We start from the raw sequence: 111,143 nt of genomic DNA on the forward strand, positions 1-111,143 counted from the left end.
ATCAGCACGACGACGGCGATGGCGCTATAGATGAGGCGCTTGCGCAGCTCGATCAGGTGTTCGAGAAGCGGCGCCTCGCTGCCCGCGAGTTCGTCCTCGACTTCGGGCTTGTTCTTGTCTTCGAGCTGCGGCTGCTTGGCGTCGGCCATCGTTATTTCGTTTCTACCGGTTCAGCCGGCTTCTTGCGCGGCGCGCGGGGCTTCTTGGCGGGCGCAGCCGGTTCGGCGGCAACTTCTGCGACAGCAACCTTGGTCCGCGGCTTGCGAACCGGCTTGGCAGGCACCACGACTTCATTGGCGCTCGCAGCCTCAGGCAGTGCGGTCTTCTTGGCTGGTGCCTTCCTCGCGGCAGGCTGCTTGGCAACAGCCGCGGTTTTCTTTGCGGCGGCAGGCTTTTTCGCCGGGGCGACCTTGGTGGCCTCGACCGGCGGAAGCTCGCTTGACGTCACGGGTGCCGTCGGCGCTGCGGTGACCGACTTGGCCGCCGTTACCTGCGCTGCCTTTACCGGCTCGCTGCCCTTGAAGCCATAGTCGGAGGCCAGCTCATCATTGGTCTTCTTGGCGGGCGGCATGCCGGCAGCGCTGCGCAGCTCGTCGACAACGCTTTCCGCCTTGGGGTCAGCCGGCTTGATGGCGCCGCTGGGCTGCGGGCCCGTCGGCGTCATGGTGTTGAATTCCTTGCGGATCTCTTCGGCCGTTTTCTTCAGCGGCGAGGTGATGGAATTGCGGAGGTTCCGCACTTCATCAAGGCCGGTGGTCCGATTGATTTCCCGCTGGAATTCATTGCCCATGCGGCGGATTTGACCCACGAACTTGCCGATGCGTCCCATGACGACGGGCAGGTCCTTGGGGCCAATGACGATCAGCGCAACGACGCCGATCACCAGCATCTCTGTCCAGCCTAGACCGAGCATAAGGATAGTCTCCGAGCGCGGCCCACGGCCGCTAAGTCAGGCCGAGAAGGATCAGACGTCCTTGCGCTCGGTCTCGCGTGTTTCGACTTCAGCAGTCGTGGTGACACGTTCAACCGGCTTGTCGTCGTCCTTCATGCCCTTCTGGAAGGCTTTGATGCCCGACGCAACTTCACCCATCATGCCGGAGATCTTCCCGCGGCCGAACAGCAGAATTACGACGACGGCAACAACGAGAATGCCCCAAATGGAAGGCGCGTGCATGGTGATCTCCCTAGACTTTCAGAACGCGTTACACGCGATAGATGTGCGAGAAATAGGTTCAATCGCAGGCAAACACAAGAACGTGTTGCCGTTGCGCACTCACGAAAGCGGCAACCTGCATCCCAATATGACGGATTCACTCGCTCTCAAGGCAGGGCCAGGGCCTCTTTATGGACCGGCGTGACACCGAAGGGACGCGTTCTAAATCGGCAGGCATAAGACCCGCCCGGCCTTTCGGCTTGCGGCTGCGCGGTCGCGACGCCCCTTCGGGCGCACGGTGAGAAGCGGCTTTCGCCTCGAAATGTAAGATAGAAGAGGCGAAAGCCGCTTCGCACGTCCGGGATTTTTTGCGCACGCATCGAGCGGTCCCCTTTTGGGGTTTTACGGTCCAGATCGCCGTCGGAAGCATCCGAAGATGCGACGGGGGCTTTCTGCCGCTTGACCGGTGGTCAGCATCCACGCACTCGCCCAGGCGACCCCGAGCGACCCGACTTCCCGCCCGACACTTCGTCGGTGCCGCGTGTTATCGGCGGGAATGAGGGGAGAATGCCACAGGTTTTGGGGGCGGGGATAAGCGGGATAGATTGCGTTCAGCGCTCAGCGGCGCGCTAGTCGTCGTCGCTGACCGCATCTCCCTGATCGTCCGGGGCAAGCGGGTCTTCGTCGTCTCGCAAAGCGCCATCGAATGGCAATGGAATTTGCAGCGATGGCGGCAATCTGGATGACAGGAGCCCTGCCCCTTTGAGTTCGTCGAGGCCGGGCAGATCGGACAGGTGCTCAAGGCCAAAATGGTCGAGAAAGGCATCGGTGGTGCCATAGGTAACGGGCCTGCCCGGTGTGCGGCGGCGGCCGCGCATGCGCACCCAGCCAGCTTCCATCAGGATATCCATCGTGCCCTTGCCGACGGCAACGCCGCGGACTTCTTCGATTTCGGCCCGAGTCGCGGGCTGGTGGTAGGCAATGATCGCGAGGGTTTCGAGCGCGGCACGGGAAAGCGGGCGGGTTTCCTCTTCCTCCCGGCGCAGCAGGAAGCCCAGGTCTTCGGCGGTGCGGAAGGCCCAGCGATCGCCGCGGCGCACCAGATTAACGCCACGGTTGGCATAAAGCGCGCGCAACTCTTCGATCAGCACCGGCAGGTTCGCACCGTCGCCCACATAGGGCGACATCTCTGCGAGGGACAAAGGCTCTGACGAGGCGAACAGGAGCGCTTCAAGAATGCGCAACTGACGCTGGCGCACCTCGCCTTCGAAATTCTCATCGCTCATGGTTGTTCACGTTTCCGGCGCCGCAGCAGGATGGGCCCAAAAGTCTCGCTCTGCCGAACTTCGATTTCGCCCTGGCGAACCAATTCGAGACTGGAGGCGAAGGTGGAGGCGCGGACGGTTGCGCGCTCGTCCGGCTTGGCCAGATATTGTTCGAGATAGGTATCCATCGCGATCCAGTCAGCGCTTTCGCCGATCAGCCGCTGCAGAATGTCTCGCGCGTCCTGCAGAGACCAGACGGTCCGCGTATAAGGACGATATTCGGTAACGGCACCGCGTTCGCGCTGGGCCGAATAGGCTTTCAACAGCTCATAGTAGCTCGCTTCCCATATGGATTTTCGAGCGACTTCCAAGGGTTCGGGCGCACCGCGCGAATAGATCTGCAGGCCCAGCCTGGGGCGGCTCAAGAGACGGCTCGCCGCTAGGCGCATGGCCTCGAGGCGCTTGAGACGGAATTGCAGCATGGCCGCCAGCATTTCGCCGGATGGCTCGTCATCGTCCTGAACCTGCGGCACCATGAGGCGGCTCTTGAGATAAGCCAGCCACGCGGCCATCACCAGATAGTCGGCCGCAACTTCGATGCGGCGCTCGCGCACCCGGTCGATGAAGGACAGATATTGCTCGGCGAGGGCCAAAATGGAAATCGCCGCAAGGTCGACCTTTTGCCGTCGCGCCAGGTCCAGCAGCAGATCGAGAGGGCCTTCATAGCCGTCCACGTCGACATGCAGGACCTCGTCCGCTGGCGGCGCTTCTGCGTCGAGCCATTCGGTCAGCGATCCGGTCATGAGGAAATCCGCGGAGCAGAGGTCATGCCGCATCCTTGGCGGCGCAAAGCCGCAGCGTCAAGCGAGCCAAGCAGTTGGGCTAGAAGCTGAACACGCCTTCTACCGGAACGTGGTCGCTGGGCTTGTCCCAACCGCGCACGTCCTTATGCACGGTGACGTCATCTAGCCGGTCGGCTGCTTGCGGCGAGAGCATCAGGTGATCGATGCGGATACCGGCATTTCGCCGCCATGCGCCGGCCTGGAAATCCCAGAACGTAAAGGTTTGCTCCGCGGTGATGGAGCGCAGGGCATCGGTCATGCCAAGGTTACGCAGAATCCGGAACTTTTCGAGGCTTTCCGGCCGATAGAGCGCATCGCCCCACCAGGCGTCGGGATCATGGGCGTCGATCGGCGCGGGAATGAGATTGAAGTCGCCCATGAGCACGAAGGGCTCTTCCAACGCCAGGCGGTCCTCGACGAACGTGTTGAGGCGATCCATCCAGCGCAGTTTGTAGGGAAACTTCTCGGTATCGACCGGATTGCCGTTCGGGAGGTAAATGTTGCAAATGCGGACGATCCCGCCTTCGACCGAAAAAACGCCTTCGATGAGGCGCGATTGTTCGTCGGCGTCGTCGCCCGGCAGGCCACGGTGCACTTCGTCGAAGGGAAGTTTGGAAAGGAGCGCGACGCCGTTCCAGCTCTTCTGGCCGTGTGTGACAACATTGTAGCCAAGCGCCTCGATCTCGGCGATCGGAAAGCCCTCGTCGACGGTCTTGATTTCCTGCAGGCCGACAATGTCGGGCTTTTCTTCCTCAAGCCAGCGCAGCAGAAGTTCGAGCCGGGCCTTGATGCCATTGATATTCCAGGTGGCGACGCGCAAGGCCATGGCTCTCTCCGGCACTAGTTGAGGTCGGCATAAACGGCGCGAATGAGGTCCTTGGGATAGCGTCCCGTGCACCCTTCGAGCGCCGTATTGCTCATCGACACTATGGTAATGGCATTGGCGGGATCGACAAGCCAGGAATGTCCATAAACCCCGCCCCAATTGATGGTGCCCTTGGCGGAGGGCGATGCGGCGGCTTCGGGATCATCGACGATGGCGCCGAAATAGCCAAAGCGCTGGCCCTGATCTTGCCGGAAGATATCGCCAATGCGATTGGAAAAGCCCAGTGCGACAGTCTCCGGCTTCAGCACGGAGCCGCCGCCCTTGCGCAGGGTTTCGAGGAATTTTGCGATGTTCTCCGGTGTGCCGGCCATGCCGGCGCCGCCGGACTGAAAGGCTTTGTCACTAAAGATGCGGGAGGGCGAGAACATCACCGTGCCGCCGTCTTCCCCGGCAACAAATTGCGGGTCGGTCATCACGGTGGGTTCCGGCGTGCCATCGGCATAGGGGGTGGCGAGGCGCGCCTTGTCGGCAACGAAGAAGCCGGTTTCGTCCATGCCGAGCGGCCCGGTGATGTGGGCGTGCACGGCGTCTTGGAGCGAACCGCCCTGCACTGCCGCGAGCACTGCACCGAGAACGTCGATGGCGACCGAATAGGTCCAGCCTGTGCCAGGCGCGAACAGCAACGGGGCGGCGGCGACCTTTGAGAAGTTGGTCCGGAAATCCTTGTCGGTCGGCCCCAAGCCGGTCGAAATCGTCTCGTCGGCATAGCCATAGGCAAGCCCGGAGGTGTGCGTCAGCAGGTGGTGGATGGTGATCGGCGCTGGGGAGCCGTCTTCGAGTTTGGGCGTAAAATAATCGAGGTGTTTTGAAACGAGATCGTCGAGCCTGAGCAAGCCCTTGTCGATCATTGCCAGGGCCGTTGCGGCAACGATGGGCTTCGTGACGGAGGCCAGCCTATAGATGGCGTTTTCGATCATCGGCACGCCGGCCTTACGATCGAAATGGCCGGCAGTGCGCCGCAGGATCAGCTCCCCATGGCGATAGACGATCAGTTCTGACCCGACGATCTTGTTGCCGGACACAGCCTCATCCATGACCGCGTTGACGCGCGCGCCCATATTCCCCTCCCAGAGATGTGCTTGATTATTTAGACGGCGAAACTCGTGCCGCAGCCGCAGGATGCGACGGCGTTCGGGTTCTTGATCTGGAAGGCCTGGCCGATCAGATCGTCCGTAAAGTCGATTTCCGCGCCGCCCATGAATTCGAGGCTCAGCGAATCGATCAGCACTGTGGCATCACCCTTTTGCAGCACGAGGTCGTCCTCGTTCGCCGTCTCCTGCACGAGATTGTATTCGTACTGGAAACCGGAGCATCCGCCGCCAGCCACCGAAATGCGCAGCACTGTGCCCGTCGGTTCTTTCGAGAGAATGCGAGACACGCGCTTCGCGGCGCGATCCGACAAAGTCACGGCAGGGGTTTCGGCAAGGGCGGCAGCGGTCATTTGAAGTGTCCGTACGGTCGTAATGTCATAACACTGGCCTTAAGATAGGCGCATCAAGCGCCGTTGCAAAGGCCTGGAACGAGAAGATGAACGAAACAGCGCCTTATGCCAGCAAGCCCGAAGATTCCCTCGGGCGTCTCTATGGCACCGGACCGAGCCCGACACGCTCGGAATTCCAGCGAGATCGCGACCGGATCATCCACTCGACGGCGTTTCGTCGGCTGCAGCACAAGACGCAGGTTTTTCTGCATCACGAGGGGCGGCATTTTCGCAATCGGCTGACGCATACGCTCGAAGTCAGCCAGATCGCCCGGTCCATCGCTCGGGCGCTGAGGCTCAACGAAGACCTGGCGGAGGCCGTGGCGCTGAGCCATGACCTCGGCCACACGCCTTTCGGCCATGCGGGTGAACGCGCCTTGCATCGGGCCATGGCGCCCTATGGCGGGTTCGACCATAACGTTCAGGCCTTGCGGGTCGTTACACAGCTCGAGAATCGCTATGCCGAGCATGACGGCATCAATCTCACCTGGGAAACGCTGGAAGGCATTCTCAAGCATAATGGTCCGCTGATTCATCCGGATGGCCGTCCATATGGTCGCTATGAGGAAGAAGGTTTGCCAGCAGGTGTCGCCGATATTCCCGCGGTCGCGGATTTGCGCCTTTCAAGCCATGCGAGCCTTGAGGCGCAAGTGGCCGCTATTGCGGACGACATCGCCTATAACGCCCATGACATAGACGACGCCCTGCGCGCTGGCCTCGTGCAGCTTGCCGACTTCGAGGACGCGCCGATGGCGGGGCCAATCGTTCGTGAAGTCGAAGAGCGCTACCCCGATGTCGGTGCCAAGCGCCAGACGCACGAAGTGCAGCGGCGCATGATTACGCGGGCCATCGAGGACGTCATTGCCCAGAGCGCGGCCGGTATCGTCGAGGCAGGTGTCGCTAGCGCCGAAGATGTCCGCATGGCCGGCAAAACCCTCATTGCTTTTTCCCCACCCACAGCCGAGGCGGAAAAAGGATTGAAGGCGGTTCTCTATAAGCGCGTCTATCGTGACGAGGCGGTCATGCGGCCGGTTCGCGAGAGCGAAGCGGTCGTTGAGCGGCTGTTTGCCGCTTATATGGAGAGTGCCAATATGCCCGGCCGCTGGGGCGACGCTGCCACGACGGCGAGCGATGCCAATGCCCGCGCGCGCATCGTTGCGGACTTCATTGCGGGCATGACCGATCCCTATGCGCTTGACGAACATCAGCGCTTGTTTGACGCTCGCCCGGAATTCCGCTAACCGCCTGACAGCATTTCCAGCGGGTTTGTCATGGATATCTTCGCACTTTTCACCACTCGGGTCACCGAGGCTCTGCTTGCCGATCACCCCGAACTGGGCGCCGATCTGCTGTCGCGCGTTGTGGTGGAACCCCCGCGAGACCCCGCCCATGGCGATCTCTCGACCAATGCCGCTATGGTTGTGGCAAAGCCCCTCGGCAAGAATCCGCGCGAAGTCGCTGCGGCCCTGGTCGAGCGGTTTAAGGCCGATTCCGATGTAACCTCGGTCGAGGTTGCGGGCCCAGGCTTCATCAACTTCCGTCTCGCGACGCCCATTCTGCACAAGGTGCTGAAGGCTATCGGCGAGCAGAAGGACGCCTACGGCAAGTCGAACCTCGGCAAGGGCGAGCGGGTCAACGTCGAATATGTCTCGGCCAACCCGACCGGTCCCATGCATGTGGGCCATACACGCGGCGCCGTCTTTGGCGACGCGCTTGCCTCGCTCATGGCCTATTCCGGCTATGATGTGACGCGCGAATATTACATCAACGACACCGGCGGCCAGACCATCATCCTCGGCCAGTCCGCTCTGCTGCGCTATCGCGAAGCGCTTGGCGAAACCATCGAGATTCCCTCGGGTTTCTATCCCGGCGACTACCTCATTCCCGTCGGCAAGGCGCTTGCTGCCGAATATGGCGCTTCGCTGCTCGAAAAGCCCGAACAGGAGGCGGTTCTTATCGCTCGCGAGGCGGCTCTTGCCGAGATGATGGAGCTGATCAAGTCGGATCTCGCCCAGCTCAATATCCATCACGACGTCTTCTTCTCCGAACGCACCCTGCATGGTCAGGGCGGCGACATCCAGACGACGCTCGACTGGCTGCGCGAAGAGGGCATGGTCTATCAGGGCCTGCTTGAGGCGCCCAAGGGCAAGACGCCGGATGACTGGGAAGAGCGCGAGCAGACCCTGTTCCGCGCCAAGGATTTCGGTGATGACACCGACCGCGCGCTGGTCAAGTCGGACGGCAGCTACACCTATTTCGCCGCCGACATTGCCTATCACCGCAACAAATATCTCCGCGGCTTCAAGCACATGGTCAATGTGCTCGGCGCCGATCACTCGGGCTATGTGAAGCGCTTACAGGCAGCGGTGAAGGCGGTATCGCAGGGTGAAGCCGACATCGACGTGCGCATCTGCCAGCTCGTGCGGCTGCTCAAGAACGGCGAGCCGTTCAAGATGTCGAAGCGCTCGGGCGACCTTGTCCTGCTTTCCGATGTGGTCGAGGAAGTCGGTGCGGACGCCACGCGCTTCATGCTGCTCTTCCGCCGCAACGACGCTTCGATGGATTTTGACTTTGCCGTTGTCAAAGAGCAGACCCGCGACAACCCGGTCTTCTATGTGCAGTACGCCCACGCCCGCGCCTGCTCGATCTTCCGCACGGCCGAACGCGATGTGCCGGGCCTCGATTTCAGCGCCCCGGCCCTCGCCAATGCCGAGGTCGAACTGCTCACTTCTGCTGCCGATCTTGAGCTGATCCGGCTTCTCGCCGCCTGGCCGCGCACGGTTTCTGCCGCAGCAGTTGCACACGAGCCGCATCGTATTGCATTCTACGTTCACGAACTCGCGGCGGCCTTCCACGGCTTCTGGGCAAAGGGCAAGGATGATCACTCGTTACGCTTTGTTAACGCTGCCGATCCAAAGCTCACCTTGGCGCGACTCGCACTTGTGGATGCCGTACGTCAGGTAATCCGCAATGGCCTTGGAATTCTGGGTGTTTCGGCTCCCGAAGAGCTTTCATAATTCGGGCGCATTAGTGTGAAAACTCGCGGCAAACTCCCTAAGGGAGCGCTTGCAGCAATCTAGGGGCGCTGGCCGATGACGACAGCGAAACCGAAACATATGGCAGGACAGACCGATAGCGCGGACGACCTGATCGCAGAACTCGCCAGACTGATGGCCGAAGACGCTCAGGGCGATAAGCCCAAAAGCGAGCCGGCCGTAACGGTCAGGATACCGGGTGGCGATAGTCCAGCAGCTTCTGCGCCCCCGAAAGTAGCCGAGGCACCGAGCCGCCCCGTGCGTATTCCGGGCGACAATGCGCCCGCGCCCGCGCCTTTTGTTTTCGATTTCGACCGCAAGCCGCAGGCTGGCCAGCCCAAGACGGAAGCGCCGCAGCGCGTCGAACCCGCAGCGTTTGCGCCTGCCTTCGGCGCGCCCAAGCCAATCGTCAACGAGGCGCCGGTTGCGGCGCGGCCCCAGCCGGCACCGACTGCGCCGGCGGAGCCTATTGCTATCGCGCCGCAGGAGGTCGCTCCTCCGGCCCCGGTATTTGTGCGCACCGAACCGGTCGTGCCGCCGGCCGAAGAAATGCCCGAGCTGGATCAGGACAGCCTTGCGAGCCTGATCGCCGCCGAGCTGGCCGTCGGCGAAGAACCCGAGCCCCATGCCCAGAGGCAAGACGATCCGGTCGACGAGCTGGATGTCACCGACGCGGTGCTTGGACAGACCTTCCCGCGCGAGGCCGATGCTTTCGGCATCCCTCCGGTTTTCGGTCTGGCTTCGAGCGCCGCAAACAGGCCTGAAGCCCGCCCGGTGCCCGCCGAGGTTGTCGCGCCCGAAATCAAGCCGGCGGAGACCGTTGTCGCTCATACCCCCGCCGTGCCGCCGCAGCAGCAAAAGCCACAGGCATTGCCCGATCCGCTCGAGGAGATCGAGCGCCTGATTGGTCCCGCGGCCCGCGTTCAACAGGCCCCGGCTGCCCCGAGCCCTGCCTTGCGCAGCCTCGCGACGCCCACCCTGCCGACCCGCGAGCCCCAGCCGGCCGCCGTGGCCACGCCCGCGCGGGACAATACCCGCGTCTCGTCGGTGGAAGAGGCTATTCTGGCTGCCGCTGAAACCAGCGGAGCCCGCTTGGAATGGGTGGAGCCCGCCATCGAGGCCAGCCTGCCGCCCGAAGAGCCCGTAAAGCCTGCGAGGGCGCCACGCGGCCGAGTACTTGGCCTGACGCGTTCGCTTGCCGGCCCCGTCGTCGCCACTTTGCTGCTGGCTGTTGCCGCAGTCGGCCTTTACACGGTCCTCGGCCTTGGCAGTGGCACGCCGGAGGGCCCTGCCCCGCTGGTTGCCGCCGATACGACGCCGACCAAGGAAGTTCCCGAACCCACTCCTTCGGCAGACGCGGCCAGCCAATCGGTGGTCTTCAACGAGATTTCCGGCGTGGACACCGGCGCGGAAGAGCAGATCGTCTCGCGCGATCAGTCCGACGTTGAGGCCGTTACGCAGGTCGCCTCCACGGACCTGAGCGAAGAGGGCCTCGTCAATCGCAAGGTTCGCACCGTTACGGTGCGGCCGGACGGCACCATTGTGAGCGGCAGCGACAATCTCGCTGGTTCGGCAATGCTTCCTGTCGATCGGCCTTCCGTACCAGACGTTCCCGGCGCCGACTTCTCGACACCTGATCTGATCGCCAATGCCATTGCCAATGCGCCGGCGGCGACGCCCGAGCCAACTCCTGCTCCTGCAGCAGGACCCGCGGTCGTTCCCGTTCAGCCTGGTTCGACCGTTCCGGTGGTCGACCTTACTGGTGCACCGGTCACTGGTAAATCGGCGCCTGTTCCGCTCGTTCGTCCGACGAATTTCGCGCCGCAGGCGGCCGTTACCACACCGGTGACGGCAACGTCGGCACCTGCGGTCGCCACAGCCCCAGCGACCACCCTGCCCGCGGCGACCCCGGCTGTCGCACAGCCTCAACCGGTCGCTGCGCCTTCAAGCGCTAGCACGGCTCCTGCCTATGTGCAGTTGTCGTCCCAGCGGACGGAAGAAGCCGCACGCCAGACGGCCCAGCAGATCGCCGGTCGGTTCGGCCCGCTCTTCGGTGGCGCCAGCCTCGAAGTGCAGCGCGTTGATCTCGGTGATCGTGGGATTTTCTACCGCGTTCGCGTCCCGGCTAATTCGCTACAGGATGCCAATACCATCTGTTCGAACGTCAAGGCTGCGGGCGGCGACTGCTTCACCCTCTAGCGGGGCGTGCCGCAGCGGCAAGGCGCTGCGGCGATATTTCTTCAGAAATCGGCGAACTGCGGCGCTATGGATTCTGCCAGCGCCGCTGCGTTGGCGCGATCTTCCGGACGAGCCATGGACGACGCACGAGTGAGCAATTCATCGACCTGCGCCTGATCGGCCGTGCCGAGGCAACGCTCATGCGACAGGTTCAGCCACATCAACCCTTCGATAGGCTGGGCCTCGATGCCATCCATGCCGTTGAAGAGGAGATCGCCGAGACGTGCCTGGGCCAGGCAATGGCCCTTGCGGGCGGCAAGCGAGAACCAGCGCGCGCTCTGCAATGGATTTACGCCCAGGCCTTCATCCTGCAGATACAGCAAGCCAACGCGGTACTGGGCATCGGCATCGCCAAAATAGGTAGCGGCGTGGAGCAGTAGGGCGTGAGAGCGCTCGATATCGGCGGGAATGCCGGCATCGGGCACGCCCAGGCGATAATAGTCGCCCATCTTCACAAAAGACTGCGCAACGATATCGGACTCGACGCCGCGCGGCGCGGCATCGGCATGCTGATTGGCAATCTGGGCAAAGTAGCCAAAGGCCTTGGCAGGATCCTTGGCAACGCCCTCGCCATTTTCGTACATGGTGCCGAGCTGCCACATGGCCATGGGCTGGCCGGCGGCAGCGGCATTTTCAAGCGCGGAAAGATAGGCGTCGCCGGACACGCCGCCGCCAGCGCCATCCAGCATATTGGCTAGATCGAGCGCGGCTTCGGCCGCTGTCTGTGCCTGTGCGGGGATCGCTGCTGTCAGAACCGACAGCGCAAGTCCGGTTACCGCGGATGCCAGATAAAAAGCCGGCGATTTCCGCATCTTACTCCTTTTGCCCATAACGGCCTGGGCGGGTGCTACAAATATCTGCTGTCCGATCGACACTGGCGAGCAATTTGAGCCCGAAGCCGTTCGAGGAAAAGCGAAGTGTGAACTTTTGGTAAACTCGCATTGCGGCAGGATTTGAGCCGAGGAGATCACATCCCCGAGGGCAATGTCGGCGGCCATATGGCCACTCAAATACCTGGACTTCGTCATATCCTGTTTGCGCACGTGCTCACCAAGAACCGGCGGATTCCCGCCCATTTTTCAAGCAGTCTGGCGCGCCACAGACAGGCCGAAGACGAAACCTCGCGGTTTCACCCCTGAACTGCCGACACCCGCCCCCGAATGCCTAGCCATCTCGTTTAAGATGAGATTGTGGCGGGAAACATCGCCAAATTCTTTATGCCGAGTGACGCCGCAGTGAATCCCGGGTGCTGTTGCCAATTCGTCACAGAGGTCGGGAGCCTGACTGACCTCGACGAACACGGCGTTGTGAAAGCGGCGCGAAGCACCCATACTTCGTCGGCTTTTGCGCCGCATATAGGAGTTCGAAATGAAAGCGATCCTGTTCCCGATCAACCACACGGAAATCCATCAGGACATGATCGTTCATGCATTCGAAAAACTCCTCGGAAGAGGCGCGCCGCGACAGCATTAGCCGCACTCTTCACGCCAGCCTTTCTGACTTCTTCGCGCGTCCCGGCTTTCAGCGGGCCCGCAAGTTCGTTTCCTACTATCGCCCATACCGGCACCTGCTGGTCATGGACCTCGTTTGCGCAGCGCTGATCGCGGCAACGGCCATTGCCCTGCCGCTCTGCGCCAATTACGTGACCACGCGCCTGCTGATCCTCGACGACAGCGGCGAGGCGCTTTCGCAGATATTCGCCATGGGTGGCGTTATGGTCCTGGTGCTCATCGCCCAGGCCGGCGCAACCTTCTTTGTCGACTATCAGGGCCACGCCATGGGTGCGCGCATCGAAGCCGATGTGCGGCGAGAGCTCTTTGAGCACTGCCAAAAGCTCTCCTTCGGCTTTTACGATCGCAGCCGCGTCGGGCAATTGATGAGCCGGATCACCAATGACACCTTTGCCCTGGGGGAAATGTTCCACCATGGGCCCGAGGACATTGCTATTGGCCTCCTGAAGTTCACCGGCGCTCTCACCGTGCTGTTCTTCATCGATGCAACTCTGACGGGCTACATTGCCATTCTCCTGCCTATAGCAATCGTTTACGCGCTCTATTTCAACCGGCGCATGAATAAGGCCCTGGCCCTCAGCCGGGAGAAAATCGCCTCGGTCAACGAGCGGGTGGAGGACGCGCTGGGTGGCATTCGCGTGGTGCAGTCCTTCGCCAATGAGGGTTTTGAACTGGCCCGGTTTGAAGCGGAGAACCGGACATTCGTCGAAAGCCGCAAGGATGGCTACCGCAGCGAGACCTGGTTCTTCGTGGGGATGGAGGTGTTCGTCCATCTCGTCACGATTATCGTGATCATTGCCGGCGCCATGCGCATCCTTGCGGCAGACATGTCGGTGCCCGACCTGCTGACCTTCCTGCTCTGCGTGGGCGTTCTGGTCGATCCGGTCAACCGCCTCGCCAATATCGTCCGCCTCTGGCAGGAGGGGTCGACGGGCTTCACGCGCGTAATGGAAATCCTCGAGCAGGCTCCGCATATCGTGGATGCGCCGCAGGCCTGCCCTGCCCCGCATTTCCGGGGCAAGATCACCTTCGATCGGGTCAGCTTCGGCTATGGCGATGGTCGAACCGTCTTCTCGAACCTGTCGCTCGATATTGCGCCGGGCGAGTTCGTGGCCCTGGTTGGGCCTTCGGGTGTGGGGAAAAGCACGCTCTGTGCCCTTATCCCGCGCTTCTATGAGGTCGAAAGCGGCGGGATCACCATCGACGGGCAGGATATCCGCGATTTCGAACTGGCCTCGCTCCGGCGCCAGATCGGGGTCGTGCAGCAGGATACTTACCTGTTCTCCGGCACGGTGGCCGAGAACCTGCGCTATGGCCGTCCAAATGCCAGCGACGACGAGGTTGTGGCGGCGGCACAGGCTGCCAATGCCCACGACTTCATCATGGCCCTTCCACAAGGCTATGACACCGACGTGGGACAGCGCGGCGTAAAACTGTCTGGCGGGCAAAAGCAGCGCCTGACCATCGCGCGTGCTTTCCTCAAGGACCCGGCCATTCTCATCTTCGACGAGGCAACCAGCGCGCTCGACAATGAAAGCGAGCGCGCTGTGCAAATGGCGCTGCAATCGCTCGCCAGGGGTCGCACCACCCTGGTGATCGCGCATCGGCTGACGACCGTGCGCAATGCCGATCGCATTCTCGTGCTCACGGAAGACGGGATCGTGGAGGAAGGTCGGCATGACGAACTGATGGCGGCGGATGGATACTACGCCCGCCGTCAGGCGGTTCAGGCCAGCATCTAGCGCCTCAAAAACTGCCCCTCTCCGCTGGGGAGGGGCAAAAGGCTAGAAGAGACGGCTTTTGCGCATCCACCAGACGAGCGCACCGGCCAGCGCGATCAGGGCGCCACAAACGACCCAGAACGCACCGCCATAGTCCGCCAGGGGTATGCCAGACACGTTCATCCCGAGCATGCCGCTGATCAGGGTAAGCGGGGAAAACACCACCGTTACCGCCGCCAGCAGCAACATGGTGCGGTTCATCTGTTCGGCGCGATCGTCGATGATCTCTTCATGAACGAGCACTGCGCGTTCAGAGAGGGCCTGCAATTCATCGCCGATACGGGCGGTGCGCATGGCCGCATCGCGCAGCCGCAGTCGATCCCGATCCGAGAAGAAAGACAGGTCCTCGATTTCCAGCGTCGTCAGCGCATCGCGCTGCGGCCACACGAGGCGACGGAAATTGATGAGGGTGCGGCGCAGGTGCTCAAGATTGTCCTGCGCCCTTTCCGTGCGGTGGGTGATGAGCGTTTCTTCGACTTCATCGAGCCTGTCGCCGAGCATCTCGATCAAGGGTTCAAGGCGATCGGTGGCACGCAGGGCCAGGCGGGCGATCAGGTCGGCCGGGGAAATTGGCGCATGCGCCCCCTGCTCCCATTTGGTGAGGCCCAGAAAGTCGAGAATATTGAGTTCGGACGCGATGATGACGCGGCCTCGCTCGATCCAGACCGTCAGGAATTGCCGGCCGACATCGTGCGGAGCGGCGCCTGGACGCACGACACGCAACATGACCAGAGCCCGATCGTCCATCACCGTGCAGCGCGCGCGCGACGTTGGAGTGGTTAGCAGCCCCGAATTGAATTCGCCCAGCTCACCGCGCAGCCAAAGCTTGAACTCGGGGGCCTTGGAATTGCCCACGATCAGCTTGAAGCCGCGCGGCGGCGCGGACGGCGGCACGTCGCTCGGTTCATACCGCTTCATGCCGCCGTCGCCGTCAAAGATCAGGACGGCGCCGACGCCTACGAGACCGTTATGCAGGGCGCGGTCGCTGGGCTGCTTCGGCGTGCCGTCCATGTTGTCAGCTCAAACGCTTCAGGGCTTCGAGAATCTTCTGACGCCGATCGATTGCAGCTTCACGACGAGCCTTCTGCTCTTCGATCACTTCTTCAGGTGCCTTCGAGACGAACTGCTCGTTGCCAAGCTTCTTGTCGATACCCGTGATCTCGCCGTCGAGCTTGCCCACTTCCTTTTCGAGGCGGGACTTTTCGGCGGCGATATCGATCACGCCGGCAAGCGGCAGAGCGTAGGTGGCGTCGCCAACCACGAACTGGGCAGACTCGCCCGGCACCAGGTTCTGCGGCGAGATTTCCTCAAGCCGCGCAAGGCGGCTGATCAGCGACGTGCCGGCGACAAGACGAGCCAGCGTCTGCTCGCCTGCACCGGTCACGACTAATTGCAGCTTGGCGCCGGCCGGAACGTTCATTTCCGCGCGCACCGAACGAACATTGGAGATGACATCGACGAGCCACGCCAGTTCCGCGTCGGCCTCAGCGTCTTCCAGACCCTGATAGGTCGGCCATTCGGTGAGAATGAGGAGATTGTCGCGCTTCGGGCCGGCCTTGCCGGTTTCGGCCCAGAGCTCCTCGGTGACGAAGGGCATCATCGGGTGAAGCATGATCAGGATCTGATCGAGTGCCCAGGCAGCGGTCGCCCGCGTTTCGGCCTTGGCGGCCTCGTCCTCGCCGTTGAACACCGGCTTGGCGAATTCGACATACCAATCGCAGAACGTGCCCCAGACGAAGTCATAGGCATTGTTGGCGGATTCGTTGAACTTGTAGTCCTCGATGCCCTGACGAACGCTGGCGAGCGCGCGCACCGTGGCGCCGACAATCCAGCGATTGAGAGCGAGCTTGTTGGACTTGGGATCAAAGCCTTCGACGCGGCGACATTCGTTCATCTCAAGGAAGCGCGCGGCATTCCAGAGCTTGGTGACAAAGTTGCGATAGCCTTCGACGCGCGAAATCGCGAGTTTTAGGTCGCGGCCCTGCGCAGCCATTGCCGCCAGCGTGAAGCGCGTGGCGTCGGCACCATATTCGTCGACAAGCTTGAGGGGATCGATGACGTTCCCCTTGGTTTTGCTCATCTTCTGGCCCTTTTCGTCGCGGACCAGGGCGTGCATGTAGACTGTATGGAACGGCTCTTCTTCGAGGAATTCCAGGCCCATCATCATCATGCGGGCGACCCAGAAGAAGATGATGTCGAAGCCGGTGACCAAAACATCGGTCGGATAATAGCGCTTGAGTTCGGCCGTTTCGTCCGGCCAGCCGAGCGTCGAGAAAGGCCAGAGCGCCGACGAGAACCAGGTGTCGAGCACGTCGGGGTCGCGAGTCAGTTCGACGGCCTTGCCATAGTGCTTGGTCGCGGCTTCCTGCGCTTCGGATTCGTTGTAAGCGACAAAGGCCTCATTGTCCGGACCGTACCAAGCCGGAATCTGGTGTCCCCACCAGAGCTGACGCGAAATGCACCACGGCTTGATGTTTTCGAGCCAGGCGAAATAGGTGTTTTCGTATTGCTGCGGCACGAACTTGGTGCGGCCTTCGCGAACCGAAGCGAGCGCTGGCTGGGCCAGCACATCGGCCTTCACCCACCACTGGTCTGTAAGAAAGGGCTCGATGACGACGAGTTTTGATTTCTCGTCATGCGGCACCATGATCTTCTTGTCTTCGATATGGTCGAGGCCGCGCGTGGCGTTCTCTTCGGCGAGGGCTGTCAGGTCGGCAACGATCGCCTTGCGGGCTTCGAAGCGATCCAGACCACGATACTTCCCGGGGATGAAATCGGCATCGATGATGGCGCCGCGAGTCGTGAACACGTTGATCGGCTCAACGCCGGCGCGCGCGCCGACCTCGAAGTCGTTGAAATCGTGAGCAGGCGTGATCTTCACGGCGCCGGTGCCCAGGGTCGGATCGGCATATTCGTCGGCAACGACCGGAATGCGGCGGCCGACGAGCGGCAGTTCGATGAACTTGCCTACCAGCGACTGATAGCGCTCGTCTTCCGGATGCACGGCAACGGCGACGTCGCCCAGCATGGTCTCGGGACGGGTCGTCGCGACGATGATGTAGTCGCGCGTCTCGTGTCCGGTGACGTTGCCTTCTTCGTCCTTGATCGGGAACTGATAGGTTACGCCATCGGCCAACGGATAGCGCAGGTGCCACATGTGGCCCTTGATCTCGATGTTCTCGACCTCAAGGTCAGAAATGGCGGTTTCGAGGCCCGGATGCCAGTTCACCAGGCGCTTGGCGCGATAGATGAGGTCGCGCTTGTGCAGCTCCACGAACACCTTGGTAACGGCGCGCACCATCTGGTCGTCGGCCTGGCCGCGCTCGCCCATGGTGAAGCGTTCGCGCGAAAAATCAGCCGAAGCGCCAAGGCGCTTGAGCTGGTTCATGATGGTGCCGCCGCTCTCGGACTTCCATTCCCAGACGCGGTCGATAAACGCCTCGCGGCCCATCGAACGACGATCCATCTGCTTTTCGGCAAGCTGGCGCTCGACGATCATCTGGGTGGCGATACCGGCATGGTCGGTGCCGGGCTGCCAGAGCACGTCCTTCTTCAACATGCGGTTGAAGCGGATGAGAATGTCCTGGATCGTGTTGTTGAGCGCGTGCCCGATATGAAGCGAGCCCGTTACGTTGGGCGGCGGAATGACGATGGTGAAAGTCTCCGCACCCGGCTTTGCGCCCGCACCAGCGGCGAAGGCCTTCGCGTCGAGCCAGGCATCATAGATGCGGCTTTCCACGGCAGCGGGTTCGTAAGTCTTTTCAAGCATAGGTCACTCGCAACAACATTGACCCGCCACGGAGAACATGGCGGGCCCAAACAGGGTTGGCAACTTCAAGCAAAAGCGCGCCGCAGGGTCAACTGCGGCGGGGCAGGAAAAGCACCCTGCCCCTGATATGGGAAATCAATCGCCGCGTGCAACTCGGGCGATTTCCTTCTCGACCATGCGCTCGACGACGGAAGGCAGGTTTTCGTCCAGCCATTCCTTGAGGATCGGGCGGAGCATTTCGCGGACCATGGTCTCGATGGTCAGATTGGCATTGCCGAGAGCCGGCGACGGCACAATACCGATGCCGGCAGCGCCCAGCTTGTCGATGGAGCTGCGGATAGCGGCCTTGGTGGTCGTCTCGAGGAGACCATCAGCGATATCGGCGCTCAGGGTCGCGTCGGGCATCGGCGAGGCGGCTGCGACGGACGGGCGAGCGAAAGCGATCGGTTCGGGCGCAATCTCGGCCACGGAGCGGTCTTCATCGATACTGACGGCAGAAAGCACGGGAGCAGCCTCAACTTCTGGTTCGGGCGAAAATTCGGGTTCGGCTTCTGCCTCGACGTCTTCGGCAAGGCTCGGAGCGGGATTGAAGCTCGGAAATTCGGCAATGCCGACTTCGGGCTCGGCCGGCGAGAAGCTGATATCGTCGGGCACGACCAGGGCCGGAGCCTCTTTCGGCTCGGCAGTTTCGGCCTGGGCATCGGCAAGCAAGGCATCAAAGCCCATATCGGCGGCAGCTTCGCTTTCCGGCACGATCTGCGCCGAGGAAAGTTCCAGCGGCTCATTGTCCTGGTCTGCGCCAAAGCTCACCGCTTCCATCGGATCGGGCGCAACCTGCAGCGAAGGACGGCGCGGCGCGGCACTCTCGTCGTCATCGGCAATGATCTGCCGAATGGAAGACAGAATCTCGTCCATGGAGGGTTCTCTGGCGGCCGGCTTGTTCATAAGTGCCTCTTCAACTCATGCGCGACGCTCGAGAGGGCTTCCGCATGCCACCCAACCCGATTCGTTACCTACACCTTAACCGGTTCTGCTGGGCTTAGGAATCCACAGGACGCCATGCCCGACAACTTCCACAAAAACTTGTGGCCGGGACAGGCCCGGCCACAAGATTTGGATTTGCTGTAAAAACTACTCGGCGACGGTGCGCAATTCCTGCCACACGTCCTCGACGGCCTGCGTATAGTTGACCGCGGACTTCACGGTAACAGGCAGGCCGAGATTGGACGCGGTCAGGCGACCCATGGCGGAGAGCAGCGAGAAGGTCGCAACCACTTTCGAGGTCTGGGCATTGATCAGGCCTTCCTTGGCGCTGGTCAGTTCTGCCTGCGAATTCAGCACGTCGAGCGTGGTGCTGGTACCGAGGTCGCGTTCCTGGATCGTGCCATCCAGCACTGTCGTGCCGGCCTGCACTGCGGCCTGCGCCGCCTGAATCTGTGCATCGGCACTCTGGATACCCGCCCAGGCGGAAATGACGGCTTCGCGGACCTGGTCGTAGGTGGACATCGCTTCCACCTCGGACTTGATCTGCCCGAGATTGGCCTTGCGAACGCTGGCGCCCAGGGCACCACCTGCATAGATCGGCACGGTGACCTGGAAGCCGACCGAACCGCTGAGACCGTCCGTCATGCCGCCATTGGTCCAACGGCTGCCTACCTGCCCGGTTACCGACGCAGTCGGCCCGAAGGCTGCTTCGGCGGCATCGGTGCCCGCCTGCGCGGCGCGGATTGCCGCCTTGGACATCATGATGGCCGGGTGACCGACCTCTGCCTCGGCCAGAGCGGCGTCGATAGAGTTTGGAATGAGGCGCGCATAGTTATGCGCAGAATTAAGCTGCTGCGGACGCGTGCCCACCAAGCGCTGGAATGTTGCCTGGCTGACTTCGAGCGTGCTGAGAGACGCGCGGTAAGCAGCCTCGCCCTGTGCAAGGCGCGCCTGGGCCTGGGCGACGTCGATGCGCGTGCCCTCGCCCACATCCAGCCGGTCCTGGGCCGACTGCAGCTGAGCCTGGAAGAAGCGGATATTTTCTTCGCGCAATGCAACGAGCTGGCGGCCGCTCAGCACGTTCATATAGGCCTGAACGACGGAGAGGAGGACATTCTGCTCGGAATTGCGGATCTGGTATTCGGAGAGCTCAGCAGCAGCTCGTGCGGCCTCGATCTGCGCTTCGGTCTTGAAGTTGTCGAAAATGGTCTGGTTGTAGGAAACGCCGGTGGTGATCGAAGGACCACCGGAAAACTGGCCGCCAACGAGGCTCCAGCTCTCGCTGCCGCTTATCGAAGCGCCGATGGTCGGCAGCTTCGCCGATTTGGCCAGCGCAATATTCTCGGCCGAGGCCTTTGCTTCAAGCAAAGCCGCCTGCAGGTCCGGCGCGTGATCATAGGCAGCGGTCAACGCCTGGGTGATCGACTGAGCCTGTGCCCCGCCAGCCGCCCCCAACGCCAAGAGAATGGCGACCGCGCTCGCCGTCACGAACTTATTTACCATAGGTACCCCGCATTCCGACCCTATTACCAATACGCCCGGCATATGGGGTCTACAACCAACCATACCCATGCCTATCAAAATTTAACGTACGCTTCGTTTCAACCCGTGGCCGTTTGGCAACAAATCGACCGCTAGAAAACGAATTCGTCCTTTTGCGCCCAGCTCCACAAGCGCGGCATGGTTGCATCGAACTCTGACGTGAACATTACGCTATCGTCGTGTCGCTGGAAAACATGGATGACCGCGATGCCCCGTTGCAGAATCGGCACAACCAGCCGCCCGCCCGGCGCCAGCAGCCGAATAAGGTCATCGGGTTCAGCGTCCACCGCACCTTCCACCACGATGGCATCAAAAGGCCCTTCCCCAACCGCTTCTATGCCGCCGGCAATCACCCGGGCGTTTTCGATCCCGAGCTGAGCTAGATGCGTGTTGGCGCGAGAGGCAAGGTCGGCGTCGAATTCGACACCGACAACCTGGCCCCCGACACCCGCCAGGACCGCCGTAGAATAGCCGCTCGCAGCCCCGACATCGAGAACCCGGCTATTGTCCGCGATCTCGGCAAGCTGGGCGATACGCCCAAAATGTGCCGGGGAAAGAATGAAGCGTTGCCCGGAGGCCAGCGGCTGCAGGTCATCGACATAGGCAACCGGCTTGCGACCGTCGGCGACGAAAATTTCGCGCGGCACTTCTGCAATGGCGGCGAGCAGCCGACGCTCCGTGACGCCGCTGGTGCGCAACTGGCTGTCGATCATAGCCATTCTTGCGCTTCGATATTCATCCATCAGCCAGCGTTCCGGCGCCCATTGATATGCTGGACGTGAATATAGACGAGCCGATCAACTGGCAAGCCATGCCGCAAAGCGATTGCGAAACACGCCCAGAAAATTGGGCGTGAGAGCTGACAAGAATTTCGGGAAATTGGAGGCCGCGTCCGGAATCGAACCGGAGTGCACGGATTTGCAATCCGCTGCGTAACCACTCCGCCACGCGGCCTCTGCGTCTGTACCTATTTGACCTCTCGGGGCGATGCAACAGGATTGTCGCCGCTGAATGATTTTCCCAAAGCTTTGGAAAACGCTTCGTTCAGTTCTCGCTGAAGGCCTGTCACCCCTGCCCAGCGCCAAGCAGCACATTGACTGCGGCGGCGAGGAGGATCGTGTTGTAAAAGTGCGAAAAGATCAGGTGAACCATGACCCGGCGGCGCATCGCATTGGACGAAACCTTGGTGTCCGAGGTGGCAACTGACGTGCCGACCGTGAACGAGAAATAGAGAAAGGCTATCCCGTCGGGCGCCTCGTCGCCGGGGAAGTCGAGCCCTCCCTCGACCTTCTTGCTGCGCGGTCGATCCGGCACCTGATAATATTCATAGGCATAATGCAGCGCGCCCATGACCTGCACCGTGAACCAGCCCAGAATGACCGATGCTATGCTGGCGATGATCTCGCCGGGCTCCGTGCCGCCATCCTGGTTGAGCGCGAGGAAGAGCGAGACCACCGAAGCGGCAATGACGATGAGGACAATGAGCAGGATGCCTGTGCCCGGCGTGTCCTCCTCGCGGGCGTGCTCATGAAGATAGTCCGCAGTCAGAAGCGGCAGTTTGAGAAAAGCCAGGATCAGATAGCCGGCGAAGAGGCAGTTGGCGCCGAGGCTGATTGCGTATTTCGGTATGAGCAGAAATGATATGACCAGCCCGACCAGACCCAATAGCAGGCCGAAATAGAACGGGGCATGTCGCGGCATGACATGCCCCACGGCAACCGTACGCAGGTTACGCTTTGCCTGTTCCGGCATTCGACCATCTCCTCCGCAAATAAGCCGCGGAGGAAACGCCGTCAGCCGCTAATGGCTCCCGGGCCGGGCTTTGCGCCTGGGGGCACCTTGCCCATGATGATCATGCCCAAGACTTCGTCCTTGGTGACATCGCTGGTGCGCGCCTCGCCCACGACCTGGCCATTTTTCATCACCACCAGCCTGTCTGCGAGGTCGAAGACGTCGTGGATATCATGGCTGATGAGGAAAATGCCGATGCCTTCGGACTTGAGCTGCTTGATCAGTTCCCCGACCTGCGCCGTTTCCTGTGGGCCAAGGGCGGCCGTGGGCTCGTCCATGACAAGGATGCGTGCATTGAAGAGGATCGCGCGGGCGATGGCCACAGACTGGCGCTGCCCGCCGGAAAGGGCCTTCACCGGCTCCTTGAAGCGGCGGAAATTGGGGTTGAGGCGCCCCATGACTTCCCGCGCCCGCGATTCCATGGCTGCGTCGTCCAATGTGCCGATCGGCGTCACCAGTTCACGGCCAAGGAAGAGGTTGGCCGCGGCGTCGACATTGTCGGCAACGGCAAGCTGCTGGTAGATCGTTTCGATCCCATAGGCCTTGGCATCGCGCGGATTGCTGATCGAGGCAGGTTCGCCATTGATCTTGATATCGCCGGCATCGCGCTTGTAGGCGCCCGACAGGATCTTGATCAGCGTCGACTTTCCCGCACCATTGTGGCCCAGGAGGCCAACAACCTCGCCGCGGTGAAGGTTGATCGAGGCGTGATCGACGGCCTTGATACCACCGAAGGCGATGGAGATGTCGGTCATTTCGACCAGGGGTGTGCTGGCATCCAGCATGGCGGGCACTCCTAGTGCTTATTCCGGCGGTAGAGCGTGTCGAGCCACACCGCGAAAACCAGAACAATGCCGACAACGATGGACTGAAGCGGGCTATCGAGCCCCATCAGCACCATGCCGGATTGCAGCGATTGCATGACCACGGCGCCAAGCAGCGCGCCGGCGATGGTGCCGACGCCGCCAGCCAGAGACGTGCCGCCGATAACGGCTGCCGCGATCACATAGAGTTCGTCGAGCGTGCCAAGGGCATTGGTCGCCGCATTGAGGCGCGCGCTCGAAATGGCGGCTGCGATGGCGCAGAGCCCGCCCATGAGCATGAAGATCTTGACGGTGACCCAGCGGGTATTGATACCCGCCAGCTCCGCCGCTTCCGGATTGCCGCCCATGGCATAGACATAGCGGCCAAAACGGGTCCGCGTGGTGAGGAAGGTCATGAACACCCCTACCCCCACGGCGATCAGCACGGGCACGGCGATGCCATGCGAGATGAACAGCCCGCTTTCCGGCACGGCTATGCCGTTGGCCTTGGCATAGTTTTCGGCAATGCGCACGGGCCAGGGATAGGCGTTCGCCACCCAGATCGCCCCAATGGTCGCGCCACAGCCAAGAACGGCCAGCGAAGCCTCGGCCCAGAGCGGACGCTGCGGAAAATTGAAGCGGCGGCGTTGCCGGCGTCCGAAATAAAGCCCGGCGACGATGGCTGCGCAGGCAACGGCACCAACGATCCAGCTCCAGGTGAAGCCGATTGAACCAGCGGGGCCGCCGCCGATCAGTTGAAAAGTCTGATCCATGGGAGCAACGGTGCGGCCCATGGTGACCCACCAGGCGGCACCGCGCCAGACGAGGTAACCGCCGAGCGTAACGATGAAGGCCGGAACGCGCAGATAAGCGATGATCGTGCCCTGCAAGGCGCCGATCCCGACGCCGACAACGAGCCCCGCCAGCAGCGAGAGGCTCCAGATAAGCGGGTGACCGAGGCCAAGGCCAAGCTGCACCGGCAGGATCTGCGTCTGCATGACGCCCATGACCATGCCGACCACGCCCAGGATCGAGCCCACGGAAAGGTCGATGTTGCGGGTGACAATGACAAGCACCATGCCCGTGACCATCACAGCCACGGAAGCGGTCTGCACCGACAGGTTCCAAAGGTTGCGCGGGGTCAGGAACAGGCCGCCTGAAAAGATATTGAAGCCGATCCAGATGATCGCCAAGGCGCCAATCATGCCCAGGAGGCGCGTATCCACCTCAGTCGCAATGAGGAAGCGCTGAATGGGATTCTGCGTGAATGTGCTCGGATGGGCTGGCGTGGAAATGGCGTGTTGGTCAGCCATTCAGGTCTCCCGTGGAAACGGCGCCCCGGCACGAAGCCGGGGCGCAGTCCGGTTGCAATCAGGCAACCAGTTTAGCCTTTTATGGGCTCAGTTACAGGCGGCAACCGTACCTGCGGCAACGCCCTGGCACACGACGTCCTTGGACACCCAACCGGCGTCGATCACGACGTTGAGGTTTTCCTGGGTGATCGGGATCGGCGGGAGCAGAACGGCGTTCATTTCGACGCCCTTCGGGCCATCGGAGAACTTGGTTGCGCCGGTGACGCCGTCGAGTGCAGTGCCGCCAGCCAGTTCGACAGCGATTTCCGCGGCCTTCTTGCCGAGTTCACGTGCGTCCTTCCAGACCGAAACGGTCTGCGTGCCGAGGGCGATACGGTTGAGGGCTGCATGGTCGCCGTCCTGGCCGGAAACCGGTACCGAACCGGCGAGACCCTGCGCAGCCAGTGCCGCAATGGCGCCGCCTGCCGTACCGTCGTTGGAAGCGACGACAGCGTCGACTTCGTTATTATTCGCCGTCAGGAACTGTTCCATGTTCGCCTGGGCGACTTCCGGGTTCCAGTTGTCGGTATAGGCTTCGCCGACATTCTTGATGGCGCCCGAATCGACGGCAGCCTGGAGCACTTCCATCTGACCGGCGAACAGGAAGTCGGCGTTGGGGTCGGCCGAGTTGCCCTTGATGAAGACATAGTTGCCTTCAGGCTTTACGGCGAACACGCCCTGAGCCTGCATGCGCCCGACTTCCTTGTTGTCGAAGGTCAGGTAGAAGGCATCGGGGTTTTCGATCAGGCGGTCATAGCCGACCACCGGAATACCTTCGGCGACGGCAGCAGCAACGGCGGGCCCAATGGCTTCGCTGTCCTGGGCCAGCACGATCAGCGCAGTTGCACCCTGGCTGATCAGGCTTTCGATATCGGTGAGCTGCTTGGAGGCGGACGACTGGGCGTCAGCCGAAATATACTCCGCGCCAGCCGCTTCGAGAGCGGTCTTGATCGCGGCTTCGTCGGTTTTCCAGCGTTCTTCCTGGAAGTTGTTCCAGGAAACGCCGACGACGATTTTGTCCTGTGCCAGGGCGGCACCAGTCAACACGGTCGAGGCAAGCAAGACCGCTGCAAAGAGCTTATTCATCAATGTCCTCCCAATGGGCCATTCGGGCCCAGAATGCCATCCACAGCCTTCACATCCCTAGGCATGCGGGTACGCACTAGAGCATTATTTTCAATGCTCGAAAAAAGAAGTCGCATGGCGGATCGGGACGTGTCAACGTCAATTTCGAGGTCCGAATAAAATCAAGGTTGCGTCGGGCCAGCAGCTTTGATGTCTTGGGGTGGGAGTGAGGGAGTTGACTGCTTGACGCGAACCGTCAGCGATAGCGACAGCGTCCGGCGGCAAAACCGTGGACTGGTCTTGAGTGCCTTGCGCATGCAGGGCGCACAGTCGCGTACGGCCCTCGCCAGCCTCACCGGGCTCAGTCACGCGAGCATGACGGCCATCATGTCGGACCTGCTCACGCAGGGCCTGGTTGCCGAACTGACGGCAGATCGTCCTGATGGGAGAACGCGCGGTCGACCCGCCACCTTCGTCAACTTTGCCCGCAACGCCGCCCATGCTGCGCTCTTCGAGCTCGACGTCAATCGAGCGCGGCTTTCGCTTATCGACTATGGTGGCGTGCTGGTTGACCGCATTGAAACCGACCTGACGCCGACCACCTTTGCCGGTATCGCGCCGTGCCAATTCTTGTCGGACCGTCTCGATGCGCTGCTGGCGCGTACACCCGCTGCTCAAAAGACGCTTCGGCGCGTCGCCATTTCGGTCCAGGGCATTTTGGAACGTGACGGGCGCGGCTTGCGCTGGTCGCCGATCCAACATCTCGCAGGCGCGCCCTTCGCGACCGAGCTTTCAGTGGCGCGCGGCCTGCCCGTAACGCTGCATAAGCGCGGACGCCTCCTTGCTGAAGGTGCTCGCTGGCTCGATCCGGCCCTGCACGAAGCGAGCGTTGCCACGGTCTTCGTTGGCTCGACCGTGGCCATGGGCGTCACGTTCCGGGGGCAGATCATGGGCCGGGGCGACGAGGGCGCGACCGAGTTCGGTCATATGAACCATGTGCCCAATGGCGCACTCTGCCGCTGCGGCATGCGGGGCTGTATCGAAGCCTATGCCGCGGACTATGCCGTGCTCCGCAACGCCTATTCCGTGCCGGAAACCGCGCCCCCTGCCCCAGCCGTGCCGGTCCAGCAATACGAAATGCTCATGCAGCGTGCCGAATCCGGCGACCGCAGCGCGACACATGCCTTCAATCTTGCCGGACGCGCCATTGGTTTTGGGCTCAGCCGCATGCTGGCGATCTACGATCCCTCGCATATCCTTATCGTCGGCCCCGGCGCCCGTGCCCTGGAGCTCATGCGCCCGGAAATCGACCAGGCCATCAAAGCTTCGCTGGTCGGCAGCATCAACGGCGCTCCCCATATCATCGCGCATCGCGATGAAACGGAGCCCATCTTCAAGGGCCTTCTTATGAAGACCCTCAATGACATCGACCAGGTCGACTTCGCGCCCTTGCCGAGCACCGAACGGGCCGGCACGGCAGGCTGACCCGCATCAGATTTTGAGCCAGTCGTGCAGCTTGTCGGCCATGGCAGCAGGTTCTTCCTGGCCGCCATGCAATGTCACATCGGGCGCACTCGGCACTTCGAACGGGCTGTCGATACCGGTGAAATTCTTGATCTCGCCGCGGCGTGCCTTGGCGTAGAGCCCCTTGGGGTCGCGCTGCTCCGCCACAGAGAGCGGCGTGTCCACGTAAACTTCGGTAAAGCGGATGTCCCCGGCGATTTCCCGCGCCAGATGGCGCTCTTTCTCGAAGGGCGAGATGAAGGACACGAGCACGATCAAGCCGGCATCGGCCATGAGCTTGGCCACTTCCGCCACGCGGCGAATGTTTTCGACGCGCGCTGCTTCGGTAAAGCCCAAGTCCTTGTTGAGCCCGTGGCGCACATTGTCGCCATCGAGGATGTAGCAGTGCCGTCCTTCGGCCGTCAGGCGCTTTTCAAGGAGGTTAGCGATAGTCGATTTACCCGAACCCGAAAGGCCGGTGAACCAGACGATCTGCGCTTCCTGCCCCTTCTGCTCCGCACGAACTTGGCGGTTCACATCGAAGGATTGGTAGGTCAAATTCTGCGCGCGCCGCAGGCCGAACGAGATTGTGCCGGCGGCCAGCGTGGCATTGGAAAGTCGATCGATGAGGATAAAGCCGCCGGTCAGCGGATTATCGGCATAGGGATCGAAAGCGATGGCGCGATCGGTCGCTATGGTAACGGTTCCGACCTCGTTGAGATCGAGCTTGTTCGCCGCCACATGCTCCAGCGTATTCACATTGGTCCGGAATTTTATGTCGGTGATCGTCGCGGGGACGATCTGCGCGCCAACCTTGAGAAGATAGGAGCGGCCTTGATAGGCGGGCTCATCGTTCATCCAGACCAGGCGCGCCTGGAACTGGTTGGAAAATTCCGGGACGGTGCCGGCATGGGCCAGCACATCGCCACGTGACACGTCGATTTCACGATCGAGCACCAGCGTCACCGCCTGTCCGGCAACGGCGCTGTGGAGATCGCCGTCCATGGTGACGACCCGCGAAATCTTTGCCGGCTTGCGTGATGCGGCAACCAGAACGTCATCGCCGACCTTCACTTCGCCCGAAGCGACGGTGCCGGAAAAGCCGCGGAAATCGAGATTGGGTCGATTGACCCACTGCACCGGGAAACGGAACGGCTGCGCCGCCTTGTCCTGAGCCACCTCGATGGTTTCGAGATAGGGCACCAGCGGCGTCCCTTTGAACCAGGGCATGCGGTCGCTGTTGGCAAGGATATTGTCGCCACGAAGAGCCGACACCGGCACGGCCGCGAGGGTTTGAAAACCCAGGTCCCTGGCAAAGGCGCGATAGTCCGCTTCGATCTGATCGAAAATCGCCTGGTCGTATCCAACGAGGTCGATCTTGTTGACGACGAGAACCACATGCTTCACGCCCACCAGCGACAGAATAAAACTGTGGCGGCGGGTTTGGGTGAGAAGGCCCTTGCGCGCATCGACCAGCAGCAAAGCCAGGTCGGCATTGGAGGCGCCGGTCGCCATATTTCTGGTGTACTGCTCGTGGCCCGGCGTGTCGGCAACGATGAATTTGCGCTTGTCGGTCGAGAAGAACCGATAGGCCACGTCGATGGTAATGCCCTGCTCGCGTTCGGCGGCGAGACCGTCGACCAGCAGCGAGAAGTCGATGCCTTCGTCGCCAACCGTGCGGTTGTGGCTTTCCTTTTTGAGGCTCGCGAGCTGATCGTCGAGAATGAGCTGGCTGTCATAGAGCAGCCGGCCGATCAGGGTCGATTTGCCGTCATCGACGCTGCCGCAGGTCAGGAAACGCAGGAGCGACTTGTCGGTCTGCTGGGAGAGCCAAAGGTCGAGATTCGTGTCAGGCGTGGCCATGGCAAGGGTCATACTCAGAAATAGCCTTCCTGCTTCTTCTTTTCCATCGAGCCGACGGAATCGCTGTCGATCAGCCGGCCCTCGCGCTCGGAGGTGCGGCTTGCCTGCATTTCCATGATGATCGACGGCAGGTCGGCGGCGTCGGAGCGGATGGCGCCGGTCAGCGGATAGCAGCCAAGGGTACGGAAACGCACGGTTTCGAGGCGCGGCGCCTCGCCGGGTTCGAGAGGCAAACGCTCATCGTCGACCATGATCAGCGTGCCAGAGCGCTCGACCACCGGCCGGGGCTTGGCGAAATAAAGTGGCACGATCGGGATGTTCTGGTCGTAAATATAGGTCCAGACGTCCAATTCGGTCCAATTGGAGATCGGAAAGATGCGCATGCTCTCGCCCGGATTGAGGCGCGTATTGAACGTCCGCCAGAGTTCAGGCCGCTGGTTTTTCGGGTCCCAGGCATGGCTGGCATTGCGGTGCGAAAAGACGCGTTCCTTGGCGCGCGACTTTTCCTCGTCGCGCCGCGCCCCGCCGATCGCCGCATCATAGCGACCGGCATTGAGCGCCTGGCGCAGCGCCGCTGTTTTCATGATGTCGGTATAGCGCGAGGAGCCATGGTCGAAGGGATTGATGCCGTCGCGCACGCCATCCTGATTGGTATGGGTGATAAGATCGAACCCATATTCCTCAGCGGTCCTGTCGCGAAAGGCGATCATTTCCTTGAACTTGAACGTCGTATCGACGTGCAGGAGCGGAAACGGAATCTTGCTGGGAAAAAACGCCTTGCGCGCCAGATGCAGCAGGACGCTCGAATCCTTGCCGATCGAATACATCATCACCGGTCGTTCGAAACTCGCCGCAACCTCGCGCAAAATCTCGATGCTTTCCGCTTCCAGAGACTGCAGATGGGTGAGACGAGTTGAGGTCACGTTGGTCCAGCCTGTTAAGATGGCGATCCGCTAAATGAAGCTTGTACCTACTTGTGGAATCCCCTTCCCAGCAAGCTAGAAAATGCCTGAAACGCTGGGGTTTCAGGGGCTTGGGGCAAAATAGTGCGGCGCTGCTTCGCCCACTGATAAAGCTCTCCATGGCGACAGCCGCCATGGCCTCATGCCGCTCGCCACGAGCCGCAGATGCGCAAAAATAATTCTACGCGCCACAAAAAGGCGCGGCCAGATATTGTGCGTGGAAGGAAGCGTGGTGCCGGCAACAGGGTTCGAACCCGTGACCCCCTGATTACAAATCAGGTGCTCTACCAACTGAGCTATACCGGCTTGCTGAGGGCCGTTTAGCATTGGGGATCGGTACCCGCAAGGCACTTGGAGCAACGCTACTGGCGTCGCGTGTTATCCGGCACCTTTTTCTTGGGATCGACGGGCTGCTCGAGCACTTCCTTCTCTCCCTTGTGCCCGAGATCATCGACATTGTCGTCCATCTGGCGGCCCGGTCGGGACTCGACGGGTGCGGGCGAAGACTTTTGCTTTTCCATCTCAGGTCTCCTTTCCAGGGACCAACCCGCAAGCTCAGATGAAGTTCCCCGGGGGCCAGTGCCCCGTTCGTTCCTGAACCCAAACCAAACACGCAGTTCACGCCCAGGTGAAGTCCTCTCCTTTAGCAAGTGCGCCATCGAAGCGCCGATGCGCTCAAACAACAGAGGAGAATACCATGAAGATATCAGCCCTTTCGCTTTCTTTGGCCGTCGCTTTCACCGGTCTTGTTTCGGCCCTGCCCGCTCAGGCTGCCACCCGCAATGTCGAGCTGCCCGCCAGCATTTTTGCCGATCGTTGCGACAGGCATAGCGGCATCTTCAGCATCGACGGCAATGTCCTGCATTGTCAGACGCAGACTGTTCCGGTCGCCTGCGCCTATATCGATGTCAACAAGGCTCAGTGCCGTTGGCCCGGCATCGACAACCAGATCGCTGTCAATCGCGTGATCGGCCTGCCCAATGAAAGCTCCATTTCCAGCGGTGGTGGTGGCGGTGGTGCCGTCGCTGGCAAGGGCGGCGGCTTCTCCGGTCCTGGCGACTTCACAAATCCCGACAATGACGGCCCGGACTGGAAGGGTCCGCAGGACTTTCAGTCCAACTGGTAGTCAGGACACGCATCGCCCCCGCCAAAACGGGGGCGATTGCTTTTCTCGACCTGCGTAGCCGAAATTCCCCTGCTCCCAAAAGCTATCGCTCGCCTTTCGGTCCCGCTTTTGCTACTAGCGACCCCGTGTTCAAGCAGCGCTTCGCACTCGGTGGTCACGACCCATTCGCGGACGAAGCGCAGCGACAAGAAATGCCGTTTGGCACTGTCTGAATTCGATCGGGGGGCAATGTGAGCGGTTCTGCACTGCCTCGCGTGGCGATTGTGACCAATGAAACGCCTGGTTCCGAGGTCGCTGCGGAGCGTCTCCGCGCGGTTCTGGGTACCGTTTCCATCGACGACGCCGACTATGTCATCGCTCTTGGGGGCGACGGCCTGATGTTGCAGACGCTTCACCGCGTCATGCCGCATGGAACACCTGTTTACGGCATGAATTTTGGCTCGGTCGGCTTCATGATGAACGACTATGCCGAGGCCGATATCGTCCAGCGCCTGCAATCGGCGCAGCGTACGAAAATCTACCCGCTGTCGATGGAGGTGCTCGACGCCTCTGGCAAGCGCCGCATCGCCCTCGCCCTTAACGAGGTCTCGCTGTTCCGTTCGACCCATCAGGCGGCCAAGATCCAGATTGCGGTCGACAATGAAATCCGCCTAGACGAGTTGATTTGCGACGGGATTCTGCTGTCCACGCCTGCCGGTTCGACCGCCTACAATCTTTCGGCGCACGGCCCGATTCTACCGATCGAGGCGCCATTGCTCGCGCTGACGCCGATCTCACCCTTCCGCCCGCGTCGCTGGCGAGGCGCGATCCTGAGCAACCGGGCAGAGGTCCGCTTCGTGTTGCACGAGGCCGAAAAGCGGCCCGTCAGCGCTGTCGCCGACAATATCGAAATCCAGAACGTGCGCGAAGTTACGGTGCGCGAGGACCGCTCGCATGGCGTGACGCTGCTCTTCGATCCGGGCAAGAGCCTCGAAGAGCGCGTGCTCAGCGAACAGTTCAAGTTCTAGGCTCGTTCACGCGGCCGGCAATTCCAGCATCGGTTCACGTGCTGCCGGTGGCAATGCCATGGCGAGATGCGTGGTTTCGGCAAAGGCGCGCATCACGCCGCGTGCTGCCTTGCGCGCCAGCGCGATATTCTGCTCGCTGAGATAGGCAAAGGTCTCTTCCAGTGCCGGCGGAATCACGCCGTCATGGTCGTTGATCAGTTCCTCGGTCAGCGCTGTAACGACATAGTGCCGCGCGGTGATATCGTCTGCGAGGTCTGCCGTACGCGCGTAAAGCACGAGCTGCACCAATACCTTACCAAGGTCGGCCGATATGCCGGCGCGCATGAACAGCGCCCAAAGCGCGGCGCGGCTGCCACTTTCGAGCAGGGTAAAGACCTTTTCGCGCGACACTTCGGCCAATTCGGCAATGCAGGACGCGAAGAACATGACATGGCCGGTGACGACCGCGTGGAGAAGAATGCGCGAATTAAGCTGGCTCGATCCGACCAGTCCCTGAACAAAATCGCGCCTTTGCTGGCAGGCTTCGTTCTCACCTATCGAGGATAGCGCCGTGTCCGAGCCATCGCGCAGCAAACGGACCAATCGATCCGGCGCCAGGGCACCGCGGACGAGACGCAGTTCCCGCAGGGCTTCGGTGACGCGCTGGACCAGAATCAGGCGTGCCGGTGCGGGCAGGTCCGGGCGGGACAGCAAGGCGCCCCGCATTTTTGCGTCCTGGCCTTGGCTTCGGGCCAATTCCACCAGGAGTTCGGAATCGACGGAGACGTCGGCGCGGCGAACGACGTGTTCGGTGATATTCCGATCCTGCCGGGCGATGAGTTCGGCGGCAATGCGCGGCGAAAGTTTGCTGCGCTGGGCTATGGCGAGCCAGATGGACTGGTCGCCCTTTCGGACGCAGCCGAGCAGGTCGGCATCGATAAGTATCGGCGAATACTGCAAAATCGCGCGCGAGATGATCGGACTATCCTGCAGTAGGGCGATCATGATCGGGCGCGGCGCATCGAGCGAATGCAATAGCCCATAGGCCAGCGCTGCGCGGACTTTTACGGAAGGGTCGTCGAGGAAACTGATCAGCGCAGCGTAAAGCGCTGCATGTTCGTCGGCGGGGCCATTGTGGTCGAGAAAAACCAAAGCAGCCAGATGAGCAGCGTGGCCGCGCTCATCGCTATCATTGGACCGGGACAGCCGGACGAACTCGCTATACTCGATCATTACTCTCTCCACACCCGAGCAGAGAAAGCCTAGCTGAGACTATTTAAGGAACCGTTCACCATAAACGGCAAGCCGATGTTAACGGGCGTAAAGCTGGGTGAAGAAGGCGGAACCGCCCGCCGGTGGGGCTTCGGCGTCTTCGGGAACAGTCTTGAAAAGGCCGGTGAAGGACATGTTTTCCGTCGAGAATCGCGAGGGAACGACGGGCAGCGGTTCCGGCTGGTTGCCGCCCTGCCCGGCCATCTGCTGGGTAGAAAACGCAGCATTTGTAACACCTTCGTGCTTGGCGACGAGGGCGCGGTAGACGTCGCGAATGGTGCGTGGCTGGCCGTTGCTATAGAAAATCGCCTGGTTGGCGTCGGCCTGGCGGGGGAAGAGGTTGACCGCCAACTGATCGGGGTCTTCGAGGCCGGCCTTAAACATGCGCTCGGCGCCTTCGGCTCCCAGGAAGTGGGCGATATAGAGTTCGCCGGCGCTGGGGTTACGACCGAATCTGGATTTCAGGTATTCGCCGTTTGAACGGGTGAAGGCTGCGGCTAGGTCGGCGGCGATCTGCGGATCTTCGCGCAGTTTGAGAATTTCGGCTTTACGCGAGGGGTCGGCGACCGTGTAGCTGCCATCGCTACGGCGTTGAATTTCATTGGCAATATTGCCGTAGCCCAGCCGCGGGCCTTCCTGCTTCATCACCTGCAACCAGGTGCCTTCGAGGAATTGGAAGAGGCCGACCGCCGATGAGGTGCTGGCTTTTGCAGACGGGTTGAGGCTGCTTTCGCGCATCGCCGTCTGCAAAAGATAGGAAAAGTCCACGCCGCTGCGATTGCCGGCCGCGGTGAGCGCGGTGGCAAGGTTCTGCGGAACGGAGATGGACTGGACGCCCATGAACAGCCTGCGGTTAGCGACTAATGCGTTAACCTCTGCATTATTATGGCTAACAGACTGTTAATATCGAGACTGTCACGGACGCCATTCTGTTACGATTTCGGCCAGGTCCGGACGCGGACGGTCTTCGATGGTCGTCGTCGGGGTGCCGATATGGACGAAACCGACGAAACGCTCACCCTCTTTGGCGCCGAGCATGGCGGCGGCTTCAGTGTCGAAAGTGTACCAGCGCGTGATCCAGGTGGCGGCATAGCCGAGGGCATAGGCGCCGTGGACGAGATTGAAGGCGACATTGCCGGCGGAAAGCAATTGCTCGAATTCGGGAATTTTTACGTGTGGCTTCGCCGTCGAGATGATGCCGATGACGAGCGGCGCGGGCAAGAACTGGCGGCGCTCGATGTCGAGGCCGGCTTCATCGAGTTCGGGGCGCTTGCGCTTGGCGATTTCGGCGAGCTTCTCGCCAGCGGCGGCACGGGCATCGCCGGAGAAGAGGACCAGACGCCAGGGGGCAAGCTTGCCGTGATCAGGAACGCGCGTCGCGATGGTGAGCAGCGTCTGCAGATCGTCCCCGGTCGGGGCGGGTTCGGCGAGAAAGGCCTGACCGACGGAGCGGCGGGTAAGAAGGTGGTCGCGCAGGGCTGGGTTGACGGGCATGGTCTATCCTTGAGGGCTGCTTGAAACGGGCGGGCCTTGGGAAAATGCTTTGACCCAAACCGGCACCCGTTTTCAAGCGGTTCCGAGTGTGACACAGCTTTTCCGTAATCGTGCCCTAGCTTGGAAAGAGTCGGGGCGCCCTGACCTTCTCCATTGGCCCGAACAACCATGCTGCCTGTATATCGCCTGATTGCCTGTGCCATTCTCGGCTTTGCGAGCGTGACGCTCGTCCCTGCTCCCGTTTCCTTCGCGCAAGAAAGCGCCGAGATTCCGCCCCTGCCCCGTCCGCGTCCTGACCCCAACAACCTGCCGCCGGCTCCGACCGCACCGGCACCGGGTACGGCTGCAGACGCGATCGCCGCGGTAACAAATGTGCCGCAGTCGGTGACGCTTACCGCAAGGATCACGCAGGAAGGTCCGTCGATTCCCGAAGGTGTCGTCTGGCGCGTGTTCGACAGCGTGCCTGATGCGCAGGGGAATATGACCCTGGTCGCGAAATCAGAGGAATCGACGGCGCGGCTCGATCTGCCCCCGGGCGAATATGTGGTGCACGCGGCCTATGGGCGGGCGCAGCTCAGCGAATCCCTGTCGGTGGTGCCGGGCAATAATGAAAAGGTCGTCGACCTCGAAGCTGGCGCCTTGCGGCTGAATTCAGCTGTGACGGGCGACATTCCGATCGCACCGACCCAATTGCGCTTCGACATTTTTACCGCGGGCGAAGAAGCCAGCCGTGTGTTGATCGCGGAAAACCTGCCGCCCAATGACATCGTCACCCTTAACGCCGGCACCTATCACATCGTCTCGCATTTCGGGACGATCAATGCCGTGGTGCGCGCCGACTTGCGGGTGGAAGCGGGCGAACTGACGGACGCGACGCTCTACCATCATGCGAGCGAAGTATCGTTCCGGCTGGTGTCGGAAGAAGGTGGCGAGGCTATTGCAGACGTCGAGTGGACGGTGAAGACGCCGGATGGGGCGACGGTTTTTACGGACCGCGGAGCGTTTCCGTCGACGGTGCTGGCTGAGGGCGACTATCTGATTTTCGCCAAGCAGGGCGAGAAGGTCTACAATCGCGAAGTGCAGGTGGTTTCGGGCGGGTCGCGCGAAATCGAAGTGCTGACAAGCGTTTACGGCGGGGCCTGAGGGCTAGGCCGATTAGGCACACCACTCCCCACCATCGTCACCACCGGGCCCGTCCCGGTGGTCCATGTCATCCGCAGGATGGCTAGCTTCCCCAAGATGGATTGCCGGGACAAGCCCGGCAATGACGACGGAGGAGAAGGACGGAGGATGACGGCTCCGCTCTGCGAATTACCTCCCGTAGACATCCTTCGGGTCGAACAACCTCGGAAGCCCCGTATCCTCCAGCCATGCGATGCCGTTTTCGGTCTCGACGCTGCGGTAGAAGCAGCTTTTGCGGCCGGTGTGGCAGGCGGCGCCGCGGCCGGTCTGGCGGACGGTCATGACGAGACAATCCTGGTCGCAATCGGTGCGCAGCTCGACGACCTCCTGCAGCTCGCCGGAGGTTTCACCCTTCTTCCAGATGGCTTTTCGCGAACGCGACCAATAGTGGGCGATGCCGGTGTCGAGGGTCAGAGCGAGGGTCTCGGCGTTCATATGCGCGACCATGAGGACATCCTTGGTGCCCTCCTCGATCGTCACGACCGTGATGAGGCCGTGGGCATCGAAGCGCGGGGCGAAGACCGTGCCCTCTTCGAGTTCTTCATGGCTCAGCGATTTGGGGTCGGCGAAAGCAGTGGTCATGATGCGCACCTCTGGCTCGGGAGCCGAGGCTGTAGCGCGCATCACGACCGAGCGCCAGTGCCTCAGCTCTTGAGGCCGAACCAGATTTCGATATCGCCGCTGCCGCTGCGGCCATCGAAGGCTGGCCCATAATATTCGAGGAAGCTGTAGGTCGCCTCGCTCGTTTCATAACCATTGGCGGTCAGCCACTTTTCTCCGGCGCCGATGGTTTGGCGGATGGTGGAAAGGTCGCCCTTGTGCTCGAAACGCGCCCATTTGAGCGCCGGCACGGCAACCAGTTCGAGATCGGGCGGTGCGTCGGCCCCCGCGCGCATTTCCATGGCGGAGACATATTCGAACCGGTCATCGGCAATCTCGCCGATGATGCCGTAGGCGGCGCCCGCAATGGCCCCATCGATATGGCCAATATGCGGCTGGAAGCGCTGCCATTGGGCAGGCAGGCCCGCGGCATTGTTCATGTTGTGACGCTCGGCAATGCCGGCGAAATACATGGCGGGGCGGTTTTCGAACCGGGGTGGTTCCACGGTGACTTGAGCTTGAACATCCATTCTTAGAGGCTCCACAAGGGTAATCCCTTCAAGATTGCGCCTTTGTCGAACCATTTGCGGCGTGACGCCGAACTGGTCGCCAAAAGCACGGGTGAATGCCTCATGCGAATTGTAGCCGGCGTCGAGCGCCACCGAAAGAATATCGGGAGCGCCTTCGGCCAATTGGCGGGCCGCATCGCTCAGGCGTCTTGCCCGCAGATAGGCCGTGACCGAATAGCCGGTCACCAGGGGAAAGATGCGCGAGAGATAGCTTTTGGACAGCCCGGTCACTTCCGCAAGCTCATCGAGCCCCAGCGGCTCGCGCGAGCGGCTTTCGAGAACCCAGAGCATTTTGGAGACGACTGACATGGCATGAACCCGCTTGAGACGGGTAGTCTATGCCATAATGGGAACAAGCGCATTTGATCGCGCTTGTCATCGGGATCGACTTGCCCGCACTACGTCCTACCACTAGCTGTCACCCCGGCGAAGGCCGGGGCCCAACTCGAGATCTCAGGATGGGCCCCGGCCTTCGCCGGGGTGACAATCGAGGGTGGAACGGGCCCTTCGGTAAGGCCGGCCCTTCAGCGGCGGGAAATCATCGCAAAGAAACGGTCCTGCTCGACGCGGTCTTCGGCGAAAACGCCGGTGAAGCGATGGGTGATCGTCTTCACGTCATGGGCGCGAACGCCGCGCATGGTCATGCACATATGCTCGGCTTCGAGCATGACGGCAGCGCCGCGGGGACCGAGGTTTTCGTTGATGGCGTCGATGATCTGCGCCGTCATGGTTTCCTGGGTCTGCAGGCGACGGGCAAACACTTCCACCAGACGCGCGAGCTTGGAGAGGCCGACGACGCCGTCGTGCGGCAGATAGGCGATATGGGCCTTGCCGAAGAAGGGCACCATGTGGTGTTCGCAATGGGCATAGAACGGAATATCGCGCACGAAAACGATATCGTCGTAACCGCCGACCTCGCGGAACATTTTGGACAGGACTTCCTTGGCGTCCTGGCCGTAGCCGGCAAAAAGCTCTTCATAGGCCTTGGCGACACGTGCCGGCGTTTCGAGAAGCCCTTCGCGAGTCGGGTCATCGCCGGCCCAGGCAATCAGCGTGCGAACGGCGGCTTCCGCCTCTTCGCGGCTGGGGCGTGGCAGAGAAGTGGACGTGGCAGGCGCGGGAAAGGGCAGCTTTACGGTCGCGTCCAATGGATCACTCCTAACTCGGGAACCGAAGGCACTACGGTGTCGCCGGCAGTTTGGACCACAAGAAAGCGCTTGGCTCTGGCAGTCCGTGTCGGACCCTCTATATAGAAGGAGCACAAGACGGGAACAAGAAGCCAGATTTTCTCTATGGCGCTGATTGAGCTTTATTCGGACAAGATTCTCGACATCGCCGCAAACGCAGTTCAGCCCGGGCGGTTGCCTGCGCCAGATGCCTCATCGCGAAAAGTCAGCCGCATCTGTGGCTCGGTGATCGAGGTGGATATCGTCGTGAGCGATGGTGTCATTACCGGCTATGGGCACGAGGTTTCTGCCTGCGCGCTGGGGCAGACGTCGGCGGCCATCGTGGCACGGGAAATCGTCGGGACACGGGCCGATGATTTTCTGGCATTGGCAAGGCAGATGCGGGAGATGCTGAAGGCCGCGGGCGCGCCGCCGAATGGAAAGTGGTCGGACCTGGCCTTTCTTGAGCCGGTGCGCGAGTTTCCGGCGCGGCATGCTTCTACGCTGCTGGTGTTTGATGCCGTTGTTGATGCGATAGAGAAAGCATCTTCAGAACAAAATCTTACGCCACAAACCTGATGCAGAACGTTATGGCCTATGTGCTGCGGGCGATCGATTTTCCGTTCAAGATCGCGGCGATCCTTTTGATCACGATCTATCGCTACACGCTCTCTGCTTTCGCGGGACGGACCTGCCGTCACCTGCCGACCTGTTCGGAATATACGCGGGATGCGATCTGGCAATTCGGTTTCTGGCCGGGCGGCTGGATGGGGCTTTCGCGGTTTGTGCGGTGCCGGCCGGGCGGTACGCATGGCTATGACCCGGTGCCGGAGGCTGTGCCGGCCGAGGCAAGATGGTATCGGCCTTGGACCTATGGTCGGTGGAAGTAAGCGGACCTCTTCCTGCGCGGCCCCCCCCCATCTTTCGTCATCGCCGGGCTTGTCCCGGCGATCCAGGCCGCGGGGAGATGGATTGCCGGGACAAGCCCGGCAATGACGACGGGAGGAAATTCCCAGCCATCCGCCAAATGGCGCGGGCTCGTACCGAAAGGCGCCCGCCGTGTCCGCTTTGTCCTTGCAAGGGCTGGCACGGCGCGAAAAGCATGCTATTCAGGCCGCCTTGCAGCGATTGGCGCTGCATATTCCTAATTTCTGGAGACTGAAAATGTCGATCAAGGTGACGTTCCCCGATGGTGCAGCTCGCGAATATCCGCGCGGCACCACCGGCACCACCGTGGTCGAAGGGATCTCCAAGAGCCTGGCCAAGAAGACCATCGCCATGCGCTGGAACGGCGTGCTCTCCGATCTTTCGGATGCGCTCGACGCCGATGGCAAGATTGAGTTCGTGACGCGCGATTCCGGTTCCAAGGATGCGCTCGAACTCATTCGCCATGACGCAGCCCACGTGCTGGCCGAGGCCGTGCAGGAGCTTTGGCCCGATACGCAGGTGACCATTGGTCCCGTGATCGAGAACGGCTTCTACTATGACTTCTACCGGCCGGCTGGTCCGTTCACGGAAGATGAGCTGCGCGTCATCGAAAAGAAGATGAGCGAAATCATCGAGCGTGGTGCGGCCTTCACCAAGGAAGTGTGGACACGCGACCAGGCCAAAGACTGGTTCGAAGCCAAGGGCGAGGCCTTCAAGGTCGAGTTGGTCGACGCCATTCCGGCTGACCAGTCGATCAAGATGTATGCTCAGGGCCAGTGGAAGGACCTTTGCCGCGGCCCGCATATGCGGACCGTGAAGGATGTCGGCCAGGCGTTCAAGCTGACCAAGGTGGCCGGCGCCTATTGGCGTGGCGACAGCAATCGCGAAGTGCTGAGCCGCATTTACGGCACTGCTTTTGCCACCAAGGAAGAGCTCGACGCTTACCTTCTTATGATGGAAGAAGCGGAGAAGCGCGACCATCGCAAGATTGGCCAGGACCTGGATCTCTTCCACTTCCAGGCCGAGGCGCAGGGGTCGGTCTTCTGGCACCCGCGCGGTTTCGTCATCTACAACCAGATGGAAGCCTATATCCGTCGTCGTCTCAATTCCTCGGGCTATGTGGAAGTGAAGACGCCGCAGTTGATGCATTCCAAATTCTGGGAAATGTCCGGCCACTGGGGCAAGTATCGCGAAAACATGTTCGTGGTGCCCGATCAGGTGCCGAACACGGAAGATGACAGGCCGATCTTCGAGAACGAAGGCGACCTCTTGGCGCTGAAGCCGATGAACTGCCCGGCTCATGTGCAGATCTTCAACCAGGGCATCAAGAGCTATCGCGACCTGCCGCTGCGTATGGCCGAGTTCGGCTGCTGTCACCGCAACGAGGCCCATGGTGCGCTCCATGGCCTGATGCGCGTGCGGCAGATGACCCAGGACGACGCGCATATCTTCTGCCGCGAGGACCAGATTCAGAGCGAGACGGAGCACTTCGTGCACCTGCTTTATTCGGTTTATGGGCACCTCGGGTTCGACAATGTCGTCATCAAGCTCGCGACGCGGCCGGAGAAGTACGGTGGCACCATCGAGCGTTGGGATGCGGCCGAGAAGGCGCTGGGCGATGCCCTGCGCGCGACCGGCTATGACTTCGAGATCGCCGAAGGCGAAGGCGCGTTCTATGCACCGAAACTCGAATTCCATCTCAAGGATGCGATCGGTCGCTCCTGGCAGGTTGGTACGCTGCAGCTCGACTATGTGCTGCCCGAGCGCCTTGGTGCGACCTATGTGGCCGAGGACGGTAGCCGGCAGTTTGCCGTGATGCTGCATCGCGCAATATTGGGATCGCTCGAGCGCTTCATCGGCATTCTCATTGAAAACCATGCCGGCAAGATGCCGATGTGGCTGGCGCCGACCCAGGTTGTCGTGGCGACCATCGTTTCGGAAGCGGATGAATATGGCCAGAAGCTGGTGAACCAGTTGAAGGCCGTGGGCATTCGAGCCGAGCTCGATACCCGCAACGAGAAGATCAACTACAAGGTGCGCGAGCACTCGGTGCAGAAGGTGCCGCTGATGTTCGTGGTGGGCAAGCGCGAGGCTGAGGAAGGCACGGTTTCCGTGCGTCGCCTGGGTACCGAGGGCCAGCAGGTTCTACCGTCGATGGAAGCGATCGTTGCGCTGATGGCCGAGGCGACCCCGCCGGATCTCAAGGACAAGGCGCAGGCAGCTTAAGAATGCCGCAGCGTCCGTCCAATCGCGAAATGAAGGCGCTCTTTCATCTGGGCGAGGACAATGTCCTCGGCCCGGATGACTTCAAGGATATCGGCGAGAAGACTTTTGCCGGCATGCTGAAGAAGAAATGGGTGGAAGAGGTCGAGCCCGGAAAATTCCGGACGACCGAAAAGGGCCGCATCATTCATGATGAAGAGGTCTATTTCACCGGACGCTGGAAACGCTAAGAGAGGAGCGGGATCGTGGCAGACCCAATCGCCATTACCCGCTCCGTTTCGATCGATCCTAATGAGATCGAGGAGACGTTCGTGCGCGGCACAGGTGCCGGCGGGCAGAACGTCAACAAGGTCGCAAGCGCGGTGCAACTGCGCTTTGACCTCCAAAATTCTCCCAACATTCCAGAGCCGATGAAGCGGCGTGTGGCCGCGCTGGCGGGGAGCCGGCTGACCAAGGACGGCGTCATTGTCATTCTGGCCAATATTCATCGCGACCAGCCGCTCAATCGGGCGGAAGCGCAGGCGCGGCTTGTGGCGCTGCTGCGCGAAGGGGCTTACCCGCCCAAGCCGCGAATTGCGACGCGCCCTACCCTTGCCTCCAAGACGCGGCGGCTAGACGCCAAAACCAATAGATCGGGAATCAAGCAGGGCCGTGGACGGCCTCGCGTTGACGAATAGGACTACTTTCATGAGCCTCAAATTTGGAACGAGCGGCGTGCGCGGGCTTGTCGTTGATCTGCAGGGGCAGCCGGCGCGGCGCTATGTGGCGGCGTTCCTCAAGCATTTGCAGGCTTCAGGGCAAATGGCAGGCGGGCGCGTGCTGGTGGGATATGACCTCCGGCCATCGAGCCCGGAGATTGCCGAGGATTGCCTGGCCGCGATTGCGCATGCCGGGTTCGAGCCCGTGGATTGCGGCGCGGTGCCGACGCCGGCTTTGGCGTTGCAGGCGATGACAACGCAGAGCGCGGCTGTGATGATCACAGGGAGCCATATTCCGGCGGACCGTAATGGGCTGAAGTTTTACAAGCCGGCCGGTGAGGTCAGCAAATCAGATGAGCAGGGAATCGTTGCAGCGCTGTCGGATGCCGACGTGCCGGACTACGATGAATCGGTACTCGATGAATTCGAGGAAACGCTGGAAGCCTATCGAGATCGATGCGTGGATCTGCTGCCGGTCGGTGCGCTCGAAGGCGTCAGGGTCGGGGTTTTCGAGCACTCTACAGTGTCGCGGGAACTGATGGGCGAAGTGCTGGCGGCACTTGGCGCGCAGGTCGTGTCGCTGGGGCGAAGCGACGTCTTTGTGCCGGTGGATACCGAGGCGTTTTCGGATGCCCTGTTTGCTCCCCTGCCCGGCTGGGTTCGGGATCAGAAACTTGACGCGATCATCTCGGCCGATGGCGATGCGGATCGGCCGCTGGTGATGGATGGGAGTGGCAATTTCGTGCGCGGCGACGCACTGGGCCTGCTGGCAGCGCGGTTCCTCGACGCCAAGACGGTGGTGACGCCGGTGACGTCCAATTCGGCCATCGAGCATACTGGATATTTTGACCAGGTCGTGCGGACGCGCGTGGGCTCGCCTTTCGTCGTTGCCGAAATGGAAAAGGCCGAGAAGGTCGTGGGCTTTGAGGCCAATGGCGGCACGTTCGTGGGCAATGGGTTTGACCTGATGGCGCTGCCGACGCGCGATGCCATCCTGCCCGCTATTGCGGTGCTGGGGCTGGCTGCACGGGAGAAGATTTCGGTGGCCGAACTCGTGTCGCGCCTGCCGCTGCAGGTGGCGGTGGCGGATCGGCTGCAGAATGTGCCGGCAGAGCGGAGTGGTCCGTTCCTCGATCGGTTGCAGAAGGATGCGGCCTATGCCGCCGAAGTCTTCGCGCCCAATGAGATCGCCGATGTGAATGCGATCGATGGATTGCAGTTTCACCTGACGAGCGGAGAGACCGTGCATTTCCGGGCTTCGGGGAATGCGCCGGAGCTGCGGTCCTATGTCGAGGCTGGGACGGAAGCGCGGGCGAAGGAACTGCTGGCTTGGTCTATGGCGGCGCTGGAGAAGGCGGTTCGCTGAAGTATCGGGGCACGCCCTCGTGGTTCGAGGCTTTGCTTTGCAAAGCGCCTCACCATGAGGGTTACTGTGGTGCCTTTGTTCACGCGAGAGCGGGAAGTATTGGTTTTGCCCAGAAACGAAGGTCCCCGCTTTCGCGGGATGACACCGTGGCTGGTGGGAGATCGCAGGTAGCTAACTACCGAAACGTTTGGGGCGGCCAATGGCCGCCCCTTTTGATTCTTACTTGGTCGAGGCGGTGATGTTGACCTTGCCGATCAGGGTGGTCGGGTCTTCTTCGGCGGTCATGAAATCGACCATGCCGAGGCCGGGGTCGGTCTTGGCTTCGATGCCGATATTGAGCGATTTGGCCGTGCCGCTAACGAACTGGTTGATCGCCGCGCCAAGCTTGGCCGCGTCAGCAGCGCCGGCCATCATGCCGATGACGGTGCCTTCGGCAAGACCAGCGAAGACCGGGCGCAGGGTGGCTGGGTCGGCGCCCTGTTCCGCGGCGGCGGCGGCCAGGATGATGTCGGAGAGGCCGGCATCGGTGACATCGAGGTTGAGCGCCTTGATGGCGACGCCCATGCCGGCCATCAGGGCTTCGTTTTCATCGAGCGAGAACAGGGCTTCGGTGGCGTTGGCGATGGTGCCGGAGAGAACGACGGTCGCGAGGTCGACGCCCGAGACGGAAACTTCCTCAACATCGATGCTGCTGGTATCGGCATTCCAGGCAGCGGCGAGGCGGAAGCCGGCGTCGATCTTGGTGATGCCAAGGGCGATCAACTGCTGGAGCTGCTCGTCCTGGGTATCCTCCGGCAGTGCGGCGCGGATGCCGCTGGCGGAGGTATCGATGACGCTGGGGATGCCGTTGATATAGCTCGCGAGCGACAGGTCGAAATCGTCAATATCGGCCACGATGCGTTCGCCATCGGCGTCCGGATCGGGAATATCGATGGCGAGACCCGCGAACGAGAAACCGTCAAAGGCCGGGATCAGGGCGCGGGCATTGGCTTCGAGCCAGGCTTCGTCGACCTCTTCCGGAGCGCCGGCCAGGGCGGCGATGGTGGAGGACAGGTCGAATTGCTTGAGGGTGAAATTGCCCAGGGTAATCGAGCCGTCGCCTTCCACATTGATCAGGAAGTCGTTCATCGAAATCTGCGGATAGATGCCCGGCGACATGCCGGCCATGGTCATATTGCCGATTTCGAAGGTCATCGGGCGGCCGTCGTCATCGGTGCCGGAACAGGAAAAACCGTCAAAGGTGAATTCCGAGCTCTCGAAGGCCGTGAGGATATCGGCATACATGCGCATGAATTTGCCCATCAAGGCCGGATCGGCCATTTCCGGGTCGTCTTCCATCTGCTGGGCAAGCGTCATGATCTCGACGAAAGAGGTCTCGATCGGACGGCCACGAACTTCGGCGCCGCTGACCGGACCGAATTCGCAACTGACGTCTTCCGCTTCGAACGTGCCGCCTTCCATCAGGAAATCGGCATAGAGCGTTTCCATCTCGGTGGAGCCGCCGGCATCGACGAGGCCATAAATGCCGAGCATGCCGCCGATATTGAAGTTGGTGGCCGAGGTGCTGCCCATTTCGGCATGACCGTCCTCGACATCGAAGCTGGAGCCTTCGAGGCTCGCGCTGGCGGCGACGCCATCGACCACGTCTTCAAGGACGAGATTGGTGAAGGTGAGAACGCCTTCTTCCTTTGTGCCATCGACGGTGGAGGTGACCGTCAGGACGATTTCCGGAACCGTGATGCTTGATGCATTGAGGCCGGCGAGCGCATCGGCGTTTTCGACCAGCGCACCGCTGAGAATCGCCTTGATGGTGTCTGCATCGATGCTGGAATCAACCGCGTCGACGCTGGGAATGGAAACGGAGAATTCTGCGGGTTCTGACGCTGCCGCCTGCTCGGCAGGCTTGGTCTTGACCTTCTGCGCCATTGCCGGCGCAGCGGGCAGCGCAACGCTGACTAGACATGCTGCGGCGATCCCTGCCAGGCCACGCCTGGTGACGATGTTCAAAGTCATGGTTTTCTCCCAATTGCAGGCGACGCCAGCACCATGCCGCCCAACTGTCTCGGCTTTAAGGCATATAGGCCTATTTTCGGGCAGGCAAATGCAAGTGGTGTGACGACGGGGTTTTGGGGTTTGCGGGAGTGGCGGTTGGTGCCCGTCGCCTCACCGCCCCGTCGTCACCACCGGGCTTGTCCCGGTGGTCCCCAGCGGAGGTGAGATGGATTGCCGGGACAAGCCCGGCAATGACGAAGGACTGGTTGCGCCGCGCAGAATCTACGAGTGCTTCCGCTCGAAGAGCCCGACCATGAGAAGGCCGGCAAAGAAGCCGCCGAGATGCGCCTGCCAGGCGACGCCGAGGCTGGCGCCCATGAGCAGCGGTGCGAGGGGCACGGCGGCGTTGAGGACCAGCCAGATCAGCGTGAAGAATCGGGAGCGCGGATTGACGAAAACCTCGCGCAAGCTGGCGAGGCGCCGGCCGAGGACCACGCGCTGGCCGGTCTCGGGGTGTTGCGCGTAGAGCACCGGCTGGAAGATGAACCGGACGGCAGCACCGGTTAGGCCGGCAACGCCGCCAGAGGCGCCGATGAGATAGGCGCCGGAATAGAGCGAGGTTGCCGCGAAGGCGGCGGCGCCGGCGGCGGCCGAAACGAGAAAGATCGCCAGCATGGGCCCTGCCCCATAGCGCCGGACAACCGGGCTGGCGAAGATGACAAGCCAAGCCACGTTGACGAGCAGATGATCCCAGCCGCCATGGAGGAAGGCATGGGAAAACGGCGTCCAGAGCAAGGGAATCGCGACGGAGATATCCTGCGGTGCCAAAACGATACGCAGCGGCTGGAAGGCGAACCAGAAATAGAGCTGAGTCTGTCCCGCCTCGTTAAGCACCATGGTTGCTGCCAGGTGAATCGCGACCAAAACGCCGACCAAAGCCGTTACGGCATTGGGCAGAAGGAAGATCGGCTCGCGCGGCGGGCGGCCTTGGGAACCGGGCATTTGCTCGGGTTCGCTCATCGATTTTCTCCCTAAAACCCTGTGCTGCGCGGCTTACGCAAAGCTTTTCCACATTGGGACAGCGGCGTTAACCTTAATTAATGTTTAAGCGGGCAATCGCCCTGCCGATTTGCCATTGTCGTCGGCGCGGCGAGACTCTCTCACGGAGATCGGATGCCGCTTATGAACAAGCGGGTCCTACCATGCAGATGCCGAGCACCAATACGCTCTATACCTATTGGAACACGATTCGTGGCGCCCGCAGCGCGCCCGACCGTAAGGACATCGATCCCACCCGCATTCGCGAGGCCCTGGCCAATACCTTCATCCTCGAACTCAATGATGAGGACAAGTTCTCCTTCCGCCTCGCCGGCTCGCACCTTTGCACCAGCTATTGCCGCGAATTGAAGGGCCGCTCCTTCTCCGCGCTCTGGCACGACCGCGACCAGGATGCGATGGAAACGCTGATCCGCGCCGTGACCGAAGATCACGCCGTGGCGCTTGTGACCTTCCAGGGCTCGACGGCGCTCCACACCAAGACATCCTTCGAGATGATCCTGATGCCGCTGCGTCACAATGGCTCCAGCCACACGCGCATTCTGGGCGGCATGACGGCCACGGAAGAACCCTATTGGCTCGGCGTGCAGCCGATCACCGAGCAGCGGATCACCGGTCTGCGCCTGATCTGGCCGGATGAAATGCCGCGCGAGGAATCGATGCCCGACGTTGCCGCCAGTGTGGTGAACGATGTCAGCTTTGCGCCGGCCGCTTCCAGCATGGCCATGCCGACGACGCTCTACGGCCGCAGCGCGCGCCGCTATGCGCACCTCGCCGTGATCGACGGCGGCCGCAACTAAGGCTGGTGCGACCGGGTCTCCCGGTCGCCTATCTCTCTGTCAGGGCGTTGCTTTCAGGCGGAATGCGCATCGCGTCGCTTCGGCCGAACGCCCCGACACCAACAAAGCGTTAACCGAGAATCGATAAGCTGTTTGCACTTTTACGTGCGGGCGGGGACCGGTGAACGCATGCTCAGTGACGATCTCGATTCAGCGCGCATGCCCTCTCCTTCGCAGCCCCGGGCTGTCGAGGGCCGCTTTCAGCGCGTCAAGGTTTCCATCCTTGGCCGCTATATGCTTGCCGATCGTCGTGAATTTCCCTGCCAGGTTTTGGAGATGTCGCCGGGCGATGCCGTGGTGATTGCGCCTGTGCCGGGAATCGAAGGCGAGCGCATCATTGCCTATCTCGACCATATGGGCCGCATCGAAGGCACCATTCTCAAGCAGGTCGATGGCGGTTTCCTGATGGATATTGCCGCGACGCCCCGCAAGCGCGACAAGATGGCGGCGCAGCTCACCTGGCTCGCCAACAAGGACGTGCTGAACCTGCCGGAAGATCGCCGGCACGAGCGCGTGGTGCCCGACCTCCGGCACTCCACCGTCGTTCTCGACGATGGCCGGCGCTATAACTGCAAGATCATCGACATTTCGCTCTCGGGCGCGGCCATCGAACTCGATGTGCGTCCGGCCATGGGCACACCGATTACGCTCGGCCGCATGCGCGCGCGCGTCGTGCGGCATTTCCAGAATGGCGTGGCCGTGGAATTTGCGGCGGCGCAGGAAATGCTCAATGTCGTGCAGCAGAATCTGCGCGTCATGAACTGAGGCCTGGCCTCTCTATCTCATACATCTACGGTATTATTCCCGCTTTCGCGGGAATGACGCCGTGTTTAGGGCAGCGTCTGTGCCAGCGTAAACGAGCCCTTACCTCGGTCGCTAAAACACAGATCAAACTCTCATAAAACACGCATAAAAACTGCTCGGCAGTTTTCGGACCGGGGCAAGTCGGCCCCCTTAGCGTGGTCTCCATCAGGGAGATCGCGTTATGGCAATCCGAAATAAGCGCCTGATGGCGGCCGGTATGGCTGCTGCGGCGCTCGCAATCTGGGCCCAACCCAGTGCGGCTATCGACTTTACCAATGCAGCCTATGTGCAGGTTGCAAGCACGAATACGTCCATTCCGGTGGGGCATCTGGATTTCTGCCGGTCGCGTCCCGGCGAGTGTCAGGCCAATGGCGCCGTCGTCGATGCCGTCAGCCTGACGGAAACCAACTGGCAGCAGCTCGTTTCCATCAACGCGCATTTCAACCAGACGATCATTCCGGTGACGGACCAGGAACTCTACCAGGTGGAAGAGTTCTGGACCTATCCTACGAGCGGCTATGGCGACTGCGAGGATTTCGTGCTCGCCAAGCGCCAGGCGCTGATCGAGGCAGGCTGGTCGCCCAGCACGCTGCTCATCGCCGTGGTGCGCCAGAGCGATGGCAGCGGCCATGCGGTGCTGATGGTGCGGACCGACCGCGGCGATCTGGTGCTCGACAACCAGGAAAGCGCCATCCGCGTCTGGAACGAGACGCCCTATCAATATCTCAAGCGCCAGTCGCAAGCGCATGCCGGCCAGTGGGTCGACATGTTCGATGATCGCATGACCATCGTGGCCGCCAACCAATAAGCTTTCCGGGTCCCGCCCGATACTTCCTGATAGGGACCTGATGAACAAGGCCGGCTCTCGCTGCAGCGAGGCCGGCCTTGTTGTATTCGGACTGCGTGGTCTTAGCGAATGGCGAAGACGTAGAGGCTCATGAAGAAGAGGCCGGTGACGAAGGCCCAACTGAAGCCGACGAGCGCGCCGATCAGCGCCGAGGTCATCGACAGCGTGCTGCTGTCCTCACGCTGCCAGCCCATATGCAGCATGATGTAGGGCCCGCAGACGATGCTCATGACCAGATGCCCGGCAGCGCCGGCGAGGCTCCGTCCATCCATGCGGAGCATGGCCTGCTGGCGGGACAGCGCCTGATAGAGATGCGTCCCAGCGCCCGCAATGCACAGCCCCACGCCTATGATGAACGCTGCAAGCAAAAGTTCGCGCGCCATCCCTGCCCTCCTGTGCCATCGACCCATGGCAATGTTAATTCTTTGGTAACCATATTGCGGCTGAAGTGATGTGTCACCTCCGCTTCAGAAAACTGGTTAACGCTGGCCATGTCCGCCCTGCCGCGCTCCGAACCCCGCATTTCCGGGCTTATGCAGAACCTGGCGGGTATTGCGCTGGTGGTTATGCTGGCCGCTTTGGGTGTGGCTTATCTTGTGGATGAAGCCGGCCGATCCGACGGACGCAAGGCGCCATCGCTCGAAGATGGCGAGGCGCTGGTGCAAACGGTCGGCGGACGCGAACTAACGATTCCCAAAAACTGGTTCCGCTTCGGCGAGCAGATGCAAAGCGGCTTTGTCGGCCAGGTCGATCTATCGGTGGAATTGCCGCTTGGACGGGTCGACGTGACGCTGCTGCCGCGCTCCCGGGCCAAGTCGAGCAGCGAACTGCTGGACAGCGTCTATGTGCACCAATTCGCCAAGGGCACGGAAACGGGCGTGCCGGGGCTCATCGGGCAGAAGCTCGAGGGCAATGGTTATGCCGGGGAAGTCATCTGGTATGACGCGCTGGCGCCAAAACCCTTTGTCGCCAAGTGCATAGACGCCATCGAGGCGGATGCGCCGGACAAATGCGTCCGCACCGTGCATCTCGCTAGCGGGCTCGCCGCTATCTATAGCTTTGACGAAACTTTGCTGCCGGCCTGGCGCGATTTCGACGCTGAAATGGGCCAGTGGCTGGAAAGGATCGGCGCCAACTAGTGTCGGCGCCGTTCAGTGAGATCAGTCGATATCGTCGAGGTCGATATCGAGGATCGACATCGAGAACATGTAGGACTTGTCGCCATCTTCGTCGTCGACGTGGATGAGGCCGATCGACTCGTCGCCGATGAAGACTTCCACCGAGTCGTTGAGCTTGGCACGGGGACGGACGTCGATGTTCTTGTTGTTGAACATGCGTTGCAGGAATTTCTGCAGCTTGATGATCTCGGGATGGTTCACGGCAATCGTCCTGCTGTTGGTTTTGCGCGCAATCTAGTGCCTCACGGGCCGCTGGCAACCCCCGGCACTGTCATTTTAGCGGTGACAACCTGCGGCAGAGACTTGCCCCGCCGGTCAGCCGTTGTCGTGCACGAGCACCATCTGGTCCATGACCAGCGCAGGCTGGGCACAACCGGCCTCGCCGATCACCTTGGCCGGCACGCCGGCGACGGTGGTGCGCGGCGGCACTTCCTTGAGGACAACCGAGCCGGCGCCGATGCGCGAGCAATCGCCGACGCGGATATTGCCCAAAACCTTGGCGCCGGCGCCGATAAGCACGCCATTGCCGATCTTGGGGTGGCGATCCTGATCAGCCTTGCCGGTGCCGCCGAGCGTGACGCCCTGCAGCATGGAGACGTTGTCGCCGACCACGGCCGTTTCGCCGATGACGAGACCGGTGCCATGGTCGAGCATGATGCCCTTGCCCATGGGGACGGCGGGATTGATGTCGACCTGAAAGACCTGGCTGGCGCGGCTCTGGAGATAGAGCGCGAAATCGCGGCGACCGGCCTTGAATAGGGCGTGGGCGAAGCGATGGGTTTGGATGGCCTGATAGCCCTTGAAATAGAGCAAGGGCTCGATGGCCCGGTGGCAGGCGGGATCGCGTTCGAGCGTAGCGGCGAGGTCGACGCGGGCGGATTCCCCGATGGTGGGATTGTCGCGCAGCACTTCGGCGAAGGTCTGTCGGATGATGTCGGCCGAAACGTCTTCGTGGTCGAGGCGGGAGGCGAGACGATGGGCCAGCGCTTCCTCGAAGGAATCGTGATTGAGCACGGTGGTCAGCGCCATCTGCCCGAGAGCCGGATCGGAATCGATGATCTGGCGAGCACCGACGCGCACGGCTTCCCAAACGGGATCGACCGACTTGATCTGCGCCGACTTCTGGGCATTGCCGCTCATGGCGTCCAACTCCGCTTTATCGAGACTTACCGATATAAGGCATTTGGTTGTTCAACACAAAGCCCCGGCATGCACTTTGGTTCACGGTTCCGCGGAAACGGGAAAAGTCCTGCTTAGGAACTCCAGGGCCGCCGCCTTGAATTTGGTGTCGCCCGTGGCGCGCATATGATCGCGCTTGGGGATGGTGAAGGCTTCGCCATGCGGGAGCAGTTCGGCCAAAGGCTCGGGCGAGCCGGCCATTTCGTCAGCCTGGCCCACAGCCACGAGTACGGGAACCTCGATTCGTCTGACATCGGCGCGGGCCATGGGCTGGCGCGACGTTTCCATGCAGGCGGCAAGGGCTTCGCGATCGGAGCCCGTGTGATCGGCGAAGATGCGGAACTGGCGGGCGGTCGGATGGGTCAGATCGGCAAGGCGGGGGGCGCGGAGGCCGGCGATGATATCGTTGCCGTCAGTCAGGCCATTGATGAGGTTCATGCCCATGCCGCCGAAGATGGCGGCGGCAACGCGCTCCGGATAGTTGAAGGACAGGAAGGCGGCGACGCGGGCACCCATGGAATAGCCGAGCACAGCGACGCGCTTTTCGCCGAGGTGGTCGAGGAGTGCGATGCTGTCTTCCATCATCCGCTCGGGATAATAGGCGTCGGGGTCATGTGGCTTGTCGGACTGGCCGTGGCCTCGGTGATCGAAGGTGATGGCCTTGTAACCCGCATTCACCAGCGTTTCGACCCAGCCGGTGTCGATCCAATTGACCCTGCCGCTCGAGGCAAAGCCGTGGATGCAGAGCACTGCAGGCCCCTGCCCGGCGGTTTCGTAGGCAAGGGAATATCCGCTGGACTGGAATTGGGGCATGGCAGGTTCCTTTTGGGGGAGTGTTTAGCTGCCTGAGGGGCGTTGGGCCAGTAGGCAAACGGCGCTCTGCAACCCAGCAGTAGCCCTCATGGTGAGGCGCTTTGCGCAGCAAAGCCTCGAACCACGGGGGCGTGGCGCTGCAGCATCGGGGCACGTCCTCGTGGTTCGAGGGTCGGCTACGGCTCCCACCTCACCATGAGGACTACTGCCATTTTGCGCCATCCTGCGACGCCCCGCCCCTTTCCTTACTGCCCCCACTTGGCTATGGTCCGGCGCAAAATACCGACCCCACAGGTTTGACCATGGCACACGGCACCACGCCCCATTTCCACAACACCGAAGGCCTCCGCAGCATCGAGGTTGGCTCCAAGGAGTTCCAGTGCGTCGGCGCCCTGCCCCCGTTCGATCATCCGCATATCTTTATCGATATGGGCAAGGATAACGAGGCGGTGTGCCCCTATTGCTCGACGCTCTATATCTTTAATGCCGAGCTTGGCTCAGGCCATTCCAACCCCGCTTCTGCGGTGTTCGAGGCGCACGCCGCCTGAGTTTGACCATGCCCGCCACGGGCCGTAACTATGTCATAGCCGGCGCGGGTATCTCCGGCCTTACGCTGGCGCTGACCCTCGCAAAGTTCGGGGCGACGGTGGTCGTGCTCGAACGTAATGCGACAATCCAGGAGGCCGGAGCCGGCCTCCAGAGCAGCCCCAATGCGCGCCGCATTCTCGACCGGCTGGGGCTTGCCGATTCCCTCTCGCGGACCGCCTTCGAGCCGGCTGCGCTCGACACCTATCAGCACGGAAGCTCCAAGCCGTTTTTCAGTATGGAGTTTGGCCCGATCATGGAGCAGCGGTTTGGCGCGCCTTATGCCGTGATGCACCGGGCGGATCTGGCGGATGCGCTCTACAAGGCCTCGCGGCGCTTTGCCAATATCGAAATCATCTTTGGCGTGCGCGGCTGGGATGTGGTTTCCCATGCGCGGGGCGTCACCGTTGCCGTGGACGAGGCCAATGGCCAGACGCGGACGACGCGCGCCAACGCCTTTATCGGGGCCGATGGTGTCCACTCCCATACGCGCCGGCAATTGCTGGAGGGCCCGGATGCGCAATTTGGCGGGCGGATTGCCTGGCGCGCGCTGGTGCCGGCCGACTCGGTGGCGAGCCAGATCGCCATGGACCGGGTTTCGGTGTTTTTCGGCAGTGGGCACCATCTCGTCTGTTATCCGCTGCCGCATCGCAAACAGGTCAATCTGGCCCTGTTCCTGCCGGGGAAAGCCGGCGACGATCAGACAAAGCCGAAGCTGAAGGGCAAGGGAGCGCTGGGCGTGATTCTGGCTGCGGCCGGCGAGAACTGGACGCCCTGGCCGCTCTACACGGTGACGACACCGGTTTGGCACCGGGAGAATATCGGCCTTATCGGGGACGCGGCGCATGCCATGGTGCCGTTCCAGGCGCAGGGGGCGGCCATGGGCATCGAGGATGCAGCAACGCTTGGCCCATTGCTGGTGGAACATGCCGAACCCGAAGCGGCCTTTGCGCGTTACGCGGCTGTCCGGCAAAGCCGCGTCAACCGAGTCGCAAAACTTTCGGCCAGCAATGGCCGCATTTTTCATATGAGATGGCCGCTATCCCTCGCGCGGGACACGGTCATGCGGCTTCAGGGGCCGCGGGCCCACCTCGACAGGCTGGGCTGGATCTACGGTTATGACGTCGCGCCGGGCGAAGGATCGCACTAGCCGCGTCAGCCCTTGCGTTGCAGGGGCGGCCCGTGTCAATTGCGCGACACAAGGGTAGACGACGAAGGGAACGGAATACCGCATGCAAGCTGCGACACGCTCCCGACTGACCCTTGCCTGCATCCTCATCACCATTCTGCTCGACATGATCGGCGTGGGCATCATCGTGCCCGTGCTGCCCGAGCTTCTGGAAGAATTGACGGGCGGCAGCGTCGCCAATGCGGCTGTCATCGGCGGTTATCTGGTCTTTGCCTATGCCTTGATGCAGTTCCTGTTTTCGCCGGTTTTGGGCAATCTTTCGGACCGTTTCGGACGGCGGCCGGTGCTGCTGGCTTCGCTGCTGGGGCTGACTTTCGATTATCTGATGATGTCGATCGCGCCCTTCGTCTGGTACCTGTTCATCGGCCGCATCATCGCCGGCATCGCGGGCGCGGCGCTGGCGACGGCGACGGCCTATATGGCCGATATCACCCCGCCGCATAAGCGCACGCATCGCTTCGGGCTGATCGGTGCCGCGTTCGGGCTGGGCTTTATTATTGGCCCCGTCATTGGCGGCGAATTGGGCGAACTCGGGCCGCGCGTGCCCTTCTTTGCAGCGGCCGGCATCGCCTTTGCCAATTTCCTCTTTGGGCTCCTGGTGCTGCCGGAAAGCTTGCCCAAGGCCAATCGGCGCAAATTCAATATCAAGCGGGCCAACCCGCTCGGCGCTGTAATGGCGCTCAAGCAATATCCGTCGGTGCTTTGGCTGCTGGCGGTGCTGTTTTTCCTGCAGCTCGCGACGCAGGCGCTGCCGACCATTTTCAGCTATTTCACGGTGGAAGTGTTCAACTTCACCTCGTCCACCATTGGCCGCACGCTGGGCGCCTTCGGTATCGGCTTTGCGTTCAGCCAGGCTGTTTTGGCAGGACCGCTTTCCAAGGGAATCGGCGAGCCGGCCGTGGGAATCGTCGGGCTGTTGTTTGCCGCGACGGCGTTCGCGGGAATCGCCTTTTCGGCCGATGTCTATCAGCTTTACCTGTTTATCGCGGTCGGGACCGTGAGCGGCCTCGCGCCGCCGGCCATCAATGGCGTGCTGTCGCGGCAGGTGCCGGACAATAGCCAGGGCGAATTGCAGGGTGCAGTGAATGCGGCGAGTTCGCTGGCGACGATCATCGGCCCGCTCGGCGCCACGCAGATATTCTCCTATTACAGCGCGCCCGACACGGCGCATTACTTCCCCGGTGCGCCATTCGTCGCTTGTGGCATTGCTGTGGTCATGGCGCTGCTGATTTTCGGCATTGCGGCGTGGAGATTTGAGCTGACGCACCGGCCGTCCATTGCCGACCACCCCGTCGCGCCGGACCTGCCGCCGCCGGGCCAGTTGCGCGTCGCCCCGATCGAGGATGATCCCGATGATAATCCGCCCCGCCGCTGAGGCCGACCAGGCCGCCATCATGGAAATCGTGGCGCCGGTTTTGCGCGCGGGCGAAACCTATGCCATCGACAGCGACCTCAGCGACGCGGCGATGCGGGACTATTGGTTCCTGCCGGCGCATGAGGTTTTTGTGGCCGAAGATGAGGGCGTCGTCCTCGGGACCTATTATCTGCAGGCCAACCAGCGCGGCGGCGGCAAGCATGTGGCCAATTGCGGCTACATGGTTTCTCCCAAGGCGCAGGGCAAAGGCATTGCCGGACGGATGTGCGAGCATTCGCAGGCGATCGCGAAAGAGCGCGGTTTCCGGGCCATGCAATTCAACCATGTCGTGTCGAAGAACACCCGCGCCGTGGCGCTGTGGCAGAAGCTGGGTTTTGCCATTGTCGGCACGCTGCCGCTGGCGTTCAAGCATCCGGTCCATGGCTATGTGGACAGCTATGTGATGTTCAAACCGCTGGTCTAGGATTTAACGCCAAGAGCGCAGAGACATCGGCAGTCGTCATCGCCGGCCCTGTCCCAGCAATCCAGCTTGGGGCGCCATGGACCACCGGGGCGAGCCCGGTGGTGACGACGAGGGGAGAGGTAAGCGTTCTTGATACCGGCCCCGAGATACAAAAAGCCCCGCCGAAGCGGGGCTTCTCTTTTTGGCTTACTTGCCGAGCGTCGACGGCCAGGTGCCGTGCAGGTCGCTGCCGCGGCCTTCGATTTCGAAGCCGTGGGCGCCGAAGAAGTCGCGCTGGCCCTGGGTCAGGTTGGCAGTGCCCTGAGCCTGGCGGTAGCTGTCGAAATAGCTCAGCGAGGCCGAAAGGCAGATCATCGGGAATTCGCCGACGGAGGCGGCGGCCACGACCTTGCGCAGGCTCGGGTGGCTGTCCTTCATGATGCCGACGAAATCGGGAACGACGAGCAGGTTGGTGGCTTCGCCCTTGGCATAGGCCGAGGACATCTGATCGAGGAAGCGCGAGCGGATGATGCAGCCGGCGCGCCAGATCTTGGCGATCGTGGCCAGCGGCAGCGACCAGCCGAATTCTTCCGAAGCCTTGTTGATGACGGCAAAGCCCTGGGCATAGGAAACGATCTTGCCGGCGAGCAGCGCCTTTTCGAGATCGGCGAGGGTCACATCGGTCTTGGCGCGGTTCGGCTTGCCATAGATGGCTTCGGCGGCGACGCGCTCGGACTTGCGCGAGGACAGCGAGCGCGCGGCGACCGCGCCTTCGATGGCGGTTGCCGGGACACCCATCTGCTGGGCGACGACAGCGGACCACATGCCGGTGCCCTTCTGGCCAGCCTTGTCGAGGATCAGGTCGACGAGCGGCTTGCCGGTTTCTGCATCGATGGCGTCGAGGACGTGGCCGGTGATTTCGATGAGGTAGGAATTGAGCGGACCCTTGTTCCATTCCTTGAAGACATCAGCGCATTCCTTGGCCGACATGCCGAGGCCATCGCGCATCACGCCGTAGATTTCGGCGATCATCTGCATGTCGCCATATTCGATGCCATTGTGGATCATCTTGACGAAGTGGCCAGCACCGCCTTCGCCGAGATAAGCGCAGCAGCTCTCGCCATTGAACTGTGCCGCGATGGCGGTGAGAACCGCCTCGGCATTGTGCCACTGTTCCTTGGAACCGCCGACCATGATGGACGGGCCGTGACGGGCGCCTTCCTCGCCGCCGGAAACGCCGACGCCGAGATAGCCGATGTTCTTGGGCTTCAGGTAGTCGAAGCGGCGCTGCGTGTCGGTATAGAGCGAATTGCCGCATTCGATGATGGCGTCGCCCGGCGACAGGTGCGGCAGCAACTGCTCGATCATGTCGTCGACCGGCTGGCCGGCCTTGACCATGATGATGATCGAGCGCGGTGCCTTCACCGCCTGCACGAATTCGGCAAGATCATATTTCGGGATGGTATTCTGGTCGAGGCCCTGGGCCTTGGCTTCCGCGACGAACTCGTCGATGCGGCCGGCCGAGCGGTTGTGCACGGCAACGGTGTAGCCTTTTTCGGCGATATTCAGCGCCAGGTTCGAACCCATAACCGCCAGGCCGATCAGGCCGATATCCGCAGTTGCCATGAAGCTTTCCTTCCGAGGTCTTCGTCGCCATCCGAGGCGTTTTGGGCCATGCGCAGGGTGCATAGCACTCGGAGGCGACAATGACCACAAAGCGAAAGACGATGAAAGTGCGGATCGTGCAAATTTCGACCATTTCACATTCTTGTATGGAAGATTTGAGCACGGCTTGCCTTGCAGTGCAACGGATGGCTAAGAAGGCGGGAGCTGCGGAGGAGCATGAACATGGACGGGCGTTCGCCATTCGACCTGACGGGACGACGTGCTCTCGTCACAGGCTCCAGTCGCGGGCTGGGATTTGCGATGGCCAAGGCGCTCGCCGGGGCCGGCGCGAGGATCGTGCTCAATGCCCGCGACGAGGTGGCGCTGGGCGCGGCGGCGGCTGACCTGGCAGAGACGGGAGCGGATGTGACCGCGCTCGCCTTCGATGTCACGAGCCCCGAAAGCGTCGGCGAGGCGGTGCGCCATTGCGAAAGCGAGATCGGGCCGATCGATATTCTGGTCAACAATGCCGGCATGCAGATTCGCGGGCCGCTCGAGACTTTCAGGCACGACGACTTCGAAAAGATCATGGCGACGCATGTGACGGCGACCTTCTCGGTCAGCCAGGCCGTGGCGCTGGGCATGATCGAGCGCGGGCGTGGCAAGATCATCAATATCTGCTCGGTGCTGACCGACCATGCGCGGCCGACCGCGGCGCCCTATGGCGCGGCCAAGGCGGCCATCGGCAATTTGACGCGCGGCATGGCGGCGGATTGGGCGCGAAAAGGGCTCAATATCAATGCCATCGCACCGGGCTATTTCAGGACCGAATTGAATTCGGCGCTTATCGCCGACCCGGCCTTCAATGCCTGGGTCGAACAGCGTACTCCTATGGGGCGTTGGGGAGAGGTCGAGGAATTGGGCCCGGCGGCAATTTTCCTGGCCTCCGATGCCTCCAGCTTTGTGAACGGACACATTCTCTATGTCGATGGCGCCTTCACCGCAGTCGTCTGAACCGGCCCGCATCATCATCGTGATGGGCGTCAGCTCCTCGGGCAAATCGACCGTGGGCGCGGCCCTCGGTCGGGCGCTGCACGCGCCGTTTCTCGATGGCGACCGGTATCATCCGGAGGCCAATGTGGAGAAAATGCGGGCGGGAATTCCGCTGACCGACGAGGATCGGTGGCCCTGGCTCGAAGCGCTGGCGGCGGCGCTGAAGGAAGCGGCCGAGAAAAAGAAGGGCGTGGCGGTCGGCGCCTGTTCGGCGCTGAAGCGGGCCTATAGAGATTTCATCACTGAAAAGGCCGGTGAGCCGGTGCTATTCGTCTATCTCCACGGCAGCCGCGAGGTGATCGGCGAACGGATGGCCAGGCGCAGCCACGAATATATGCCGACGAGCCTGCTCGATAGTCAGTTCGCAACGCTGGAAGTGCCTGATCCGGCGGTCGAGAACGTTCTGGTGGTGCCGGTGACCGACCCGGTCAATCGCATTGTCACGACGGTTACGGGCTCGCTCACGCACCTCAAATCGTTCAAGCGCTGGCAATAGTTTTTTGGCCGAACCGCCCCTGCCCATAGGCGACAATGGCGGCGGCGGCCACGACGACCAGGGCGCCCGCGAGGGCCCCGGCGGATGGGACAATGCCAAGCAGCAACAGGTCGAAGCCGAAGGCCCAGATGATGCCGGTATATTCGTAGGGCGCGAGAACCGAGACCGGCGCGCGGGCGACTGATTCCATCATCAGGACATGGCCAAGGCCACCGAGAAAGCCGGCCCCGGCCAGAAGTGCAAGTTCGCGCGGGCCGAGATCGACCCAGCCGAAAAGCGCCGTGGCGAGGCCCACCAGCGAGCAGATGATCGCAAAGGAGAGCGCAATCGCGGCCGGCGGCTCGGTGCGCGTGAGATCCTTTACCTGCACGCGGGAGAGCGCATTGGTGGCGGCCATGGCAATGCCGGCCCCGATGCCGATCAGGGTACCATCGCGCAGCTCGGCGCCAATAAGGGCGGGATAGAGCATCAGCACTATGCCGGCAAAGCCGAGCAGCACCCCGACGAAAATGGTCGGGCCCGGGCGTTCGCGGAGAAAGACCATGGCGGCGGCGATCGAGAGGATGGGTGCGAGATAGGTGAGCGCGGTCGCAAGGCCCACCGAGAGATAGCGCAAGGAAACGAAAGAGAAGAACATCACCGCGCAGCCGAGGAGGCCGCGCACCAGGTGCTTGTGCGGATAGCGCGTGCGGACCGCCTGGCCGAGTTCGCGGCGGATCGCGAGATAGATCAGGATCGGCACCAGAGCGACGAAACTGCGCCAGAAGATGATCTGTCCGGTGGGCACGAGTTTTGCGACTTCGTGCACGGCGGCGGACATGGCCGCCATGACGGCAAGGCCTCCGGTGGACAGCCAGAGGGCGGTCGAAATGTTCTGCTTGGGCATAAAAAGGAGTCGCAAGGCGGGGATGGAGAAGCTCTAGTCCGGACCGCCCTGCCCTGCAAGTCACTGAGCCAATTAGCGTTCCAGAATGGCCTTGCCGCGGGGCGAGATACGGTAGCCGGTTTCGAGGCTTTCGGTGAGGCCGAGGGTTTTGAGGCGACGAACGCGGGTCTTGAAGACCTGCTTTTCCATGCCGAAACGGTCGGCGAGTTGTTGGGCGGAGAGGCCTGGATTTTCTGCGATGCTGGCGAGAACCGCCCTCGTCCATGGGGCCTCGCCATCCATGCGCGCCAGCTTCGCCTGAACTTCGGAGAGATCGTCGAGCGAGGCGCGCAGCGCGATGCGGGGATCGGCACCCAGATGGTGGAGGCGGATGCGGTAGAGCTGGCCTTCGCCGCGTTTTGCCAGCGTCGCCATGAGATCTCTCGCATCCGAAAAACCGGCGCGGCGGGCGTCTTTGTCGTCGATGTCATCGCTGATTGGCTCGACGGCATCGATGGCGAGGGTTCCGACGGCCGTCAGCAGCGTCCCACCGGCTTTGACCGTTGGCCGTCGCCAGCGACGAAATTGCGTGTCTACCCTGCCGCTCGCAATGGCTTCGAGATCGACGATCCTGATGAGCATGACGCCCTCCCGTGCCGCAAAATATTAGCGGAGTACGGGAGGGCGGCAAGCGGCCTATTGGGCGACGTAGCCGCCATCGACCAGGTGATAGGAGCCGGTGATGTTCGACGCTGCATCGGAGAGCAGGAACGCGGTCAGCGCTGCGACTTCATCCGAGGTACCCAGCCGTCCGATCGGATGGACGGATTTGAGGTAGTCCAGGGTTTCCTTGGGCAAGGCGGATAGGAGCGGCGTGTCGATGAAACCGGGCCCGACGGCCGTGACGCGAATGCCCTTTTTGGCATAGTCCACCGCGGCCGACTTGGTCATGCCGACCACGCCGTGCTTGGCGGTGACATAGGCCGGTGCATTGGGAAAGGTCACCGAGCCGAGGATGGAGGCCATGTTGACGATGGCGCCACCGCCTGCCCTGAGCATGGCGACGATCTCGTACTTCATCGAATAGAAGACGGAATTGAGATTGACGTCGATAACCCTATGCCAGTCGTCGAAGGAATAATCGCCGAGGGGAGCGGAAGCGCCGCCAATGCCGGCATTATTGACCGCCAGATGCAGGGCGCCAAAGGTGTCGACGGCGAACTGGACAGCCTTCTCCACCTGATCGGCCTTGGCGACATCGACAGCTACCGCGGCCGCTTCGCCGCCGGCGGCCTTGACCGCATCGGCAACCGCCTGCGCGCCTTCGAGCTTGAGATCGGCAACCACAACCTTGGCGCCGCGCGCGGCAAGCTGCTTGACGACCGCCTCACCGATGCCCGAGGCACCACCCGTTACGAATGCGACCTTGCCTGAAAAATCCTGGGACATAGCACTCTCCTGTTGGTTCCCTTGGAGATATGTCCCCTTTGCCAGGTGGCAACCATGATCGAGATCAAACCGCGGCGAACAAAGTGTTCGTGCGATATCCGCAATTAGTCGGGAATGCCGGGGTTACGCGACAGGCTGGCATTGGCATAGCGATCGTCTTCGCTGACTTCACGGCCGATCCAGGACGGGAGGGCCACGTGTTCGTCGGCCGATCGCATCTCGACCTCCGCCACGATCAGGCCCTCATGCTGGCCTTCGAAAACGTCGACCTCCCACACATGGGCTTCGAACGGCACCTTGTGGCGGCGCTTTTCGACGATGTTGGGCTTGGCGATCTCCATGAGCTCGCGCGCATCTTCGAGCGGAATGGCATATTCGAACTCGGCCCGGGAAATGCCTTCCGGCCTGCCCTTGAGCGTCAGCACAGCCTCGCTGTCGTCATAGATGCGCACCCGCACCGTGGCCTTGGCGCTGGTCGAAAGATAGCCCTGCTGCAGGCGCGCCGAGCTTTCGATGCCCGACTTCCAGCCATCGCCCGAAATCAGGAATTTGCGCTCGATTTCCTGCGCCATATCAGTCGTCCTTTGGGAGAAGTTTCCAGAATTTTTCGAAGCGCGAGACCAGCGCCTTGGGGCTGTCCACGATCAATTGCCGGCCGAGGGCGAACGCTTTCTTGGCCAGATCCTCCTGGCGGCACGAGATGGCTTTGGCAACGGTCTCGTCGAGAGGCCCGGCGAGCGCTTCCAGCCCGTCGTCCAACACTGCCAGATTGTGGTGGTCGCCAAGATATTCCCCGAGAATATCAAGCTGATCGCGACGAGCACCCAGGCGATCCGGCGCACAGTCTTTCAGGAGGGTGACCTGAAACCAGTGCCCCTTCGTTTCCTTGCGCCACTCGTGAAAATCCTCGTCTTCGCCGGTTTTTTCCGCCTCCTTGAGGCGTTTTCGCATGCGCGCATAGGTGTCGTGCAGGCCGGGCTCGATCAGGGCGAAACCCTGTGCGTCGAAATTCCAGTGTTTGACGCGCTTCCGCGCGGAGGCCATGGCCTCCGCAAAGCCATCGAGGAGGCCGGTGCGATCCTCTTGCCGCGAGACGCGCCGGACATTGTCTTCGAGGCGGCTGCGCAGGGCGTTGCGGGTTTCGCTGGGCTCGTCCTTGAACAGCGCATCGAAGGTTTCGAGCATGACCGCAGCATCGCGGGACGCGGACAGCGCATTGGCGGCATCGCGAAAGGCCGCGTTTTCCGTGGCGAAATCGGGGAAATTGGGTCGCACGAGACGCAGCAGGCCGCGGATTTTCTTGCAGCGGCGGCGCAGCTCATGAACCGTGTCGTCGAAATCCTCGGAGGCGGCGATGTCGTCCAGGGCGGCATCGATCTGTTCGGCAGCGATTTTCCGGACCTGGCTTCCCACCTTGCTGCGCTGGCTGAATGAAAAACCCATGATGCCCTTCTAGAACGCGAACTGCATCTGGCCGGGCGGCGCGCCCATACTGACGCCTTCGAGCGCCAGCATGGCGCGCTTGCTACTGGTGCCGCCGGGGGCAGAAAAACCCCCTGCCCCGTTGCCCGCGGCGAGGACACGATGACACGGAATGATGAGCGGAATGGGATTGGCACCCATGGCCTGGCCCACGGCGCGCGACAGGCCGACGTCGCCGAGCTTGCGCGCCATGTCGCCATAGGTGGTGGTCTTGCCCCAGCCGATGGTGAGGAGGATATCGTAGCAGCGGCGATGGAAATCGGGTACGCCCGTGAGATCGAGACGGACGGCGGAAAAATCGACCTGCTGGCCGTCGGCATAGTCTTCGACCTGGTCGAGAACAGCGGCCATAGCGCGATCGGGCTCGGCGGGTTTGGCGCCAAGCTTTGCCATGCGTTCGGCGATTTCCGCAGGCTCGCCACCGGGCAAATAGACTCGGCGAACGCCGTGGTCAGTCCAGACCAGGGCGAATTCACCGAGCGCCGTTGCAAAGGTGGTGCTGTACATGACCTCATCTTAGCGCGCCGTCGCACGTGCCGCAAACGCTTGGTCAAACAGGCAAACCTCTGCTAGAGGGCAGGCATGCCCGGTCCCATGCCCACATTGCTCGACTATTTTCCGCCCACAGATCCCTATCTCAACGTCCTCCATGTGGACGACGATATTCTGGTGGTCGACAAGCAGAGCGGGCTGCTCAGTGTGCCCGGCAAAGATCCGAGCCTTTGGGACTGCATTGAATATCGTGCGCGGCAAACCTGGCCGACGGCGGGCATGTGCCATCGGCTCGACAAGGATACGTCTGGCGTATTGGTGATGGCGCTCAACAAGCGCGCCCATGGCCGCATCGGCAGCCAGTTCGAGCACCGGCAGACGACGAAGAGCTATGTGGCGCGGGTTTCCGGGGTAATTGCCGAGGACAGCGGCGTCATCGACTTGCCGCTGGCGACCGACTGGGAAAACAAGCCGCGCCAGCGCGTCGACTATGAAAATGGCCGCCACGCCAAGACCGAATGGGAAGTGATCGAGCGCGAGGCCAATGCGACCCGCGTAAAACTCGTGCCGCTGACCGGGCGCACACACCAGTTGCGCGTGCACATGAAGGCACTGGGTCACGTCATCTTGGGCGATGCCTTCTATGCCGAGGGCGACGACCTCAAGGCGGCGGACAGGCTGCAACTGCACGCAGCGGAACTGGGCTTTACCCATCCGACCACGGGCGAATTCATGACCTTCGTGGCGCCGACGCCGTTCTGATCAGTCTTCGAAGGCAACTTCGATGCGTTGGAAAATGCTGCCTTCCTTCATGGTGTCGAGCCATTTGCGGAAATCCGGTACGTCCGTGAAGCCGGCGCGCTTGGCATCGGCATCGGTAACGTCGTCCGCACTCATGTCGATGACCGACTTGATCGAGAGCAGGCCCAGCTTGGTCTTGAGCGTACCCCCGGTTTTGACCGTGGGGCGATTCCAGCGGCGGAAGATGACGTCGACCTTGCCGGCCTTGATATCTTCGAGGAGAGCGAGTTTGAGGAGCATCAGTCGAGAACCGCCGTGGCTGTGATTTCGATTTTTAGACCCTTGGCCAGCAGCTCCTTGACGACAACCGTCGCGCGGACCGGGAACGGCTGCTGGGTGAAGAATTCGCGATAGACCGCATTCATACCGGCGGCATCGGCGCTGTCGGTGAGAAAAATCTGCACCATGACGAGATTGGCGAGCGTACCGCCGGCGGCTTTGACGCCGATCTCGATATTCTGGATGCAGCGGCGGGCCTGGGCCTCGATGCCGCCTTCGACGATATCGCCGGTGACCGGGTCTTCGGCGATGGCGACGAGCCAGACGTGCTTGCCGGCGCGCACGGCGTCATTGATCGGCGCGGAGGATGGCGCGATGCCGGTTTCGATGCGTTCGATCATCTCGTCTCCGGGGTTGAGAATCGTCTTGCCGCAATTGTCTTGCGCATCGCCTTGTGACAAACACGGGCCACCGAGCCAAGCGGGCGTGGTGAAACTGGTAGACACAAGGGACTTAAAATCCCTCGGCTAACGCTGTACGGGTTCGATTCCCGTCGCCCGCACCATTCCCCCGCCAACGCACCGTTCGAGACGCTCATGAGACCGTGGATACATCTCGATACGGCAAATGTTCCGGGCAACAAGACCCAGCTCAAACTGATGCAGCGCGGCGATGAATTCTCCATCATGCTCGGCACCAATGAGCTGATGAACAGCCGCCTCAGCGGTTCGGAAGAAGCGCTGGCAACACTGAGCGCCGAACGCATCGGCGGACGGGCGAAAGCGCGAGTGCTGATCGGTGGGCTCGGCATGGGTTTTACGCTGCGCGCGGCTCAAGGATGTTTTGGGGCGGACAGCGAGCTTGTCGTCGCCGAACTGGTGCCCGAGATCATTGCCTGGGCTCGCGGCCCGCTGACCCCAGTGTTCGGGACATGCCTCGATGATCCGCGAGTGAAGATCATCAATGACGATGTCGGCAAGGTGATTGCGGCGGGCAAAGGGACTTACGACGCCATCCTGCTCGATGTCGACAACGGGCCGGACGGCGTGAGCCGGGAGCAGAACGACCAGCTCTATGGGCTGGCGGCGCTCAGGAGATCATGGGCAGCATTGCGCCCGGGTGGTGTGCTGGCAGTTTGGTCGGCGCATCCGAGCGAGCCATTCGCAAAGCGACTGGCTGCTGCGGGTTTTGCGGTGGAAGAGGTCAAGGTGCGGGCGCGCGGCGGCGGCAAGGGCGCGCGGCATGTAATTTGGCTGGGGACGAAAGCGCGATAGGCCCCGGTTATTTGCTCTCGAATGGAAATGGCGAAGGCTCCCAGAAGCGTTCAAGTTTTAGGACCTTGACGGTCATCGCTTCCCATTCGTGCAGGAGCGCCGCGATGGGGGCCGGGTCTTCCTCCGCGAGCATTACGCGAAGGGCATCGAAGTTTCGGAGGTTCTCAAGCCATTGGACTTTGAACCTCTGTCGTTTTTCCCACTTTTTGGAACCAAGGACCACCGACGGGGGCGTACCGTAGGCATTGGCATCCGCCCAATTCAGGTCGAGGTACTTTTCCAGAACGGCGCGGGCCTCGGGAAATCTGCCAAGCGCGGCGTACATAAGTGCCTGGCTCGGGTAGGACATCCCCACAGATGGGTTGATGTGCTGCTGGAGCGACAGGATATTGTCGAGCGATGTACCCGATACGATTACTTCGCTCGCAGCGCGTTCCATCTCGTTGAGCACCCTAGCCGGCAAAGTCTGGTCTTCCCCGAGAAAGCCGTTCGCCCCGTCGATCTGCCTACCGATCCCAACTAGAAAGTGCGGCGGCGAGAATAGGAACTTGACCCGCCAATAGAGGTCGACATGACCCTTGTAGTGAGGCGGACCAAACGAGAAGCCCACCACGAGGTGGCGAACCGAAGTGCGAAAAATCTCACGCTTTTCCAAGACAAAATCAGGGTAGCGCTCGAGAAACGGCGAGGCCAGCTGGGAGACTTGTGGAGCAGTCGTCATTGAATGCCGATCTGAACAACAATCACATTAGTGACCCTGGGATATTCGTGGTTCGACTGACTAAATCTGTCGTGCGACTGAGCGAAAGCCCTCTGCGCCCAGTTTTCACATCATATATGCAAGCTGTGGTTGCATTCACTCTCTCATAAACATCCAAGCGTGACGTCTCAACTTGCCCATAGTATACGTCATCATCATCTACGCTAGTCAGTCCTCCAGCCGAGATCGACATTTCAGGATGAACGTTTCCGTACTGAACCGGAGCCAGTAATTTCCGCATGGTGATCTGCCGATGCACCTCCGTATGAACGGCAATCCCAAAATTCTGAGGGGTTGCGGTAAGTCGCATCGCACTCATTTTGGCGGCAGCTTCGTTGGTTAGAGCCTGCACCTCCGGCAACAGCTTGCAGGTTTGCGCGACTTGTTCGGCAGTGAACGCAACTTGCGTGACTGTTATAGAGTTGCCAGTTCGGCTGCCGTCCCAAACCTTGAAGGCGAGCGCGACGAGCTCGGTTTCGCCTACGCCTATCAGCTCCGGTCGGGAGACAGCAGCGTTGTAGAGCGCAATGGCGCCCCGAACCATTATGGCAAAAGGCGATGTGAGCCAGGTATCCGCCAGCGCATTGCCCGATACGGTGGGAGGTTCCGGCATCGCCCAGCGCGGACGGCGGCGCTACAAGAGGGCCGTGTGTAAGTGCGCCGCGGAGCCAAGCGACCCGAGCCAGCACCTCGCCGTCACGACCGAGAGAGAGATGCTCAACCCGCGCGTTTCGGAGAGCCTCCAGGAAAGTGGCGTTTGGCATGACCACGACCTGCGAAACGCTTTGACCGGCAAAGGTCGATCGAACGGAGGCGCCATCGGTCATGATGACCTCCGAGGCGGCTATGCTCCCATCCGGCCGCGTGAGTGTTTCGACACTTGCCCAAAGTTCAGACGGATCAGTGGCAATCTGTCGTTCGGATACGAGTTGGAGAAAAGCGTCCGGGATTGCTGGGTTGCCATAGTACGGTTCGGCCCAGCAACGGCAGTTCGGCGCGGTGCCGGGATGGCCTTCTGTCTAGCGAGCTCAACTCGCTTCTCTTCCAGCTTCTTCGATAATCCAACCACTTCCCGCCCCCGCTTTGATGCGGAGGCAGGGTCTCATGGCCGGTTGGGGCGGGGATAAGCGGGATAGATCAGTCGGTGCCGCCGGAGATCGGGGCGACGTAGGCGACGTCGAGGTCCCAGGGGAAGAAAATCCAGGTGTCCTGGCTCACTTCGGTAATGAAAGTGTCGACCATTTCGCGGCCCTTGGGCTTGGCGTAGACAGTCGCGAAATGGGCGCCGGGAAGCATTTCGCGGACGACGCGGGCGGTGTTGCCGGTGTCCACGAGATCGTCGACGATCAGTATCTTGCCGCCGCTCTTGGCGAGATCGAAGACCGGCTGGCTGATTTCCTTAAGGATTTTGATGCCCGCCTGGTTCTGGTGGTCGTAGCTCTTGGCTGCGACGGTTTCCACGGTGCGGATATTCAGTTCGCGGGCAACGATGGCTGCCGGGACGAGGCCGCCGCGGGCGATGGCGACGACGGCGTCAAAAGTGCCGAGGCCGGCGAGGCGCCAGGCGAGAGCGCGGCTATCGCGGTGAAACTGGTCCCAGGTGACGGGAAACGACTTCTGGTTGGGATTGCTCAACGCATTGATCTCCGGAGGGGCGCCACGCGCCGAATTCTTTGTGAGGCACCGTCCTTATCAAAGGACGGGCCTGACGCCAATCATTCACCGTCGGGAGGCGCAATTCCGGCCTTTGCATGGGCTGCGGCGACCATGGCGCGAACCTTTTCCCCAGCCTCGGCGAGGAGAGCTTCGTCCGAGGAGCGCAGGACCAGTTCGGTCATGACCCGGTCCTTGCCCATCTGGGGATAGGAGCCCATCTTCACGTCGGGGTATTCGTTCTGCAGCGCGGCGAGCGGGCCGCCCAGCGTGCCTTCGCCCACGGCAGCTTTCACGGTGAGGGACTGCACCTTCTTGCTGCCCTTGAGGGTCGGCGTGAGCGCTTCGAGCATGGCGCGCATGATGACGGGGACGCCGGCCATGACATGCACATTGCCAATGCGGAAGCCGGGGGCGGCGCTCACCGAATTGACGATGAGATCGGCGCCTTCGGGAATGCGGGCCATGCGGAGGCGCGCTTCGTTGACCTCGGTGCCGGTTTCCTTCCAGCGCGCTTCGAGCATGGCGCGGGCCTGGGCGTTGATCGGCAGGGCGACGCCAAATGCCTTGGCGATGGCGTCGGCGGTGATGTCGTCATGCGTCGGGCCGATGCCGCCGGTGGTGAAGACATAGGTGTAGCGCTGGCGGAGGGCGTTGACCCCCTCGACGATCGACTCTTCGACGTCGCTGACGACGCGCACTTCGGTGAGATCGATACCGAGATCGGTACAGAAATCGGCGACGGCGCCGATATTCACGTCCTTGGTGCGGCCGGACAGGATTTCGTCGCCGATAACCAGGAGGCCGGCGGTCACACGAGTTTGGGTCGACATGGAATTTTCCGGTTTTATGAACAGAGAGGAATGCCCCTCGCCTTGCCCGCCGTCAAGCAGGCGAAGCCCTTTCAATCGGACGAGCATGTGACTAGATTTGGACCATTCCCCTGGAGTCCTTGATGGTTACCTACGTCGACGCATCCGCCAAATCCCGCCGCACCCCCGGAGTCATCCCGCTACATGGCGAGGAAGGCTTTGCGGGCATGCGCAAGGCCGGAGCGCTGACGGCGCAAGCTCTCGATATTCTCACCGAATATGTCGAGCCGGGCGTGCCGACGGCAAAGATCGACCAGATCGCCTATGAATTTGCCCGCGACAATGGCGCGGTGCCGGCGACGCTGTTCTACAAGGGTTATCGGCACTCGGTATGCACTTCGATCAATCATGTGGTGTGCCATGGCATTCCCGATGATCGGGGGTTGCGCGAGGGCGATATCGTCAATGTCGACCTGACGCTGATCGTCGATGGCTGGTATGGCGACTCGAGCCGCATGTATCCGGTAGGCGAAATCTCGCGAAAGGCAGAGCGGCTCATTGAAGTGACCTATGCCGGGCTCGAAGCGGGTCTTGCTGCGGCGAAGCCAGGCAATACGACGGGCGATATCGGTGCGGCCATCCAGGCTGTGGCCGAGGGCGAGCGCATGAGCGTGGTGCGGGACTTCGTCGGGCATGGTGTGGGGCGGCTGTTCCACGACGAGCCGAATATTCTGCACTTTGGGACGCCGGGCACGGGCGTGCCGCTAAAGCCGGGCATGATTTTCACCATCGAGCCGATGATCAATCTCGGTAAGCCGCATGTGAAGATTCTGTCGGATGGCTGGACGGCGGTGACGCGCGACCGGACGCTGTCGGCGCAGTGCGAGCACTCGATCGGCATCACCGAAACCGGGCACGAGATTTTCACGCTCTCGCCCGGCGGCCTTTTCAATCCCCTCGCAACACGGAAGCAGTCTTGAGCGACAAGCCCGAGAGCAGAGCCGGCGGCATGGCGGAAGCGCCACTGAAGCCGCATTATCTCGGGCATCGCGAGCGGGCGCGTGACCGCTTCAATACGGTGGGCGGCAATGCGCTGGCCGATTATGAACTGCTCGAACTTCTGCTCCACATGATCCTGCCGCAGCGCGACACCAAGGCGCTGGCCAAGGATCTGCTGGCGCGGTTCGGGTCGATTTCCGAAGTGCTGGGTGCGTCCCCTGCCCGGCTGGCCGAGGTCAAGGGGCTGGGCGAAACTTCCATCACCCACCTTAAGGTGGTGCAGGCCGTGGCGCAGCGCTTTGGGCGTGATCAGATCGATATTGAAAAGCCGATCCTGTCGTCATGGTCGGAACTGATCGACTATTGCCGCAGCGCCATGGCCTATGAGAGCGTCGAGCAGTTTCGCATTCTCTTCCTCGACAAGAAAAATCGGCTGATTGCCGACGAGGTGCAACAGGTCGGCACGGTGGATCATACACCGGTCTATCCGCGCGAGGTGATCCGGCGGACGCTGGAATTGTCCGCTTCGGCGCTGATCCTCGTGCACAACCACCCATCGGGCGATCCCTCGCCTTCCGCGGCAGACGTGCGGATGACGCGGGAAATCGCCGAGATTTCAAAGCAGATGGGGATTACGCTCCACGACCACATCATCATCGGGCGCGCCGGGCACGCCTCGATGCGGGGGCTCAAGCTAATCTGACGGCTGCTGTTGCTGGCGACCAAAAAGCTTGTCGGTGAACTGGCGGAAATGGCGGAGCGCCGATCTCACCCTTGGGCTGGCCTTAGCTTGGGCGCGCAGCTTTTGAAACTGCTGGTGGCAACCCACCGACAGCCGGCCCTTCAGGGTAAGGCCGATATAATGCTGGCGCAGCGGGGTTTGCACATTGCACCAATGGCGCTTTTCGTCGGTGAAGCCCGAGCCCATGTCGAACATGGTGAAACCAGAATCGAACACGGACTGCATGACGCGCAGCAGGCATTGCTTGCCCGGCGAACCCACCTGAATGGCCGGATCGTCGCTCATCGACGAGATGAGGCAGAACATCCGGTCGCCGTGGACGACATTGTAGCGGACGGCGACGATCTCGCCATTGAGGCGCAGGACGTGGAGACGGATGTTGAGGCCAGAGCCCGGCTGCATGGCCTTGTGGTAGAAGTCGATGAGATTGTCGCAGACGAAAGTGTCGCGAATACCCTGCGCATGGAAGCGTGCCGAGCGCTGGCGGAACATGACGTCGATGGCGGCCTTGCCGGCCACAGGATCGGTAACCAGCTCGAAGCCGATATCGCCAAGCGCGGCGAGGCGATCGCCCTGTTGCCGATCGTGCTTGCGGCGGCTGCGGCTGCGCTGGAGCTTGTCGCAGTCTTCCCAGGAGGAAAATTCGGAGCGGTAGAGCGTGTCGACTTCGAGAGGCGTGCCAAGCTCGTCAAAGAGGCCGCCGAAACCGGTTATCTCGCCGGGAATGGCGCGAAGATAGACGGCGTCGGCATCGGCAAGTTGGCTGACCATTGTCTGCCAAAGCTGAGCGCGACCTTCTGCGCCGAGCGCAGCAAGCTTGCGATAGTCCGAGATGGGGGCGTAGCAGCCGACCTGCGAGCGCGGGAACCAGGTGTAAACGGTGACGCCCATCTGACGACGGCGATGCAGCGGCAATAGCGCGACCGGTTCGCCATCGACCTCGCCGATCACGAAGCACTGGTCCTTTGGTGCGATGCCGCGATCGGCGATCCAAAGGCGGATGAAGTCAAAGCTTTGACCGGGAGACTCGACGCCATCGGCGGTAAGGGAGCGCCAAACGGCTTCGACCTCGCCGATATCATGGGTGCAGCGTGCAGTCATGGCGACGCCAGGACGCGAAAGCTTGGTGGCCTGAAGACCGGCCGTTTCGCCGTTTTCAGCCAGAGCGCGCAACAATGGCTCGTTTCCCACGTTGGCCGTGTCCATCTTCCCCGCCCAAATGACTCGGGCAGTCTTGGCCTAATGGAGTAAATCGGGGCTGAAGATCACGCAGAAATTGTTCTCGGACCTGCGGAAAGTTTTCGACGGTTAACGAAATGCTGCCTCAACCGAAGTTTGCAAGCACCGGGAAGGTTTCGAGGAACCAGTAGGAAATGCGGGTGAAGTTGCCGGTGAGGAAGAGGATACCCGTGACCACCAGAAGGCCGCCCATGACTTTTTCCACCGTGTGCAGGTGCCGCTTGAACGAATGGAAGAAGGTGAGGAACGGGCCGATGGCGATGCCGGCGAGGAAGAAGGGAATGCCGAGGCCAAGCGAATAGAGGCCGAGAAGCGAGGCGCCCTCCCAGGCGGTTTCGCGGCTGGCGGCGACGGAGAGAATGGCTGCGAGCACCGGGCCGATGCAGGGCGTCCAGCCGATAGCGAAGGCGAGGCCGAGGAGGAAGCCGCCAAGCGGGCCGGAGGCAGCGCCAGGACCGTTGTGGCGCATCTGCCGGTCGAGAAAGCCGATGCGGTAGACGCCCAGGAAATGCAGGCCCATGGCAATGATGACGACGCCGGCAACCGGGGTGAGGATCGGCAGGAGCTGCCGGAAAATCTGCCCGAAGGCGGTCGCCGTGGCGCCGAGCGCAATGAAGACGACCGAAAAGCCGAGAATGAAGAAAAGCGAGGTGATGGCGACCTTGAAGGTCAGCTTGCCCGCGCCGGTATCGGCCTCGGCGCGCAATTGGTCGAAACTGGCGCCGCTCATATAGGTCAAATAAGGCGGCACGAGCGGCAGGACGCATGGGCTGAGAAAGCTCAAAATGCCCGCGCCAATCACCAGAGGCAGAGAAAATTCCAAGGCGACGCTCCACGTTTCGGCGCCCTGTGTAGCGCGGCGGCGGCATAAAGCAATCGGACTTGCCGTCGCATCGCAGGGATGTGAGCGCTAATGGCCAGACAGCATTTTGGAAATGCGCAGGGCATAGCGATCGGTCATGCCCGATGTGTAGTCGGCCAGTGAGTGCAGGGCTTCGGCTGGAGTGGACAGATTGCGCAAGTCGAGATCGAGGGCACGGACAAGCTGCTGCGAGCGCGAGCCGAGGCGTTCGGCGTGCCAATCCACTGCGGCGAGATCTTCGAAGACGGGCAGAATGCCGGACATGACATTGTTGATGATACGTCGGCCCGAGATTTCGAGTTCGGTTTTACGGCGCGCGGTGAAGATGTGGTCTGAGGAGAGCTTTCGCATGTCCTCGAAGATCGGTCCCATCTCGCAGACTTCCGTAAGCGCGCCGGAGAATGTGCCGGCCATGATCTCCTGATGGTGCGCCTTGAAGGCCTCGACGCAGTTATTGATGGCCTCGCCGATGGCCATGGCACGCAGCATGGCGACGTGCTCGGCCTGGCTCCGGTCGCCCGCGCTCGCATCGCGTGGCTTGGCGGCCCTTACGAGGATGTCGACAACCTCCTTGTAGGAAAGTTCGCCGGTGGTGAAGGCGTCCTCGATGTCGACGATATTGTAGCAGATGTCGTCCGCAGCCTCGACGACGAAGACCAGCGGGTGGCGCCGCCACCATTTTTGCTCACCAATATGCTCTTCGGGGAGGCCCAGCGTGGTGGCGACGTCTTCGAATAGCGCTTCCTCGCTGCTGAAAACGCCGAACTTCTTGAGGCCGACATAGGTCGCAGCGCCCGCGGCCTTGACCGCGGCGCGGGTCTTGGCGGTGACCGGATATTTCATGAAAGCGCCGAGGGTCGCCTTGGAGAGGCGCATACCGCCGTCATTGCGGCGCATTTCGAGCCGCGTGAGAATGCGAAAGCCCTGCGCATTGCCTTCGAAGGCGGTGAATTCCGGACGGAGGTCCTGTTCCACTTCGGCGGCAAGGCCCCTGCCCGCAGCGAACTGTTCGGCGAACCAGGCGCCCATGGCGTCTTCGCCGGAATGGCCGAATGGCGGATTGCCGATGTCGTGAGCCACGCTGGCGGCCTGCACGATATTGGCAAGGTTGTGCTCCTCGCCGGAGTTGAGCAATTTCTGCTCGACCAGCCACTGTCCGATCCGCATGGCCAGGGACCGGCCGACGCTGCTGACCTCGATGGAGTGGATCAGGCGGTGGTGGACATGATCGTGCTCATAGAGCGGCTGGACCTGCGTCTTGTTGGCGAGGCGCCGAAAGGGCGCGGAAAAGATGATGCGATCGTGATCCTGCACGAAGATCGACCGGCTGGCCTGGGACGAGAGCTTCTTGTCGCCTAGGCGCTCCTCGGAAATCAGGCGGTTCCATTCCATGGCGGGTCCTCACGCAGGCGGGAGCTATGGATATGAACCGTCGAGGATGGCGGAGTCCTGCGGCCCTCCGTCTTTTCAACAGCTATGCGGCCTTTTCCAGTAGAGCCTTCAGGGTTTCGAGGTCCTTTCGAACGGCGGCGGCATCGCGCTGGTATTCCTCTTCGGTCATGCCGTTCTCCTGCAGCAGCAGAAAGGTCACCTCGGCACCGTCGCCATTGGGCATGACGCGCAGGGCGACATGGACGACCCGCCCATCGACGTGAACATCATGGTCGAGCACGCCAAACGGGTTTCGGGCCGTGAAGGTGATGCGGATCGGATTGCCGCCGGGATCGCGGGCGATCCATTCGAGGCCGGTGCCATCAAAACCGTTGCCGAGGCCTGCCGCCCACTGGACCATATTGGCCGGCTCGGCGGCGAAATCGTAGACCTCCTGCCAGGGGCGATCGATAGTGACGGCGAGGGTCGAACTGCGGTGGGGCGCCATGTCTGCTCCTGAATTGGATCGGGTTAGTCTATGGCCGGGATTTGGCCATGCCAACCAAAGGCTAGGCTTGCCCCGGCGCGCGGGCCGCCCTATAGCCAGACCATCGCCTGAAACCGAGGTGCCTCCTTCATGTCGACCCGTCCGTTGCGCATCGCCCCGTCGATCCTTTCCGCCGACTTTTCGCGGCTTGGAGACGAGGTTTCGGCCATCGTCGCCGGCGGTGCGGACTATATCCATATCGATGTGATGGATGGGCATTTCGTGCCCAATATCAGCTTTGGCGCGCCCATCATGAAGTCGATCCGTGGTGTCACGGACAAGGTGTTCGACGTGCATCTGATGATCGCGCCGACCGATGCCTATCTCGCTGATTTCGCCCATGCCGGCGCCGATATCATCACCGTGCACGCCGAGGCTGGGCCGCACCTTCACCGGTCGCTGCAGGCTATTCGGGGGCTGGGCAAGAAGGCCGGCGTGGCGCTCAATCCGGCGACACCGGTTTCGGTTCTTCAGCATGTCATCGACAATGTCGACCTCGTACTGATCATGAGCGTCAATCCCGGCTTTGGCGGCCAGAGCTTTATTCCAGAGGCGATCACCAAGATCAGGCAGGCCAAGGCGCTGATCGGCGGGCGCGATATCGACCTCGAGGTCGATGGCGGCGTGAGCGCCGAGAATGCCCGTGAAATCGTCGATGCGGGCGCCAATGTGCTCGTGGCTGGCTCGGCCGTCTATGGCGGCAATGATCCCAAAACCTATGCTGGTCGCATTGCGGCCATTCGTGATGCGGCGACCGGTCGTATCGCCTGACTCCACTTTTGAACTGCCGAGGCTAAGCCCATGATCCCGCGCTATTCCCGTCCCGAAATGGTTGCCAACTGGTCGGCCGAGACCCGCTTTGCCATCTGGTTCGAGATCGAAGCCCATGCCACGAGCAAGCTGGCCGAACTCGGCGTCGTGCCCAAGGAAAGCGCCGACAAGATCTGGGAAGTGATGAACGCCCGCAAGGCCGAGAAGGGTGACTACGGTTTTGACGTCGAGCGCATCGATGAGATCGAGCGCACCACCAAGCATGACGTTATCGCCTTCCTGACCCACCTTTCGGAGATCGTCGGGCCGGACGCGCGCTTCGTGCACCAGGGCATGACCTCTTCGGATATTCTGGACACGACGCTTTCGGTGCAGATGAAACGTGCTGGGGATATTCTGCTGGCCGATATCGATGCCCTGCTCGCTGCGCTGAAGCGCCGGGCGATGGAGCACAAGAACACCATCACCATCGGCCGCAGCCACGGCATCCATGCCGAGCCGACGACGTTTGGCGTGAAGCTGGCGGAAGCCTATGCGGAATTCACTCGCAACCGGGCACGCCTTGTCGCGGCGCGCGACGAGATCGCGACGGCGGCGATTTCCGGCGCTATCGGCACCTTTGCCAATATCGATCCGCAGGTCGAAGAATATGTGGCCGAAAAGCTCGGGCTTTCCGTTGAGCCGGTTTCCACGCAGGTGATCCCGCGTGATCGTCACGCCATGTTCTTTGCAACGCTTGGTGTGATTGCTTCGTCGATCGAGCGCGTTGCGGTGGAAATCCGCCACCTGCAGCGTACTGAAGTGCTTGAAGCTGAAGAGTATTTCTCTCCGGGCCAAAAGGGCTCGTCGGCCATGCCGCACAAGCGTAATCCCGTGCTTACCGAAAACCTCACCGGCCTTGCCCGCCTCGTGCGTGGCATGGTCGTTCCGGCGCTGGAAAACGTGGCGCTTTGGCATGAGCGCGATATTTCGCACTCGTCGGTCGAGCGGATGATCGGGCCAGATGCGACGGTGACGCTGGACTTTGCCCTGGCGCGCCTGACCAATGTGATCGACAAACTCGTCGTCTACCCGGAAAACATGCGTAGGAATTTGGACCTGCTTGGCGGCCTCCACAATTCGCAGCGCGTGCTGCTGGCGCTGACCCAGGCCGGCTATAGCCGCGAAGATTCCTATGCCGCTGTGCAGCGCAATGCCATGAAGGTCTGGGAGCACCGGGGCGACCGGACCGGACTTTTCGCGCAGAACCTCAAGTCCGATCCCGATGTGACGCTGAGCGATGCGCAGATCGACGACATGTTCGACGACGGCTACCACCTCAAGCATGTCGACACGATTTTCGCGCGAGTTTTCGGCGCATGAGAATTGCTGATACCGACATCCTGATTCTGCCGGGCCTGGGCAATTCCGGGCCGGGCCACTGGCAGGTGCGCTGGGCGGAAAAGATGTCGACCGCCGCCATCGTAGAACAGGCCGAATGGGATGAGCCCGATCCGGAAGACTGGATCGACACGATCATCGAGGCGGTCAAGCTGGCGAAGCGCCCGGTGGTTCTGGTGGCCCATTCGCTCGCCTGCATCGCCCTCGTGCAGGCCGCGCCGCGCTTTCCGGAAGGCGTCGTAAAGGGCGCGCTGCTGGTTTCGCCACCGGACGTGGAACTCAATCCGGACGTGCCGGAAGAAGCAAAATGCTTTGGGCCGGTATCGCGCGATCCCCTGCCCTTTCCCTCGCTGCTGGTGATTTCCTCTACTGACCCATTCTGCTCGCTGGAGCGCGCAGCCGACTACGCGGCGGCCTGGGGCTCGGATTTCCACCAGGCGGGTGATGCCGGTCATATCAATGTCTATTCCGGCCACGGACCCTGGCCGGAAGGCCTGATGATGTTCACCCGATTGATGCAGCGCCTATGACTGACGCCTATTCCCTCGTCGCCGAAATCCCGGCTGTGGACGACTATCTGCGCCTGCGCGTGGTTGCAGGCCTCAGCACCAAGACGCATGAAGGCGCCAGCATCGGCCTGCCCAATAGCTGGTTCGCTGTCACCGTGAAGTTCGAGGGCAAGGCCATCGGCATGGGCCGGGTCATCGGCGATGGCGGCACGGCATTTCAGATCGTCGATATCGCCGTTGAGCCCGAGCATCAGGGCAAGGGGCTCGGCAAGTGGATCATGACGGCACTGATGGAGAAGCTTCATAGCGACGCTCCCGCAGGCGCTTATGTCAGCCTCATTGCCGATGGGGACGCGAAGCATCTCTATGCGAAATATGGCTTTGAGCCGGTCATGCCGGCCTCGATCGGCATGGCAACACGCGTAACCAAGGCCTGACGCCACACCTTTGGCACCAGCGCCGAAAATCCGCCTGACTTCCGCCTAAGTCGCTGAAATTCGGTCGGAAAAACGCTCGGTGGAATTAAATCTTCTTAACTTGAGAAGGCAGCGGGGCAGACCTAAACCACTCCCCGCTGGTTTGGAAACGCCGGCGAATGACTGATCCATTCGCGACGCGACGGCTCCGGAAAACCGGCAAAGAATCGCATGGAGATAATCATGCGTAAGTTCGTCACTCCCCTCCTCATTGCCCTTGTTGCCGTTGCACCCGGCGCCGCTTTCGCGGCCACGACTGCAATGCCTGCGGCCAAACCCGCGGCGACCTCGCAGGCGGACCAGTCCATTTCGGGCACGGTCAAGGCATTCGACCTCAAGGCGCATACCCTGACCCTAGCGGATGGGAAGATTTACCAGTTGCCGGTCGCCTTCAGGGACCCTGGCCTCAAGGCCGGCGAGAAGGTAACGGTGCACTGGAAGATGAACGGGAGCGCGTACGAAGCGACCAACGTCACCATCGGGTAACAAAAAAGGGAGCCGGCAAGACCGGCTCCCTTTGCATTTGAGACTATTTGAGCGATCAGCCTTCGGAGGCGATCTGCTCGTTGGCGACGGCAACCAGGGTCGCCATCTTCTGGCGAATCACGTCGTCGCCGATGGAAATGCCCTTGGCCTTGAGGTCGCCGGAAACCTTGCGGAACACGTCCTCGTCGCCGGCTTCTTCGAAATCGGCAGCCACAACTTCAGCGGCATAGGCCTTGGCTTCATCGCCCGAAAGGCTCATCAGCTCGGCAGCCCAGATGCCCAGCAGCTTGTTGCGCCGTGCTTCGGCCTTGAATTTCTTTTCAGAATCGAAAGCAAACTTGGCTTCCTGGCCCTTCTGACGCTCGTCGAACCCGCTCATGGTCTCTCCCATATGGCTTGCACGCCGGTCGCCCGGCCTTTCCCCACCGACATAGGCGGTTGAGCCACGCAAATCAACGGGAAGCGGAGGGGATGCGACCTTGTGTGGCGCTTGCCACAGTCTGCCAGCAGCGCCGATCACGGCGACACGAAAGAGCTTGCAATTCCGTGCCATTCTGGCGCATGAAGCGCGCCTAAACGGTGCACCTTTTCACGGCAGCGGAAACCCCCATGAATCGTCGACGCAAAATCTATGAGGGCAAGGGCAAGATCCTTTTCGAGGGTCCGGAACCTGGCACTCTGGTTCAGTATTTCAAGGACGACACCACGGCCGGCAACGGCGCTCGCCATGAAATCATCGACGGCAAGGGCGTGCTGAACAACCGAATCTCCGAATTCGTGTTCACCAAGCTCAACACCATGGGCATCCCGACCCACTTCCTGCGCCGCATCAACATGCGCGAGCAGTTGATCAAGGAAGTCGAGATCATTCCGCTCGAAGTGGTCGTGCGCAATTATGCGGCCGGCTCGCTTTGCAAGCGTCTCGGCCTCGAGCCCGGCACGCAACTGCCCCGTTCGATCATCGAATTCTACTACAAGGACGATGCGCTCAACGATCCGATGGTTTCGGAAGAGCACATCACGGCCTTTGGCTGGGCCACCCCGGCCGAGCTCGACGACATCATGAGCCTTGCCATCCGCGTCAACGACTTCCTGACCGGTCTGTTCATGGGTGTCGGCATCCAGCTCATCGACTTCAAGATCGAATGCGGCCGTCTCTATGAAGGCGACCTGATGCGCATCGTGCTGGCTGACGAGATCAGCCCGGACAATTGCCGTCTGTGGGACATCAAGACCCGCAACAAGATGGACAAGGATCGTTTCCGCGAAAACCTGGGCGGTCTCGTCGAAAGCTATCGCGAAGTGGCCCAGCGTCTCGGTATCCTCGTTGAAAACGACAATGCGCTGACCACCGGTCCGCGCCTCGTCCAGTAATATTCGGGAAGACACCATGAAAGCGCGCGTTACCGTCACGCTCAAGGCTGGCGTTCTCGACCCCCAGGGCCAGGCCATCGAAGGCTCCCTGGCCTCCCTCGGCTTTGGCGGCGTCAAAGGCGTCCGCCAGGGCAAGGTTTTTGACCTGATTCTCGACGGCACCGATGTGGAAGCCGCTCGGACACAGTTGACCGGCATGTGCGAAAAGCTGCTGGCCAATACTGTGATCGAAAATTACCAGATCGAAATCTCTAATTAACGCTTAATTGCGATAATTGATGACGCGCCGGGCTTGGCGTAGGACTGTATGCACATGCGTAAAACCCAGATTGCTCTCTCAGTAATGTTTTTCGCCTCGCTTGGGCTGCTCTTCGCAGCCTATGCCTCTGTTCCGGTCTGACCGGCCTTAGGGCATTTCTTACCACTGCAACAATTGTCTAGAAGCTGACGGCTCGCCTTAACCGGCTGGTGTCAGGCGTTTGCTATCGTGCGGCCAAAATCGCATGGGAGCACGACAATGACCGTGGCCAAGCAGAGACTTGATTGGGTTGACATGGCCAAGGGCCTGTCGATCTTTCTCGTCGTCATCATGTATTGTGCATCGAGCGTTGGCGAGGATACCGGCCAGACCGGTTTCCTGCACTGGACCATCGCCTTTGCCATGCCCTTCCGCATGCCCGAATTCTTTCTTATCTCGGGCCTTTTCCTGAGCCAGGTCATCGACCGGCCATGGCGCGCCTATGCCGACCGGCGCATCGTTCACTATTTTTACTTCTATGCGCTCTGGGCGGTGATCCACATCGTCTTCAAGGTCGCGCTTGTCGGCCGCGATCCCATGGGCGCGCTGAGCTATCTCGCCTGGGCCGTTGTCGAGCCCTATGGTGTGCTGTGGTTCATCTATATGCTCGGCATCTTCGGGCTGGTCAGCAAATTGCTGCACCAGTTCAAGGTGCCGCATTGGTCAGCGCTGCTGGTCGGCGCGGTGTTGCAGATGGCGGCAGTTCATACCGGCAGCTATCTCATCGATCAGTTTTGCGCCTATTTCGTCTATTTCTACGCCGGCTATGTCTTTGCGCCGCAGATTTTCCGCATCGCGGATTGGTCGGCCAGCAATGTCGGCGCGGCGCTTGGCGTTCTGGCGGCGTGGGCTGTGGTCAATGCGGTGCTCGTCTTTACCCCGGGCTTCCGGCTTGATCCCGTACATATCCAGATGGGTTGGGGCGCCCTGCCCGGCGTTCACCTTCTCGCCGCGATCGCCGGTGCCGTGGCGATCTGTATCGCCTCGGCGCTTCTCGTACGCCTGCCGTGGATGAATTGGCTGCGCTGGATGGGCGGCAAGTCGCTGGTGGTCTATGTCGCCTTCGTGCTGCCCATGGGCATTGCGCGTACGCTGCTGCTGGCCGTCGGTATCGAGGAGCCGAACCTCGTGAGCCTCATCATCATGGTCGTCGCGGTTGGCTCGCCGCTGGTCCTGTGGTGGATCGCGGAAAAGGTGGGCTTTGGCAAATTCCTGTTCGAGCGTCCCGCCTGGGCGCATCTGCCGGGTTCGCAATCGGCGCGGCCGGTTGCGGCTCCGGCCGAATAGGCTCTCGTCCATCGACAAGACTGCTTGATCCCCGCGAAAGCGGGGATTTTGCTTTCGTCACATGCAGATGTGCACGAACGGGCGATGTGACCGCCGAAGCACGACCGTCACAAAGTCATGGGGAATGCCGCGGAGCCCTTGCCTTTTCCGGCAAGACCGATCACAAGGCCTCGCATCAGTTCAGACACAGCAAGGATCGCCCGATGAAGGCCGCCGTCATCGTGTTTCCCGGACTCAATCGCGACCGCGACATGATCGCGGCGCTGACCAAGATCGGGGGCGTGGCGCCCGCCGTGGTTTGGCACCAGGATGCCGACATTCCCGATGTCGACCTGATCGTCATTCCCGGCGGTTTTTCCTATGGCGATTACCTCCGCTGCGGCGCCATTGCCGCCCGCTCGCCGATGATGGACAAGGTCCGAGAACGCGCCGCCAAGGGCACCAAGGTTCTCGGCGTCTGTAATGGCTTCCAGATCCTGATCGAGGCGGGCCTGCTGCCGGGCGCCCTGATGCGCAATACCTCGCTCAAATTCGTTTGCCGCGAAGTGAAGCTTGAAGTCACCAATACCGACAACGCTTTCACGTCAGGCTATGCCAAGGGCCAGATCATCCGCTGCCCGGTGGCCCATCATGACGGCAATTATTTTGCCGATGCCGAGACGCTGGCTGCACTTGAAGGCGATGGTCGTGTGGCCTTCCGCTATGCGGCAGGCACCAATCCCAATGGCTCGATCAACAATATCGCCGGCATTCTCAATGCCGAGAAGAATGTGCTCGGCCTGATGCCGCATCCAGAAAACCTCATCGAAACCGCCCATGGCGGGATCGATGGGCGCGCGCTGTTTGCAGCGCTTCTCGACAAGGCGGCCTGAGGCCAACGGCCTCGATCGCAGTGGGAGAGCAACATGGTTGATGCAAACAATCCGCTCAATGTCGGCATCGTCGTCTTTCCCGACGTCGAGGAACTGGACTTCGTCGGCCCCTGGGAAGTCTTCACCATGGCCGCGCAACTTGGCGCGCCGCTCAATGCCTTTACGGTCGCCTGGCCTGAAAAGGCGCTGCGCTGCGCCAAGGGCCTGCGCATCGAGGCCGACTACGATTTTTCCGACGCCCCACCTGCTGATCTCGTGATCGTGCCCGGCGGCAAGGGCACGCGCACCATCATCATGGACGACGCCTTTATCGACACGTTGCGCGACTATCTGGCGGCCGCCAAATGGCAAGCGTCGGTGTGCACCGGCGCGGCGCTGCTGGGCCAAACCGGTTTCCTCGATGGCAAGCGGGCGACGACCAATCACGCCGCCATGGACTGGGTCCGCAGCATGGCCCTGAAGGCCTATTTTACGCCGGACGAGCGCTATGTGCGCCACGGCAGCGTCGTCACCAGCGGCGGCGTCTCTGCCGGCATCGATATGTCGCTATGGTTCGTCGGCCACCTTTTCGGCCATGACCTTGCCCATGAGACGCAGCGCGTCATGGAATATTATCCCGAGCCCCCCTACGGAACGACCCGATGACCCTTCGTAACGACATCGAAATCACCCCGCAGTTGGTCGCCGACCACGGGCTCAAACCGGATGAATACCAGAAGATTCTCGACCTGATCGGTCGCGAGCCGACCTATACCGAGCTCGGCATTTTCTCGGCCATGTGGAACGAGCATTGCTCCTACAAGAGCTCGAAGAAGTGGCTGCGCACGTTGCCGACGACCGGGCCGCGCGTGATCCAGGGTCCGGGCGAAAATGCCGGTGTCGTCGATATCGGCGACGGTCAGGCCGTCGTCTTCAAAATGGAATCGCACAACCACCCGAGCTTTATCGAGCCCTATCAGGGCGCGGCAACCGGCGTAGGCGGCATTCTGCGCGACGTTTTCACCATGGGCGCCCGCCCTGTGGCAGCGATGAACGCGCTGCGCTTTGGCGCCCCCGAGCACGAAAAGACCAAGCACCTGGTGCATGGCGTCGTCGCCGGCGTTGGCGGCTATGGCAATTCCTTCGGCGTGCCGACCGTGGCCGGCGAAGTCGAATTCGACGCGCGCTATAATGGCAATAACCTGGTCAACGCCTTCGCGGCCGGCCTCGCCGATACCGACAAGATTTTCTACTCGAAGGCAGAAGGCGTAGGCCTGCCTGTCGTCTATCTCGGCGCCAAGACTGGCCGTGACGGCGTTGGCGGTGCTACCATGGCTTCGGCCGAATTCGGCGACGACATCGAAGAGAAGCGTCCGACCGTGCAGGTTGGCGACCCGTTCACCGAAAAGCGCCTACTAGAAGCCTGCCTTGAGCTGATGGCCACGGGTGCCGTCATTGCCATTCAGGACATGGGTGCTGCCGGCCTGACCTGCTCCGCCGTCGAAATGGGTGCCAAGGGCGATCTTGGCATCGAACTGAACCTCGACAAGGTGCCGGTGCGCGAAGAGCACATGACGGCCTACGAGATGATGCTGTCCGAATCCCAGGAGCGCATGCTCATGGTGCTGCATCCGGAAAAGGAACCGGAAGCCCGCGCCGTGTTCGAAAAGTGGGAACTGGATTTTGCCACCGTCGGCAAGACCACCGACGACCTGCGGTTCCGCGTGCTTTGGCAGGGCGAGGAAGTCGCCAATCTGCCGATCAAGGAACTCGGCGACGAGGCTCCGGAATATGATCGTCCCTGGGTCGAGCCAAAGATTCCAGCGGCGCTCGCGGCAGATGACGTGCCGCAGATGGATGTGGCCGAGGCGCTCCTAAAACTCGTTGGCGGCCATCAGTGCTCGTCGCGCCGCTGGGTCTACGAGCAGTATGACACCATGATCCAGGGCAATAGCGTGCAGCGCCCGGGTGGCGATGCCGGCGTGATCCGTGTGCTCGGCCACGACAGCAAGGGCCTCGCCTTCACCTCGGACGTCAATCCGCGCTATTGCGAAGCCAACCCCTATGAGGGCGGCAAGCAGGCCGTGGCCGAGTGCTGGCGTAACCTGACCGCTACCGGTGCGGAACCGCTGGCGGCGACAGACAACCTCAATTTCGGCAATCCCGAACGGCCGGAAATCATGGGGCAATTGGTGAAAGCCGTGGGCGGTATCGGCGATGCTTGCCGTGCGCTCGATTTCCCGATCGTCTCGGGCAATGTCTCGCTCTACAACGAAACCAATGGCCGCGGCATTCTGCCGACCCCGACCATTGGCGGCGTTGGCCTGCTGCCCGATTGGCAGAAGAGCGTCCGTATCGGTTTTGTCGCCGAGGGCCAGCCGATCCTGCTCATCGGCGGTCCAGCCGAGCGCGGTTCGCATCTCGGCCAATCGATCTATCTGCGTGATCTCTTCGACCGTCGCGACGGCGATGCGCCGCATGTCGACCTCGCCGCCGAACGCAAGACGGGCGACTTCGTGCGAAAACTGATCCGTTCCGGTGCGGTTACCGCTTGCCACGATCTTTCCGATGGCGGCCTGGGCGTGGGCCTCGCCGAAATGGCGATTTCGGGCGGCATCGGCGCGACTGTGGTCGATATCGAAGGCTACGATCCCATTCTGCAGTATTTTGGCGAGGACCAGGGACGCTACCTCGTGACGCTCAACCTCGACCCGCAGGGCGATGAGATTACGGCGCTCTTCGACCAAGCCAAAGTCTTGGGCATCTATGCCACCTGGATCGGCAGCACGGGCGGCGCGGACCTCGTTCTGGGTCATGCCAAGCCGGTTTCGGTCTCTGCCCTGACCCAGGCTCACGAGAGCTGGTTCCCCAACTATATGTCGGCTTGATTAGCACTTAGCCGGCCCCTGCCATATGATCGCCGCTCTTTGGTACGCCAAAGGGCGGCGTGGTTTTTTCTGGAGCGTCTGATGAGATCGAAGCGTTTTCTGGCGATCGTCGTGGGTTTGGGCGCAGCGGCCATGCCGGTTGTAGCGCTCGGCCAGAGCGTCAGCGTTACCCGCTCAATCTTTGCCGACCAGCCCTATACGCTGATCTACCCCGAAGTCATGACCGCCACCGGCGGCGCAGGCGAGCCGCTGGTGATCAACCATCCCAATGCGCCACTACAATGCGACCTCACCATTCTGCCGGTGGAAGACACGCAATGGACCGCCGAGAGCGCGCTTTCGCAAATCGACGAGGCGGCCGTAACAGCATCCTGGGCCGAGACCTTTCCGGGTTTCGTGCTCGGAAATCGCGGCACCACGCAGTATCAGGACGCGACGGCGCTCTTCTATGAGGGCACCAGCGAAAGCTCGCCGATGAGCGTGCCCGTGACGCTGCTTCACACCGAAACCGTGGCGTCGGGCCGCGGCTATGCGCTCGACTGCATCTATGCCACGTCGGTTGCCGAGCAGATTCGCCCGCTGGTCGATTTCATCGTGGCCAATTTTGCCACGCGCTCCGACGCGGAATGCTGCATCGGCGCCACCGCCGAAACGGAACCGGCTCCGGCGCAATAGCATCGCCCGATATTGAAGCTGCCGCAGTCGCGTGCCATATCAGGCACATGCGCCGGAAACGGCAGAAACGAGCACGGGAGACTGCACATGCCAATGGACGCCACCGAGATCGAGCGCCGCATCAAGGCCGCCCTGCCCGATGCTGAAATCGAAATTCGCGACCTTGCCGGCGACGGCGACCACTGGGCGGCCTCGGTGATTTCCGAGAGCTTCCGCGGCAAGACCCGCGTGCAGCAGCACAAGATGGTCTATGATAGCCTGCAGGGCGACATGGGCGGCGCGTTGCATGCGCTGGCCCTGCAAACCAGCATACCCGAATAAGCTGCATGTCGGGCCTGCGCGAGTCGCTCGACCTTATCCGCATGGTTCGGCCCGAGGCCGGCACCGCGGCGCTGGAACATGAAATCGCCGCCGAGCGGGCTAATTCGCTCGGCGCAGCGGAAGCGCGCGTGATCAAGACACTGAAGGCGCTCGCCGAAGGATCGCTCAACCGGGAACTTGCCCTCGACGATGCCCGGGACGCGGTCTGGTCCTATTTCGTGCAGCGAGAATTGATCGGCTTCCGCCGCCACGCGGACGTCATTCAAGCGCTCGCCATTCCCGGCGACGTTCTCATCGGGCTCGGAGCGAAGCCGGCACGGCGGCCATGACCGAGCCGGGTTGCAGGTTCTGCCGGGCCAATGGCCTGTTGTCCGACAGTGTTATCCTCGAAACGCGGCACTTTTATCTTCTGCCCAGCCTCGATCCCACCTTGCAGCGCGCCGGCATGATCGTGCCCCACCGCCACAGCGAAAATCCGTTCGAGATGACGCCGGAAGAATGGGCCGATTTCGGCCCGGCACTTGCTGCCTCCCGCGAGCATTTTGCCGCTCTTGAGCCCGATGGCTACACGCTGGGATGGAATGTGGGTGCCGTCGGAGGACAGAACGTGTTCCACACACACCTTCACATCATTCCGCGCTTTGCCGGCGAGCCGCTCGAAGGCAAGGGCATCCGATATGCCTTCAAGCAACAGCGAGTTGGCACGTGACACGTGCGGTGATCTTCGACGTCGATGGCGTGCTTGTTCACGGCTATCACGCCCGGCCCGACCTGCACGAAAGTTTTGATGACAAGCTCCGCGCCCTCGGCATCAATGCCGAGCGTTTCCAGCGGGAATTCATCCACGACATCTTCATGAAGCGTGTCTTGATTGGTGAGGTGCCCATGATCGAGGCGCTCGACCGGCGCCTAAAGGCCTTTGGCTACAAGGGCTCGACGATGGCCGTGCACGATCTCTGGATGAGCCACGACTGTTTTCCCAACTCGCCCATGATCGACACAGTTCGAAAGCTGAAGGCGCATCCAGACGTAAAACTCTATCTCGCCACCAACCAGGACCACAGCCGAGCGCAGTTTCTCTGGCAGTCCCTTGGCCTAAGGGACCTGTTCGAAGACATGTTCTATTCGGCCCGATTTGGTCGCACCAAGGCGCATAAGAAGTTCTACGAGATGGCCGAAGCGCACATGCCCGTGTCCGACCTGCCGCCGATATTTTTCGACGACACGCCTAAAGTTGTCGATGCAGCGCGAAAGCATGGCTGGGACGCAGTGCTGTTTGGTACGCTCGACGATTGTACCACGCATCCCTGGATCGCCGAGCGCCTCGGGACGACGCAGTAACAAACATCGCCATCCGCCGATGGCTGATCTCGACAGCGCCACAGTCCTGTCCTATTTAGTGACTGAGTTCCGCCGGGCCTTGACCCCGGTTTACTGAAAGGCTCCTCCCCATGACCGATATCAACGCCTTTATCGATGAGAAGGTGAAGAACAACGACGTGTTCCTCTTCATGAAGGGCACGCCCGATTTTCCGCAGTGCGGCTTCTCCGGCCAGGTCGTTCAGATCCTGAGCTATCTCGGCGTCGACTATGACAGCGCCAACGTGCTCGAAAGCCCAGAACTGCGCGATGGCATCAAGGCCTATTCCAACTGGCCGACCATTCCGCAGCTCTATGTGAAGGGTGAATTCATCGGCGGCGCCGACATCACCCGCGAAATGTTCCAGTCGGGCGAATTGCAGACGCACCTGCAGCAGGCCGGCATCGCGGTCAAGCAGAGCGCCTGATCGCTCGCTTTTCGAGAATTTGAAGGCCCTGCCCTAGCCCGGCGGGGCCTTTTGCTTTGGGAGCGCGTTCGAGCTTTGGCAGACCAAGTCATCACGGGAACTGATGAGGCCCATTCGAGAATATCGCTTTGCGTGATGAGGGCTCGGGCGTACTAAAAGCACCTAATATCCGGATGCTTCCCATGAACACTTCCGCCCTTCGCCCCGCAGTGCCACTGCTCGTCCTGATCATCGCCGGCTGCATGGTCGCGGCCATCGGCAATGGTGTCCGCACCAGTTTTGGCCTCTTCACGCTGCCGATGACCGGCGATCTCGGCCTCAGCCGCGAAGGCTGGGGCATGGCCATGGCGATCCAGAACCTCGCCTGGGGTATCGCGCAGCCTTTTGCCGGCGCCTATGCCGACCGGGTCGGCACGGGCCGGACCATCGCTATCGGCGCTGCCGTCTATGCGCTGGGTGTCTTCGGCATGGCCTTCTCGCCGTCTGCCAGCATGCTCTCGCTCACGGCGGGCATTGTCACAGGCGTCGGCATTGCCGTCTGTTCCTTCTCGGTGGTCATGGCGGCCTTCGGCCGCTCGGTGCCGATGGAAAAGCGCTCGCTGATCTTTGGCGTCGCCACCGCCGCTTCGTCCTTCGGCCAGTTCGCCTTTGCGCCGATCAGCCAGGGCTTCATCAATGCCTTTGGTTGGCAGTCCGCCCTGATCTATCTCGGCATGGCGCTACTGCTGATCATTCCGCTCAGCTATGCCCTGCGTGGCCGCACCGAAAATCCGGTCGGTCACGCCGATCTGCCCTTCATGGAAGCGCTGGCAAAGGCCTGGGGCCATGGCTCCTATCGGCTCCTCGTGATCGGCTTCTTCGTCTGCGGCTTCCACCTGGCCTTCATCAACGTGCACATGCCGGCCTATCTGGTGCAGTGCGGGCTTTCGCCTGAAGTCGGTAGCTGGACGATTGCGGTCATTGGCCTCTTCAACATCGTTGGGTCGCTGCTGGCCGGCTATCTCGGCGGCAAGCTGCCCAAGCAGTTGCTGCTGGCATCGATCTATTTTCTGCGAGCCCTGGCCATCGGTCTCTTCCTGCTGATTCCGGTCAGCGAAGTGACGGCCTATGCCTTCGCAGCCGCCATGGGTCTGCTCTGGCTCTCGACCGTGCCGCTGACGGCGGGCCTCGTGACCCTGTTCTTCGGCGCGCGTTATATGGGCATGCTCTATGGCGTCGCTTTCTTCAGCCACCAGCTCGGTTCTTTCGTGGGCGTCTGGCTTGGCGGCTTCGCCTTCGACATGACCGGCTCCTATGCGCTGGTCTGGTATCTAGGCATTGTGCTGGGCCTCGCCTCCGCGGCGCTGCACATTCCGATCAACGAGCGCAGCGTGCCCAACTTCTCGCTGAGGCCCGCCTGAGGACAAATTTTCAATTATCGTCATTTGACGATACAGACTTGCCAATGCGGCCGGACAGGTTCATGGTCCGGCCGTAATTTTGCCGCCCCTTCCCCTGGGCGCCCTCATACTGAGCAATAATCATGTCCGACCATTTTACTCGGGTGCTTTCGCGCCCCGAATTCATTGCCCTTATGGCCGCGCTGATGGCGCTCAATGCCCTTGCCATCGACGTCATGCTGCCGGCCCTGCCCTATATGGGCGAAGCTCTGGGCGTCGCCAACGAGAACGAGCGCCAGTTCGTCGTCTCCTCCTACATGCTGGGCATGGGCATTGCCGTGCTCGCTTTCGGCCCGCTCTCCGACCGTTTCGGCCGCCGCGGTCCCCTGCTCGTCGGTATGGCTATCTATATCGTCGCCGCGATCGCGGCGATCTTCGCGCCCACCTTCGGCATATTGCTACTGCTGCGTTTCATTCAGGGCATGGGGGCTGCCAGCGTTCGCGTGATCACCATGTCCGTGGTGCGCGACCGGTATTCCGGCCGCGAAATGGCCGAGGTCATGTCGCTCACCTTCATGGTGTTCATGGCCATCCCCATCATCGCGCCCGGCGTCGGCCAGATTCTGCTGCTGACCGGCCCCTGGCAGACGATCTTCATCTTCATGGGCGTGCTCGCCGCCGCTTTCTGGTTCTGGACCTATAGGCGCCTGCCGGAAACCCTGGCGCTCGACAAGCGCCGTCCGCTGACCTTCTCGGGCATTGCGACGAGCTTCAAGATCGTCTTCACCAATCGCCCGGCGATTTCCTATGGCCTCGCCGGCACGTTCCTCTTTGGCGCGCTCTTTGGCTTCATCAGCTCGAGCCAGCAAATCTATGTCGATATCTATGGGCTCGGCGTCTATTTCCCCGTGGCCTTCGCGGCCATGGCTGGTCTGATGGCGGTGTCGTCCTTCACCAATTCGCGGATCGTCCGCCGCTTCGGCATGCGTCGCCTGTCGCACGGGGCCATGCTGTCCTTCACCATTGTCAGCGGCATCTGGCTGGCCTTGGCACTGGCAGGCTTCATGCCGCTGTGGCTGTTCTTCCCGCTGCTTGCGATCATCATGTTCAGCTTCGGCTGGGCCTCGTCGAACATGAACTCGCTCTCCATGGAGCCGCTCGGCGCTGTGGCCGGTACGGCGTCTTCGGTCTTCGGGTTCATCCAGACTGTCGGCGGTGCGCTGATCGGCAGCTATACGGGGCAGCATTTCGACGGCACAACGGTGCCGGCAGCCACGGGCTATTTCACCATGGGTATCCTGGCGCTGATCTGCATTCTCATTGCCGAAAAGGGAAAACTCTTCGGCGTGGGCGAGCAATATGCGCACCCCAAGGGCGAACCGGTGATGGAAGCCCACTGAGTTTGAAGCCACCCAATTCGCCGGGTGGCTTTTTTCTTGTCTAGTTTGCCGGGTCGGTGCTGGGCAGCGCCAATTGAGTGCGGTCGGAATAGACGTGATCGACCAGCCCCCAGGCCTTGGCGTCTTCCGGCGCCATATAGCGATCGCGCTCGAGTGCGGCTTCAACCTCCTCATATGTCCGGCCGCAATGCTTGGCATAGATGCCGTTGGTCAGCCGCTTGAGCCTCCTGCTCTCTTCGGCATGGATAAGAATATCCGTGACCTTGCCCTGATAGCCTCCTGAAGGCTGGTGCATCATGATCGACGTATTGGGCAGGCTGGCGCGCTGGCCGGCCTCTCCAGCGGCAAGGATCAGGGTGGCTGCAGAAGCGGCCATGCCCATGCAGAGCGTGCCGACCGGCGCCTTGATGAATTGCATCGTGTCGTACATCGAGAGAGCCGCCGTCACGACGCCGCCGGGCGAGTTGATATACATGTAGATCGGCTTGGTCGGCGCTTCGGCCTCGAGGAAAAGCAACTGGGCGCAGACCAGCGAGGCCATGTTGTCCTCGACCTCGCCATTCACGAAGATGATCCGCTCGCGCAGCAGACGCGAGTAAATATCAAAAGCCCGTTCGCCGCGGCTCGATTGTTCCACGACCATAGGGACGAGTTGCATCATGTCGCGCATAGGCGACCTCCGTTCAGTTGGAGTTTTTGGAAGCTTCGGGGGTGTGTGCGGGCCTCAGGCGGCCAGCATCATCACCGGTTCATTGCTATTGGCCGGCTGCGGCAGCGCAATCGGCGCATGCGTCAGGCGAAACCAGGTGCCGCCATCTTCGCGCGGAGAAATCTCGAAGGTGACGAGGCTTTCCTCGGGCTCCGCGGCGGTCCCCTCGCCCGGCTCGCGCCAGCGATAGGTCAGGCTCTTGTTCTCGTCGGCCGCGACGACGGAAATTTCCGCATCGGCCGGCGGCTGCAACCAGCGTTCGAGATATTCGGGAATGGACAGCGCCCGCCAGACCTTTTCGGGCGGAGCATCGAGCGTGGTTTCGAACACCAGCGTGTCGGCGTCGTCCTTCATTGATCCATCTCCCTGAGCAGGTCTTTGAGGTTGTCGATACGGCTCGGCCAGAAATCGCGATAGCGCGCCAGCCAGCCATGCAGAGGCGCAAAGCCGTCGGGGTCGACGCGGTAATGCGCAAATCGGCCCTCCCGGCGTTCGCTGATCAGTCCCGCCCCCTTGAGCACGGCGATGTGTTGCGACATGGCCGGCTGCGAGATGGCAAAGCCCTCGCGCAGGTCGGTTGCCGTCAATTCATCGCCGGACAGCCGCTCGAGAATCGCGCGGCGGGTCGGATCGGCCAGGACTTTGAATATCTCTGCTTCGTTCATGCCTACACATAAGCACGGACTTATGAGTCGTGACAAGAGGGTTGCGGCCTGCTGGGCTCACGCTAGGCTGGGCATACCTCCCTTCCGGATTCTCCAATGACTGGTCGCACTTATCTCGCCATTCCCGGCCCTTCGGTCGTTCCCGAACGTGTGCTCAATGCCATGCACCGCGCCTCGCCCAATATCTATGAGGGCGAAGTGGTGGAGATGATGAACAAGCTGATGGCCGACCTGCGGCGCGTTGCAATGACGCGGCAGAATGTGGCCATCTATATCGCTAACGGCCATGGCGCGTGGGAAGCAGCCAACGCCAATCTCTTTTCGCGCGGCGACAAGGCCCTGCTGGTGGCGACGGGACTCTTCGGCATGGGCTGGGCCAATGCGGCCATCCGCATGGGCGTCGACGTGGAAATCCTCGATTGCGGCAAATCCGGCCCGGCCGATCCCGCACGCGTTGCCGAGCGGCTGAAGGCCGACACCGCGCACGCGATCAAGGTGCTGATGGTCACGCATGTCGATACGGCCTCTTCGGCCAAAAACGACATCGTCGCCATGCGCAAGGCACTGGACGACGCCGGGCACCCAGCCCTGCTCGCTGTCGACGCCGTTGCCAGCCTTGGATGCGATGAACTGCGCATGGATGACTGGGGCGTGGATATCGTAGTCGGCGCCAGCCAGAAGGGCTTGATGATGCCTCCTGGTCTCGGGCTGCTGTGGTTTTCGGACAAGGCAAAGGAACGCACGGCGGCCGCCGATCTCCGCACCCCCTATTGGGATTGGGGCCCACGCGCGATCGGCGCGGAGTTCTATCTATATTTCGGCGGCACGGCGCCGACGCTGCATCTCTTCGCCATGCGCGAAGCCCTAGCGATGATCCTCGATGAAGAGGGCCTAGAAGCCGTCTGGGCCCGCCATGCCCGCCTCGCCCGCACCGTTTGGGCTGCCCTTGAGGCCTGGAGCGCGGGTAATCCGCATATCGGACAGAATATTGCCAATCCGGCTGGCCGTGGCCATTCCGTTACCGCTGCGCGTATCAGCAATGGCGGCGCGCTAAAACTCCGGCGCTGGCTGGAGAGCGAAGCCGGCATTACGCTCGGCGTGGGCCTCGGCATGGCCACGGCAGATGAGCCCGCCTATGCCGACTTCTTCCGCATCGGCCATATGGGCCACGTCAATGCTCATATGGTCCTCGGCGTGCTGGCCAGCATGGAAGCAGGCATGGAGGCTTTGGGGATCTCGCGCGGCTCCGGCGCTGTCGAAGCCGCGGCGAAAACCTTCGGAAAAGCCTAGACGACGAAAACTTCGCGCCGCAGCTCGTCCCAGTTCTCCTTGCTCGGCGCCACGAGCAGCCCGCCGCCTGTGTGGCTGGCCTTATATTCCGAGCCATCGAAGCGGGCGACATGGGCGCCAGCTTCGCGCATCATCAGCGCGCCGGCGACGTGATCCCAGGGCATGAGCTTGTTGTACATGAGGAAATGCGCGTGTCCGCCAGCGGCCATGCGGTATTCATGGCCGGCGCAGCGGTAATTGGCGAACATCTTTACCTTGGCGAGATTGCCCAAGACCTGGCTGCGGACTTCCGTCGGCAGATAGGAAACCGAGGCGAGGCCGCCCATTTCGGCAAGGGCGGTTGGCTCGGCGAACTTCTGGCGCACGCGGCGACCATCGGGGAAAACCTGCCAGGTACCGCAGGCACGCTCGGTCATCAGGAAATCGTCGCCCATGGGATCGTAGATCACGCCGGCAACGGTCTCGCCGTTTTCTACCACCGCCGCCATGACGGCAAAGAGTGGCAGGCCGGAGGCGAAATTATAGGTGCCGTCCACGGGATCGACATAGATCACGGTGCGGTCTTCGAAGTGGCTGTTGAGCAGGTTCGGATTGGCGGAGACGGCTTCCTCGCCGATCACCACCGTATTGGGCGAATGGGCATTGATGGCAGCGGCGATGGCGCGTTCGGCGCTTTCATCGGCTTCGGTGACCAGATCGAAGGCATTGGCCTTGGAGCGCACCATGCCATCATCGAGCCGGCGGAAGCGCGGCATGATTTCGTCCTTGGCGGCCTGACGAAGAATGGCGGCCAAGCGTTCGATATTCATGCGTCTCTATTCCTTCTGATTGAGGGTCAGACCCGCAAAATCGAAAAGCTTCGGGTCGAGCATATGGCTGGGATTAATGTTGCCTAGCGCACGGATCATGACGTCCTTGCGACCGGGCATGCGCTTTTCGATATCGGTCAGCATGGCCTTCATTGCATTGCGCTCGAGGCCTTCCTGCGAACCGCAGAGGTCGCAAGGAATGATCGGGAACTGCATCGAGTCGGAGAACTTCTGCAGATCTTCCTCGGCGCAGTAGATCAGCGGCCGCAAAACGGCGAGATCGCCTTCGTCATTGACGAGCTTTGCCGGCATGGCCGCGAGCTTGCCGCCATGGAACATGTTCATGAAGAAGGTTTCGAGGCTGTCGTCACGATGATGGCCGAGCACCAGGGCGGTGCACCCCTCTTCGCGGGCGATGCGATAGAGATTGCCGCGGCGCAGGCGGGAGCAAAGCGAGCAATAGGTCGCGCCGGCCGGCAGCTTGTCGGTCACGATCGAGTAGGTGTCCTGGTATTCGATACGGTGTTCGATCCCCAGTCCTTCGAGGAATTGCGGCAGGATGTGCTTGGGGAAATTCGGCTGGCCCTGATCAAGATTGCAGGCCAGCAATTCGACCGGTAGCAGGCCGCGCCATTTCAGATCCAGCAGCAGGGCAAGCAGCCCATAGCTGTCCTTGCCGCCGGAAAGGGCAATCAGCCACTTCTCGCCCGGCTTCACCATGCCGAATTTTTCCAGCGCCTCGCGTGTGTTGCGGATCAGGCGCTTGCGCAGCTTGTTGAACTCGACCGAGCGGGGCGCATTCGCATAGATCGGGTGCGCGCCGACTTCGCTGTCATCGGTCGGCGTGGCGGGGGCTTCCATCACCGCGGTCATGGCGAAACTCTCTCTGACATCTTTGCGTAGCTGATAGCGTCTCGCGGGCCCAAGGGGAAGCAAAAGCGAGCGGGGCAAACCTTACCAAACCTTAACTTCGCGTCCTTGTTTTACGCCTATTGCCGCAGTTAGATGACACATCCTCCTGGCACCTTGGAGTCTCCCGGTGTTCCGCTCTTTTTTCCCCATTCCCAAGATATTCTTCTCGTCGGCCATCATCTGGATGCTGCTGACGACGCTGATCTTCCAGTTCGCCGGCGAGCCCGTCCGTCAGGTCATCAGCATCGACCGCTTCCTGTCGCCGGCGATCTGTTCGCCCGACCAGGTGCCCGCTGCCGAAACACCGGTTGCTCCGGCCGCCAACGCTCTGCCCGTGCCGGAGGGTGGCCCACAGGAGACCGATCCTAACGCGCCGGCCCCAGTCACGCAGCAAGCGGCCGTGCCGGAGACGGCTGCCGTCGCGACGGCCAATTGCGTTGTTGAAGACACGAACTTCCTCAATGGTGCGCGTATTTGGGAATACTGGTACATCCTCCTCTGCACCGCGGCCTTCTGTGCCTTCTGGTACTTTTATCGGCGGAACCAATGGTATTGGTGGAGTGTCGTCGGCAGCGCCGTTCTGTTCCTTGCGACATACAGCCAGGTCCAGCTCAGCGCTTTCGTCAACGATTGGCAGGGTAATTTCTTCAATGTGCTGCAACGGGCGCTGAATGAGCCCGGATCGGTCAGCCCCGATGAATACTGGCCCTACGTGATCACGATGATGGCGGTGCTACTGCCCAACATCATCTTCCTCGTCATTCTCGCCTTTTTCAACTCCCACTATGTGTTCCGTTGGCGCAAGGCGATGACCTCCTACTACATGGAATACTGGCCCCGCCTGCGCGAAACCGAAGGCGCCGCGCAGCGTGTACAAGAAGACACCATGCGTTTTGCGTCCATCGTCGAGGATCTCGGCACCAGCTTCTTGGGGTCATTGCTGACGCTCGTCGTGTTCCTGCCCATCCTCTGGCACCTCAGCCAGTCGGTGACGGAAATCCCGATGATCGGCGCGGTACCCGGTAGTCTCGTCTGGGTGGCGCTCGTTGTCGCCGCCTTCGGCACCGGCCTGCTCTGGATCGTCGGCATCCGCCTGCCCGGTCTGAACTTTGACAACCAGAAAGTGGAAGCCGCGCTCCGCAAGGAACTCGTTTATGGCGAGGACCACGGCGACCGTGCTGCCCCACCGAGCTTCCGTGAGCTCTTCGCCAATGTGCAGAAGAACTATTTCCGACTGTACTTCCACTACACCTACTTCAACCTGGCGCGTTACGCTTATCTCCAGGTTGCCGGCTATGTGCCGCTGCTGACGCTGTCGCCCTCGATTCTCGCCGGCACGATTACACTGGGCGTCTACCAGCAGGTGCAGAACGCCTTTGGTGAAGTGGCCGGCTCGTTCCAGTTCTTCGCCCGCGCCTGGACCACGATTATCGAGCTGCAGTCGATCCATATGCGTCTGAAGCTGTTCGAAAGCTACATTCCGCAGGATCAGGAACCGATCAAGGAAGAGCTGAGCGGCGCGGCAACAATCTAGGTCGATCGACGCGCCCACAACCACTTCCGTCGTCACCACCGGGCTTGTCTCGGTGGTCCATGGCTCCCCGAGATGGATTGCCGGGACAAGCCCGGCAATGACGAGCGTGGAGAAGATCGGGTTGCAGACCCACAAACAAAAAAGGCCGCCCCGAGGGGCGGCCTTTCAGTTTCAAACTCGTTTCGCTTAGCGCGAGTAGAATTCGACGACGAGGTTCGGTTCCATCTGGACCGGGTACGGCACGTCCGACAGAGCGGGCACGCGGGCGAAGGTAGCGACCATCTTGTTGTGGTCGACTTCCACGTAATCCGGCACATCGCGTTCGGCGAGCTGGACGGCTTCGAGAACGACGGTGAGCTGCTTGGAGCGTTCACGCACTTCGATCTTGTCGCCGACCTTGACCTGGTAGGACGGAATGTTCACGCGCTTGCCGTTGACGAGAACGTGGCCGTGGGACACGAACTGACGGGCGGCGAAGACGGTGGCAACGAACTTTGCACGGTAGACGATGGCGTCCAGGCGGCTTTCGAGCAGACCGATCAGGTTTTCGCCAGTGTCGCCCTTGCGGCGGTTGGCTTCGTCATAAAGACGACGGAAACCCTTTTCGGTGATCGAGCCATAGTAGCCCTTCAGCTTCTGCTTGGCGCGCAGCTGCAGACCGTAGTCCGAGAGCTTGCCCTTACGACGCTGACCGTGCTGGCCGGGGCCATAGGCACGTGCGTTGAGAGGGGACTTCGGACGGCCCCAGATGTTCTCGCCAAGACGGCGGTCAATCTTGTACTTTACAGAATGACGCTTCGACATCGCGTATCCCTTTCTAAGTTAGAATGGATCGCGCCCTCCTTTGCCCCTCACGAGAGAGGCCGACAGATTCCTAAAAATTCAGGAGATCCCGGGTGCGCCTATAGACCCGAAGGCCGGATAGGTGGGCGCTTGATAGTCACCAAGCGCCCGCAAGTCAAGCCAAAGGCCCGGTTTTCTAGGCCATTCGCTTGTCGATATGCCGCTGCTGGCGCAACTGCGGGAAGATGCGGCTCCAGATGACCGCGACGGCCATGGCACCAAAGCCGCCGATGACGACTGCAGGCACAGGCCCGAGGAGATGCGCGACCGTGCCGGCGCGGAATTCGCCCAGTTCGTTGGAAGCGCCGATGAACACCGAATTGACCGCATTGACGCGCCCACGCACCTCTTCAGGCGTCCAGAGCTGCATGATGGTTTCGCGAATGGTGACGCTGACCATATCGGACGCGCCGACCAGCGCCAGTGCCGGAATGGAGAGCCAAACCGTGGTCGAGAGACCGAAGACGACTGTGAAGGCGCCGAAAAGACCGACGAACAGGAACAGAATTTTGCCGGCGTGATCACGCACGGGGAAGCGCGTCAGATAGAGCGCCATCACGATGGCACCGATACCGGGCGCGGCGCGCAACAGGCCGAGTTCGAGCGGCCCGGCATGCAGGATGTCCTTGGTGTAGACGGGCAGCAGAGCCACCGCGCCGCCCATCAGCACGGCGAACATGTCGAGCGAGATGGCGCCGAGAACGACCTTGTTGGAAAAGATATAGCGGAAGCCGCCGAAAATGGTTTCGAGGCTCTTGGCCTGGTGCGACTCGCGCTGCATGGGCTTGGGGATCAGCAGCACCGTGACGACGGCGCAGAGCAGCAAGACCGCCCCGGTGCCGAACGCGAAGGTCGGCGAGATACCGTAAAGCAGGCCGCCCGCGGCCGGGCCGGTGATCGAGGCAACCTGCCAGGCCGAGGCATTGACGGTGATGGCGTTGGACAGGGCCTCGGGCGGCACCAGATTAGGCGCCAGGGATTGTGCTGCCGGCCCCCAGAAGGCGCGGGCGGTGCCGAGGAAGATCAGCACGACGAAGATCGGCCAGACCTCGTGGGCTTCCACATTGACGAGGGTCAGGAAAGCAAGCGCGCAGATCAGTTCCACACCGAGGCAGATCGCCATGATGCCGCGGCGATTGAAGCGGTCGGCGGTGAGACCGGTCACGAGGATCAGCAGCAGCGCCGGCAGGAACAGGCAGAGCCCGACCAATCCGAGGAGGAAGGCATTTCCGGTGACGTCATAGATCTGCCAGGCGATGGACACCGACATGATCTGCACCGCAAAGCTCACCAGCAGCGTGGTGAGCCAGAAAAAGCGGAAACCGACATAGGTGAAGGCGAGCTTTGACGGCTCTGTGGGCTGGGGCGTGCTCATGATGCCCCGGCATGACACTTTGCCGCCGCAAGGTCAAAGGCGGAATCGCGGCGAACGGTTCGCCTGGCTTATTCTGTTGCAGGTTTGTCCGTTGCGGGCTTCTGGCGATTGGGATTCGGGCGCTGGTGCCGTCGATCGATCGACGAAATGACCCCGCGCAGCGTCCGGATTTCCTGGCTGGTAAAGCGGCCGCGCGTCAGCGCCGTGCGCAGGTTGTTGACCATGCTCGGGCGCTTGTCGGGCGTGGTGAAGAAACCGGTCTGGTCCAGCACGCCTTCGAGGTGCTCGAAGAGCCCGGTGAGTTCCTCGCGCGGCGCAGCATCGTCGAGGCCTTCGCTGAAGGGCAAGGCGGTGCCCGCCCCGCCATGCCGCCGCCATTCATAGGACATCAGGAGCACGGCCTGCGCGATATTGAGCGAGGCAAAGGCCGGCTCGACCGGCAGGGTGACGATGGCGTCGGACATGGCGACTTCGTCATTGAGGAGGCCCCAGCGCTCGCGCCCGAACAGCAGGCCAGCGCCCTGCCCCGCGGCGATGTGCTGGGCCATCTTGATGGAGGCTTCCTCGGGGCCAAGCACTTCCTTCTGCATATCGCGCGAACGGGCGGTCGTCGCATAGACGAGCTTGAGATCGGCAATGGCCTCTTCGAGGGTTTCGAAGACACGGACGCGTTCGAGGACGTGATCAGCGCGCGATGCAGCGGCAACGGCTTTCTCGTTGGGCCAGCCATCGCGCGGACGCACGAGGCGCAAATCCCAGAGGCCGAAATTGGCCATGGCCCGCGCCGTCGTGCCGATATTTTCGCCGAGCTGCGGCTCGCACAGAATGATCGCAGGGCATGCCCCGAGAGTAGGTTCCAGCGATCGATCCGTACCGGCCATGTGCTCGTCTCTTCTTGCGTCAGGCGGGCATTTCGACAAATTCCACCCGATTGCGGCCCGCATGTTTGGCCTCATACATGGTCTGATCTGCGAACGAAAGCATTTCGGACATGGCCGTCTGGGTCGCGGGCGACGTGGCCACACCGACGCTGATCGTCATTTCGAGGACTTCACCGCTGGGCAATGCCGTCCGCAGGCGCTCCACCTGACGGCGCAGCCTGTTGGCTACCGCCACCGCCTCTTGCGCAGCGGCGCCGGGCAGCAACAGAGAAAACTCCTCGCCGCCGAGCCGACCGAACATATCGCCTTTGCGGATCGACGCACGCACCACAGCCGAAAGCGAAATCAGCGCGAGATCGCCGGCAGCATGCCCAAAGGCGTCATTCACCTGCTTGAAGTGATCGACGTCGAACACAATGACGGAAACCGGCTGCCGCGCATCCCTCAGCCCCGCAAACACAGTTTCGGCCCGGCCGAGAAAGGCGCCACGATTGAGGGCGTCGGTCAGGCTGTCATAGGTTGCGGCGCGCTCGACTTCTGCAAATTGCCGGCGGCGGTCCGCCGTGGCGCTGGCAACCAGCACCGGCCCCAGGGCGATCATGGCGACGCCCAAGTGAACCGCCGCGATCAGTTCTTCGCTCAGTCCGGTCGCGCCGAGCCCATAGCCCCCGAGCTTGACCGCAAACATCGTTGCGCCGGAATAGAGGAGCACCAGGAGGCAGGTGAGTGGCAACGGCACGACAAGAGCGCACCAGATCAGGGCCGCCACCGGGAACACGATGGCGACGGGATTGGCGACCAAAATCCCGAACCCGACGCTCGCCAGCAGCGCAATGGTCGGTGGGACCACCGGATGGCGCAGAAGCGCGCTCCAACTGGTAAATCGCGGGCGCGGCAGAGGCCAGGGCAGAGCCAGGATGCCCGGTAGCAGCACGAGGTAATTCATGAGTTCCGACGAAAACCAGGTGCGCCAGCCGTCGAAATAATTGCTGTCGCCCATGCTGGCCCATGCGGGCCCGCCCGCCACGCCGGCAACGACTGCGGCGATGATCGCGCTGCCGATAAACGAGAGCACCGCCCGCACGCGCGTCAGGTCGCGGTCCCTGGTCTCCAGCGAACAGAAGACGAAAGCAAAGGTCACGGCGCCGATCATATTGGCCGCGGTCATTTGCAGCCCCAGCCAGAACGGGTCCCCGGCGATGAAACCGGTTGCCTCGTAGCCGATGAGGGCTCCCGCCAGAACCAAGAGCAGGTTCGATTGCCGGGCGCGGACGAGCAGCCCCGCCAGAATGGAATTGGCCGGCCAGAATGTGGCCAAAAACCCCATGGGACGCGAATAGATGCCGGCAAGCGCAGCGGCGCAGATGACTATGGCAACGAGAAGGACCAGCCACACACGACTGGTGAGCGTGGCTTGGGAAGGAGTGCCCATGGAGGGCGTAGTCGGTAGAGAGAGCATGAGGGGCCTATTGACGCGCTTAACCTGAGGCACTCCGCCGGTCCCCTGGCCCCCTCGAACCAGGCACCTGCGAAAATGCGCCACAGCGCCAATAGATCAATCGAATGGCTGGCCTGCAGCACAAATGCAGGCCAGCCATTCGATTTCTCCCTATAGCGGGAAAGTCAGAACACGATAATCATAACGCGCGCGTGAGTTCAGGCAACCCGTTCGCGCAGCGGCAGCGGGTGCACCTTGGACGAAGCCTGCCATTCGCGATCCAGGATGGCGAAATGCAATTCCTCGTCCCATTCGCCCTGGAACAGGGCATGTTCGCGATAATGCGCCTCAAGCCGCATGCCGAGCTTCTGCATCAGCTTGGCCGAGTGGTGATTGCGCCCGTCGCACCGCACGAAAACCCGGTGGATGCGATAGTGCCCGAAAGCGAGATCGAGCATCGCCGTCAGCGCTTCGGTGAGAAAGCCGTTGCCGGCATAGGCAGGGTCGATGGCGAACAGCAGTTCGCCCTGCCCGGCCGTGGCGTCGGACCAATGCAGGGAGACGTGACCAAGTACCGCCTTGTCGCCCTTGCGCTGCATGGCAAGCGTCAGCGTGTCGCCGGGACGCTGCAGGCAGACCTGGCCGCGCATGATTTCGACGGCGGCGGCGACATCTTCCTGATAGCGCGTGGGTCGCACGAGATAGCGCTGCACCGCAGGCAGCATGTGATAGCGCCCGACAAGCGCGACATCAGCGCGTTCAAAATGCCGCAATTGCAGACGTTCGGTCGCTAATGGAAATTCGAGTCCGGTCATGGCCAATGCCCCTCGGTAAAGCTGATTGAACGCTCTACGCAGACAACGGCACGCCGGGTCGGAAGTTCCTGCCATCATTGATGAAATTTACGCTTCAAAAGCGATGGAACAAGGACTTACGCGGGTCCGCCAATCGGCTGACTCGGGCGCTACTGACCTAGGGAAAACGCGACAAATCGACTGCGGCTCAACCGCCGTTACGCCATTCGCGACGAAGCACAGCATAGACGAATTCCTCGTCCCATCCACCCTTGAACAGCGCATGCTCGCGAAAATGTGCCTCGCGCCGCATGCCCAGCCGCTCCATCAACCGCCATGAGGAGCCGTTCCGGGCGTCGCAGCGAGCAAAAATGCGATGAAGATCAGCCCCTTGAAAGCCGAGATCGAAGAGCGCGCCGGCGGCCTCCGTCGCATAACCCCGTCCGTGATGATCCGGATGAAAAATCCAGCCGATTTCGCCCTGCCTGGCGTCTTCGGAGCGCCAGATCAGCGACAATTCGCCGATCAGGGTATCAGACTCACTCAAGACGGCGGCGAGGACGATTTTGTCGCCCTCTTCGGACCAACTGGTCTGGAGGATACGCTGCTGCACGGCGAGCGCACATTCCTCGCGGCTGAGCGGCGCATCGAAGAGATAGAGCGCTACGTCCTCGCGCCCGCGATAATCCAGTACGGCATCGACATCGCCGCGGGTAAACGGGCGAAGCGTCAGGCGTTCCGTAGTGATCGGCAGATCGGGAAAAAATCCCATGCGGCTCCCCGTTTTGGCGCGGGAGTTTCTTCGACCGCGCGCCTTCTGGCAAGACTTGCGGCGCCGCAGGTCCCATGCGAGCCTCCGCAAATGACCAGCCAAGCCAAGAACGAACTCGATCAGAGCGGCCGCTGTGACTGTGGGGCCATCGTGCTCCATGTGCATGGTCGCGTGGTATCGATGTTCCACTGCTCCTGCGAGAACTGCCAGCGCGCTACGGGCGCCGGTCACTCCTCGGTTGTCCTGTTTCATGCGGAATCGCTGCGGATCGTCGGCGCGACCAAGGCCTTTTCCCGACCGGCCGAGTCGGGCGCGACCTTCACGCGCCATTTCTGCCCCGAATGCGGCACGACGGTCCTTGCCCAAAGCTCGCGGGCGCCGGCCCTGCGCATCGTGCCTGTCGGCGTTTTTGCCGGCGACAATGCCTGGTTCAAGCCCAATCAACTGATCTTTTCGCGCAGCTATCAGCACTGGGACCTGGTGGCCGACCACCTGCCCTGGCACGAGACCTATCGACAGGACGGCCAGGCATGAGCATGGCGACGGACGATCTGGCGGAACGCATCCGGGCCGTGCTGCCGGCCCGCGTGCATTGCCTTGAGAAGAAAATGTTCGGCGGTATCGCCTTCATGTATCAGGGCAATATGCTGGTGGCGCCCCTTAAGGATGGCAGCATGCTGGCCCGCGTCGGCAAGGAGGGCATGGAAGAGGCACTCGCCCTGCCCGGCGCCGGTATCATGGATATGGGCGGGCGCAGCATGGGCGGCTTCGTCGTGGTAGCGGGCGATGCGCTCGAGGACGACGATGACCTCAGCGAATGGCTGCAGCGCTGCCTGCGGTTCGTCCAGACTCTGCCGCAAAAATAGAGGCACCGAGCGGGCATGCCCCCTTGCCCGACCCGTCTTTGCGCTTTTCTCTGGCGATGCTATAGGGGCAGCCGAAACCGGCCGAGGGGCCAGACGAAGGAATTTTAGGGAGTTATCCGATGAGCAAGATCAAAGTCGCCAATCCGGTGGTGGACCTCGACGGCGATGAAATGACCCGCATCATCTGGCAGGCGATCAAGGACAAGCTGATCCATCCCTACCTCGATCTCGACATCAAGTATTACGACCTGTCGATCCAGAACCGCGATGCCACCAATGACCAAGTGACCGTGGATTCGGCCAATGCCATTCGCGAATACGGCGTCGGCATCAAGTGCGCCACCATCACCCCCGATGAGCAGCGCGTCGAAGAATTCGGCCTCAAGAAGATGTGGAAGTCGCCCAACGGCACCATCCGCAACATCCTCGGCGGCGTGATCTTCCGCGAACCCATCATCTGCAAGAACGTGCCGCGCCTCGTTCCCGGCTGGACCCAGCCGATCATCGTCGGTCGTCACGCTTTTGGTGACCAGTATCGCGCCACCGACTTCACCTTCCCCGGCAAGGGCAAGCTGACCATCAAGTTTGCCGGCGAAGACGGCACCGTCATCGAGCACGAAGTGTTCCAGGCCCCGGGCGCCGGCGTTGCCATGGCCATGTACAACCTCGACGACTCGATCCGCGACTTCGCCTATTCGAGCTTCAACTACGGCCTCGCCCGCGGCGTGCCGGTGTACCTCTCGACCAAGAACACCATTCTCAAGGCCTATGACGGCCGCTTCAAGGATATCTTCCAGGAGATCTACGAGAAGGAATTCAAGGAGCAGTTCGAAGCCAAGAAGATCTGGTACGAACACCGCCTGATCGACGACATGGTCGCCTCGGCCCTCAAGTGGTCCGGCGGCTATGTCTGGGCCTGCAAGAACTATGACGGCGACGTGCAGTCCGACATCGTGGCCCAGGGTTTTGGCTCGCTCGGCCTCATGACCTCGGTTCTGGCTACCCCCGATGGCAAGATCGTCGAAGCCGAAGCTGCCCACGGCACCGTGACCCGTCACTACCGCCAGCACCAGCAGGGCAAGGAAACCTCGACGAACTCGACCGCCTCGATCTTCGCCTGGACCCGTGGCCTCGCACACCGCGCCAAGCTCGACGACAATGCGGAACTCGCCAAGTTCGCCGCGACCCTCGAAAAGGTCACCGTCGACACCATCGAAGAAGGCAAGATGACCAAGGATCTTTCCCTGCTCGTCGGTCCGGATCAGCCGTGGCTGTCGACCCTGGGCTTCCTCGATGCCATCGACCAGAACCTGCAGAAGGCCATGGCGTAAGCCATATCGTTTCTCGCATGATGAAGGCCGGGTCTTGCGACCCGGCCTTTTTGTTTGTCGTGCGAATAGCTTACTTGGTCTTGCCGCCGGGCGCTGCCGGCTCGATGGTTAGTTCGAAGCGTTCGCCCGCCTTGATCGTCACCGGCGTTTCGCTTTCGACATCGTTCTTCTTGCTGAAGACGACATAGTCGCCTGCCGCCAACGTCGTCTGCACATTGGGGCCATAGCCATAGTCGAAAGACTTGCGATTGCCCGCGATGTCCTTGCTGGCGCTGAAGATTTCCACATAGTCATCTGTAGGCGTGGTGATCGCGAGGACACCGGCATTGAGCAGCACCGGGACGTCGGTGCGTTCGGCCGTTGCGACGCTGAACGGGACCTGCCCGCTCGTGCCATCGAGCTTGTAGTCCATCACATAATCGCCGGCCGGCAGTTCGTAATCCTGCTCGCCATTATAGCCATAGGCGACAGACTTGCGGCTGCCATCGAGCGCGACCTTCGCCTCGAAAATCTCCATGAAAATGTCGTCCTCGACCTTGGAGCCGGGCGCATATTCGCTGGTGAAGAAGACGACGCCGGTGCCCAGGATGACGTCTTCGTCGATCGTCTCGCCGGCCTTGGGGTTATAGGTGCGGCTGACCGAGGCTTCGCCAATGGTTACAATGGCTTCGAGCGCCCCGGCGGGCACGACGAGATTCACGTCGCCATAGTCATAGGCAAGGTATTCGCCATTGAGGTTGACCTCGGTGGACGCATCCTCGGAGACCTCGGCGCCCTCGCTCGACATCGGATGCAGTTTCAGGATCGCGGCATTGAGCACGAAGTGCGGCTTGGCAATCTTGCCATCCTGGATGGTGATCGGCTGGGAGGCCGAGGCCGAACCGATCTCGACCTTGAGGATGTATTTGCCGGGCTCCAGAGTGCCTTCGAAACGCGCGTAATAGTCGGTGCCGACATATTCGCCCTCGCCGCCTTCGGCATTGGGTTTGTACCAGCTCCAGACGATATCATAGGTCTCATCGACGAGATCCGGGCCGCCCTCGGCGAAGGAAACCGTCGGCTTGAGATTATAGGCCGCGACCGGCTCGGGTTCAGGCTCTGGTGCCGGGGCCGGCTCGGGTTCGGCCTGCACCACCTGTGCCACAGTCTTTGTCAGCGCATCGACAAGGCCCGCGCCATCGGCAGCCGAAAGATACTGGCCGCCGGTATTTTCAGCGAGGCAAGCGACCTGTTGGCCCTCTTCATCTGAAAGGCCAAAGCCGAGGACATGGGTGGTGAAGTCGATCCCCTGCGCTTCGAGTTCGGTTGCCAGTTTGCACGGATCGACCTCGCAGGTTTCAAGGCCGTCGGTGATCAGGATCACCGTCGCCTTTTCCTCGGTAAACCGCAGGTCTTCGGCCGCAAGGCGCACCGCGTCGGAAATCGGCGTCATGCCCTTGGGATTGATGCCGTCGGCGGCAGCGGCAATGGCAGGACCAGTGCCGGCCGCCGGCTCGACCAGCATTTCGATATCGCCGCAATTGCCTTTCTCGCGATGACCATAGGTCATGAAACCGAGTTCGAGATCCTCCGGCAAATCGGCCAGAACCGAGGACAGGGTTTCGCGCGCAATGGTGATGCGCGCCTTGCCGTCGATCTGCGCCCACATCGAGCCCGACCCGTCGAGCACGATGACGGCGCGCTCCGCCGCCACGGCCGGGATGGCGAGGCCGACGGCCGCCACGGCGCCCAAGGCAAATTTCTTCCAGAACTGCATAGTGATAGCCCTCCAACACTGCAGCCCTCGGGCCGCGCGAACCCAGCTAGCCTCCTCGCGCCTGAAGCGGGAATGAACGCGACGTTCATGGCCGCAGTCGGCAGCTTCGGACGCAATCCTGCCAGAGTTTGCCCGTGTCGTGCATCCCGCATCTTGGGGGAGACGGATTCGTGAAGAGAAGGTGGCTGCTGCTGCCGGTGGTGCTGATCGCCGGGATCTATGTGTTCAACGCCAGTTGGCGCGTGCCGATGCCGGAGGGGGACGGCCTGCGGCTCATTGCTCATCGCGGCGTGCACCAGACTTTTGAGCGCGCGGGTTTGGAAAATGACACCTGCACCGCCGAGCGCATCGACCCGCCGCGCCACGATTACCTTGAGAATACAATAGCTTCCATGGAAGCGGCCTTCATCGCCGGAGCCGATATAGTCGAACTCGACGTGCACCCCACGACCGATGGCCAGTTCGCTGTGCTGCACGACTGGACGGTCGATTGCCGCACCGAAGGATCAGGCGAAACCCGCGGCCATAGCATGGCCGAACTCAAGGCGCTCGACATCGGCTATGGCTACACTGCGGATGGTGGCGCGACTTATCCATTTCGCGGCAAGGCAATAGGCCAAATGCCTGAACTAAAAGAGGTTTTTACCGCACTTCCCGGCAAGGAATTCCTCATCAACTTCAAAAGCCGCGAGGCGCGCGAAGGCGGCATGCTCGCAGATTTACTTACGAACAATCCCGAATGGCGCGGTGCCGTCTGGGGCGCCTATGGCGGCGACGAGCCTACCTATCGCGCCGCCGCGCTGATCGACGGCCTCCATGTCTGGTCGCGACGCGGCCTCGTCGATTGCCTGGTACAATACGAACTCCTCGGCTGGGTCGGCGTGATGCCGGAGGCGTGCAGGAACACGCAGGTGATGATTCCCATCAACGTCGCGCCCTTCCTCTGGGGCTGGCCAAATCTCCTTCTCGCCCGGCTTAGGGATGCCGGCAGCGACGTCATTCTGCTCGGGCCTTATGGCGCCGGCGATCCCGGCACGGCCGGCATCGATGACATCGTAACACTGGAACAGGTACCCGGGGATTTCTCCGGCTATGTCTGGACCAACCGCATCGAAGTGATCGGCCCGGCGCTGGGGCGCGGCATCTGGGCCGATTAGCGCTGCTTTTGTCATGACGGCGGGGGAAATGGCTTGTATGTTAGCGCCATTCCCGCCCGAATCCTTCCTTTCTGACTTTCGTGGTACTGCGATGCCCGTCGGCGTCATTCTGGCCTTTTTGGCCTATGCCAGCTTTTCCGTAGCCGATGCTCTCATCAAGGCGACTGGTCCGGCCATGTCGGTCTTCGAGATCGCCTTCTTCACCACCAGCTTTTCGATCATTCCGGCGATGTTGACCAAGCGCGGCGAGCGCTGGCGCGATATCTACAAGCTGCATCATCCCTATCTGGTGCATCTGCGTTGCGCGACGGCGATCACCGGCACGGCCTGCGTGATGTTCGCCTTCACCCACATTCCCTTTGCCGACGTCTATGCCATTGGTTTTACAACACCTTTATTCGTGACGCTGCTGTCAGTATTGCTGCTGCGCGAATTCGTGGCCGTGCATCGCTGGGTACTGCTGTTCATCAGCTTTTTGGGCGTGGTGCTGGTGATCCGGCCCGGCCTGCGCGAGTTGGAGCTGGGGCATTATGTGATGATGGTCGCGGCCTGCCTCGGCGCGGTAACGACGACCGTTTTGCGCCATGTGGCGCAGAAGGAGCGCAGGGTGAGCCTCGTCGGCTTGCAGGTGCTTTATTCGGGCATTTTCAATGCGATACTGATGATCCCGACCTTCGTCATTCCCTCGCTGGAACAATTGGTCGTGCTGCTCAGCATCGGACTTCTGGGCGGTGTCGGCGGCCTGCTGCTTATACAAGCGAGCCGACAGACGCCGGCCAATCTCATCGCGCCGGTGCAATATAGCCAGTTGATCTGGGCGATCCTGTTCGGCGCCCTGTTCTTCGGCGAATATCCCGATTGGGTGGCCATTGTCGGCATGCTGATCGTGGTGGGCGCTGGGCTAATGAATGTCCTCAGCGAGAAGCGACCGATCCGCTGGAAGCCGCGTGTCTTCTTCTTCCGTATCGGCGAATAGCGGCGCGTCCGTGCTAGCAGACTGTTAGCATCGAGCGTAACGCCAAGCCCAAAAAGCGAAAGCCGCGGCGGGGCCGCGGCTTGCACTATCCGAACATGGATTTTTGGCCGACTAGATCAGCGCGCGGATCGCCGCAACGGCATCGTCTGCCTTGCTCGCATCCGGTCCGCCACCCTGGGCCATATCGGGACGGCCGCCGCCGCCCTGACCGCCGAGCGCAGCGGTTGCCGACTTGATCAGCGTGCCGGCGGCATATTTGCCGGTGAGATCGTCGGTGACGCCGATGGCCACGGTGCCCTTGCCGTCTTCGCCCTTCAGAACGATGACGACGACGCCCGAACCGATGCGCTTCTTTTCGGCATCGACGACGGTCTTGATGTCCTTGGCGGCGACGCCTTCGACGACGCGGCCGACGAAAGTAACACCATTGACGGTTTCGGTGGCGTTGCCGCCTTCGCCACTACCACCCAGGGCCAGCTTCTGGCGGGCATCGCTGAGAGCCTTTTCGGCGCTCTTGAGCTGATTCTGCAGCGCTTCGATGCGATCGAGCACTTCATGGGTGCCGGAGCGCAGGAGGCCTGCAGCGGAGGAAACGATGTTGACGTTGGTATTGCCGCGGTGACGCGCGGCCTTGCCGGTCAGAGCTTCGATGCGGCGGACGCCGGCAGCGGAAGCCGTTTCGGTGACGATGGAGACGAGGCCGATATCGCCGGTGCGGCGCACATGAGTGCCGCCGCAGAGTTCGACGGACCAACCGAGACCATTGCCGGTCGGCAGGCCCATGGAAACGACGCGGACTTCGTCGCCGTACTTTTCGCCGAACAGCGCGCGGGCGCCCGATTCCTTGGCTTCCTCGACACCCATCAGGCGGGTTTCGACGGAGGTGTTCTGCAGGATGATCTCGTTGGCGATGTCTTCGACTTCGGCGATTTCCTGCGGCGTCATCGGCTTGGTGTGCACAAAGTCGAAGCGCAGGCGATCGGAGGAGACCATGGAGCCCTTCTGGGCGACGTGGTCGCCGAGCACGAGGCGCAGGGCTTCGTGCAGCAGGTGGGTAGCCGAGTGGTTCGAGCGGATCGACGAACGACGTTCGTGGTCGACGACGAGCTCGACGGCCTGACCAACCTTAAGCGTGCCTTCGGTGACCTTCACCTTGTGGCTGAAGACACCGTGATGCTTGCCGGTATCGAGGACTTCAGCAGCAAAGCCTTCGCCCTTGATAACACCGGAATCACCGACCTGGCCGCCGCTTTCGCCATAGAACGGGGTCTGGTTGACGACGACGACGCCTTCCTGGCCGGCCGCAATCGCGGCGACTTCGGCGCCATCGACAAGAAGAGCCTTGATCTCGCCTTCGGCGGTCTCGGTTTCGTAGCCCAAAAATTCGGTCGGGCCGAGCTTGTCGGCAAGGCCGTACCAGACCGTATCGGTAGCGGCTTCACCCGAGCCAGCCCAGTTCTTGCGGGCTTCGGCCTTCTGCTGCGCCATGGCGGCATCGAAGCCGGCCTGATCGACGGTGATGTTGCGATTGCGCAGGGCGTCCTGCGTCAGATCGAGCGGGAAGCCGTAGGTGTCATAGAGCTTGAAGGCAGCGGCGCCATTGAGCACGTCGCCTTCGCCGAGGCCGGCGGTTTCGGCTTCGAGAATCTGGAGACCACGGCCAAGCGTCTTGAGGAAGCGACCTTCTTCGAGACGGACGGTTTCGGCGATCATGGCTTCGCCACGGCTCAGTTCCGGATAGGCCTGGCCCATTTCGCGGACGAGGGTCGGAACGAGCTTGTAGATCGTCGGCTCGCTGGCACCGAGCAGGGTCGCGTGGCGCATGGCGCGGCGCATGATGCGGCGGAGCACATAGCCGCGGCCTTCGTTAGACGGCAGCACGCCTTCGGCAATGAGGAAGCTCATGGAGCGCAGGTGATCGGCAATGACGCGCAGGCTGCGATTGCCCGGGCCATTAATGTCGGCATTTGTCGCGTTCGCGGCCGCCGAGATCAGCGCCTTGAAGAGGTCGATGTCATAATTGTCGTGGACGCCCTGCATGACGGCAGCGACGCGTTCGAGACCCATGCCGGTATCGATAGACGGACGCGGCAGGCCGGTGCGCGAACCATCGGCATGCTGTTCGAACTGCATGAAGACGAGGTTCCAGATTTCGATCCAGCGATCGCCATCTTCATCCGGCGAACCCGGAGGGCCGCCCCAAACCTTGTCGCCATGGTCATAGAAGATTTCGGAGCACGGCCCGCAGGGACCGGTATCGCCCATCTGCCAGAAGTTCGACTTGGCGCCGAGCCGCACGATGCGGTCTTCGGAGAGGCCCGCGATCTTCTTCCAGAGTTCGAGCGCCTCGTCATCGTCCTGATAGACCGTGACCATCAGCTTTTCGCGCGGCAGGCCCCAATCCTTGGTGAGGAGGTTCCAGGCGAGCTCGATAGCTTGCGGCTTGAAATAGTCGCCGAACGAGAAATTGCCCAGCATTTCAAAGAAGGTGTGGTGGCGCGCGGTGAAGCCGACATTGTCGAGGTCGTTATGCTTGCCGCCGGCGCGCACGCATTTCTGCGCCGTGGTCGCCGTCGAATAAGGGCGCTTTTCAACGCCGGTAAAGACGTTCTTGAACTGCACCATGCCGGCATTGGTGAACATCAGCGTCGGATCATTGCGCGGAACGAGCGGGCTCGACGCGACGGCTTCGTGGCCAT

Annotated in this window: 118 protein-coding genes and 3 tRNA genes (2 of these 121 only partly in view); 55 read left to right on the forward strand and 66 right to left on the reverse strand. The window is 61.6% G+C overall.

The window, feature by feature from the left end; genetic code table 11:
• From tatC to erpA, 8 genes are all read right to left on the reverse strand, one after another.
• On the reverse strand, positions 1-149 hold the 5' portion of the coding sequence (gene tatC / locus JP75_RS12050; RefSeq protein ID WP_035083201.1) for a twin-arginine translocase subunit TatC. 694 nt of this gene lie to the left of the window's left edge; the window shows 149 of its 843 coding nt (coding positions 1-149); the start codon lies at positions 147-149; its stop codon lies beyond the left edge, outside the window.
• 2 nt (positions 150-151) lie between these two features.
• Entirely contained in the window at positions 152-913 is a 762-nt protein-coding gene (tatB, locus tag JP75_RS12055; RefSeq protein WP_035083203.1) for a Sec-independent protein translocase protein TatB, read from the reverse strand.
• Positions 914-964: 51 nt separating this feature from the next.
• Entirely contained in the window at positions 965-1,174 is a 210-nt protein-coding gene (locus tag JP75_RS12060) for a twin-arginine translocase TatA/TatE family subunit (RefSeq protein WP_035083204.1), read from the reverse strand.
• Positions 1,175-1,782: 608 nt separating this feature from the next.
• A complete protein-coding gene (gene scpB, locus JP75_RS12065) occupies positions 1,783-2,439 on the reverse strand; it encodes an SMC-Scp complex subunit ScpB (protein WP_035083206.1) in 657 nt (218 codons plus the stop codon).
• On the reverse strand, positions 2,436-3,221 hold the full coding sequence (locus JP75_RS12070; protein WP_051960664.1) for a segregation and condensation protein A: 786 nt from the start codon (positions 3,219-3,221) through the stop codon (positions 2,436-2,438). The genes scpB and JP75_RS12070 overlap by 4 nt, the downstream gene beginning before the upstream one ends.
• A 79-nt stretch (positions 3,222-3,300) precedes the next feature.
• Positions 3,301-4,080, reverse strand: coding sequence for an exodeoxyribonuclease III (xth, locus tag JP75_RS12075; RefSeq protein WP_035083441.1), 780 nt, complete (start codon positions 4,078-4,080; stop codon positions 3,301-3,303).
• Positions 4,081-4,100: 20 nt separating this feature from the next.
• Positions 4,101-5,204, reverse strand: coding sequence for a serine hydrolase domain-containing protein (locus JP75_RS12080; RefSeq protein WP_035083208.1), 1,104 nt, complete (start codon positions 5,202-5,204; stop codon positions 4,101-4,103).
• A gap of 29 nt (positions 5,205-5,233) precedes the next feature.
• Positions 5,234-5,587 carry an iron-sulfur cluster insertion protein ErpA gene (gene erpA, locus JP75_RS12085; RefSeq protein WP_035083209.1) on the reverse strand — a complete coding sequence of 118 codons (354 nt, stop codon included), beginning with the start codon at positions 5,585-5,587 and terminating at the stop codon, positions 5,234-5,236.
• A gap of 86 nt (positions 5,588-5,673) precedes the next feature.
• Here erpA and JP75_RS12090 point away from each other — a divergent pair, with 86 nt between their 5' ends.
• The 3 genes from JP75_RS12090 (at position 5,674) to JP75_RS12100 (ending at position 10,860) form a co-directional block, all read left to right on the forward strand.
• On the forward strand, positions 5,674-6,867 hold the full coding sequence (locus tag JP75_RS12090) for a deoxyguanosinetriphosphate triphosphohydrolase (RefSeq protein WP_035083211.1): 1,194 nt from the start codon (positions 5,674-5,676) through the stop codon (positions 6,865-6,867).
• Between the two features lie 30 nt (positions 6,868-6,897).
• On the forward strand, positions 6,898-8,643 hold the full coding sequence (argS, locus tag JP75_RS12095; RefSeq protein ID WP_035083213.1) for an arginine--tRNA ligase: 1,746 nt from the start codon (positions 6,898-6,900) through the stop codon (positions 8,641-8,643).
• A gap of 75 nt (positions 8,644-8,718) precedes the next feature.
• Entirely contained in the window at positions 8,719-10,860 is a 2,142-nt protein-coding gene (locus JP75_RS12100; protein ID WP_084587641.1) for an SPOR domain-containing protein, read from the forward strand.
• 41 nt (positions 10,861-10,901) lie between these two features.
• Here JP75_RS12100 and JP75_RS12105 read toward each other — a convergent pair whose 3' ends face one another.
• Positions 10,902-11,711 (reverse strand): tetratricopeptide repeat protein, encoded by an 810-nt coding sequence (locus tag JP75_RS12105; RefSeq protein WP_051960647.1) that lies wholly within the window; start codon positions 11,709-11,711, stop codon positions 10,902-10,904.
• Positions 11,712-12,475: 764 nt separating this feature from the next.
• On the opposite strand from JP75_RS12105, the gene JP75_RS12110 reads away from it, so the two are divergent.
• Complete coding sequence (locus JP75_RS12110; RefSeq protein ID WP_244446310.1) at positions 12,476-14,152, forward strand: ABC transporter ATP-binding protein; 1,677 nt, start codon at positions 12,476-12,478, stop codon at positions 14,150-14,152.
• Positions 14,153-14,194: 42 nt separating this feature from the next.
• On the opposite strand, the gene JP75_RS12115 is transcribed toward JP75_RS12110, so the two are convergent.
• The 10 genes from JP75_RS12115 to xylF form a co-directional block, all read right to left on the reverse strand.
• Positions 14,195-15,202 carry a CorA family divalent cation transporter gene (locus JP75_RS12115; RefSeq protein ID WP_051960648.1) on the reverse strand — a complete coding sequence of 336 codons (1,008 nt, stop codon included), beginning with the start codon at positions 15,200-15,202 and terminating at the stop codon, positions 14,195-14,197.
• A gap of 4 nt (positions 15,203-15,206) precedes the next feature.
• The gene (locus tag JP75_RS12120; protein WP_035083219.1) at positions 15,207-17,960 is read right to left on the reverse strand and encodes a valine--tRNA ligase; all 2,754 of its coding nucleotides are present in this window, start codon (positions 17,958-17,960) and stop codon (positions 15,207-15,209) included.
• Positions 17,961-18,095: 135 nt separating this feature from the next.
• A complete protein-coding gene (locus tag JP75_RS27230) occupies positions 18,096-18,905 on the reverse strand; it encodes a DUF2497 domain-containing protein (RefSeq protein ID WP_035083222.1) in 810 nt (269 codons plus the stop codon).
• 186 nt (positions 18,906-19,091) lie between these two features.
• The gene (locus JP75_RS12130) at positions 19,092-20,447 is read right to left on the reverse strand and encodes a TolC family outer membrane protein (protein ID WP_035083227.1); all 1,356 of its coding nucleotides are present in this window, start codon (positions 20,445-20,447) and stop codon (positions 19,092-19,094) included.
• A 131-nt stretch (positions 20,448-20,578) separates the two neighbouring features.
• The gene (locus JP75_RS12135; RefSeq protein WP_160194682.1) at positions 20,579-21,205 is read right to left on the reverse strand and encodes a protein-L-isoaspartate O-methyltransferase family protein; all 627 of its coding nucleotides are present in this window, start codon (positions 21,203-21,205) and stop codon (positions 20,579-20,581) included.
• A 161-nt stretch (positions 21,206-21,366) separates the two neighbouring features.
• Positions 21,367-21,440 (reverse strand) — tRNA-Cys (locus JP75_RS12140).
• Between the two features lie 111 nt (positions 21,441-21,551).
• Positions 21,552-22,238 carry a DUF1345 domain-containing protein gene (locus JP75_RS12145; RefSeq protein WP_051960650.1) on the reverse strand — a complete coding sequence of 229 codons (687 nt, stop codon included), beginning with the start codon at positions 22,236-22,238 and terminating at the stop codon, positions 21,552-21,554.
• Positions 22,239-22,279: 41 nt separating this feature from the next.
• Positions 22,280-23,062 carry an ATP-binding cassette domain-containing protein gene (locus JP75_RS12150; RefSeq protein ID WP_035083234.1) on the reverse strand — a complete coding sequence of 261 codons (783 nt, stop codon included), beginning with the start codon at positions 23,060-23,062 and terminating at the stop codon, positions 22,280-22,282.
• Between the two features lie 11 nt (positions 23,063-23,073).
• Positions 23,074-24,393: a sugar ABC transporter permease gene (locus JP75_RS12155; RefSeq protein ID WP_035083237.1), complete on the reverse strand. Its 1,320-nt coding sequence runs from the start codon at positions 24,391-24,393 to the stop codon at positions 23,074-23,076.
• Positions 24,394-24,480: 87 nt separating this feature from the next.
• Positions 24,481-25,518 carry a D-xylose ABC transporter substrate-binding protein gene (gene xylF, locus JP75_RS12160; protein ID WP_035083239.1) on the reverse strand — a complete coding sequence of 346 codons (1,038 nt, stop codon included), beginning with the start codon at positions 25,516-25,518 and terminating at the stop codon, positions 24,481-24,483.
• 222 nt (positions 25,519-25,740) lie between these two features.
• On the opposite strand from xylF, the gene JP75_RS12165 reads away from it, so the two are divergent.
• Positions 25,741-26,982: an ROK family transcriptional regulator gene (locus JP75_RS12165; RefSeq protein WP_160194683.1), complete on the forward strand. Its 1,242-nt coding sequence runs from the start codon at positions 25,741-25,743 to the stop codon at positions 26,980-26,982.
• Between the two features lie 6 nt (positions 26,983-26,988).
• On the opposite strand, the gene cysN is transcribed toward JP75_RS12165, so the two are convergent.
• The 4 genes from cysN to JP75_RS26570 all read right to left on the reverse strand — a co-directional run bounded on the left by cysN (position 26,989) and on the right by JP75_RS26570 (position 30,346).
• Entirely contained in the window at positions 26,989-28,863 is a 1,875-nt protein-coding gene (gene cysN / locus JP75_RS12170) for a sulfate adenylyltransferase subunit CysN (protein WP_084587652.1), read from the reverse strand.
• 14 nt (positions 28,864-28,877) lie between these two features.
• Positions 28,878-29,786, reverse strand: coding sequence for a sulfate adenylyltransferase subunit CysD (gene cysD, locus JP75_RS12175; protein WP_035083246.1), 909 nt, complete (start codon positions 29,784-29,786; stop codon positions 28,878-28,880).
• 269 nt (positions 29,787-30,055) lie between these two features.
• Positions 30,056-30,131: transfer RNA gene (locus JP75_RS12180), tRNA-Thr, on the reverse strand.
• Positions 30,132-30,187: 56 nt separating this feature from the next.
• Complete coding sequence (locus JP75_RS26570) at positions 30,188-30,346, reverse strand: hypothetical protein (protein WP_160194684.1); 159 nt, start codon at positions 30,344-30,346, stop codon at positions 30,188-30,190.
• A 176-nt stretch (positions 30,347-30,522) separates the two neighbouring features.
• Here JP75_RS26570 and JP75_RS12185 point away from each other — a divergent pair, with 176 nt between their 5' ends.
• Positions 30,523-30,951: a hypothetical protein gene (locus tag JP75_RS12185; protein WP_035083248.1), complete on the forward strand. Its 429-nt coding sequence runs from the start codon at positions 30,523-30,525 to the stop codon at positions 30,949-30,951.
• Between the two features lie 230 nt (positions 30,952-31,181).
• Positions 31,182-31,958 (forward strand): NAD kinase, encoded by a 777-nt coding sequence (locus JP75_RS12190; RefSeq protein WP_035083249.1) that lies wholly within the window; start codon positions 31,182-31,184, stop codon positions 31,956-31,958.
• Positions 31,959-31,964: 6 nt separating this feature from the next.
• Here the strand turns inward: JP75_RS12190 and JP75_RS12195 are convergent, their stop codons facing one another.
• The 3 genes from JP75_RS12195 to JP75_RS12205 all read right to left on the reverse strand — a co-directional run bounded on the left by JP75_RS12195 (position 31,965) and on the right by JP75_RS12205 (position 34,703).
• The gene (locus JP75_RS12195; RefSeq protein WP_035083255.1) at positions 31,965-33,170 is read right to left on the reverse strand and encodes a DUF2336 domain-containing protein; all 1,206 of its coding nucleotides are present in this window, start codon (positions 33,168-33,170) and stop codon (positions 31,965-31,967) included.
• Positions 33,171-33,248: 78 nt separating this feature from the next.
• Positions 33,249-34,049 carry a transglycosylase SLT domain-containing protein gene (locus JP75_RS12200; protein WP_051960651.1) on the reverse strand — a complete coding sequence of 267 codons (801 nt, stop codon included), beginning with the start codon at positions 34,047-34,049 and terminating at the stop codon, positions 33,249-33,251.
• 75 nt (positions 34,050-34,124) lie between these two features.
• Positions 34,125-34,703 (reverse strand): nitroreductase family protein, encoded by a 579-nt coding sequence (locus JP75_RS12205; protein WP_035083257.1) that lies wholly within the window; start codon positions 34,701-34,703, stop codon positions 34,125-34,127.
• Between the two features lie 168 nt (positions 34,704-34,871).
• On the opposite strand from JP75_RS12205, the gene JP75_RS12210 reads away from it, so the two are divergent.
• Entirely contained in the window at positions 34,872-35,846 is a 975-nt protein-coding gene (locus tag JP75_RS12210; RefSeq protein WP_035083457.1) for a hypothetical protein, read from the forward strand.
• Between the two features lie 168 nt (positions 35,847-36,014).
• Here the strand turns inward: JP75_RS12210 and hisI are convergent, their stop codons facing one another.
• The 3 genes from hisI to folE form a co-directional block, all read right to left on the reverse strand.
• A complete protein-coding gene (hisI, locus tag JP75_RS12215; RefSeq protein ID WP_035083460.1) occupies positions 36,015-36,467 on the reverse strand; it encodes a phosphoribosyl-AMP cyclohydrolase in 453 nt (150 codons plus the stop codon).
• 62 nt (positions 36,468-36,529) lie between these two features.
• Positions 36,530-37,363, reverse strand: coding sequence for an AraC family transcriptional regulator (locus JP75_RS12220; RefSeq protein WP_035083259.1), 834 nt, complete (start codon positions 37,361-37,363; stop codon positions 36,530-36,532).
• A 215-nt stretch (positions 37,364-37,578) separates the two neighbouring features.
• The gene (gene folE, locus JP75_RS12225; RefSeq protein WP_035083261.1) at positions 37,579-38,202 is read right to left on the reverse strand and encodes a GTP cyclohydrolase I FolE; all 624 of its coding nucleotides are present in this window, start codon (positions 38,200-38,202) and stop codon (positions 37,579-37,581) included.
• A 144-nt stretch (positions 38,203-38,346) separates the two neighbouring features.
• On the opposite strand from folE, the gene JP75_RS12230 reads away from it, so the two are divergent.
• From JP75_RS12230 to JP75_RS12255, 6 genes are all read left to right on the forward strand, one after another.
• Positions 38,347-38,799: an iron-sulfur cluster assembly scaffold protein gene (locus tag JP75_RS12230; protein ID WP_035083263.1), complete on the forward strand. Its 453-nt coding sequence runs from the start codon at positions 38,347-38,349 to the stop codon at positions 38,797-38,799.
• Positions 38,799-39,110: a membrane protein insertion efficiency factor YidD gene (yidD, locus tag JP75_RS12235; RefSeq protein WP_152565824.1), complete on the forward strand. Its 312-nt coding sequence runs from the start codon at positions 38,799-38,801 to the stop codon at positions 39,108-39,110. Before JP75_RS12230 ends, yidD begins: the two co-directional genes overlap by 1 nt.
• Before the next feature lie 274 nt (positions 39,111-39,384).
• Positions 39,385-41,373, forward strand: coding sequence for a threonine--tRNA ligase (gene thrS, locus JP75_RS12240; protein WP_035083267.1), 1,989 nt, complete (start codon positions 39,385-39,387; stop codon positions 41,371-41,373).
• Positions 41,374-41,375: 2 nt separating this feature from the next.
• Positions 41,376-41,600, forward strand: a complete 225-nt coding sequence (locus JP75_RS12245; protein ID WP_035083268.1) for a hypothetical protein — start codon at positions 41,376-41,378, stop codon at positions 41,598-41,600.
• A 12-nt stretch (positions 41,601-41,612) separates the two neighbouring features.
• A complete protein-coding gene (arfB, locus tag JP75_RS12250; RefSeq protein ID WP_425277282.1) occupies positions 41,613-42,047 on the forward strand; it encodes an alternative ribosome rescue aminoacyl-tRNA hydrolase ArfB in 435 nt (144 codons plus the stop codon).
• A gap of 10 nt (positions 42,048-42,057) precedes the next feature.
• A complete protein-coding gene (locus JP75_RS12255; protein ID WP_035083270.1) occupies positions 42,058-43,434 on the forward strand; it encodes a phosphohexomutase domain-containing protein in 1,377 nt (458 codons plus the stop codon).
• Positions 43,435-43,653: 219 nt separating this feature from the next.
• Here JP75_RS12255 and JP75_RS12260 read toward each other — a convergent pair whose 3' ends face one another.
• Both JP75_RS12260 and JP75_RS12265 read right to left on the reverse strand, forming a co-directional pair.
• Positions 43,654-45,447: a hypothetical protein gene (locus JP75_RS12260; RefSeq protein ID WP_035083272.1), complete on the reverse strand. Its 1,794-nt coding sequence runs from the start codon at positions 45,445-45,447 to the stop codon at positions 43,654-43,656.
• Positions 45,448-45,708: 261 nt separating this feature from the next.
• Entirely contained in the window at positions 45,709-46,446 is a 738-nt protein-coding gene (locus JP75_RS12265; protein ID WP_035083273.1) for a rhomboid family intramembrane serine protease, read from the reverse strand.
• Between the two features lie 182 nt (positions 46,447-46,628).
• On the opposite strand from JP75_RS12265, the gene JP75_RS12270 reads away from it, so the two are divergent.
• The 3 genes from JP75_RS12270 to JP75_RS12280 all read left to right on the forward strand — a co-directional run bounded on the left by JP75_RS12270 (position 46,629) and on the right by JP75_RS12280 (position 48,933).
• Positions 46,629-47,282 (forward strand): PAS domain-containing protein, encoded by a 654-nt coding sequence (locus JP75_RS12270; RefSeq protein WP_035083274.1) that lies wholly within the window; start codon positions 46,629-46,631, stop codon positions 47,280-47,282.
• A gap of 198 nt (positions 47,283-47,480) precedes the next feature.
• Positions 47,481-48,086: a PilZ domain-containing protein gene (locus JP75_RS12275; RefSeq protein ID WP_152565828.1), complete on the forward strand. Its 606-nt coding sequence runs from the start codon at positions 47,481-47,483 to the stop codon at positions 48,084-48,086.
• A gap of 220 nt (positions 48,087-48,306) precedes the next feature.
• Positions 48,307-48,933 (forward strand): transglutaminase-like cysteine peptidase, encoded by a 627-nt coding sequence (locus tag JP75_RS12280; RefSeq protein ID WP_035083277.1) that lies wholly within the window; start codon positions 48,307-48,309, stop codon positions 48,931-48,933.
• 101 nt (positions 48,934-49,034) lie between these two features.
• On the opposite strand, the gene JP75_RS12285 is transcribed toward JP75_RS12280, so the two are convergent.
• A complete protein-coding gene (locus JP75_RS12285; RefSeq protein WP_035083283.1) occupies positions 49,035-49,355 on the reverse strand; it encodes a DUF6949 family protein in 321 nt (106 codons plus the stop codon).
• Positions 49,356-49,463: 108 nt separating this feature from the next.
• Between JP75_RS12285 and JP75_RS12290 the strand changes: the two genes are divergently transcribed.
• On the forward strand, positions 49,464-50,111 hold the full coding sequence (locus tag JP75_RS12290; protein ID WP_035083285.1) for a hypothetical protein: 648 nt from the start codon (positions 49,464-49,466) through the stop codon (positions 50,109-50,111).
• 21 nt (positions 50,112-50,132) lie between these two features.
• Here the strand turns inward: JP75_RS12290 and JP75_RS12295 are convergent, their stop codons facing one another.
• From JP75_RS12295 to JP75_RS12305, 3 genes are all read right to left on the reverse strand, one after another.
• Positions 50,133-50,351: a DUF3126 family protein gene (locus JP75_RS12295; RefSeq protein WP_035083286.1), complete on the reverse strand. Its 219-nt coding sequence runs from the start codon at positions 50,349-50,351 to the stop codon at positions 50,133-50,135.
• 114 nt (positions 50,352-50,465) lie between these two features.
• On the reverse strand, positions 50,466-51,290 hold the full coding sequence (gene cysE / locus JP75_RS12300; RefSeq protein WP_035083287.1) for a serine O-acetyltransferase: 825 nt from the start codon (positions 51,288-51,290) through the stop codon (positions 50,466-50,468).
• An 81-nt stretch (positions 51,291-51,371) separates the two neighbouring features.
• Entirely contained in the window at positions 51,372-52,142 is a 771-nt protein-coding gene (locus JP75_RS12305; RefSeq protein WP_035083288.1) for an alpha/beta fold hydrolase, read from the reverse strand.
• A gap of 302 nt (positions 52,143-52,444) precedes the next feature.
• On the opposite strand from JP75_RS12305, the gene JP75_RS12310 reads away from it, so the two are divergent.
• The 4 genes from JP75_RS12310 to JP75_RS12325 all read left to right on the forward strand — a co-directional run bounded on the left by JP75_RS12310 (position 52,445) and on the right by JP75_RS12325 (position 55,754).
• Entirely contained in the window at positions 52,445-52,690 is a 246-nt protein-coding gene (locus JP75_RS12310) for a zinc-finger domain-containing protein (RefSeq protein WP_035083289.1), read from the forward strand.
• Between the two features lie 8 nt (positions 52,691-52,698).
• A complete protein-coding gene (locus tag JP75_RS12315) occupies positions 52,699-53,877 on the forward strand; it encodes an FAD-dependent monooxygenase (RefSeq protein WP_035083290.1) in 1,179 nt (392 codons plus the stop codon).
• Positions 53,878-53,959: 82 nt separating this feature from the next.
• Complete coding sequence (locus JP75_RS12320) at positions 53,960-55,291, forward strand: TCR/Tet family MFS transporter (RefSeq protein ID WP_051960653.1); 1,332 nt, start codon at positions 53,960-53,962, stop codon at positions 55,289-55,291.
• On the forward strand, positions 55,269-55,754 hold the full coding sequence (locus JP75_RS12325; RefSeq protein ID WP_035083292.1) for a GNAT family N-acetyltransferase: 486 nt from the start codon (positions 55,269-55,271) through the stop codon (positions 55,752-55,754). The genes JP75_RS12320 and JP75_RS12325 overlap by 23 nt, the downstream gene beginning before the upstream one ends.
• A 186-nt stretch (positions 55,755-55,940) precedes the next feature.
• Here JP75_RS12325 and gndA read toward each other — a convergent pair whose 3' ends face one another.
• On the reverse strand, positions 55,941-57,359 hold the full coding sequence (gene gndA, locus JP75_RS12330; RefSeq protein WP_035083294.1) for an NADP-dependent phosphogluconate dehydrogenase: 1,419 nt from the start codon (positions 57,357-57,359) through the stop codon (positions 55,941-55,943).
• 222 nt (positions 57,360-57,581) lie between these two features.
• On the opposite strand from gndA, the gene JP75_RS12335 reads away from it, so the two are divergent.
• Together JP75_RS12335 and JP75_RS12340 are read left to right on the forward strand one after the other, a co-directional pair.
• Positions 57,582-58,352, forward strand: a complete 771-nt coding sequence (locus JP75_RS12335) for an SDR family oxidoreductase (RefSeq protein WP_425277281.1) — start codon at positions 57,582-57,584, stop codon at positions 58,350-58,352.
• Positions 58,321-58,887 (forward strand): gluconokinase, encoded by a 567-nt coding sequence (locus JP75_RS12340; protein WP_035083297.1) that lies wholly within the window; start codon positions 58,321-58,323, stop codon positions 58,885-58,887. Before JP75_RS12335 ends, JP75_RS12340 begins: the two co-directional genes overlap by 32 nt.
• Here JP75_RS12340 and JP75_RS12345 read toward each other — a convergent pair.
• From JP75_RS12345 to JP75_RS12370, 6 genes are all read right to left on the reverse strand, one after another.
• Positions 58,871-59,773, reverse strand: a complete 903-nt coding sequence (locus JP75_RS12345; RefSeq protein WP_051960654.1) for a DMT family transporter — start codon at positions 59,771-59,773, stop codon at positions 58,871-58,873. The two genes, JP75_RS12340 and JP75_RS12345, sit on opposite strands and share 17 nt — an antisense overlap.
• A gap of 72 nt (positions 59,774-59,845) precedes the next feature.
• Positions 59,846-60,394, reverse strand: a complete 549-nt coding sequence (locus JP75_RS12350; RefSeq protein WP_035083298.1) for a MarR family transcriptional regulator — start codon at positions 60,392-60,394, stop codon at positions 59,846-59,848.
• A 54-nt stretch (positions 60,395-60,448) separates the two neighbouring features.
• Positions 60,449-61,201 (reverse strand): SDR family NAD(P)-dependent oxidoreductase, encoded by a 753-nt coding sequence (locus JP75_RS12355; protein WP_035083300.1) that lies wholly within the window; start codon positions 61,199-61,201, stop codon positions 60,449-60,451.
• Positions 61,202-61,305: 104 nt separating this feature from the next.
• Complete coding sequence (locus JP75_RS12360) at positions 61,306-61,773, reverse strand: CYTH domain-containing protein (protein ID WP_035083302.1); 468 nt, start codon at positions 61,771-61,773, stop codon at positions 61,306-61,308.
• A gap of 1 nt (position 61,774) precedes the next feature.
• Positions 61,775-62,644, reverse strand: a complete 870-nt coding sequence (locus JP75_RS12365) for a CHAD domain-containing protein (protein ID WP_035083303.1) — start codon at positions 62,642-62,644, stop codon at positions 61,775-61,777.
• Positions 62,645-62,653: 9 nt separating this feature from the next.
• The gene (locus JP75_RS12370; RefSeq protein WP_035083304.1) at positions 62,654-63,190 is read right to left on the reverse strand and encodes a methylated-DNA--[protein]-cysteine S-methyltransferase; all 537 of its coding nucleotides are present in this window, start codon (positions 63,188-63,190) and stop codon (positions 62,654-62,656) included.
• A gap of 75 nt (positions 63,191-63,265) precedes the next feature.
• On the opposite strand from JP75_RS12370, the gene JP75_RS12375 reads away from it, so the two are divergent.
• A complete protein-coding gene (locus JP75_RS12375; protein ID WP_035083306.1) occupies positions 63,266-63,937 on the forward strand; it encodes an RluA family pseudouridine synthase in 672 nt (223 codons plus the stop codon).
• Here JP75_RS12375 and JP75_RS12380 read toward each other — a convergent pair whose 3' ends face one another.
• Together JP75_RS12380 and JP75_RS12385 are read right to left on the reverse strand one after the other, a co-directional pair.
• Positions 63,938-64,216 (reverse strand): ASCH domain-containing protein, encoded by a 279-nt coding sequence (locus tag JP75_RS12380; RefSeq protein WP_051960655.1) that lies wholly within the window; start codon positions 64,214-64,216, stop codon positions 63,938-63,940. It abuts the gene before it with no gap.
• Positions 64,216-64,596, reverse strand: coding sequence for a RidA family protein (locus tag JP75_RS12385; protein WP_035083308.1), 381 nt, complete (start codon positions 64,594-64,596; stop codon positions 64,216-64,218). The genes JP75_RS12380 and JP75_RS12385 overlap by 1 nt, the downstream gene beginning before the upstream one ends.
• A 79-nt stretch (positions 64,597-64,675) precedes the next feature.
• Between JP75_RS12385 and JP75_RS12390 the strand changes: the two genes are divergently transcribed.
• Positions 64,676-64,760: transfer RNA gene (locus tag JP75_RS12390), tRNA-Leu, on the forward strand.
• A 31-nt stretch (positions 64,761-64,791) separates the two neighbouring features.
• Positions 64,792-65,469, forward strand: a complete 678-nt coding sequence (locus JP75_RS12395) for a spermidine synthase (protein ID WP_035083310.1) — start codon at positions 64,792-64,794, stop codon at positions 65,467-65,469.
• A 7-nt stretch (positions 65,470-65,476) separates the two neighbouring features.
• On the opposite strand, the gene JP75_RS12400 is transcribed toward JP75_RS12395, so the two are convergent.
• From JP75_RS12400 to JP75_RS12415, 4 genes are all read right to left on the reverse strand, one after another.
• Positions 65,477-66,190, reverse strand: coding sequence for a hypothetical protein (locus tag JP75_RS12400; protein ID WP_035083311.1), 714 nt, complete (start codon positions 66,188-66,190; stop codon positions 65,477-65,479).
• Positions 66,191-66,212: 22 nt separating this feature from the next.
• Complete coding sequence (locus JP75_RS12405) at positions 66,213-66,842, reverse strand: hypothetical protein (RefSeq protein ID WP_152565825.1); 630 nt, start codon at positions 66,840-66,842, stop codon at positions 66,213-66,215.
• 524 nt (positions 66,843-67,366) lie between these two features.
• Positions 67,367-67,873 (reverse strand): xanthine phosphoribosyltransferase, encoded by a 507-nt coding sequence (gene gpt, locus JP75_RS12410; RefSeq protein ID WP_425277283.1) that lies wholly within the window; start codon positions 67,871-67,873, stop codon positions 67,367-67,369.
• Positions 67,874-67,944: 71 nt separating this feature from the next.
• On the reverse strand, positions 67,945-68,715 hold the full coding sequence (locus tag JP75_RS12415) for a competence/damage-inducible protein A (protein WP_035083318.1): 771 nt from the start codon (positions 68,713-68,715) through the stop codon (positions 67,945-67,947).
• Positions 68,716-68,837: 122 nt separating this feature from the next.
• On the opposite strand from JP75_RS12415, the gene map reads away from it, so the two are divergent.
• Both map and radC read left to right on the forward strand, forming a co-directional pair.
• Entirely contained in the window at positions 68,838-69,674 is an 837-nt protein-coding gene (gene map, locus JP75_RS12420; protein ID WP_035083320.1) for a type I methionyl aminopeptidase, read from the forward strand.
• Between the two features lie 29 nt (positions 69,675-69,703).
• Positions 69,704-70,396, forward strand: a complete 693-nt coding sequence (gene radC, locus JP75_RS12425) for a RadC family protein (RefSeq protein ID WP_084587653.1) — start codon at positions 69,704-69,706, stop codon at positions 70,394-70,396.
• Here the strand turns inward: radC and JP75_RS12430 are convergent.
• From JP75_RS12430 to JP75_RS12445, 4 genes are all read right to left on the reverse strand, one after another.
• Complete coding sequence (locus JP75_RS12430) at positions 70,388-71,641, reverse strand: GNAT family N-acetyltransferase (RefSeq protein ID WP_035083324.1); 1,254 nt, start codon at positions 71,639-71,641, stop codon at positions 70,388-70,390. The genes radC and JP75_RS12430 overlap by 9 nt on opposite strands.
• 118 nt (positions 71,642-71,759) lie before the next feature.
• Complete coding sequence (locus JP75_RS12435; protein ID WP_035083326.1) at positions 71,760-72,497, reverse strand: cytochrome c biogenesis CcdA family protein; 738 nt, start codon at positions 72,495-72,497, stop codon at positions 71,760-71,762.
• Between the two features lie 87 nt (positions 72,498-72,584).
• On the reverse strand, positions 72,585-73,928 hold the full coding sequence (dgt, locus tag JP75_RS12440) for a dGTP triphosphohydrolase (RefSeq protein WP_035083328.1): 1,344 nt from the start codon (positions 73,926-73,928) through the stop codon (positions 72,585-72,587).
• Between the two features lie 82 nt (positions 73,929-74,010).
• Positions 74,011-74,415, reverse strand: a complete 405-nt coding sequence (locus tag JP75_RS12445; protein WP_035083331.1) for an SRPBCC family protein — start codon at positions 74,413-74,415, stop codon at positions 74,011-74,013.
• A 129-nt stretch (positions 74,416-74,544) separates the two neighbouring features.
• Between JP75_RS12445 and rpe the strand changes: the two genes are divergently transcribed.
• The 5 genes from rpe to JP75_RS12470 all read left to right on the forward strand — a co-directional run bounded on the left by rpe (position 74,545) and on the right by JP75_RS12470 (position 78,076).
• Positions 74,545-75,225 (forward strand): ribulose-phosphate 3-epimerase, encoded by a 681-nt coding sequence (gene rpe / locus JP75_RS12450; protein ID WP_035083334.1) that lies wholly within the window; start codon positions 74,545-74,547, stop codon positions 75,223-75,225.
• Between the two features lie 30 nt (positions 75,226-75,255).
• Positions 75,256-76,587 carry an adenylosuccinate lyase gene (gene purB / locus JP75_RS12455; RefSeq protein ID WP_035083336.1) on the forward strand — a complete coding sequence of 444 codons (1,332 nt, stop codon included), beginning with the start codon at positions 75,256-75,258 and terminating at the stop codon, positions 76,585-76,587.
• The gene (locus tag JP75_RS12460) at positions 76,584-77,135 is read left to right on the forward strand and encodes an RBBP9/YdeN family alpha/beta hydrolase (RefSeq protein WP_035083339.1); all 552 of its coding nucleotides are present in this window, start codon (positions 76,584-76,586) and stop codon (positions 77,133-77,135) included. Before purB ends, JP75_RS12460 begins: the two co-directional genes overlap by 4 nt.
• A complete protein-coding gene (locus tag JP75_RS12465) occupies positions 77,132-77,551 on the forward strand; it encodes a GNAT family N-acetyltransferase (RefSeq protein WP_035083341.1) in 420 nt (139 codons plus the stop codon). The genes JP75_RS12460 and JP75_RS12465 overlap by 4 nt, the downstream gene beginning before the upstream one ends.
• A gap of 222 nt (positions 77,552-77,773) precedes the next feature.
• Positions 77,774-78,076 carry a DUF1344 domain-containing protein gene (locus JP75_RS12470; protein WP_084587654.1) on the forward strand — a complete coding sequence of 101 codons (303 nt, stop codon included), beginning with the start codon at positions 77,774-77,776 and terminating at the stop codon, positions 78,074-78,076.
• Between the two features lie 55 nt (positions 78,077-78,131).
• On the opposite strand, the gene JP75_RS12475 is transcribed toward JP75_RS12470, so the two are convergent.
• Positions 78,132-78,455: a DUF1476 domain-containing protein gene (locus tag JP75_RS12475; protein WP_035083342.1), complete on the reverse strand. Its 324-nt coding sequence runs from the start codon at positions 78,453-78,455 to the stop codon at positions 78,132-78,134.
• Between the two features lie 230 nt (positions 78,456-78,685).
• Between JP75_RS12475 and purC the strand changes: the two genes are divergently transcribed.
• From purC to JP75_RS12545, 14 genes are all read left to right on the forward strand, one after another.
• Positions 78,686-79,450 carry a phosphoribosylaminoimidazolesuccinocarboxamide synthase gene (gene purC, locus JP75_RS12480; RefSeq protein WP_035083343.1) on the forward strand — a complete coding sequence of 255 codons (765 nt, stop codon included), beginning with the start codon at positions 78,686-78,688 and terminating at the stop codon, positions 79,448-79,450.
• 16 nt (positions 79,451-79,466) lie between these two features.
• The gene (gene purS / locus JP75_RS12485) at positions 79,467-79,709 is read left to right on the forward strand and encodes a phosphoribosylformylglycinamidine synthase subunit PurS (protein ID WP_035083345.1); all 243 of its coding nucleotides are present in this window, start codon (positions 79,467-79,469) and stop codon (positions 79,707-79,709) included.
• A gap of 258 nt (positions 79,710-79,967) precedes the next feature.
• Positions 79,968-81,035 (forward strand): acyltransferase family protein, encoded by a 1,068-nt coding sequence (locus JP75_RS12490; RefSeq protein WP_035083348.1) that lies wholly within the window; start codon positions 79,968-79,970, stop codon positions 81,033-81,035.
• 203 nt (positions 81,036-81,238) lie between these two features.
• The gene (purQ, locus tag JP75_RS12495; RefSeq protein ID WP_035083349.1) at positions 81,239-81,907 is read left to right on the forward strand and encodes a phosphoribosylformylglycinamidine synthase subunit PurQ; all 669 of its coding nucleotides are present in this window, start codon (positions 81,239-81,241) and stop codon (positions 81,905-81,907) included.
• Positions 81,908-81,940: 33 nt separating this feature from the next.
• Complete coding sequence (locus tag JP75_RS12500) at positions 81,941-82,552, forward strand: DJ-1/PfpI family protein (RefSeq protein ID WP_035083351.1); 612 nt, start codon at positions 81,941-81,943, stop codon at positions 82,550-82,552.
• Positions 82,549-84,774, forward strand: coding sequence for a phosphoribosylformylglycinamidine synthase subunit PurL (gene purL, locus JP75_RS12505; RefSeq protein WP_035083352.1), 2,226 nt, complete (start codon positions 82,549-82,551; stop codon positions 84,772-84,774). The genes JP75_RS12500 and purL overlap by 4 nt, the downstream gene beginning before the upstream one ends.
• A gap of 81 nt (positions 84,775-84,855) precedes the next feature.
• The gene (locus JP75_RS12510; protein ID WP_035083354.1) at positions 84,856-85,449 is read left to right on the forward strand and encodes a hypothetical protein; all 594 of its coding nucleotides are present in this window, start codon (positions 84,856-84,858) and stop codon (positions 85,447-85,449) included.
• An 87-nt stretch (positions 85,450-85,536) separates the two neighbouring features.
• Complete coding sequence (locus tag JP75_RS12515; RefSeq protein ID WP_035083355.1) at positions 85,537-85,770, forward strand: BolA/IbaG family iron-sulfur metabolism protein; 234 nt, start codon at positions 85,537-85,539, stop codon at positions 85,768-85,770.
• 5 nt (positions 85,771-85,775) lie between these two features.
• Complete coding sequence (locus tag JP75_RS12520) at positions 85,776-86,099, forward strand: DUF6665 family protein (RefSeq protein WP_244446306.1); 324 nt, start codon at positions 85,776-85,778, stop codon at positions 86,097-86,099.
• Complete coding sequence (locus JP75_RS12525; protein ID WP_051960657.1) at positions 86,096-86,479, forward strand: HIT family protein; 384 nt, start codon at positions 86,096-86,098, stop codon at positions 86,477-86,479. The genes JP75_RS12520 and JP75_RS12525 overlap by 4 nt, the downstream gene beginning before the upstream one ends.
• Positions 86,476-87,111: an HAD family hydrolase gene (locus JP75_RS12530; protein ID WP_160194685.1), complete on the forward strand. Its 636-nt coding sequence runs from the start codon at positions 86,476-86,478 to the stop codon at positions 87,109-87,111. The genes JP75_RS12525 and JP75_RS12530 overlap by 4 nt, the downstream gene beginning before the upstream one ends.
• A 110-nt stretch (positions 87,112-87,221) precedes the next feature.
• Positions 87,222-87,557, forward strand: coding sequence for a Grx4 family monothiol glutaredoxin (gene grxD / locus JP75_RS12535; RefSeq protein WP_035083360.1), 336 nt, complete (start codon positions 87,222-87,224; stop codon positions 87,555-87,557).
• A gap of 182 nt (positions 87,558-87,739) precedes the next feature.
• The gene (locus tag JP75_RS12540) at positions 87,740-88,957 is read left to right on the forward strand and encodes an MFS transporter (protein ID WP_244446307.1); all 1,218 of its coding nucleotides are present in this window, start codon (positions 87,740-87,742) and stop codon (positions 88,955-88,957) included.
• Between the two features lie 122 nt (positions 88,958-89,079).
• The gene (locus tag JP75_RS12545) at positions 89,080-90,336 is read left to right on the forward strand and encodes a multidrug effflux MFS transporter (protein ID WP_051960658.1); all 1,257 of its coding nucleotides are present in this window, start codon (positions 89,080-89,082) and stop codon (positions 90,334-90,336) included.
• A 40-nt stretch (positions 90,337-90,376) separates the two neighbouring features.
• Here the strand turns inward: JP75_RS12545 and JP75_RS12550 are convergent, their stop codons facing one another.
• From JP75_RS12550 to JP75_RS12560, 3 genes are read right to left on the reverse strand one after another with little or no spacing between them, the layout of a single operon-like run.
• On the reverse strand, positions 90,377-91,006 hold the full coding sequence (locus JP75_RS12550) for an ATP-dependent Clp protease proteolytic subunit (protein ID WP_035083365.1): 630 nt from the start codon (positions 91,004-91,006) through the stop codon (positions 90,377-90,379).
• Between the two features lie 54 nt (positions 91,007-91,060).
• The gene (locus tag JP75_RS12555) at positions 91,061-91,399 is read right to left on the reverse strand and encodes an SRPBCC family protein (protein WP_035083367.1); all 339 of its coding nucleotides are present in this window, start codon (positions 91,397-91,399) and stop codon (positions 91,061-91,063) included.
• Positions 91,396-91,710, reverse strand: a complete 315-nt coding sequence (locus JP75_RS12560; RefSeq protein ID WP_035083370.1) for an ArsR/SmtB family transcription factor — start codon at positions 91,708-91,710, stop codon at positions 91,396-91,398. The genes JP75_RS12555 and JP75_RS12560 overlap by 4 nt, the downstream gene beginning before the upstream one ends.
• A 96-nt stretch (positions 91,711-91,806) precedes the next feature.
• Between JP75_RS12560 and JP75_RS12565 the strand changes: the two genes are divergently transcribed.
• A complete protein-coding gene (locus JP75_RS12565; RefSeq protein WP_035083373.1) occupies positions 91,807-93,000 on the forward strand; it encodes a pyridoxal-phosphate-dependent aminotransferase family protein in 1,194 nt (397 codons plus the stop codon).
• Here JP75_RS12565 and JP75_RS12570 read toward each other — a convergent pair.
• Complete coding sequence (locus JP75_RS12570; protein ID WP_035083375.1) at positions 92,997-93,809, reverse strand: inositol monophosphatase family protein; 813 nt, start codon at positions 93,807-93,809, stop codon at positions 92,997-92,999. The genes JP75_RS12565 and JP75_RS12570 overlap by 4 nt on opposite strands.
• Before the next feature lie 6 nt (positions 93,810-93,815).
• Positions 93,816-94,670, reverse strand: a complete 855-nt coding sequence (gene ttcA, locus JP75_RS12575) for a tRNA 2-thiocytidine(32) synthetase TtcA (RefSeq protein WP_169745529.1) — start codon at positions 94,668-94,670, stop codon at positions 93,816-93,818.
• A gap of 178 nt (positions 94,671-94,848) precedes the next feature.
• Here ttcA and JP75_RS12580 point away from each other — a divergent pair, with 178 nt between their 5' ends.
• Positions 94,849-96,255 carry an SbmA/BacA-like family transporter gene (locus JP75_RS12580; RefSeq protein ID WP_035083379.1) on the forward strand — a complete coding sequence of 469 codons (1,407 nt, stop codon included), beginning with the start codon at positions 94,849-94,851 and terminating at the stop codon, positions 96,253-96,255.
• A 186-nt stretch (positions 96,256-96,441) separates the two neighbouring features.
• Here JP75_RS12580 and rpsD read toward each other — a convergent pair whose 3' ends face one another.
• The 6 genes from rpsD to JP75_RS12610 form a co-directional block, all read right to left on the reverse strand.
• A complete protein-coding gene (gene rpsD, locus JP75_RS12585) occupies positions 96,442-97,059 on the reverse strand; it encodes a 30S ribosomal protein S4 (RefSeq protein WP_035083382.1) in 618 nt (205 codons plus the stop codon).
• Positions 97,060-97,234: 175 nt separating this feature from the next.
• Positions 97,235-98,473, reverse strand: coding sequence for an MFS transporter (locus tag JP75_RS12590; RefSeq protein WP_035083384.1), 1,239 nt, complete (start codon positions 98,471-98,473; stop codon positions 97,235-97,237).
• Positions 98,474-98,541: 68 nt separating this feature from the next.
• The gene (locus JP75_RS12595) at positions 98,542-99,354 is read right to left on the reverse strand and encodes an RNA methyltransferase (protein WP_035083387.1); all 813 of its coding nucleotides are present in this window, start codon (positions 99,352-99,354) and stop codon (positions 98,542-98,544) included.
• 19 nt (positions 99,355-99,373) lie between these two features.
• On the reverse strand, positions 99,374-100,786 hold the full coding sequence (locus JP75_RS12600) for a GGDEF domain-containing protein (protein WP_160194686.1): 1,413 nt from the start codon (positions 100,784-100,786) through the stop codon (positions 99,374-99,376).
• A gap of 224 nt (positions 100,787-101,010) precedes the next feature.
• Positions 101,011-101,607: a GNAT family N-acetyltransferase gene (locus tag JP75_RS12605; RefSeq protein ID WP_051960659.1), complete on the reverse strand. Its 597-nt coding sequence runs from the start codon at positions 101,605-101,607 to the stop codon at positions 101,011-101,013.
• 187 nt (positions 101,608-101,794) lie between these two features.
• Positions 101,795-102,358, reverse strand: coding sequence for a GNAT family N-acetyltransferase (locus JP75_RS12610; protein WP_035083392.1), 564 nt, complete (start codon positions 102,356-102,358; stop codon positions 101,795-101,797).
• 90 nt (positions 102,359-102,448) lie between these two features.
• Between JP75_RS12610 and JP75_RS25300 the strand changes: the two genes are divergently transcribed.
• From JP75_RS25300 to JP75_RS12625, 3 genes are all read left to right on the forward strand, one after another.
• Positions 102,449-102,892: a GFA family protein gene (locus JP75_RS25300; protein WP_051960660.1), complete on the forward strand. Its 444-nt coding sequence runs from the start codon at positions 102,449-102,451 to the stop codon at positions 102,890-102,892.
• Positions 102,889-103,224 (forward strand): TfoX/Sxy family protein, encoded by a 336-nt coding sequence (locus JP75_RS12620; protein ID WP_244446308.1) that lies wholly within the window; start codon positions 102,889-102,891, stop codon positions 103,222-103,224. Before JP75_RS25300 ends, JP75_RS12620 begins: the two co-directional genes overlap by 4 nt.
• A 119-nt stretch (positions 103,225-103,343) precedes the next feature.
• The gene (locus JP75_RS12625) at positions 103,344-104,555 is read left to right on the forward strand and encodes an NADP-dependent isocitrate dehydrogenase (RefSeq protein ID WP_035083395.1); all 1,212 of its coding nucleotides are present in this window, start codon (positions 103,344-103,346) and stop codon (positions 104,553-104,555) included.
• Positions 104,556-104,625: 70 nt separating this feature from the next.
• On the opposite strand, the gene JP75_RS12630 is transcribed toward JP75_RS12625, so the two are convergent.
• Positions 104,626-106,311 (reverse strand): vWA domain-containing protein, encoded by a 1,686-nt coding sequence (locus JP75_RS12630; protein WP_051960661.1) that lies wholly within the window; start codon positions 106,309-106,311, stop codon positions 104,626-104,628.
• A gap of 170 nt (positions 106,312-106,481) precedes the next feature.
• Between JP75_RS12630 and JP75_RS12635 the strand changes: the two genes are divergently transcribed.
• Positions 106,482-107,468, forward strand: a complete 987-nt coding sequence (locus JP75_RS12635; RefSeq protein ID WP_035083396.1) for a glycerophosphodiester phosphodiesterase family protein — start codon at positions 106,482-106,484, stop codon at positions 107,466-107,468.
• Between the two features lie 91 nt (positions 107,469-107,559).
• The gene (locus tag JP75_RS12640; protein ID WP_035083492.1) at positions 107,560-108,444 is read left to right on the forward strand and encodes a DMT family transporter; all 885 of its coding nucleotides are present in this window, start codon (positions 107,560-107,562) and stop codon (positions 108,442-108,444) included.
• Between the two features lie 111 nt (positions 108,445-108,555).
• On the opposite strand, the gene alaS is transcribed toward JP75_RS12640, so the two are convergent.
• Positions 108,556-111,143 carry the 3' portion of an alanine--tRNA ligase gene (alaS, locus tag JP75_RS12645; RefSeq protein ID WP_035083398.1) on the reverse strand. Its footprint extends 52 nt past the window's final position, so 2,588 of the gene's 2,640 nt are visible here — the last part of the coding sequence; its start codon lies off the right edge, out of view; its stop codon occupies positions 108,556-108,558.

The organism is Devosia riboflavina, assembly GCF_000743575.1.
GTDB classification, from domain to species: domain Bacteria; phylum Pseudomonadota; class Alphaproteobacteria; order Rhizobiales; family Devosiaceae; genus Devosia; species Devosia riboflavina.

Coding starts and splice junctions, on each gene's coding strand:
- JP75_RS12600 (WP_160194686.1), bottom strand. CDS start 100,786: ATGGGCACTCCTTCCCAAGCCACGCTCACCAGTCGTGTGTGGCTGGTC.
- hisI (WP_035083460.1), bottom strand. CDS start 36,467: ATGACCACTGCTTTCGCCGACCCCAAATCGCTGAGCCATGAAGAACTC.
- purC (WP_035083343.1), top strand. CDS start 78,686: ATGAATCGTCGACGCAAAATCTATGAGGGCAAGGGCAAGATCCTTTTC.
- JP75_RS12210 (WP_035083457.1), top strand. CDS start 34,872: ATGCTGCCTGTATATCGCCTGATTGCCTGTGCCATTCTCGGCTTTGCG.
- JP75_RS12400 (WP_035083311.1), bottom strand. CDS start 66,190: ATGACGACTGCTCCACAAGTCTCCCAGCTGGCCTCGCCGTTTCTCGAG.
- JP75_RS12060 (WP_035083204.1), bottom strand. CDS start 1,174: ATGCACGCGCCTTCCATTTGGGGCATTCTCGTTGTTGCCGTCGTCGTA.
- JP75_RS12470 (WP_084587654.1), top strand. CDS start 77,774: ATGCGTAAGTTCGTCACTCCCCTCCTCATTGCCCTTGTTGCCGTTGCA.
- JP75_RS12605 (WP_051960659.1), bottom strand. CDS start 101,607: ATGACCGGACTCGAATTTCCATTAGCGACCGAACGTCTGCAATTGCGG.
- JP75_RS12260 (WP_035083272.1), bottom strand. CDS start 45,447: ATGACTTTGAACATCGTCACCAGGCGTGGCCTGGCAGGGATCGCCGCA.
- JP75_RS12070 (WP_051960664.1), bottom strand. CDS start 3,221: ATGACCGGATCGCTGACCGAATGGCTCGACGCAGAAGCGCCGCCAGCG.
- gndA (WP_035083294.1), bottom strand. CDS start 57,359: ATGGCAACTGCGGATATCGGCCTGATCGGCCTGGCGGTTATGGGTTCG.
- JP75_RS12545 (WP_051960658.1), top strand. CDS start 89,080: ATGTCCGACCATTTTACTCGGGTGCTTTCGCGCCCCGAATTCATTGCC.
- JP75_RS12120 (WP_035083219.1), bottom strand. CDS start 17,960: ATGCTTGAAAAGACTTACGAACCCGCTGCCGTGGAAAGCCGCATCTAT.
- erpA (WP_035083209.1), bottom strand. CDS start 5,587: ATGACCGCTGCCGCCCTTGCCGAAACCCCTGCCGTGACTTTGTCGGAT.
- JP75_RS12315 (WP_035083290.1), top strand. CDS start 52,699: ATGCCCGCCACGGGCCGTAACTATGTCATAGCCGGCGCGGGTATCTCC.
- JP75_RS12520 (WP_244446306.1), top strand. CDS start 85,776: ATGTCGGGCCTGCGCGAGTCGCTCGACCTTATCCGCATGGTTCGGCCC.
- JP75_RS12150 (WP_035083234.1), bottom strand. CDS start 23,062: ATGCTGGATGCCAGCACACCCCTGGTCGAAATGACCGACATCTCCATC.
- JP75_RS12620 (WP_244446308.1), top strand. CDS start 102,889: ATGAGCATGGCGACGGACGATCTGGCGGAACGCATCCGGGCCGTGCTG.
- JP75_RS12350 (WP_035083298.1), bottom strand. CDS start 60,394: ATGCTCATCAGGATCGTCGATCTCGAAGCCATTGCGAGCGGCAGGGTA.
- JP75_RS12220 (WP_035083259.1), bottom strand. CDS start 37,363: ATGTCAGTCGTCTCCAAAATGCTCTGGGTTCTCGAAAGCCGCTCGCGC.
- JP75_RS12185 (WP_035083248.1), top strand. CDS start 30,523: ATGAAGATATCAGCCCTTTCGCTTTCTTTGGCCGTCGCTTTCACCGGT.
- JP75_RS12320 (WP_051960653.1), top strand. CDS start 53,960: ATGCAAGCTGCGACACGCTCCCGACTGACCCTTGCCTGCATCCTCATC.
- JP75_RS12595 (WP_035083387.1), bottom strand. CDS start 99,354: ATGGCCGGTACGGATCGATCGCTGGAACCTACTCTCGGGGCATGCCCT.
- JP75_RS12305 (WP_035083288.1), bottom strand. CDS start 52,142: ATGCCCCAATTCCAGTCCAGCGGATATTCCCTTGCCTACGAAACCGCC.
- JP75_RS12415 (WP_035083318.1), bottom strand. CDS start 68,715: ATGTCGACCCAAACTCGTGTGACCGCCGGCCTCCTGGTTATCGGCGAC.
- JP75_RS12610 (WP_035083392.1), bottom strand. CDS start 102,358: ATGGGATTTTTTCCCGATCTGCCGATCACTACGGAACGCCTGACGCTT.
- radC (WP_084587653.1), top strand. CDS start 69,704: ATGGCGGAAGCGCCACTGAAGCCGCATTATCTCGGGCATCGCGAGCGG.
- JP75_RS12345 (WP_051960654.1), bottom strand. CDS start 59,773: ATGCCCAAGCAGAACATTTCGACCGCCCTCTGGCTGTCCACCGGAGGC.
- JP75_RS12565 (WP_035083373.1), top strand. CDS start 91,807: ATGACTGGTCGCACTTATCTCGCCATTCCCGGCCCTTCGGTCGTTCCC.
- JP75_RS12550 (WP_035083365.1), bottom strand. CDS start 91,006: ATGCGCGACATGATGCAACTCGTCCCTATGGTCGTGGAACAATCGAGC.
- JP75_RS12475 (WP_035083342.1), bottom strand. CDS start 78,455: ATGAGCGGGTTCGACGAGCGTCAGAAGGGCCAGGAAGCCAAGTTTGCT.
- JP75_RS12375 (WP_035083306.1), top strand. CDS start 63,266: ATGCCCGGTCCCATGCCCACATTGCTCGACTATTTTCCGCCCACAGAT.
- rpsD (WP_035083382.1), bottom strand. CDS start 97,059: ATGTCGAAGCGTCATTCTGTAAAGTACAAGATTGACCGCCGTCTTGGC.
- JP75_RS12625 (WP_035083395.1), top strand. CDS start 103,344: ATGAGCAAGATCAAAGTCGCCAATCCGGTGGTGGACCTCGACGGCGAT.
- JP75_RS12370 (WP_035083304.1), bottom strand. CDS start 63,190: ATGTACAGCACCACCTTTGCAACGGCGCTCGGTGAATTCGCCCTGGTC.
- tatB (WP_035083203.1), bottom strand. CDS start 913: ATGCTCGGTCTAGGCTGGACAGAGATGCTGGTGATCGGCGTCGTTGCG.
- JP75_RS12155 (WP_035083237.1), bottom strand. CDS start 24,393: ATGGCTGACCAACACGCCATTTCCACGCCAGCCCATCCGAGCACATTC.
- argS (WP_035083213.1), top strand. CDS start 6,898: ATGGATATCTTCGCACTTTTCACCACTCGGGTCACCGAGGCTCTGCTT.
- JP75_RS12290 (WP_035083285.1), top strand. CDS start 49,464: ATGTCCGCCCTGCCGCGCTCCGAACCCCGCATTTCCGGGCTTATGCAG.
- JP75_RS12195 (WP_035083255.1), bottom strand. CDS start 33,170: ATGATCGAGTATAGCGAGTTCGTCCGGCTGTCCCGGTCCAATGATAGC.
- purQ (WP_035083349.1), top strand. CDS start 81,239: ATGAAGGCCGCCGTCATCGTGTTTCCCGGACTCAATCGCGACCGCGAC.
- JP75_RS27230 (WP_035083222.1), bottom strand. CDS start 18,905: ATGAACAAGCCGGCCGCCAGAGAACCCTCCATGGACGAGATTCTGTCT.
- JP75_RS12245 (WP_035083268.1), top strand. CDS start 41,376: ATGCCGCAGCGTCCGTCCAATCGCGAAATGAAGGCGCTCTTTCATCTG.
- JP75_RS12255 (WP_035083270.1), top strand. CDS start 42,058: ATGAGCCTCAAATTTGGAACGAGCGGCGTGCGCGGGCTTGTCGTTGAT.
- purL (WP_035083352.1), top strand. CDS start 82,549: ATGACCCTTCGTAACGACATCGAAATCACCCCGCAGTTGGTCGCCGAC.
- JP75_RS12640 (WP_035083492.1), top strand. CDS start 107,560: ATGCCCGTCGGCGTCATTCTGGCCTTTTTGGCCTATGCCAGCTTTTCC.
- purS (WP_035083345.1), top strand. CDS start 79,467: ATGAAAGCGCGCGTTACCGTCACGCTCAAGGCTGGCGTTCTCGACCCC.
- JP75_RS12500 (WP_035083351.1), top strand. CDS start 81,941: ATGGTTGATGCAAACAATCCGCTCAATGTCGGCATCGTCGTCTTTCCC.
- JP75_RS12430 (WP_035083324.1), bottom strand. CDS start 71,641: ATGGACACGGCCAACGTGGGAAACGAGCCATTGTTGCGCGCTCTGGCT.
- JP75_RS12090 (WP_035083211.1), top strand. CDS start 5,674: ATGAACGAAACAGCGCCTTATGCCAGCAAGCCCGAAGATTCCCTCGGG.
- JP75_RS12360 (WP_035083302.1), bottom strand. CDS start 61,773: ATGGCGCAGGAAATCGAGCGCAAATTCCTGATTTCGGGCGATGGCTGG.
- cysN (WP_084587652.1), bottom strand. CDS start 28,863: ATGGCCACGCCTGACACGAATCTCGACCTTTGGCTCTCCCAGCAGACC.
- JP75_RS12110 (WP_244446310.1), top strand. CDS start 12,476: ATGGACCTCGTTTGCGCAGCGCTGATCGCGGCAACGGCCATTGCCCTG.
- rpe (WP_035083334.1), top strand. CDS start 74,545: ATGTCGACCCGTCCGTTGCGCATCGCCCCGTCGATCCTTTCCGCCGAC.
- JP75_RS12460 (WP_035083339.1), top strand. CDS start 76,584: ATGAGAATTGCTGATACCGACATCCTGATTCTGCCGGGCCTGGGCAAT.
- JP75_RS12365 (WP_035083303.1), bottom strand. CDS start 62,644: ATGGGTTTTTCATTCAGCCAGCGCAGCAAGGTGGGAAGCCAGGTCCGG.
- JP75_RS12510 (WP_035083354.1), top strand. CDS start 84,856: ATGAGATCGAAGCGTTTTCTGGCGATCGTCGTGGGTTTGGGCGCAGCG.
- JP75_RS12560 (WP_035083370.1), bottom strand. CDS start 91,710: ATGAACGAAGCAGAGATATTCAAAGTCCTGGCCGATCCGACCCGCCGC.
- JP75_RS12570 (WP_035083375.1), bottom strand. CDS start 93,809: ATGAATATCGAACGCTTGGCCGCCATTCTTCGTCAGGCCGCCAAGGAC.
- xylF (WP_035083239.1), bottom strand. CDS start 25,518: ATGAATAAGCTCTTTGCAGCGGTCTTGCTTGCCTCGACCGTGTTGACT.
- JP75_RS12275 (WP_152565828.1), top strand. CDS start 47,481: ATGCCCTCTCCTTCGCAGCCCCGGGCTGTCGAGGGCCGCTTTCAGCGC.
- JP75_RS12105 (WP_051960647.1), bottom strand. CDS start 11,711: ATGCGGAAATCGCCGGCTTTTTATCTGGCATCCGCGGTAACCGGACTT.
- JP75_RS12115 (WP_051960648.1), bottom strand. CDS start 15,202: ATGGACGGCACGCCGAAGCAGCCCAGCGACCGCGCCCTGCATAACGGT.
- JP75_RS12405 (WP_152565825.1), bottom strand. CDS start 66,842: ATGCCGGAACCTCCCACCGTATCGGGCAATGCGCTGGCGGATACCTGG.
- JP75_RS12340 (WP_035083297.1), top strand. CDS start 58,321: ATGTCGATGGCGCCTTCACCGCAGTCGTCTGAACCGGCCCGCATCATC.
- ttcA (WP_169745529.1), bottom strand. CDS start 94,670: ATGGAAGCCCCCGCCACGCCGACCGATGACAGCGAAGTCGGCGCGCAC.
- grxD (WP_035083360.1), top strand. CDS start 87,222: ATGACCGATATCAACGCCTTTATCGATGAGAAGGTGAAGAACAACGAC.
- JP75_RS12445 (WP_035083331.1), bottom strand. CDS start 74,415: ATGGCGCCCCACCGCAGTTCGACCCTCGCCGTCACTATCGATCGCCCC.
- JP75_RS26570 (WP_160194684.1), bottom strand. CDS start 30,346: ATGGAAAAGCAAAAGTCTTCGCCCGCACCCGTCGAGTCCCGACCGGGC.
- JP75_RS12325 (WP_035083292.1), top strand. CDS start 55,269: ATGATAATCCGCCCCGCCGCTGAGGCCGACCAGGCCGCCATCATGGAA.
- JP75_RS12590 (WP_035083384.1), bottom strand. CDS start 98,473: ATGAGCACGCCCCAGCCCACAGAGCCGTCAAAGCTCGCCTTCACCTAT.
- JP75_RS25300 (WP_051960660.1), top strand. CDS start 102,449: ATGACCAGCCAAGCCAAGAACGAACTCGATCAGAGCGGCCGCTGTGAC.
- JP75_RS12465 (WP_035083341.1), top strand. CDS start 77,132: ATGACTGACGCCTATTCCCTCGTCGCCGAAATCCCGGCTGTGGACGAC.
- JP75_RS12280 (WP_035083277.1), top strand. CDS start 48,307: ATGGCAATCCGAAATAAGCGCCTGATGGCGGCCGGTATGGCTGCTGCG.
- JP75_RS12540 (WP_244446307.1), top strand. CDS start 87,740: ATGAACACTTCCGCCCTTCGCCCCGCAGTGCCACTGCTCGTCCTGATC.
- JP75_RS12205 (WP_035083257.1), bottom strand. CDS start 34,703: ATGCCCGTCAACCCAGCCCTGCGCGACCACCTTCTTACCCGCCGCTCC.
- JP75_RS12145 (WP_051960650.1), bottom strand. CDS start 22,238: ATGCCGGAACAGGCAAAGCGTAACCTGCGTACGGTTGCCGTGGGGCAT.
- JP75_RS12230 (WP_035083263.1), top strand. CDS start 38,347: ATGGCGCTGATTGAGCTTTATTCGGACAAGATTCTCGACATCGCCGCA.
- JP75_RS12270 (WP_035083274.1), top strand. CDS start 46,629: ATGCAGATGCCGAGCACCAATACGCTCTATACCTATTGGAACACGATT.
- JP75_RS12285 (WP_035083283.1), bottom strand. CDS start 49,355: ATGGCGCGCGAACTTTTGCTTGCAGCGTTCATCATAGGCGTGGGGCTG.
- JP75_RS12395 (WP_035083310.1), top strand. CDS start 64,792: ATGAGACCGTGGATACATCTCGATACGGCAAATGTTCCGGGCAACAAG.
- JP75_RS12200 (WP_051960651.1), bottom strand. CDS start 34,049: ATGGGCGTCCAGTCCATCTCCGTTCCGCAGAACCTTGCCACCGCGCTC.
- JP75_RS12100 (WP_084587641.1), top strand. CDS start 8,719: ATGACGACAGCGAAACCGAAACATATGGCAGGACAGACCGATAGCGCG.
- JP75_RS12515 (WP_035083355.1), top strand. CDS start 85,537: ATGCCAATGGACGCCACCGAGATCGAGCGCCGCATCAAGGCCGCCCTG.
- purB (WP_035083336.1), top strand. CDS start 75,256: ATGATCCCGCGCTATTCCCGTCCCGAAATGGTTGCCAACTGGTCGGCC.
- cysE (WP_035083287.1), bottom strand. CDS start 51,290: ATGAGCGGCAATGCCCAGAAGTCGGCGCAGATCAAGTCGGTCGATCCC.
- dgt (WP_035083328.1), bottom strand. CDS start 73,928: ATGGAATGGAACCGCCTGATTTCCGAGGAGCGCCTAGGCGACAAGAAG.
- JP75_RS12310 (WP_035083289.1), top strand. CDS start 52,445: ATGGCACACGGCACCACGCCCCATTTCCACAACACCGAAGGCCTCCGC.
- JP75_RS12355 (WP_035083300.1), bottom strand. CDS start 61,201: ATGTCCCAGGATTTTTCAGGCAAGGTCGCATTCGTAACGGGTGGTGCC.
- JP75_RS12335 (WP_425277281.1), top strand. CDS start 57,582: ATGGACGGGCGTTCGCCATTCGACCTGACGGGACGACGTGCTCTCGTC.
- JP75_RS12380 (WP_051960655.1), bottom strand. CDS start 64,216: ATGCTCCTCAAACTCGCTCTCCTCGAAGATATCAAGGCCGGCAAGGTC.
- JP75_RS12525 (WP_051960657.1), top strand. CDS start 86,096: ATGACCGAGCCGGGTTGCAGGTTCTGCCGGGCCAATGGCCTGTTGTCC.
- yidD (WP_152565824.1), top strand. CDS start 38,799: ATGCAGAACGTTATGGCCTATGTGCTGCGGGCGATCGATTTTCCGTTC.
- JP75_RS12080 (WP_035083208.1), bottom strand. CDS start 5,204: ATGGGCGCGCGCGTCAACGCGGTCATGGATGAGGCTGTGTCCGGCAAC.
- JP75_RS12490 (WP_035083348.1), top strand. CDS start 79,968: ATGACCGTGGCCAAGCAGAGACTTGATTGGGTTGACATGGCCAAGGGC.
- scpB (WP_035083206.1), bottom strand. CDS start 2,439: ATGAGCGATGAGAATTTCGAAGGCGAGGTGCGCCAGCGTCAGTTGCGC.
- JP75_RS12555 (WP_035083367.1), bottom strand. CDS start 91,399: ATGAAGGACGACGCCGACACGCTGGTGTTCGAAACCACGCTCGATGCT.
- JP75_RS12630 (WP_051960661.1), bottom strand. CDS start 106,311: ATGCAGTTCTGGAAGAAATTTGCCTTGGGCGCCGTGGCGGCCGTCGGC.
- thrS (WP_035083267.1), top strand. CDS start 39,385: ATGTCGATCAAGGTGACGTTCCCCGATGGTGCAGCTCGCGAATATCCG.
- map (WP_035083320.1), top strand. CDS start 68,838: ATGGTTACCTACGTCGACGCATCCGCCAAATCCCGCCGCACCCCCGGA.
- JP75_RS12135 (WP_160194682.1), bottom strand. CDS start 21,205: ATGGCTATGATCGACAGCCAGTTGCGCACCAGCGGCGTCACGGAGCGT.
- JP75_RS12385 (WP_035083308.1), bottom strand. CDS start 64,596: ATGATCGAACGCATCGAAACCGGCATCGCGCCATCCTCCGCGCCGATC.
- JP75_RS12265 (WP_035083273.1), bottom strand. CDS start 46,446: ATGAGCGAACCCGAGCAAATGCCCGGTTCCCAAGGCCGCCCGCCGCGC.
- JP75_RS12130 (WP_035083227.1), bottom strand. CDS start 20,447: ATGGTAAATAAGTTCGTGACGGCGAGCGCGGTCGCCATTCTCTTGGCG.